The sequence below is a fragment of the Pseudoalteromonas sp. S2893 genome (assembly GCF_005887105.1).
Lineage (GTDB): Bacteria > Pseudomonadota > Gammaproteobacteria > Enterobacterales > Alteromonadaceae > Pseudoalteromonas > Pseudoalteromonas atlantica.
The window spans coordinates 1-115,343 of sequence record NZ_PNCY01000009.1 but is presented as its reverse complement, the minus strand read 5'-3'; the positions used below and the strand labels follow the sequence as shown (position 1 = coordinate 115,343).

Annotated in this window: 99 protein-coding genes (1 of these 99 running past the window's edge); 49 read left to right on the top strand and 50 right to left on the bottom strand. The window is 40.3% G+C overall.

Going from position 1 to position 115,343, the window contains the following annotated elements; genetic code table 11:
- Positions 1-21: the start of a YcgN family cysteine cluster protein gene (locus tag CWC04_RS05360; RefSeq protein ID WP_024031710.1), read on the bottom strand. Its footprint begins 492 nt before the window's first position; only the first 21 of its 513 coding nucleotides appear in the window; the start codon lies at positions 19-21; its stop codon lies off the left edge, out of view.
- 95 nt (positions 22-116) lie between these two features.
- Entirely contained in the window at positions 117-1,958 is a 1,842-nt protein-coding gene (locus CWC04_RS05355; RefSeq protein ID WP_138684823.1) for a DUF885 domain-containing protein, read from the bottom strand.
- Between the two features lie 152 nt (positions 1,959-2,110).
- Here CWC04_RS05355 and CWC04_RS05350 point away from each other — a divergent pair, with 152 nt between their 5' ends.
- The 3 genes from CWC04_RS05350 (at position 2,111) to CWC04_RS05340 (ending at position 6,716) form a co-directional block, all read left to right on the top strand.
- Entirely contained in the window at positions 2,111-3,382 is a 1,272-nt protein-coding gene (locus CWC04_RS05350) for a Xaa-Pro dipeptidase (RefSeq protein ID WP_138684822.1), read from the top strand.
- Positions 3,383-3,592: 210 nt separating this feature from the next.
- On the top strand, positions 3,593-6,010 hold the full coding sequence (locus CWC04_RS05345; protein ID WP_138684821.1) for a TonB-dependent receptor: 2,418 nt from the start codon (positions 3,593-3,595) through the stop codon (positions 6,008-6,010).
- 154 nt (positions 6,011-6,164) lie between these two features.
- Positions 6,165-6,716 (top strand): GbsR/MarR family transcriptional regulator, encoded by a 552-nt coding sequence (locus CWC04_RS05340; protein ID WP_004586357.1) that lies wholly within the window; start codon positions 6,165-6,167, stop codon positions 6,714-6,716.
- A gap of 54 nt (positions 6,717-6,770) precedes the next feature.
- Here the strand turns inward: CWC04_RS05340 and CWC04_RS05335 are convergent, their stop codons facing one another.
- Both CWC04_RS05335 and CWC04_RS05330 read right to left on the bottom strand, forming a co-directional pair.
- Positions 6,771-7,787 carry a lytic murein transglycosylase gene (locus CWC04_RS05335; protein WP_004586358.1) on the bottom strand — a complete coding sequence of 339 codons (1,017 nt, stop codon included), beginning with the start codon at positions 7,785-7,787 and terminating at the stop codon, positions 6,771-6,773.
- Positions 7,780-8,067 carry a YcgL domain-containing protein gene (locus tag CWC04_RS05330; RefSeq protein ID WP_138684820.1) on the bottom strand — a complete coding sequence of 96 codons (288 nt, stop codon included), beginning with the start codon at positions 8,065-8,067 and terminating at the stop codon, positions 7,780-7,782. The genes CWC04_RS05335 and CWC04_RS05330 overlap by 8 nt, the downstream gene beginning before the upstream one ends.
- 155 nt (positions 8,068-8,222) lie before the next feature.
- Here CWC04_RS05330 and minC point away from each other — a divergent pair, with 155 nt between their 5' ends.
- The 3 genes from minC to minE are packed head-to-tail and all read left to right on the top strand — an operon-like array spanning position 8,223 to position 10,010.
- Positions 8,223-8,930, top strand: coding sequence for a septum site-determining protein MinC (gene minC / locus CWC04_RS05325; protein WP_004586360.1), 708 nt, complete (start codon positions 8,223-8,225; stop codon positions 8,928-8,930).
- Between the two features lie 5 nt (positions 8,931-8,935).
- Positions 8,936-9,745 carry a septum site-determining protein MinD gene (minD, locus tag CWC04_RS05320; RefSeq protein WP_024031716.1) on the top strand — a complete coding sequence of 270 codons (810 nt, stop codon included), beginning with the start codon at positions 8,936-8,938 and terminating at the stop codon, positions 9,743-9,745.
- 1 nt (position 9,746) lies between these two features.
- Complete coding sequence (gene minE, locus CWC04_RS05315) at positions 9,747-10,010, top strand: cell division topological specificity factor MinE (RefSeq protein ID WP_004586362.1); 264 nt, start codon at positions 9,747-9,749, stop codon at positions 10,008-10,010.
- Between the two features lie 85 nt (positions 10,011-10,095).
- Here the strand turns inward: minE and CWC04_RS05310 are convergent, their stop codons facing one another.
- Positions 10,096-10,818 (bottom strand): outer membrane protein, encoded by a 723-nt coding sequence (locus tag CWC04_RS05310; protein ID WP_138684819.1) that lies wholly within the window; start codon positions 10,816-10,818, stop codon positions 10,096-10,098.
- A gap of 134 nt (positions 10,819-10,952) precedes the next feature.
- Between CWC04_RS05310 and CWC04_RS05305 the strand changes: the two genes are divergently transcribed.
- Positions 10,953-11,837, top strand: coding sequence for a LysR family transcriptional regulator (locus tag CWC04_RS05305; protein ID WP_138684818.1), 885 nt, complete (start codon positions 10,953-10,955; stop codon positions 11,835-11,837).
- Positions 11,838-11,907: 70 nt separating this feature from the next.
- A complete protein-coding gene (locus CWC04_RS05300) occupies positions 11,908-13,593 on the top strand; it encodes a pseudouridine synthase (RefSeq protein ID WP_138684817.1) in 1,686 nt (561 codons plus the stop codon).
- A 190-nt stretch (positions 13,594-13,783) separates the two neighbouring features.
- Here the strand turns inward: CWC04_RS05300 and rnd are convergent, their stop codons facing one another.
- The 3 genes from rnd to CWC04_RS05280 form a co-directional block, all read right to left on the bottom strand.
- The gene (rnd, locus tag CWC04_RS05290) at positions 13,784-14,914 is read right to left on the bottom strand and encodes a ribonuclease D (RefSeq protein WP_126008867.1); all 1,131 of its coding nucleotides are present in this window, start codon (positions 14,912-14,914) and stop codon (positions 13,784-13,786) included.
- A gap of 51 nt (positions 14,915-14,965) precedes the next feature.
- Positions 14,966-16,618: a long-chain-fatty-acid--CoA ligase FadD gene (fadD, locus tag CWC04_RS05285; protein WP_004586367.1), complete on the bottom strand. Its 1,653-nt coding sequence runs from the start codon at positions 16,616-16,618 to the stop codon at positions 14,966-14,968.
- Between the two features lie 115 nt (positions 16,619-16,733).
- On the bottom strand, positions 16,734-17,585 hold the full coding sequence (locus CWC04_RS05280; protein ID WP_138684816.1) for an alpha/beta hydrolase: 852 nt from the start codon (positions 17,583-17,585) through the stop codon (positions 16,734-16,736).
- Between the two features lie 579 nt (positions 17,586-18,164).
- Here CWC04_RS05280 and CWC04_RS05275 point away from each other — a divergent pair.
- On the top strand, positions 18,165-19,454 hold the full coding sequence (locus tag CWC04_RS05275) for an alkaline phosphatase (protein WP_138684815.1): 1,290 nt from the start codon (positions 18,165-18,167) through the stop codon (positions 19,452-19,454).
- A gap of 63 nt (positions 19,455-19,517) precedes the next feature.
- On the opposite strand, the gene CWC04_RS05270 is transcribed toward CWC04_RS05275, so the two are convergent.
- From CWC04_RS05270 to CWC04_RS05250, 5 genes are all read right to left on the bottom strand, one after another.
- Complete coding sequence (locus tag CWC04_RS05270; RefSeq protein WP_126008873.1) at positions 19,518-19,847, bottom strand: hypothetical protein; 330 nt, start codon at positions 19,845-19,847, stop codon at positions 19,518-19,520.
- Positions 19,848-19,915: 68 nt separating this feature from the next.
- On the bottom strand, positions 19,916-20,620 hold the full coding sequence (tsaB, locus tag CWC04_RS05265) for a tRNA (adenosine(37)-N6)-threonylcarbamoyltransferase complex dimerization subunit type 1 TsaB (RefSeq protein WP_126008875.1): 705 nt from the start codon (positions 20,618-20,620) through the stop codon (positions 19,916-19,918).
- 9 nt (positions 20,621-20,629) lie between these two features.
- Entirely contained in the window at positions 20,630-22,546 is a 1,917-nt protein-coding gene (yoaA, locus tag CWC04_RS05260) for a DNA repair helicase YoaA (protein ID WP_029772969.1), read from the bottom strand.
- Between the two features lie 98 nt (positions 22,547-22,644).
- Positions 22,645-24,498: a M28 family metallopeptidase gene (locus CWC04_RS05255; RefSeq protein ID WP_171038560.1), complete on the bottom strand. Its 1,854-nt coding sequence runs from the start codon at positions 24,496-24,498 to the stop codon at positions 22,645-22,647.
- 73 nt (positions 24,499-24,571) lie between these two features.
- Positions 24,572-26,752 (bottom strand): M4 family metallopeptidase, encoded by a 2,181-nt coding sequence (locus CWC04_RS05250; RefSeq protein WP_138684814.1) that lies wholly within the window; start codon positions 26,750-26,752, stop codon positions 24,572-24,574.
- A 503-nt stretch (positions 26,753-27,255) separates the two neighbouring features.
- On the opposite strand from CWC04_RS05250, the gene CWC04_RS05245 reads away from it, so the two are divergent.
- Both CWC04_RS05245 and CWC04_RS05240 read left to right on the top strand, forming a co-directional pair.
- Positions 27,256-28,539: a cation:proton antiporter gene (locus CWC04_RS05245; protein WP_064387250.1), complete on the top strand. Its 1,284-nt coding sequence runs from the start codon at positions 27,256-27,258 to the stop codon at positions 28,537-28,539.
- A gap of 133 nt (positions 28,540-28,672) precedes the next feature.
- Entirely contained in the window at positions 28,673-30,610 is a 1,938-nt protein-coding gene (locus CWC04_RS05240; protein ID WP_249326047.1) for a cytochrome c/FTR1 family iron permease, read from the top strand.
- Between the two features lie 58 nt (positions 30,611-30,668).
- Here CWC04_RS05240 and CWC04_RS05235 read toward each other — a convergent pair whose 3' ends face one another.
- Positions 30,669-30,917: a hypothetical protein gene (locus CWC04_RS05235; protein WP_004586377.1), complete on the bottom strand. Its 249-nt coding sequence runs from the start codon at positions 30,915-30,917 to the stop codon at positions 30,669-30,671.
- Between the two features lie 435 nt (positions 30,918-31,352).
- Between CWC04_RS05235 and hisG the strand changes: the two genes are divergently transcribed.
- The 11 genes from hisG to CWC04_RS05180 all read left to right on the top strand — a co-directional run bounded on the left by hisG (position 31,353) and on the right by CWC04_RS05180 (position 40,111).
- A complete protein-coding gene (gene hisG, locus CWC04_RS05230) occupies positions 31,353-32,252 on the top strand; it encodes an ATP phosphoribosyltransferase (protein ID WP_004586378.1) in 900 nt (299 codons plus the stop codon).
- Positions 32,253-32,257: 5 nt separating this feature from the next.
- Entirely contained in the window at positions 32,258-33,559 is a 1,302-nt protein-coding gene (gene hisD, locus CWC04_RS05225; RefSeq protein ID WP_096042987.1) for a histidinol dehydrogenase, read from the top strand.
- On the top strand, positions 33,549-34,658 hold the full coding sequence (gene hisC, locus CWC04_RS05220; RefSeq protein WP_055254149.1) for a histidinol-phosphate transaminase: 1,110 nt from the start codon (positions 33,549-33,551) through the stop codon (positions 34,656-34,658). Before hisD ends, hisC begins: the two co-directional genes overlap by 11 nt.
- Positions 34,655-35,716: a bifunctional histidinol-phosphatase/imidazoleglycerol-phosphate dehydratase HisB gene (gene hisB, locus CWC04_RS05215; protein ID WP_138684813.1), complete on the top strand. Its 1,062-nt coding sequence runs from the start codon at positions 34,655-34,657 to the stop codon at positions 35,714-35,716. Before hisC ends, hisB begins: the two co-directional genes overlap by 4 nt.
- Positions 35,713-36,303 (top strand): imidazole glycerol phosphate synthase subunit HisH, encoded by a 591-nt coding sequence (hisH, locus tag CWC04_RS05210; RefSeq protein ID WP_126008881.1) that lies wholly within the window; start codon positions 35,713-35,715, stop codon positions 36,301-36,303. Before hisB ends, hisH begins: the two co-directional genes overlap by 4 nt.
- A gap of 33 nt (positions 36,304-36,336) precedes the next feature.
- Positions 36,337-37,071, top strand: coding sequence for a 1-(5-phosphoribosyl)-5-[(5-phosphoribosylamino)methylideneamino] imidazole-4-carboxamide isomerase (locus CWC04_RS05205; protein ID WP_055019040.1), 735 nt, complete (start codon positions 36,337-36,339; stop codon positions 37,069-37,071).
- A complete protein-coding gene (gene hisF / locus CWC04_RS05200; RefSeq protein WP_006793443.1) occupies positions 37,053-37,832 on the top strand; it encodes an imidazole glycerol phosphate synthase subunit HisF in 780 nt (259 codons plus the stop codon). The genes CWC04_RS05205 and hisF overlap by 19 nt, the downstream gene beginning before the upstream one ends.
- The gene (hisIE, locus tag CWC04_RS05195) at positions 37,823-38,437 is read left to right on the top strand and encodes a bifunctional phosphoribosyl-AMP cyclohydrolase/phosphoribosyl-ATP diphosphatase HisIE (RefSeq protein ID WP_138684812.1); all 615 of its coding nucleotides are present in this window, start codon (positions 37,823-37,825) and stop codon (positions 38,435-38,437) included. Before hisF ends, hisIE begins: the two co-directional genes overlap by 10 nt.
- 123 nt (positions 38,438-38,560) lie before the next feature.
- Positions 38,561-39,055 (top strand): lipoprotein, encoded by a 495-nt coding sequence (locus tag CWC04_RS05190; protein ID WP_138684811.1) that lies wholly within the window; start codon positions 38,561-38,563, stop codon positions 39,053-39,055.
- Positions 39,056-39,241: a DUF1289 domain-containing protein gene (locus CWC04_RS05185; RefSeq protein WP_024031736.1), complete on the top strand. Its 186-nt coding sequence runs from the start codon at positions 39,056-39,058 to the stop codon at positions 39,239-39,241.
- 63 nt (positions 39,242-39,304) lie between these two features.
- Entirely contained in the window at positions 39,305-40,111 is an 807-nt protein-coding gene (locus CWC04_RS05180; RefSeq protein ID WP_138684810.1) for a glycosyltransferase family 25 protein, read from the top strand.
- Positions 40,112-40,119: 8 nt separating this feature from the next.
- Here the strand turns inward: CWC04_RS05180 and CWC04_RS05175 are convergent, their stop codons facing one another.
- From CWC04_RS05175 to CWC04_RS05165, 3 genes are all read right to left on the bottom strand, one after another.
- Positions 40,120-41,391: an O-acetylhomoserine aminocarboxypropyltransferase/cysteine synthase family protein gene (locus CWC04_RS05175; RefSeq protein ID WP_064387241.1), complete on the bottom strand. Its 1,272-nt coding sequence runs from the start codon at positions 41,389-41,391 to the stop codon at positions 40,120-40,122.
- Positions 41,392-41,705: 314 nt separating this feature from the next.
- On the bottom strand, positions 41,706-43,778 hold the full coding sequence (locus tag CWC04_RS05170; protein WP_138684809.1) for a sensor domain-containing protein: 2,073 nt from the start codon (positions 43,776-43,778) through the stop codon (positions 41,706-41,708).
- 143 nt (positions 43,779-43,921) lie between these two features.
- Complete coding sequence (locus CWC04_RS05165; protein ID WP_138684808.1) at positions 43,922-45,712, bottom strand: M61 family metallopeptidase; 1,791 nt, start codon at positions 45,710-45,712, stop codon at positions 43,922-43,924.
- Between the two features lie 203 nt (positions 45,713-45,915).
- On the opposite strand from CWC04_RS05165, the gene CWC04_RS05160 reads away from it, so the two are divergent.
- The 6 genes from CWC04_RS05160 to CWC04_RS05135 all read left to right on the top strand — a co-directional run bounded on the left by CWC04_RS05160 (position 45,916) and on the right by CWC04_RS05135 (position 53,006).
- Entirely contained in the window at positions 45,916-47,451 is a 1,536-nt protein-coding gene (locus tag CWC04_RS05160) for a GGDEF domain-containing protein (protein WP_126008892.1), read from the top strand.
- 79 nt (positions 47,452-47,530) lie between these two features.
- Positions 47,531-48,874 (top strand): nucleotide 5'-monophosphate nucleosidase PpnN, encoded by a 1,344-nt coding sequence (ppnN, locus tag CWC04_RS05155; protein WP_004586396.1) that lies wholly within the window; start codon positions 47,531-47,533, stop codon positions 48,872-48,874.
- 10 nt (positions 48,875-48,884) lie between these two features.
- Entirely contained in the window at positions 48,885-49,658 is a 774-nt protein-coding gene (gene xni, locus CWC04_RS05150; protein WP_055019047.1) for a flap endonuclease Xni, read from the top strand.
- A 69-nt stretch (positions 49,659-49,727) separates the two neighbouring features.
- A complete protein-coding gene (locus tag CWC04_RS05145) occupies positions 49,728-50,114 on the top strand; it encodes a DUF3192 domain-containing protein (protein WP_004586398.1) in 387 nt (128 codons plus the stop codon).
- Positions 50,115-50,120: 6 nt separating this feature from the next.
- Complete coding sequence (locus tag CWC04_RS05140) at positions 50,121-51,809, top strand: hypothetical protein (RefSeq protein WP_138684807.1); 1,689 nt, start codon at positions 50,121-50,123, stop codon at positions 51,807-51,809.
- Between the two features lie 189 nt (positions 51,810-51,998).
- On the top strand, positions 51,999-53,006 hold the full coding sequence (locus CWC04_RS05135; RefSeq protein ID WP_055019049.1) for an isocitrate dehydrogenase: 1,008 nt from the start codon (positions 51,999-52,001) through the stop codon (positions 53,004-53,006).
- A 204-nt stretch (positions 53,007-53,210) separates the two neighbouring features.
- On the opposite strand, the gene CWC04_RS05130 is transcribed toward CWC04_RS05135, so the two are convergent.
- On the bottom strand, positions 53,211-56,210 hold the full coding sequence (locus CWC04_RS05130; RefSeq protein WP_138684806.1) for an immune inhibitor A domain-containing protein: 3,000 nt from the start codon (positions 56,208-56,210) through the stop codon (positions 53,211-53,213).
- 444 nt (positions 56,211-56,654) lie between these two features.
- On the opposite strand from CWC04_RS05130, the gene CWC04_RS05125 reads away from it, so the two are divergent.
- Positions 56,655-58,379 carry an acetolactate synthase 3 large subunit gene (locus tag CWC04_RS05125; RefSeq protein WP_004586402.1) on the top strand — a complete coding sequence of 575 codons (1,725 nt, stop codon included), beginning with the start codon at positions 56,655-56,657 and terminating at the stop codon, positions 58,377-58,379.
- Complete coding sequence (gene ilvN / locus CWC04_RS05120; RefSeq protein ID WP_004586403.1) at positions 58,379-58,876, top strand: acetolactate synthase small subunit; 498 nt, start codon at positions 58,379-58,381, stop codon at positions 58,874-58,876. Before CWC04_RS05125 ends, ilvN begins: the two co-directional genes overlap by 1 nt.
- A gap of 213 nt (positions 58,877-59,089) precedes the next feature.
- Here ilvN and CWC04_RS05115 read toward each other — a convergent pair whose 3' ends face one another.
- From CWC04_RS05115 to CWC04_RS05040, 16 genes are all read right to left on the bottom strand, one after another.
- Positions 59,090-59,365 (bottom strand): HU family DNA-binding protein, encoded by a 276-nt coding sequence (locus tag CWC04_RS05115; protein ID WP_004586404.1) that lies wholly within the window; start codon positions 59,363-59,365, stop codon positions 59,090-59,092.
- A 206-nt stretch (positions 59,366-59,571) separates the two neighbouring features.
- Positions 59,572-60,111, bottom strand: a complete 540-nt coding sequence (locus tag CWC04_RS05110; protein ID WP_138684805.1) for a DUF3833 domain-containing protein — start codon at positions 60,109-60,111, stop codon at positions 59,572-59,574.
- 1 nt (position 60,112) lies between these two features.
- Positions 60,113-60,586, bottom strand: coding sequence for a chalcone isomerase family protein (locus tag CWC04_RS05105; RefSeq protein ID WP_138684850.1), 474 nt, complete (start codon positions 60,584-60,586; stop codon positions 60,113-60,115).
- 50 nt (positions 60,587-60,636) lie between these two features.
- Positions 60,637-61,149, bottom strand: coding sequence for a DUF2878 domain-containing protein (locus CWC04_RS05100; protein WP_138684804.1), 513 nt, complete (start codon positions 61,147-61,149; stop codon positions 60,637-60,639).
- Positions 61,124-62,386, bottom strand: coding sequence for an SAM-dependent methyltransferase (locus CWC04_RS05095; RefSeq protein WP_138684803.1), 1,263 nt, complete (start codon positions 62,384-62,386; stop codon positions 61,124-61,126). The genes CWC04_RS05100 and CWC04_RS05095 overlap by 26 nt, the downstream gene beginning before the upstream one ends.
- Positions 62,387-62,439: 53 nt before the next feature.
- Positions 62,440-63,177, bottom strand: coding sequence for a DUF1365 domain-containing protein (locus CWC04_RS05090; protein ID WP_055019053.1), 738 nt, complete (start codon positions 63,175-63,177; stop codon positions 62,440-62,442).
- Entirely contained in the window at positions 63,170-64,426 is a 1,257-nt protein-coding gene (locus tag CWC04_RS05085; protein WP_138684802.1) for an NAD(P)/FAD-dependent oxidoreductase, read from the bottom strand. Before CWC04_RS05085 ends, CWC04_RS05090 begins: the two co-directional genes overlap by 8 nt.
- A complete protein-coding gene (locus CWC04_RS05080; RefSeq protein ID WP_055019055.1) occupies positions 64,423-65,133 on the bottom strand; it encodes an SDR family NAD(P)-dependent oxidoreductase in 711 nt (236 codons plus the stop codon). The genes CWC04_RS05085 and CWC04_RS05080 overlap by 4 nt, the downstream gene beginning before the upstream one ends.
- A 2-nt stretch (positions 65,134-65,135) precedes the next feature.
- Positions 65,136-65,564, bottom strand: coding sequence for a nuclear transport factor 2 family protein (locus CWC04_RS05075; RefSeq protein ID WP_138684801.1), 429 nt, complete (start codon positions 65,562-65,564; stop codon positions 65,136-65,138).
- Between the two features lies 1 nt (position 65,565).
- Complete coding sequence (gene phrB / locus CWC04_RS05070) at positions 65,566-66,957, bottom strand: deoxyribodipyrimidine photo-lyase (RefSeq protein ID WP_138684800.1); 1,392 nt, start codon at positions 66,955-66,957, stop codon at positions 65,566-65,568.
- Positions 66,957-67,910: a YbgA family protein gene (locus tag CWC04_RS05065; RefSeq protein ID WP_055254114.1), complete on the bottom strand. Its 954-nt coding sequence runs from the start codon at positions 67,908-67,910 to the stop codon at positions 66,957-66,959. The genes phrB and CWC04_RS05065 overlap by 1 nt, the downstream gene beginning before the upstream one ends.
- Before the next feature lie 8 nt (positions 67,911-67,918).
- Positions 67,919-68,599 carry a ChrR family anti-sigma-E factor gene (locus CWC04_RS05060; RefSeq protein WP_024031756.1) on the bottom strand — a complete coding sequence of 227 codons (681 nt, stop codon included), beginning with the start codon at positions 68,597-68,599 and terminating at the stop codon, positions 67,919-67,921.
- Positions 68,592-69,215: a sigma-70 family RNA polymerase sigma factor gene (locus tag CWC04_RS05055; RefSeq protein WP_004586416.1), complete on the bottom strand. Its 624-nt coding sequence runs from the start codon at positions 69,213-69,215 to the stop codon at positions 68,592-68,594. Before CWC04_RS05055 ends, CWC04_RS05060 begins: the two co-directional genes overlap by 8 nt.
- 69 nt (positions 69,216-69,284) lie before the next feature.
- Entirely contained in the window at positions 69,285-69,866 is a 582-nt protein-coding gene (locus tag CWC04_RS05050; RefSeq protein WP_004586417.1) for an LON peptidase substrate-binding domain-containing protein, read from the bottom strand.
- 223 nt (positions 69,867-70,089) lie between these two features.
- Positions 70,090-70,368, bottom strand: coding sequence for a hypothetical protein (locus tag CWC04_RS05045; RefSeq protein WP_024031759.1), 279 nt, complete (start codon positions 70,366-70,368; stop codon positions 70,090-70,092).
- A gap of 226 nt (positions 70,369-70,594) precedes the next feature.
- Positions 70,595-70,954: a hypothetical protein gene (locus CWC04_RS05040; protein WP_004586419.1), complete on the bottom strand. Its 360-nt coding sequence runs from the start codon at positions 70,952-70,954 to the stop codon at positions 70,595-70,597.
- 167 nt (positions 70,955-71,121) lie between these two features.
- Here CWC04_RS05040 and trhA point away from each other — a divergent pair, with 167 nt between their 5' ends.
- Together trhA and CWC04_RS05030 are read left to right on the top strand one after the other, a co-directional pair.
- Positions 71,122-71,751, top strand: coding sequence for a PAQR family membrane homeostasis protein TrhA (trhA, locus tag CWC04_RS05035; protein ID WP_004586420.1), 630 nt, complete (start codon positions 71,122-71,124; stop codon positions 71,749-71,751).
- A gap of 610 nt (positions 71,752-72,361) precedes the next feature.
- Positions 72,362-73,261, top strand: a complete 900-nt coding sequence (locus CWC04_RS05030) for an SDR family oxidoreductase (protein ID WP_055019167.1) — start codon at positions 72,362-72,364, stop codon at positions 73,259-73,261.
- Positions 73,262-73,532: 271 nt separating this feature from the next.
- Here CWC04_RS05030 and CWC04_RS05025 read toward each other — a convergent pair whose 3' ends face one another.
- From CWC04_RS05025 to CWC04_RS05015, 3 genes are all read right to left on the bottom strand, one after another.
- The gene (locus CWC04_RS05025; RefSeq protein ID WP_138684799.1) at positions 73,533-74,084 is read right to left on the bottom strand and encodes a diguanylate cyclase; all 552 of its coding nucleotides are present in this window, start codon (positions 74,082-74,084) and stop codon (positions 73,533-73,535) included.
- 548 nt (positions 74,085-74,632) lie between these two features.
- Positions 74,633-74,944: an MGMT family protein gene (locus CWC04_RS05020; protein WP_138684798.1), complete on the bottom strand. Its 312-nt coding sequence runs from the start codon at positions 74,942-74,944 to the stop codon at positions 74,633-74,635.
- Positions 74,934-75,830, bottom strand: a complete 897-nt coding sequence (locus CWC04_RS05015; RefSeq protein ID WP_138684797.1) for a LysR family transcriptional regulator — start codon at positions 75,828-75,830, stop codon at positions 74,934-74,936. Before CWC04_RS05015 ends, CWC04_RS05020 begins: the two co-directional genes overlap by 11 nt.
- A 123-nt stretch (positions 75,831-75,953) precedes the next feature.
- Between CWC04_RS05015 and CWC04_RS05010 the strand changes: the two genes are divergently transcribed.
- The 3 genes from CWC04_RS05010 to CWC04_RS04995 all read left to right on the top strand — a co-directional run bounded on the left by CWC04_RS05010 (position 75,954) and on the right by CWC04_RS04995 (position 81,028).
- On the top strand, positions 75,954-77,036 hold the full coding sequence (locus tag CWC04_RS05010) for an efflux RND transporter periplasmic adaptor subunit (protein ID WP_024031767.1): 1,083 nt from the start codon (positions 75,954-75,956) through the stop codon (positions 77,034-77,036).
- A gap of 2 nt (positions 77,037-77,038) precedes the next feature.
- Positions 77,039-80,119 (top strand): efflux RND transporter permease subunit, encoded by a 3,081-nt coding sequence (locus CWC04_RS05005; RefSeq protein WP_055019066.1) that lies wholly within the window; start codon positions 77,039-77,041, stop codon positions 80,117-80,119.
- Between the two features lie 324 nt (positions 80,120-80,443).
- The gene (locus tag CWC04_RS04995) at positions 80,444-81,028 is read left to right on the top strand and encodes a hypothetical protein (RefSeq protein WP_029774483.1); all 585 of its coding nucleotides are present in this window, start codon (positions 80,444-80,446) and stop codon (positions 81,026-81,028) included.
- A 9-nt stretch (positions 81,029-81,037) separates the two neighbouring features.
- Here CWC04_RS04995 and rluF read toward each other — a convergent pair whose 3' ends face one another.
- From rluF to CWC04_RS04945, 10 genes are all read right to left on the bottom strand, one after another.
- A complete protein-coding gene (gene rluF / locus CWC04_RS04990; protein WP_138684796.1) occupies positions 81,038-82,024 on the bottom strand; it encodes a 23S rRNA pseudouridine(2604) synthase RluF in 987 nt (328 codons plus the stop codon).
- A gap of 76 nt (positions 82,025-82,100) precedes the next feature.
- The gene (locus CWC04_RS04985; protein ID WP_502705334.1) at positions 82,101-83,195 is read right to left on the bottom strand and encodes a DUF418 domain-containing protein; all 1,095 of its coding nucleotides are present in this window, start codon (positions 83,193-83,195) and stop codon (positions 82,101-82,103) included.
- Positions 83,196-83,214: 19 nt separating this feature from the next.
- On the bottom strand, positions 83,215-84,429 hold the full coding sequence (locus CWC04_RS04980) for an EAL and HDOD domain-containing protein (RefSeq protein ID WP_138684795.1): 1,215 nt from the start codon (positions 84,427-84,429) through the stop codon (positions 83,215-83,217).
- Between the two features lie 91 nt (positions 84,430-84,520).
- Entirely contained in the window at positions 84,521-86,056 is a 1,536-nt protein-coding gene (locus tag CWC04_RS04975; protein ID WP_138684794.1) for a glycogen synthase, read from the bottom strand.
- A 41-nt stretch (positions 86,057-86,097) separates the two neighbouring features.
- Entirely contained in the window at positions 86,098-87,399 is a 1,302-nt protein-coding gene (glgC, locus tag CWC04_RS04970) for a glucose-1-phosphate adenylyltransferase (RefSeq protein WP_004586432.1), read from the bottom strand.
- Positions 87,400-87,413: 14 nt separating this feature from the next.
- Complete coding sequence (locus CWC04_RS04965) at positions 87,414-89,951, bottom strand: glycogen/starch/alpha-glucan phosphorylase (protein WP_138684793.1); 2,538 nt, start codon at positions 89,949-89,951, stop codon at positions 87,414-87,416.
- Positions 89,944-92,007 carry a glycogen debranching protein GlgX gene (gene glgX / locus CWC04_RS04960; RefSeq protein ID WP_138684792.1) on the bottom strand — a complete coding sequence of 688 codons (2,064 nt, stop codon included), beginning with the start codon at positions 92,005-92,007 and terminating at the stop codon, positions 89,944-89,946. Before glgX ends, CWC04_RS04965 begins: the two co-directional genes overlap by 8 nt.
- Positions 92,000-94,216 carry a 1,4-alpha-glucan branching protein GlgB gene (gene glgB / locus CWC04_RS04955; protein ID WP_138684791.1) on the bottom strand — a complete coding sequence of 739 codons (2,217 nt, stop codon included), beginning with the start codon at positions 94,214-94,216 and terminating at the stop codon, positions 92,000-92,002. The genes glgX and glgB overlap by 8 nt, the downstream gene beginning before the upstream one ends.
- A complete protein-coding gene (gene malQ, locus CWC04_RS04950) occupies positions 94,209-96,206 on the bottom strand; it encodes a 4-alpha-glucanotransferase (RefSeq protein WP_138684790.1) in 1,998 nt (665 codons plus the stop codon). Before malQ ends, glgB begins: the two co-directional genes overlap by 8 nt.
- A gap of 9 nt (positions 96,207-96,215) precedes the next feature.
- Positions 96,216-96,518 (bottom strand): isoamylase early set domain-containing protein, encoded by a 303-nt coding sequence (locus tag CWC04_RS04945; protein ID WP_004586437.1) that lies wholly within the window; start codon positions 96,516-96,518, stop codon positions 96,216-96,218.
- 371 nt (positions 96,519-96,889) lie between these two features.
- Here CWC04_RS04945 and CWC04_RS04940 point away from each other — a divergent pair, with 371 nt between their 5' ends.
- Entirely contained in the window at positions 96,890-97,822 is a 933-nt protein-coding gene (locus CWC04_RS04940; protein ID WP_055019075.1) for a hypothetical protein, read from the top strand.
- A gap of 64 nt (positions 97,823-97,886) precedes the next feature.
- Here CWC04_RS04940 and CWC04_RS04935 read toward each other — a convergent pair whose 3' ends face one another.
- On the bottom strand, positions 97,887-99,059 hold the full coding sequence (locus tag CWC04_RS04935) for a cache domain-containing protein (protein ID WP_138684789.1): 1,173 nt from the start codon (positions 99,057-99,059) through the stop codon (positions 97,887-97,889).
- 128 nt (positions 99,060-99,187) lie between these two features.
- Positions 99,188-99,616, bottom strand: a complete 429-nt coding sequence (locus tag CWC04_RS04930; protein ID WP_004586440.1) for an Lrp/AsnC family transcriptional regulator — start codon at positions 99,614-99,616, stop codon at positions 99,188-99,190.
- A gap of 182 nt (positions 99,617-99,798) precedes the next feature.
- On the opposite strand from CWC04_RS04930, the gene CWC04_RS04925 reads away from it, so the two are divergent.
- From CWC04_RS04925 to CWC04_RS04900, 6 genes are all read left to right on the top strand, one after another.
- Positions 99,799-101,004, top strand: coding sequence for an aspartate aminotransferase family protein (locus tag CWC04_RS04925; RefSeq protein ID WP_138684788.1), 1,206 nt, complete (start codon positions 99,799-99,801; stop codon positions 101,002-101,004).
- A gap of 45 nt (positions 101,005-101,049) precedes the next feature.
- A complete protein-coding gene (gene astA, locus CWC04_RS04920; protein WP_138684787.1) occupies positions 101,050-102,084 on the top strand; it encodes an arginine N-succinyltransferase in 1,035 nt (344 codons plus the stop codon).
- Between the two features lie 7 nt (positions 102,085-102,091).
- Positions 102,092-103,558: a succinylglutamate-semialdehyde dehydrogenase gene (gene astD, locus CWC04_RS04915; RefSeq protein ID WP_138684786.1), complete on the top strand. Its 1,467-nt coding sequence runs from the start codon at positions 102,092-102,094 to the stop codon at positions 103,556-103,558.
- A gap of 27 nt (positions 103,559-103,585) precedes the next feature.
- A complete protein-coding gene (locus CWC04_RS04910) occupies positions 103,586-104,389 on the top strand; it encodes a DUF1338 domain-containing protein (protein ID WP_138684785.1) in 804 nt (267 codons plus the stop codon).
- A gap of 56 nt (positions 104,390-104,445) precedes the next feature.
- Positions 104,446-105,300, top strand: a complete 855-nt coding sequence (locus tag CWC04_RS04905) for a transporter substrate-binding domain-containing protein (protein ID WP_138684784.1) — start codon at positions 104,446-104,448, stop codon at positions 105,298-105,300.
- A gap of 293 nt (positions 105,301-105,593) precedes the next feature.
- Complete coding sequence (locus CWC04_RS04900; protein ID WP_138684783.1) at positions 105,594-106,817, top strand: type III PLP-dependent enzyme; 1,224 nt, start codon at positions 105,594-105,596, stop codon at positions 106,815-106,817.
- 160 nt (positions 106,818-106,977) lie between these two features.
- On the opposite strand, the gene CWC04_RS04895 is transcribed toward CWC04_RS04900, so the two are convergent.
- A complete protein-coding gene (locus CWC04_RS04895; RefSeq protein ID WP_138684782.1) occupies positions 106,978-108,258 on the bottom strand; it encodes a flavohemoglobin expression-modulating QEGLA motif protein in 1,281 nt (426 codons plus the stop codon).
- A 146-nt stretch (positions 108,259-108,404) separates the two neighbouring features.
- Between CWC04_RS04895 and CWC04_RS04890 the strand changes: the two genes are divergently transcribed.
- From CWC04_RS04890 to CWC04_RS04860, 7 genes are all read left to right on the top strand, one after another.
- On the top strand, positions 108,405-108,662 hold the full coding sequence (locus CWC04_RS04890) for a DUF3081 family protein (RefSeq protein ID WP_138684781.1): 258 nt from the start codon (positions 108,405-108,407) through the stop codon (positions 108,660-108,662).
- Positions 108,662-108,967, top strand: coding sequence for a hypothetical protein (locus tag CWC04_RS04885; RefSeq protein WP_004586449.1), 306 nt, complete (start codon positions 108,662-108,664; stop codon positions 108,965-108,967). Before CWC04_RS04890 ends, CWC04_RS04885 begins: the two co-directional genes overlap by 1 nt.
- A gap of 414 nt (positions 108,968-109,381) precedes the next feature.
- A complete protein-coding gene (gene betI / locus CWC04_RS04880; RefSeq protein ID WP_024031790.1) occupies positions 109,382-109,957 on the top strand; it encodes a transcriptional regulator BetI in 576 nt (191 codons plus the stop codon).
- A gap of 1 nt (position 109,958) precedes the next feature.
- A complete protein-coding gene (gene betB / locus CWC04_RS04875; protein WP_138684780.1) occupies positions 109,959-111,422 on the top strand; it encodes a betaine-aldehyde dehydrogenase in 1,464 nt (487 codons plus the stop codon).
- Between the two features lie 10 nt (positions 111,423-111,432).
- On the top strand, positions 111,433-113,100 hold the full coding sequence (betA, locus tag CWC04_RS04870) for a choline dehydrogenase (RefSeq protein WP_138684779.1): 1,668 nt from the start codon (positions 111,433-111,435) through the stop codon (positions 113,098-113,100).
- A gap of 146 nt (positions 113,101-113,246) precedes the next feature.
- On the top strand, positions 113,247-114,464 hold the full coding sequence (locus CWC04_RS04865; protein ID WP_138684778.1) for a BCCT family transporter: 1,218 nt from the start codon (positions 113,247-113,249) through the stop codon (positions 114,462-114,464).
- A gap of 9 nt (positions 114,465-114,473) precedes the next feature.
- On the top strand, positions 114,474-115,175 hold the full coding sequence (locus CWC04_RS04860) for a TorF family putative porin (RefSeq protein WP_138684777.1): 702 nt from the start codon (positions 114,474-114,476) through the stop codon (positions 115,173-115,175).
- Positions 115,176-115,343: the final 168 nt, after the last annotated feature.

Below are 115,343 nucleotides of genomic sequence, written 5' to 3'. Positions count from 1 at the left end.
TGCTAACTCTTGATCAAACATAATTTACTCGCGCCCCTAAAGAGCGCGCATTCTAACGTATTGCTACAGCGTGCGCAAAGCCCGTGCCTTTATTTGTACGGGCTTTGTGCATTTTGCTATTTACTGGCAGCAACCCAACGTTTAATTTTTTCCTCTAAAATAGGCATCGGCAAGGCGCCATCAATCAATATTTGCGTATGAAACGCTTTAATATCAAACTTATCACCTAACTCTTTTTTAGAGTAGTCACGTAATTGTTGAATTTTAAATTGGCCCAATTTGTACGAAAGTGCTTGACCAGGCCATGCAATATAACGCTCAACTTCTGCTATCACATCGCTTTTAGCCATTGACGAATTTGCCAGCATGTAATCGATACCTTGCTGTCGAGTCCAGCCTTTTGCATGAAAGCCTGTATCAAGCACTAAACGCATTGCTCTAAGTTGCTCATCGGCCAAACGCCCGTACCACATATAAGGGTCTGTAAATAAGCCCAACTCTTTTCCTAAGCTTTCTGCGTACAACGCCCAGCCCTCTGCAAATACCGTGTAGCCGCCAAATTTTCTAAAATCTGGAAGGCCATCTATTTCTTGCTGTAAAGCAATTTGAAAGTGATGGCCTGGCGCGGCTTCGTGTATAGAGAGTGTTTCTAATAAAAATTTTGGCTGCGCTTTAAGGTTATAAGTATTGATGTAAAAAATACCTGGTCGAGAGCCATCAGGTGCAGGCGCTGCATAAGATGCACCCGCTGCAGATTGGGCTCGGTAAGGTTCAACCGCTTTTACAACATAAGGGGCTTTAGGCGCAACATCGAACAGTAAAGGGACGCGCGCATCTATTTTTTGTTTTATATCTTCATACGCTGCAATTAATGCCTCTGGCGTATCGTAATAAAATTGGTCCGAATCACGTAAGTGCTGAAAAAATTCATCCAAAGTGCCGTTAAAACCTACCTCGTGTTTTACTTTTTTCATCTGACTTAAAATACGCGAAACTTCACTTAAACCAATCTCATGTATTTCATCTGCAGAAAGGCTCAACGTGGTATTTTTTTTAATTTGATATTCATACCAAGCTTTACCATTAGGCAAGTCGCTATAGCCTACCGTTTCTCGGCTTTGAGGAATGTATTGATTGGCTAAAAAGTCGCTCATACTTTTATATGCAGGCACTAATTGCTGCATAATAAGTGCTTTATATTGAGCCGTTATTTGCTGCTTTTGCTGTGCGGTAAATGAGGCTGGTAAGTTTTTAATTGGCCCCCAAAATAACGAATCCTCAGCATTTTTAACCACATGCGCGGCAAATTGTGGCTGAAGCTTTTTAGCTAATGGTTTTGGTAAGGTAATGCCCGCTTTAATCCCCTTCGCCATCGCGCGCTCTACACTGCTGAGCCAGGAAATAAAGCCTTCGCTTCGTTTTATAAAATTATTGTAATCTTCTACGGTATTAAATGGCTGCGCACTTTGCCCCGAGCCAAAACCTGCAAAGGTATTATGCGCTCCCGCCATTTGGTTAATAGGCAGCATATAGCTTGGAAATTGCATTCCCTCTAAATTAAGTGCTAGGTCTCTTTGTAATATTTCATAGCTGAGTAACGCTTGCCCTGTTAACTGCGCCTTATCAATAAGTGTTAAACGTTGTTGATACTTTTTGTAAAACGCGGCTTTTTTTGCCCTATTCTTTTGGGTAATAGCGGGGGTAAACTTATCATTAAATTCACTGCGCCCACTATAAGTTGCATTAATAGGTTTAAAGCTGAGTAACTCGTTGTAGTACTGTGCTACAAGTACATCTAATTGCTGCTCATAAGAGAGCTCTGAAACAATAGCCGCAGGTGCGTTTGACGTGTTTAGCTGTGCACTATTGCCAGTGTTATTACTGGTTTGTGTGTTCATACAGCCACTTAAAGCAAACATAACGCCACTGGCAACTAAGGCTAATTTAATTGATTTCATGGTAATCCTTTTTAGTATCGTCAGCCGATTATGCGCATTTAACCTGCGTTAATAAAGAAATTACGATAAGTGGCGATTAACCTATTATATTTACACTTTTATATTAGGTTGTTACATTTCAATTAATTAAACCGCCACCAGAAGAAAAAACAATGAAAAAAAAACTAATCAGCGCCTCCGTTGCACTTATGTGTTTAGGAAGCTTTAACGCGCAAGCCCTTACTTATATATCTGCTAAAGCCATGGTAGATGTACAAACTGGCGAGGTTATTCAATCGCCGCTGATCACCATTGATAATGGGGTGATCACTAACGTTGCACAAAACAAAAAGCCGAGCATGAGCAAAAACGATCAGCATATTGATTTACCCGAGCTCACTTTAATGCCGGGCCTTATGGATATGCATGTACATTTGACCAGCGACCCTACGGTATCTCGAAGTGAGCGTTTAAGTCAGTCGGTACCGCGCATGGCCATTAAAGCCGCGCACTTTGCTAAAAAAACATTGCTTGCTGGTTTTACAACCCTCAGAAATGTAGGAGCCGAGGGCTATAGCGTGATTGCAGTGCGTGATGGTATTAACGCCGGAGACATTGTAGGCCCGCGTATTTGGGCAGCTGGACCTTCGCTTGGGATCACAGGCGGACATTGCGATAATAACCGTTTACCACCAGAGCTAAAATACACTTCAACAGGGGTAGCCGATGGTCCATGGGCTGCACGTGTAAAAGTACGAGAAAACATAAAGTATGGCGCTAATGCCATTAAGTTTTGCGCCACAGGGGGCGTTTTTTCTAAAGGGACAAAAGTGGGTGTACAGCAGTATTCATTTGAAGAAATGAAAGCCATTGTAGATGAAGCCCACATGCGTGATTTACCTGTAGCCGCTCACGCACATGGCACAAGTGGTATTAAAACAGCTATAAAAGCCGGCGTAGATAGTATTGAACATGCCAGCTTTTTAGATGATGAAGCCATCGCACTTGCTAAAAAACATGGCACGTGGTTATCAATGGACATTTATAATACAGAATACACACTGAGCTTTGGTGAGCAAAATGGGGTAGATGAAGAAAACCTCAATAAAGAACGCCAAGTGTCTAAAAAGCAACGCGACAGCTTTAACCGCGCAGTAAAAGCCGGTGTAAATATGGTATTTGGTACCGATGCTGCTATTTACCCTCATGGCGATAACGCCAAACAATTTAGCCGTATGGTTAAATTTGGCATGAGCGAACTACAAGCAATACAGGCTGCCACCATTAACAGTGCAAAGCTATTAAAAATGGATAATAAACTGGGTCAGCTAAAATCAGGGTTTGCAGCCGACATTATTGCCGTAAAAGGTAATCCACTTAAAAATATCTCTGTGCTTGAGCGCATTCCTTTTGTTATGAAAGCAGGCGTTGTTTATAAAAAATAGTCATTAATTAATGTATTATTTTACAAAAGCATAAAAGCTTACACTTTTATGCTTTTTTATTTACCGCATTATTTTTACCTTAAATTTACTTTTTAGAACAATAACTCACCTACTACGCAATTAATTTCACTTTTTTAGAATTTTTTATTCACTTAACGAATAATAACTATTACTATTCGCACACTTTATGGAATGCGAATAATTATCAATATGAAAAAGTTCAAATACTCTCTTGTTACACTTGCGTGTTTAAACGCATCATTAGCGGTTGCTGCAACAACGGCTGAAAAAGACATTGAGCGCATCAGCGTTTACGAAAAGCAAAACCAAGTTGTAATGAGCTCAGGCCTTGCAACTAAATCAGACATGTCGTTAATGGAAACACCGGCACCGGTTGTTATTATTGACCGTGAACTTATAGAGTCACAAGGTGTAGACAGCCTACAAGAGCTTGTACGTAATGTAAGTGGTTTAACTCAAGCTGGTAATAACTACGGTATAGGCGACAATTTAGTCATTCGTGGTCTTGATGCTAATTACACTTACGATGGTATGTATGGCGGTGCAGGCTTAGGTAATACATTTAACCCAACTCGTTCACTCACTAATGTTGAGTCGGTTGAAGTACTTAAAGGCCCTGCTACCGGTTTATATGGTATAGGCAGTGCTGGTGGTGTTATAAATCTGATTGAAAAAAAGCCTGAGTTTGAAGAAAAACATAAAATATCTGCCGAACTTGGCCAATGGGATAGTTATTCACTTGCCTTTGATAGCACCAATGCGATTACCGATGACCTAGCGTATCGCGTAATGGCTAAAACGGCCTCAAGCGATGGCTTTCGTGATTTAAAAGAAGACCGCGACGAAATTTATACCTCGCTTAAATACATACTAAGTGACAAGCAAGATATCATGCTCTCTGCTGCCTATATTAAAGACTCAATTGCAGTAGATTCTATTGGCCACCCTATTCGAATTTATAATGCAGAAACCGCCAATGGTTTAACTGCAGGTGAAGTAACTGGCGCAGATTTAGTAAATGACCCATCTGGTAATGGTGTTCAATTAACTGCGGCTCAACAAACACAATTGGCACAGTCGCTTTCATCAACCGATGGCCTTACCCCGTACGATTTTGGTACTAACGGTATTATCTCTCCTATGGCGGATGATAATGAAGGTGAAGAGCTTCGCTTTAAGCTAACCCATAATTACTTTATTACAGATGATTTATTTTTAAATCAGCAGTTACAGTACCGTAACTACACATCAAGCTTTGCTCGTCAAACTGGTGCGTTTAATTATGTGTATTCAACACGCGATGGCATTATAAATAACGACCCGCGTGCCCCGTTAGTTGAAGACGGTGTGCTTTACCCGTTTGCAGCGCGACGCCAAGAATACCGCCAAGTAGAAGCTGATGAAAAGTCATGGCAGTATTTCTTAGATTTACGCTATGACTTTATGTTAGGCGACGTGGATAACGAATTACTGGTTAATGCAAATTACGAAGACAGAGACATTCGCTTTAAACAGTATTCTATTTACGACGCAGACAAAGTTATTTACGACAGCGAAGGAAATGTACTTTACCAAGGCACGCTGCCATATATTTATGATATGCGCTCGCCAAATTGGCCAACAGGCAGTTTTGATGACTACGACCCACTAAAAACCAGTGACTACAATAAAAAAGTACAAGCGTGGGGCTTAGGTATTCAACACGTAGGCTATATTACTGAGCAGCTTACAACTCGAGTTGGTGTTGCTTATAATCGCATTAAGCAAACATATGAGCACTATGGTGTAGATGAGCGTTATAGCTCAAGCCGCGCTGAGCCAACGCCTGAAGCAAACACATCAGACAGTGGCTTAACTTATAACTTAGGCGCAACCTATCAACCTACTGAAAACTTTTCCGTGTTTATTAACCACGCTAAAGGCCGTACTGCCTACAGTGTATTAGGCTCAGTAGCAGGTACAGAGGCTGACCGTGAAGACTCTGAGTCTATCAGTAACGATTTAGGCTTTAGATTTAAAGCATTTGATGATCAGCTTTTAGCATCACTGGTGGTATTTGAAAGCGCGCGTACAAACCTTGAATACACAAACCCACTGTATGAAGCCGGTGTATCTGGACCTGATGTAGTAGAGAGCTACTACGATGGTGAAGAGCAAACCAAAGGCGTTGAACTCGATTTAAATGCGCACTTAAACGAGCAATGGAAAGTAAATGTAAACGGCGTATACCAAGATGCCCGCGATAAATCTAATCCAAATAGCAGCAGTTACGATACACGCCAAAAAGGCGTACCGTATGTAACGGCAAGTACGTGGGTTACCTACTACGCCGATATGTTTAACCTACCTGAGGCTGTTAACATAAGTGGCGGTATTACTTTTGTTGATAACAGAAGCACAAACTCTAGCTCGTTTAGTATTCCTGATGGCTATGTACCAAGCTACACGGTGTACGACGCAGCAGTTTCGTACACCACTGATAAGTGGCACATGCAGCTTAATTTAAACAATTTGTTTAATAAAAAGTACTACTCTAAAGCCATGTTTTTAGGTGGTATGCCAGGCGAAGAGCGTAATGCTAAGCTCAGCTTTAGCTACACACTTTAACCCTGCCTAAGCAATTAATTTACTCCTACTAAAAGTAGGAGTAAATTAAACCTAATCTTGATTTAATACTCTACAAAAGATACCAGGCTAAACGTTGCTATAATTTATAAGCGTGCTAGCATTACTTTCTGAATTTACTGAAACTTAAAAAGCTATGAGTCTATCTGAAAAAAACTTAGCCTTTGTTATGCACTGTGGTGAAATGGGCAGCCGTTGGGGTTTCAATCGTACGATTGGCCAAATGTGCGGTTTACTGATCATCACCAAAGAGCCCATGACCGCAAATGAGATTGCCGATGCGCTAAGTATCTCGCGTGGCAATGTAAGCATGGGAATTAAAGAGCTCCAGTCATGGCAATTAATTAAAGTGCATCATATCCCTGGTGATCGTAAAGAATACTACGCCCCAGCGGGTGAAATTTGGGATATGGCTAATCGCGTATTTGAAGAGCGTAAAAAGCGTGAAATAGACCCTACCCTAAGTTTGCTGCGTGATAACCTTTTAGACGAAGCAAACAACGAAGAAGAGCGCTATGCACAAAAGCAAATGGGCGAAATCCACAACCTACTCGAAACGGTTACTAAGTGGTCTTCAGAGTTACAACGCTTAAGCCCAGAGCAGCTTAACAAGCTAATGAAGCTTGGTTCAGGAATTGGCAAGGTTATCGATTTAAAAGATAAAATATTTAAAAAAGAACATGATTAAACAAATAAAAAAAGCCGCTTAGCGGCTTTTTTTTATCACACAACAGCGTATAAATTATATTTTTGGATAACCAATTCTATCTGATAGATAGCCCACGCTGGTGGCAAAGTAATATGAGCGGTTCCAGTGCATAAACACTTTATAGTTATCGTACGCTAAGTACATACGCCCATTAATGTCATCAGGCATTACCAGTGCAGCGCGTACATCAACATTAGGTAAGTCAGACCCGTCAGCTTTGCGTACACCCAGTGCTTGCCAGTCTGCAAGCGAGCGCTCTGAGTCGTTCCAATATTCTAACCATTGCTTACGTGTTTTAGTGCCGCGTTTTAGCACGTATTTACTGTCAAAATTTTCAGGTAATTTTACCTGGCGACCCCAAGTTAGTGAGTCATTCCAACCTTCTTGTTTTAAATAATTGGCAATCGATGCAAATGCATCTTCTTTGGTGGTCCAAATATCTTTACGGCCGTCGTTATTGTAATCAACCGCGTAGGCGTTAAATGAGGTAGGCATAAACTGAGTTTGCCCCATTGCTCCAGCCCAAGAGCCTTTAAATTTATCAAGCGTAATATGGCCTGACTTTAAAATATCTAATGCTGCCCAAAGCTGGCGCTTATAAAGCGCTTCACGACGACCATCAAAGGCAAGCGTCACTAGCGATGAAATAACATTATGGCCACCTTGTATTGTGCCAAAGTTACTTTCAAGGCCCCATAATGCCACTATAAAGCGTGCTTGTACGCCAAACTCTTTTGCAACTTGTTCAAGTACATCTTTATTTTCTGCGTAGAGTTTACGTGCACGATCAATTTTCCACTGGGGTACACGTTTTGGTAAGTAGGTTTCGAGGGTTTCTTTAACCTCTGGCTGGTTTTTATCAGCCGATACAACTTTTTCTTTGTATGAGGCAGTCGCAAATGCATCGTCTATTAATTTGCTATCGTACCCTTTAGCAATGGCCTCTTGTTTTAAGTCACTTAAATAAGTTTGAAATTCGGCCTGCGTTTTAGCAACTACAGAGCCACTTAAACACACTGAGCATAAAATTACGGCTAACTTTTTAATCACTATCAACTCCGTTTTCTTTTCGTAATTGGCTAAGTAAATTTTCTTCCGGCGGTGGAATTTGCAAATAGTAACCCTTGTCTAGGTCAGCTAAGGCTGCTTTTACTGTTTCAAGGTCGGCACCGCCTAAATGATCACGCTTTGCTAAATTGATAATCATTACATAAATAGGTTGACCAAACATAGCCAGTAAAGGTTCAGGCACTTTACTAAAATCATCTCTTTTTTCAACAAATAAGAAGGTATCCGCTTTTTTCTTACTTTTATATACCGCAGTGAGCATAATGGCCCTATTTAATCTTGCTTAACATTGCCGCACACTATAACATGAGAGTAATAATAAGTTAGAAAAATTAGATTAGAAATTTCATTAAAGGCCTTATTCAGCCTACGTTTATCTAAAATTAATTTCTAATCAGACAAATCAATTGAGCGTGTATGTCGGAACAAATTTTTGAGCTAAAAGGGAACCTTTTCACGTTGTCAGTATTGCATCTTTATAGCACTGATATCGCCCTTCTAGCAGAACAGTTGTATGTAAAAATAGCCCAAGCTCCCCGTTTTTTTGAAGGAGCGCCTATTGTTGTTAATTTAGAAGAAATTAAAAACAGCTCACTTGATTTTGTACATTTAAAATCTCTCATTGAGCGTATGAGCTTTAATGCTGTGGGTGTTTGTAATGGCTCAGATGAGCAACACACGCAAGCTAAAGCCGCTGGCCTTTCTGTACTAAATTACTCGCAAGATGCTAAAAGTGCACCCGTTAAACAAGAGGCGCCAAATACCTCTATTGTTGAAAAAAACGTGTACCTACCTGCGCAAGTAATTAATGGCACGGTACGCTCAGGGCAGCAAGTTTATGCAAAAGACAGAGACTTAATTGTACTTGGTGCAGTTAGCCATGGTGCAGAAGTAATAGCCGATGGTAATGTGCATATTTATGGCACCTTACGCGGTCGTGCTATTGCAGGTGCAAAAGGGATTAAAGACGCCTGCATTTATTGCCAAAAGCTCGAAGCCGAATTGGTTTCAATTGATGGCAATTACTGGATCAGCGACTCATTACAAGGTGAGCACTGGGGCAATGCAGTACAAATACAACAAAAAAACGAATCATTAGAAATTTCAGCTTTGGTTAAAGGATAAATCTCATGGCAAAAGTAATTGTCGTTACCTCTGGTAAAGGCGGTGTTGGTAAAACAACATCAAGTGCTGCAATAGGCACCGGTTTAGCTTTAAAAGGCTATAAAACAGTTATTATCGATTTTGATATTGGCTTACGTAATCTAGATTTAATTATGGGGTGTGAGCGCCGCGTAGTATACGATTTTGTAAACGTAATAAACGGCGAAGCCAACCTAAATCAAGCGCTTATTAAAGATAAACGCGTTGAAAAATTATTTTTACTACCCGCATCACAAACACGTGATAAAGACGCCCTTACCCGTGAAGGCGTAGAGCGCGTTTTAAACGAACTAAAAGAAGACTTTGACTACATTGTGTGTGATTCACCTGCAGGTATTGAAGCAGGCGCAATGATGGCGATGTACTTTGCTGATGAAGCAATTGTAACAACAAACCCTGAAGTATCTTCGGTTCGAGATTCAGACAGAATTTTAGGTATTTTACACAGCAAATCGAAACGTGCTGAAGAAGGCCTAGAAAATATTAAAGAACACCTATTATTAACACGCTACAACCCTGAGCGAGTTGAAAAAGGTGAAATGTTATCGGTAGAAGATGTTAAAGATATTCTGTCGATTCCTTTACTTGGTGTTATTCCTGAGTCGCAAGCGGTATTAAGTGCGTCTAATTCAGGCCAGCCAGTAATACTTGATGGTGATTCAGATGCAGGGCAAGCATACGCTGATGCAATCAATCGCTTACTCGGTGAAACAGTCGATTTTCGCTTCTTAGATGTTGAGAAAAAAGGCTTATTTAAACGGATTTTTGGAGGTTAATGTGTCTTTACTTGACTACTTCCGCTCAGAAAAGAAAAATAGCGCGTCATTAGCAAAAGAGCGATTGCAGATCATTGTCGCGCACGAGCGTTCGCAACGCGGAACACCGGATTACTTACCACAATTAAAACAAGATATTTTAGATGTGATCCGTAAGTACGTAAATGTAAACACTGATGCAGTGCAGGTACAGTTTGACCAAAACGAAGATGATTTAGCGGTACTTGAGCTCAACGTGACATTACCTGACGAAGAAAAAAAGTAGCACAACTAAAAGCGGCATTTTAAATGCCGCTTTTTGCTTTGCACACTCACTACACGTATGTGGTGCATTGTGTTGTGTTTTAAATTTAGAAGTTTACACGTAAACCAAGTAAAAACTCATGGCTTGCTGCACTGTCAATTTTAAAGCCATCAGTAAATGCATCTTGCCCCGTTTGCACATCACCAAATTCAATGTATTGATACTCAGTGTATAACGACATAGTTTTAGCTATTTGATAGTTAACCCCTGCGCCAATATTCCATGTAAATTCGGTTGAATCGTCATCAGCATACGCATCGTAATAGCCATCAACATTTCCATCGAATGCGTCAAAGGCGCTAATGCCTGCACCACCTAATTTTGCAGAATAGCTGTTATCGGCAAGCCCCAAACCCGCTTTAATATAAGGCGTAAACGCGGTGCTGTTATCAAAATCGTAAAAGCCTTCAATTGTATAAGTGGTGGTTTTTAAATCCCCCTTTAATACATACTGCTCACCTTCGCGTGCACCCACGCCAACTTTTGTATCGCTATAGACAGTATCATGATAGCTAATACGCGCCTCTACTCTAAATTGAGGATTGAACTGATAACCTAAACCAATACTGCCTACACTGCCCTCACCGGCATCAAATTCAGATGGAAAATCACTATCTACGGCAATATTGTTACCAATGGCTTGAGAGTCATTTGCTTGCGAACTATAGCCTACATGTGCAGTTCCATAAAACCCCTCTGCACTAGCTAAAGTAGGTGTGGTACACGCTAAAGCAATTGCGGCAACCATAGTTTTTTGTAATGTGTTCATTGTTATTCCTGTTTTTTTTAACAACCAAATTATTGGGCTGTAAGGCTAATGTTGAATTCGCAGCTAATATAACTTTTCGATTCACAAGCGAATAGATACAATAACGGCACAATACAATTCCGACTTTCAGAACAATGATTAACTATTTACGACACATGGCTATTTTTGCCAAAGTGGTTGCTGGCGGTTCATTTCGTATTGCAGCTAAGGAGCTTGGCATAGCACCTTCACGTGTTAGCCATAGTGTTTCTGACTTAGAACAGTTTTTAGGCGTCACTTTATTACATAGAACAACCCGTAAATTGTCGCTTACCCCTGAAGGTGAAAAATTTTACGCCCACGTAGAAAACTTAACAAAACACGCAGAGGCAATTAACTCTGTGGGTGATGAGCCTATAGGGTCTTTAAAAATATCGCTGCCCGCCTTTTTAGCAAGCTCCGAAATTTCAGCCGCGATAGCAGAATTTGTGCAAACCTACCCAAAAGTGAACTTGTCTCTTAATTACACAGACCAAGTAATAAATATAATGGATGAAGGACTCGATTTAAGTATTCGAGTTGGCTGGCTAGAAGACAGCTCACTCATGGCGCGTAAAATTGGAGAGAGTAAACGCTTTTTAGTTGCCTCAAGTAAGTACGCGAGTAAACATCAACCCCCTACGCACCCAAACGATTTAAAACAGTGGGATTGGGTTCATTTTAGTATGCGCGGCAGCACTGTAGATTTTACCTCTCCAAATGGCGAAGTGGTGTGTATTTGTGAAAAGTCGCGCGTAAATGTAAATAGTGCGCTTGCAATAAGTCACTTTGTATCTGAAAACTTGGGTCTTGGCATATTGCCCGAAAACCTAGTAAAAAAACAATTAGCACGAGAAGAGTTCATTCACATTTTACCTAACTGGCAACTTAAGCCGCTTGGTTATTACGCGGTATGGCCAAATAATGCACGCAGAGAAAACCTAACACTATTATTAGTACGCTTTTTAGCTGAGCGCGGTTTAGTAACCGCAGAGGATTAAGCAAGTACCCCTTAAGTGAATATGTTATTATGGACCTATTACTTTGCTTTATGCCTGCTATTACTTTGCTATGTTAAATCACGCTTCTTGTTTTACTTTATTTGATTGCTCTGTAGATTCTATACCGCTTCCAGATAAATTTACGTTTCCGTTTTACTACCAGCCTCATCCGTTATCTGTTTTAGCCGCAACACAATTGCAGCAGCAACTTGAAACGCATTTACCGTATAACGAAAATGACAGCAGTAATACAGCAACGAATGATGGCAAAATGTTTGGTGTACTGGTTGTACAAAACCAGCAACAACAACTTGGCTTTTTAGCGGCGTATTCAGGCCAGCTCGAAAATTTAAATACCGATATAAAATGCGTGCCTAATGTATCTGCAATGGCACTGGAAGATGTAGGTTATTTAAAAGAAAGTAAAATAATTAACGAGATAAATGCGCAAATACATGCCCTAGAAAATGCAAGTACATTGAATAAATTAACAGCGTCATTAAATGCCGATAAAGCCGCGTTTGATCAGCAGTTATACGCTCAACAAAGCGTAATGCAAGCCAATAGAAAAACACGTAAAAAGGCGCGCAGTGCACTTGCAGTTGAGCAAAGCCAAGCAATAACACCTGAGCAACAAGCAAGCTTGAATGAACTGGCCAAACAAAGCATAGAAGATAAAAAACACTATCAAAGCATAAAAGATCACTGGCACGACAAAATAACTCAGCAACAGCAGGCGCTTAATGCCCTACACGACGAAATAAAACAGTTAAAAAAGCGCCGTAAAGTTTTATCTAAAAACCTACAAAAGCGAGTGTTTGCACAGTACCAGTTTTTAAATGCAGAGCATGAAGTTAAAGATCTCAATGCCATATTTGCAGCATTGCCAGAGCATACTCCGCCATCAGGTGCGGGAGATTGCGCTGCGCCCAAGCTATTACAATACGCATATCTTAATAATTTAAAGCCAGTGGCTATGGCTGAGTTTTGGTGGGGGGCCGCACCTAAATCGGCAATACGCCAACATAAAAACTATTACCCTTCTTGCTACAGTAAGTGCCAACCTATTTTATCGCACATGTTAAAAGGCCTCAGCATAGAAGATAACCCGCTACTCGTTAACCCTGCTGAAGGTAAAACGCTGCCGATAGTCTATCAAGACGAAGATATTGTTATTGTAAATAAACCCAGCGAGTTTTTATCTGTACCAGGTGTCAATATTGAAGATTCTGTGTATTTACGTATTCAAACGCAATTTCCACACGCTACAGGCCCGTTAATTGTGCACAGACTAGATATGTCTACATCAGGTTTATTAGTGGTGGCGCTCAATAAACGAGCCCACAAAGCACTACAAAAGCAATTTATTGCCCGCACTATTGATAAACGTTACATTGCGCTGGTTGATGGTATTGTGCCTAAGGACAGTGGCAAGATAGAGCTTCCATTGCGACTTGATTTTGACGATAAGCCACGCCAGCTTGTTTGTTATAAAAACGGCAAACCCGCACTTACTACATGGCAGGTACTTGAACGTAAAAACAATATTACACGTCTACAGCTCTACCCTAAAACAGGACGCACTCACCAGTTAAGGGTACACTGCGCTCACCACCTAGGGCTGAATATGCCTATTATTGGTGACACACATTACGGTAAAAAAGCCAACAGGTTACACTTACATGCCGAGTATTTGGCGCTAGATCACCCCATTACCCATAAGCGGTTAACGTTCAGCGTAGCGCCCGATTTTTAATACCAATTCGCATAATTAAGTGATCTATTTTGAGGATGAAAAAACGTGTTGATAGCAAGGCAAAAAAATCGCTATTTAGTTGTTCTAAATGAGAATTTTTTAACGCAGATAGCGACACGTTTAGTCCCTAAAAATGATTAAATATTATTGCGAATTGGTATAACATAGCCTGTTAGCTTAAAAAGTGGGTTTAATTATCCCACTCTTTAAGTGCCTCTTTAACAAAACTGTAGCGCCAAGAATTAAGTAAATCAGGTTTAATATGATTTACCTTTTGCTCATCGGTGAGTTTCCAATTCCAGCTAATAAGCTGATTAATTTGCTTTTTAGAGGCCATTACATCCTCTGGTATACCCTGCTCTTTTGCCACTTTAGTGATTTTTTGCTTAATATCTTTAGCTACTTTTTTATAAGCCGGAAAATCAATTAAACGTTTAAGCACAGGCGGATGCTCATCAACCGCAAGTGCCTTGGCTTTTTCAATACACTTTAGTATTTCGACCCCAGAGCGGTTTACTTCCATTGACTCAACACCCGGAATTTGTCTTAGCGTATTTAAGCTCGAGGGCCCACGTTTAGCAATTTCCGTCATGTTGTGCTCTTTAAGCACAAAGTTAAGCGCTAAATTTTTACGAATAGCTTTATTACGACGCCATACAGCTAATTCTTTTAATACCGCGAGCTCGTGTGGTTTTAGTTGCCATGCGTTTTTTATATCTTTGTAAAGCAGCTCATCTGGGGTTTGAAAGGCGCGTTTATTTGCAATTAACTCGCTCTCATTTATTACAATATCAAATAACTCAGCTTTATTTATACGCTCAATTATTAGTTCGAAACAAGGCAGTAAATGAAACGTATCAGCGGCTGCATAATCGAGCTGCTTTTTAGTTAATGGGCGCTGTAGCCAATTAGTTCGCGATTCACTTTTGTCTATTTCTATACCTAATAGCTCTTTTACCATTAGTGCAAAGCCCATACAGTTGCCTTCGCCTAAAAGCTGAAGAGCAAATTGTGTATCAAACAATGGAGCGGGTACAAAGCCTGCATATTTTTGAAATACTTCAATATCTTCTGAAGGTGAATGCAACACTTTCAGTACTGATGGATCTTGTAATATTTGCCAAAATTCAAATAACGAGAGTTCGGCAAGTGGATCTATAAGGGCAAGATGCTCACCATCATATACTTGAATAAGTGCAACTTCAGGGTACAAAGTACGGCGGCGCATAAACTCTGTGTCTATGGCTAAAATAGGCTTGTTTTTTATTTGCTCAACAAAGGTATTGAGTTGATTTTGTGTTTCGATCAATTGGTATTGCACTTAATCTCCTACAATAAAAAAGCCGGCTAATGCCGGCTTTTTTATAGTTTACTAATCTTTTAGGGCTCTTCTGAGAATTTTACCTACATTTGTTTTAGGTAACTCATCCTTAAACTCAACGAGTTTAGGCACCTTATAATTAGTTAAATTATCACGACAGTGATTTATTATATCTTTTTCAGTTAAAGAAGGGTCTTTTTTAACAACAAAAACTTTAACTTGTTCGCCACTTACATCGTGCGGAATACCAATAGCCGCGACTTCTAGTACGCCGTCGTGCATGGCAACCACTTCTTCTATCTCATTTGGGAACACATTAAAGCCCGATACAATGATCATGTCTTTTTTGCGGTCAACAATATAGAAGAAACCTTCATCGTCGTATGTGGCAATATCGCCGGTAGCAAACCAGCCATCTTGCAAACATTCTGCGGTTGCATCTGGGCGGTTATAGTAACCTAGCATAACTTGTGGGCCTTTAACCCATAGCTCACCGGGTTCACCTTTTGCCGCTTCTTCTCCGTTTTCAAGCATTAGCTTAATTTCGGTATTAGGAGCAGGTAAACCAATAGAGCCATTATAAGCTTCTAAATCGTACGGGCTTACAGTTACAAGCGGTGCACACTCAGTTAAACCGTAACCTTCCATTAATTTAGAATTAGTCACTTTTTGCCATTTTTCAGCTACAGGACGTTGTACCGCCATACCGCCACCTAATGACATTTTTAAATGACTAAAATCAAGCTCTGCAAACCCTGGTGTATTAAGTAACCCGTTAAACAGGGTATTTACACCGGTAATAGCAGTAAATTTATGCTGATTAAGCTCTTTAACAAAAGCCGGCATATCACGTGGGTTTGTAATTAATACATTCAAACCACCGTATTTCATAAACGTTAAGCAGTTAGCCGTTAACGCAAATATATGATAAAGCGGTAATGCAGTAACAACAACTTCAGTACCACGGTCTAATACTTTATCTAAACAGCCCGATACTTGCTCAAGGTTACCAACCATGTTGCCATGACTTAACATCGCCCCTTTAGATACGCCGGTTGTACCACCCGTGTATTGTAAAAAGGCCAGATCAGATAAGCTCATTTCTGGGCGCGTATACTTTGCAGGGTCACCTGCTAACACATCTGAAAACTTAATTGTATTTGGTAGGCTGTAGCTGGGTACCATTTTTTTTATGTATTTAACCACAAAATTAACGATATGCTTTTTAATACCACCCACCATGTCGCCCACTTGGGTAACAACAATGTGTTTTACATCCGTTTTTGCAAGTGCTTTTTCAAGCGTGTCTGCAAAGTTAGCCAATATAAAAATAGCTGACGCGTCAGAGTCTTTCAATTGATGCTCAAGCTCTCGTACTGTGTAAAGTGGGTTTACGTTAACCACCACACACCCTGCACGTAAAATACCTAAAATAGCGATAGGCGTTTGTAACAAGTTAGGCATCATTACGGCAACTTTGTCGCCTTTTTTAAGACCTAAATCATTTTGAATATACGAGGCAACACGTTGTGTCGCTGTATCTATTTCATCATACGATAATGTTTTACCCATATTCGTAAATGCAGGTAAATCTTTGTAATCGGTAAAACTTTTTTCGAACACTTCGAGTAACGAGTTGTAATGCTCAGGATCGATTGTTTCAGGCATACCTTCTGGGTAGCGCTTAAGCCAGATTTTTTCCACTCTTAGCCCCTGTTTATAATTATATTTTTATTAACCTTAATCTAAGTAAGGCACTTTAACAATTGAGCAAATACTCTAATGCAGGAATAATCCCACATTTGGCGCTAATTTACAATTAACATGCACCATTTTGCAGCATAAAGGCTTGAATATGCTCAAAACATAACCCACTGCTTTGCATATGGCAATGATGCCCGCCATCTACATTAATTACCTTCAAGTTGTTGTAATAGCTAATATACTTGGCCAAATTTTGTTTTACAAACGAATAACCTTGGTTACCTAAAATTAATTGGCTTGGTGCAATTAATTGCTTTATTGCACCAATACATTGCGCTTCATCAAACCTAAAACCTGAGTGATTTTTAAGCTTAGGGTCTGTTGTTAACACATACCCTAGTTCACTTTGCTTAATATTACGACTCATCAATAAGGTGATCAGTTCGTTATTTAAATCTGTTGTATTTGCACGCGCTTCGATAATCGCTGATTGCGATTTATAAACGCGCTTTTTTTTGTTGTAGGCGCGCTCTCTGTTCAGTATTGCCCCTTTTAATTGCTCACATACTTCATCACTGGGGGTTGTAACACAGCCAATCCCTTCAATAAAGGTAACTGAATACACATACTCACTAAAACAACTTGCAAATAAACCTACCACCATTGCGCCCATTGAATGGCCGACTAAATGTACCTTTTTTGCCCCTAAGCTCTTTATAAGTTGGTACACATCGTCAATATAATCAACAAAATAATAATGAGCGTCCTGTGCGCGCCAATCAGATAGCCCATGCCCAGCAAACTCAACACAATACCAAGTATGCTGCGGGTTAACTTTATCTAGCATAGGTGTAAAACTATTACTGTTATCTAGCCACCCATGCAAGGCTATAACCAGCTCATCGCCAGTGCCTTTTTGTAAGCCACGCAATGTTATATTTCTTGTTTTTATTTCAAATGGCTGCAACAGACACCTCTTTTTAACGTGCGACATTATTTATAACATACTAGTTGTCAGACCTCTAATACCAAAAGTTTTTATATTTTTTATATTTATAAAGACCTCTTGATTTGTAAGGTTAACTTTCTAACTTTAATTATGTATTTAATTTCAATAACTTAAACTATCTCAAGTTTCATTAATTCAATAAATAATTACAAACAGAGCTTAAATACTCTTCAGGTAAGTAATGTATACCACTATATTCATTACACTATAATTAACATAAGCTAAAAAAATGGCTGTATTGTTTTAGTGACAATCAGCCAAACCTGTTTATATACTTTGCTTTTTATTCTTACTTCATTTCATTATTATACGAAGGCGTATTGAACTTTGTGGATTGAAACTTGTTCAATCTACGGGCGGTTAAATCCTGGTACGAGGTTTGTAACCTTGTGGGCGGAGTAAAAACCTAGCAAAAACTTAATCGCCTTAGAAAGAATTTTTGGGCAGCGCATGTTTGGTATTTATGCTGCAAATTCAACACGCCGTAACCATATACAATTGTGGTGCTATTTAAACAGCACATTCATAGGGATAAAAATGAAAAACCAACTTAGCTTATTAGCGCTTTTATGTGCATCTACCAGTGTTTATGCAAGCGATGCACCTAAAAATGTAATTTATATGATTGGTGACGGGATGGGTCCTGCCTATACAACCGCTTATCGTTATTTTAAAGATGATCCAACCACCAAGCAGATCGAAACAACCGTATTTGATACTATTTTAACAGGCATGGCGCGTACTTACCCTGACGATCACACTTATGTTACCGACAGTGCTGCAGGTGCAACCGCACTGAGTAGCGGCCACAAAAGTTATAATGGTGCTATTGCTGTCGATACTGAAAAAAAGCCCGTTAAAACCATGCTAGAAATAGCAAAAGAACGCGATATGACAACGGCATTAGTGGCGACCTCGCAAATTAACCATGCCACCCCAGCTAGTTTTGCTACACATAACGAATCACGTCGAAATTACGATGCGATTGCTAATGAGTACATAGATAACAAAATTGCCGGTAAACTCCCTGTTGATTTAATGCTAGGCGGCGGTACGCAGTATTTTATTAGAGAAGACCGTAACCTCGTTGATGAATTTAAAGCAGCTGGTTATCAATATAGCGATGATATAAAAAACCTTGGTCAGATCACACAAGTACCGGCACTTGGCTTATACGCCCCAATGGGCCTGCCATTTGCACTTGATGCTAATTCAAACCTCTTAACGCAACTAACAGCTAAAGCATTTGATTTACTCGACGGCCAAAATAAAGACGGCTTTTTTGTCATGATTGAAGGCAGCCAAATTGATTGGTGTGGACATGCTAACGATGTAGCCTGTGCCATGGCCGAAATGGATGACTTTGCACAGTCGATTGAAAAAGCAAAAGCCTATATTGATAAAAACCCTGATACTTTATTAGTGGTTACTGCAGATCATTCAACTGGTGGGTTAACCCTCGGTGCGCACGGACAATATAAGTGGGATACGGAAGTTATTAAAGGTGTTAAAGCTACAGCCGTTGAGCTAACAAAGCAATTACTCGCTGCTGATGACCTAGAGCCTATTTGGCGCGCCAACACAGGTATTGAATACACACCGGCTAATAAAGTAAAACTTGAACAAGCGAAAAAAATGGGCGAAACAGCGCTTAATTTAGCCATTAAAAGTATTATTAGTGACGCCAGCTTTACTGGTTGGACAACAGGCGGACACACCGCTGTAGATGTACAAGTATTTGCCTACGGTAAAGGCAGTGAACACTTTAACGGTGCTCAAAATAATACAGATATTGCCGATAAACTAATTGGCTTTATTAAACAGTAGCCATAAGCTTACGAAAAAGCCCGAACATGTGTTCGGGCTTTTTATTTTTTACTGTTACGGGGGCTAAGCGTATATATCGACGCCTATTAAATCTTGTACTTCGGCGCGACGCTCTAAATTTGCAAATTCAGTATATGTTGAAATTGCTTTACTCACCGTTGGGCTTGGTTGGTCATAAATAGTTTGGCTGTACTTTGCGTTACTAGTGCTTTGACTAAAGTATTGATTAGCAAGCTCTACACCCGCTTTACTACTTTTTACATAATCTGTGTTTGTTTTTTGACTGGCGCTATCATCCGCTAAACCTTGTGGTTTAGAGGGTATAATTTTTGTTGAGGTAACCTTTGCAGGAATATCCCCAGTAAAAAAACCAGCACCAATTGGCAAAGTCATAGATAACTTCCAACAATAAACATATTAAAAATTATGATTTAAAAACACCCAATTTGCAACTCTTGTGCCTATTCGCGACCCGGTAGTTTTTTCCATGTTACTGTATCGCGCACATATTTAGGTTGCGCATCGCTTGCTTTAACAACCTCGCCCTTTAAAAAGGCCGTATCTACATGGCTAAGCATATAGCGAGCATCTGGCAAAGTAATGGCTGTATTTATGGTTATATTGCTAACGTTTTTAAGTGCATCAGGGTAACTTTTAAATCCAGTGCCAACGGCAATCGCATGTAACTCTTCACTGTTTATATGCTCTTTGCTTAATAACTCTGGTTTTATAACACACTCTTCATTTACCAACTCCATGCGTGCATTATTTACCTGGTATTGGGCAAAATAAATTTCTCCCATACGCGCATCTATAGCTGAATACACTACTGGTGCCTGCGTTTGCTCGTACGCTTGCTGGGCCATAATTGCCAAGGTTGATACGCCCACTAATGGTAAATTGGCTGAATAAGCTAACCCTTGTGCAATAGCAACACTAATGCGTACACCGGTAAAGCTACCTGGCCCTTGGCCAAAGCCAATAACGTCTAAGTCTTTTAATTTACACTGTGCTTTATTAAGAAGCTCATCAACTAAAGGGAGTATTTTTTGACTATGTTGCTGTGGACATTCTTCAAAATGATGAAATGTTTGGCCCTCAAAGTGTAAAACTAAAGATAACGCTTCGGTTGAGGCATCTAGGGCAAGAATATTACTTTTAATCATTTTAGTACTCTAGTTAATGTGTTTTAAAAATGTGTTTGCATCTTCTAAGCTTCGCGTGCGACGCATCGGCGGTAAGCTTTTTAAAAATACTTGGCCATATTGGCGCGTTACTAATCGGTTGTCGCAAATAACCAGCACGCCTTTATCTTTGTTATCTCGTATTAAACGCCCCACGCCCTGCTTGAGCGCAATAACAGCTTGCGGTAACTGTATATGAGCAAACGGGTCTTTGCCTTGCATTTGGCAATCTTGCATTTTGGCTTGCAGTAATGGGTCATCCGGTGCTGCAAAAGGTAACTTGTCGATAATAACACAGCTTAGCGTGCTACCACGTACATCAACCCCTTCCCAGAACGAGGCAGTACCTAACAATACCGCATTACCATGGCGCGTAAATTTTTCCAGTATTATACGCTTAGACATTTGCCCTTGCATATAAACTGGGTAGTCCATTTGTGTGGTTAACCCCTCAGCCACCAAATGCATCATTCGGTAACTTGTAAACAGCACAAAGCAACGTCCTTTAGCCGATTTAATCAGCTCTAGGGTTAATTTTATAATTGCATGAGGCATGTTCTCTGCGTGCGATTCAGGCAAATATCGTGGCAAGCATAAAAGCGCCTGATTAGGGTAATCAAAGGGGCTATCAACCATCATACTTTGCGCAGGAGTAATACCTAAGCTTGCATTAAAGTGATCGAGCTTATTATCAACCGATAACGTGGCTGAGGTAAATACAAACCCTGCGCCGGTGTCTTTCATCATTTGAGCAAATTTAGCAGAGACATTAAGTGGCGTAATATTAACCGTTAAATAGCGCCGCGTGGTTTCGTACCAATAGCTAAAGCCCGTTTGTGCGGTATCAAAAACACGCTCTAACTGACCTTTAAACGCTAATGTTCGCTCAAACGGATGCTCTATTTTATCACTGCGCTCTAGGCACAGTTTTAATACCTGATAAACAAAGTCTAAATCGCTAATCACCCGATGCAGCGCTGCGCAAATTAATTTATCGCTGAGCTTTTCGCGCCAATCTCCTCGGCTACCATCTACACCAAACTGTAAACGTAAATCAGCCACACTGGTTTCTAGCTTATTAAGGCTTTTGCCAAGCTGCAGCATATCGGGAATTTCTGCACGGTAAATAGCGCGTAAATCGTTAATTAAATCCACCAGCTTTTTAGTGCTAATACTTTCACCAAAGTAGTCACTGGCAATTTCGCTAAGCTGGTGTGCTTCGTCAAAAATATAAGCGTCGGCGGTGGGCATAAGTTCGGCAAAACCGGAGTCTTTTACTGCCATATCAGCAAAAAATAAATGATGGTTTATAACCACTACATCCGCTTCGGCTGCATTTAAACGCGCTTTGCGTATATAACATGATTGAAAGTCTGGACACTCTTTGCCTAAACAATTATCGGCTGTCGAATTAACATAGGGCAGTACCTTGGCGTCTTCTTCAATACCAATACAATCAGCTAAATCACCCGAGTGTGTTTCACTGGCAAATTTTGCAACCATAGCAAGTTGATGCATTACATCAGGATCGTCTGTTGGTACATGTGCTACATGTTGGTTTAGCCTATAAGTACACAGATAATTAGCGCGCCCTTTTAACAATGCGGTTTTTTTAGATGCATTAAGTGCTTTTACTAGCTGAGGTAAATCGCGGTGGTATAACTGCTCTTGCAAGGCCTTAGAGCCTGTTGAGATAATTGTTTTACCCTTAGATTTAAGGGCAGGCGCTAAATAGGCAAACGTTTTGCCTGTACCAGTGCCCGCTTCAACCACTAACTGCGTGCTATTTTTTAATGCATCGTTAACGGCAACGGCCATATCAATTTGAGGTTGGCGTGGCGTGTATCCATCTAAAGATAACGCTAACGGCCCGGTTGCACTAAACAGCTGTTTGATAATACCAGTCACTTTACAAAAAATAATAGCAAGATTTTACGTAAGCCTGGCTATAAGGGCAAGCCAATTGAAATTAGAATTTTGTAAAGGGGCTCACACCCCTTTACACGTTATTGTGCATTTATAGATAACGTGACATTGCTGGCATTGCTATACCCTTTTAAATCGATATACCAATTACCTGTTTGTGGCGCGGAAAACGAGCAGGTTTCGCTATTGCCATTTTTATATGGCCTGCACAAGTACTCAGAATCACTAGAAGGAGTGCCAAAGTTTACATATAAATCAGCATCGCCACTGCCACCAGACATTGTTATATCTAATGATGCGTACTGCGTATTTAAACTTTGGCTAAAGCGCTGCCAGCTCCCAGCAGAAACATTTATGTTTGTAATGCTCCGATTGATAGGCTCAATACTCCCCCCTTCATTGTAACTTCCGGTTAGGGATACATTTTCTATCGCATTCCATGCGTGTACCATCACATAGTAAACTCCTTCACTAGAGGGGTTAATATCGCAACGTTCATTACTACTTGAGGTAGTGCTTTTACAATCATAATCGTTCAGTGTAGGTGCTTGATTGTAGCGTACATATAAGTCTGCATCGCCTGTGCCGCCAGTCGTAATAAAATTTAAATTGCTCGCACTTTGTGGCACAGCTAATGTGTAAATAAACTGCTCTTTTGCAACCCCTGTGATCCCTCTGAGTGTTTGCCCATTGGTTAATTGGTTATTAGTAGGGGGCGCAGTATCGCCGGCATTTTTTGCCATTTCGGCAACATAACTTACTGCCAACTTGGCGAATTTACTGGCATGTTGAGTATCAAACTGGTTATCGTTTTGGGTGTGAATAAGCGGGTTTATATCGCCCATTTTTGATTCAAAAGGCATAGAGGCTGCAAACCCTTGCTGATACCATGACGCATGATCAGAACAACCATAACCACACTGATCAAATCCATAATCTAATTGCGGTAAGTAGGTATCTAAAAGCGCTGCTAAAAACTGATTTTGTGCATTGTTAGTATAATCAGTCATCATGACTATATCTTCAATGCTGCCATTATTGCCTGTCATATCAAACTGCACCATGCCCACTACATTTTTACCCTGCGATTGGTAGCTGCTTGCAATATCACTTGAACCTCTAAGGCCGACTTCTTCCGCTGCAAACGCCATAATTTGAATCGTACGCTGTGGTTTGTAATTAGTTTGTACAATCGCGCGCAGCGCCTCTGATAGCACAGCAATGCCTGAGGCGTTATCATCAGCACCGGGTGAACGTCCATTGCTTGGGTTTGACTGATTTATCGAATCAAGGTGGCCACCAATAATAACGATTTCATCTGCTTTTTCATTGCCTTCAATTGTCACTATAACCGACGATTGCGCCCAATTATGCGGGTAAGTTGCAATGCTAATATCACTGCGACTTTGCGCTATTTGTTGCCAATGTGTTTTTAACCAATTTGCAGCATCTATCCCTGTTTGTGAGGTGTAATAACGATTATTAAAACTGGTTAAAGAGTTAACAGTACTATCGAGGTTAACGGTGCTAATTGATGACATTAAATTTTGTACTGTTTGTTCGTTATCAATAGAATAACTAAATGCTAATGTATTTTGTATAGTATGCGCCGTGGCTAATTGTGTTGCGTAACTGCTCGCCTCTTGCCATGAATCATGTGCTACAAACCCACCGCACCGATTATAATTGTGGTGCATAAATTCGCTTAGATTATTTACCTGATCAGCTGGTATATACACCAAATCTATATTTTCAAGCGCACTTGTTGAGCGCTGTGCAAAGGGCAATCTTTGCACTAACCCATGCTGGGTATACTCATAATGTTCCGCTGCAGTTGAATCTATGCTTACCCACACTTTGTTTGTTTCACTTTGTGCTACAACGCCCATTGTAGTAAATAAGCTCAGCGCACTTAGTAGTTTAAAAGGTTTCATTGGTATTCCTTATAATTGGCAATACTGGTATCCATAAAATTAAAAAGGGGCACTAGGCCCCTGGTATCAATGTTTAATTAGCAGACACACTCAGTGTTACTCCGCTTGCATTACTGTACCCTCTTAAATCTAGGTACCATGTACCTGACTGTGGGTTATCAAACGAACACGTTTCACTGTTGCCATTTTTATAAGGTCTACACAAATAAGTTGACGTACTCGACGCCGAACCATAATTTATATAAAGATCGGCATCGCCACTTCCACCAGAAATAGTAACGGTTAAATTACTATAGCCCGCTCCTAAGTCTTGAGTAAATCGAGCCCAGCTATTAGTTGAAACACTAATATTAGACTCGGTTCTGTTAATCGGTGTTACGCCTCCTGTTGAATTGTTAAAACTCCCAGTAAGCGATACATCAGCTATAGCATTCCATGCTTCTACCATTACATAGTAGGTGCCTGCTTGAACGTTCGAAATACTGCAGTTTTCGGTGCTTGAAGAGGTGGTACTTTTACAGTCATACGTATTCAGTGTGGGTTTACTTCCAAACATTACATATAAGTCTGCATCGCCCGAGCCACCAGCGGTATTAAACTCAAGATCTGTTGCCCCCGCTGGTACATCGAGTGTAAAAAACATCTGCGCTTTTGCAGAGCCGCTGATCCCCGTACGTGCTACTTTATTTGTTAACGCCTCATCCGTAGGCACAGGTGTGCTCGAGCAATCGCTCCCTGCACTTAGGTTTGAACTAACTCCCACTGCGGCCAATGCAGCTTGTACATCGCTTGGGTTGTAATTTAAGTCACACGCAGCGTCCATAACGCCGTTACCAGCTAAATCCCAATTTGTACTCGCACTCCAATAAAGCTGATTCGCTCGTGCCATAACTACAAATGCTTTTTTAGTATCCCAGCCGGATGTAGTAGCAAGGTTATAAAATGCTTTGTTAAATACACCCGAGCTATAGTGCACATCCATACCAGAGGTATAACTACCTTGATTATCTATAGAGCGTCCATCCTGTGATGGGTTATTCATATAGCGAAGCGCGCCATTGCCTTTAAAAATATCTTGCCCGACTAACCAATCGTTAGTGCCTTTCATGTAATACTCAGCCGCTTCACCAGCCATATCAGAAAAAGCTTCATTTAAGCCACCAGACTTATCGCTGTAAATTAAGCCAGAATTCTGTTCGGTAAAGCCATGGCTTACCTCATGCGCCGATACATCAAGGCTTACGAGTGGGTAAAAAGTGCTTTGCCCATCGCCAAAGGTCATTGCGCTGCCATCCCAAAATGCATTTTCATAATTACTTGAATAATGTACGCGCATTTTTAACTGAAAACTTAGCGGTGGCGACCCCACCCAGTCGTTATACATATTAAAAATAACGTTACCAAAATAATGAGCATCGTTAAGCGGCGAATAAGCCCCATTTATCTCTTTTACTGTATTCTCTGGGCAGGTAAATGAATGGGCAGCAGAGCCACTTGTGCCGCCATTGAGATTTATAGTTCTTACATTGGCATTATCCATAACACAGGTGTTACCAGATTGAGACACATCTAGGTTGCTAAAGTCAGTACCGTAGATGTATTTACCTGCTTTGAGATTCCCTCCTGGTCCCGTAGCATCAGCATGTTGTAAGTTATCGTAGCTGAGCAAAACCTCACCGGTATTAGCATCGATTATTTGATAAGGGCGTGATGGCGATTTGCCGTAGGTTACATACGATACTTCATACACCAAATGCGCCTTACTTTGTTGATCAACCCAAATCGCTAACCTTGATTTCTCATTGTGTTTTTTTAAACCTTTAGTTTTTGCAGCTATACCTACATTTTGGCTTTGAAGCATGGCTTGTTTTACAGATAATTTAGCGCTTACATCGTTTATATCGCCTTCAATATCGTACACCGCAGCGCCATGGGCTTTTTTAAGCATGCCATTTTTAAATGTAAGGCTTAAAGTGTCACCAATTACTGGTAAACCTTGATATGTTTGCTGATAACGGCGAGTTACTTCACCGTTATTACTTATAAACTCTTTTAATACAACTAACTCGTTCCTTACACTTAACCCAATCAAGTCTTTAGGGCTAGTAGATAAAATGGATGCTGAATTTGATTGCATCATGTTATTTAAAGCCGTTTGTTGATTTAGATATTTCTTGTTCGCAGCTACTGCATCTGTTGCTTGAACCAAGGTTAAAGCAGCAAAAGTTGCTAATGTGATTTTTGATAAATTCACGTTTACGCTCCGTCAAAATATTTAGTTTGTAGTGGATTTGTATTAACCGGAACTACTTGTACCCGATTAAGGATCAAGCTTATGTTACAAATTTGAGTTATGAAAATTAAACATTTAATTTACAAGTAAAGTATTAGGAAACGTAAGAACAATAGAAATTACAGTAGGTTAAAAAACACACAAAATCAGTAAAACTTTAAACAGATACAAATTGTATACATATATTTACACTAAATTACACTATTAGCCGTGCACAATAGCTACGTTTACTTTATTTAATTAACGGCAGTAATCAGCCATTATGTTGCCTAGGCAACTTTGTATTAATCTCCTCATTACAAGCAATAACACCAGTAAATTTGCATTAACTATATGTCTCCTAAAGACATAAAAAAAGTGCTAAAAGCCCCATAAATACTGTGACACAGCCTAGTCACAGGAGTAATATACGGCTCGTTTAATTCGCTCTTTTTTGTTCTCTAAAATAAATTTAAGGTTAGCCAATGAATGCTTGGTATCTCATTTGTTTTCTCTCTGCTATCGCAATTTTTATTGCTTATGCAAACCAGTATGTTCTTAAAATGCAAACAACGATTGCTATAACAACGGGCTCGGTTGTTATATCGTTGTTATTAATTATTTCAGTTAAGTTATTAGGCGATACAACTGCATTAGAAATGACGCAAGTTGTAGCCAGTATTAATTTTAATGAATTGCTTTTAAAAGGCATGCTTGGATTTTTGTTATTTGCAGGTGCTTTAGAAATTAACCTGTTGGCACTGCGTAAACAACGATGGGAAATAACCGCTTTAGTTTTGTTCTCTACCGTAGTCTCTACTTTTTTAATTGGCTATTTAAGTTTTTATATTTTTGCCGCACTCGGCTGGCCCGTCCCTTTTATTTATTGTTTACTTTTTGGCGCCTTAATAAGCCCAACCGATCCAATTGCTGTACTGGCAATTATTAAACAATTACGCGCCCCTGAAGGTATTTCGGTACAGGTAGAAGGCGAGTCTTTATTTAACGATGGTATTGGTTTGGTAATTTTTACTACGCTGTTTTCTGTTGCATTTTTTGGCACCGATGCCAACCCAGCCGACATTGCAGAGCTGTTTTTTGTTGATGCCATAGGTGGGATCGTGTTTGGCTTAGCAATGGCCCTTGTGGGTCACTTTTTAATTATTAACTGTAAAGATGTAAATATACGCCTATTAATAACCTTAACCATTCCAACTGCGGGTTTTGCCGCTGCCAATGTATGGGAAATATCAGGCGCGCTTGCCATGGTAACCAGTGGTATTATTTTAGGTAATATTACTCGCGCAAAAGCAACCGAGCGCACAGGGCCTGAAAACACGCGCTATATTAAAGACTTTTGGCACGCCACCGACAGCTTTTTAAACGCTTTGTTATTTTTGATTATTGGTATGCTGATTGTCACTATGCCAGTAACAATGGGTGAAATTGGCTTAGGCCTTGTTATGATACCTGCTATTTTATTAGCACGTTTTATTAGTGTTGGTGCACCATTTGTAATATTTAAGCGCTTTAAAAACTACGACAAACACAGCGTTAAAATTTTAACTTGGGGTGGTTTACGTGGCGGTTTAGCATTAGCTATGGCTGCAGCTATTCCTCGTGATCAAGTATTTATATCAGGCAGTGATCTGCATGATTTAATCGTTATTGTGACCTATGTTGTGGTTATATTTTCTATTATTGTGCAAGGTTTAACTATCTCGCCTCTCATTCAAAGTAGTATTAAATCTGCCGAGCAAAGTCACTAAGTTTTCTTTATTAAACCCGCAGTCTATTCACTGCGGGTTAGTTATTTATGGGGGATTATTTTTAGCACGGTTTTATTTATTTTAAGCGTAATAAAAATAGTTTTAATTTTAAATGTTTTTTATAGGGCTAATTATGTCCAGTAAGTATACCAGTGTTTTTTCGTTATTTTATGGCATTACACGTCGCCACGTTTTTCTCTTTCCTTTGTTCTTACTCACTTTTTTATGTTTTTCTGCTTTTGCCTCAACGCCTGCTGAGCAAGCTAAGATTAAACAAATATCACAACTTGCAGAGTACGTAGGGGTTGATTACGTTGGCGCGGTGCAAAAAGGCGAGGTAGTCAGTAAAGACGAATTTCAAGAAATGTCTGAGTTTGCAAATTTAATAAGCACGCTAGCCACTCAGTTAAGCAGTGCTAATAATCAATACAGTCATATAAATATACAAGCTGGCGCCTTACATAACGCCATTATAAATAAACAAAGCGTACAGAGTGTTCGTGCTGCGAGCTCAAAGCTTAGGGAGTCTTTGCTTGAATTTATGCCACAGCTTTCTTTGCCTACATCTTTATTACCCCTAAAACAAACAAAGGCACTTTTTGCAGAAAACTGCTCTATGTGCCATGGCATAAATGGACAAGGTGATGGACCACTTGCTAAAGGTTTAATACCACAGCCCACCAACTTTACGGATAAAGAGCGAGCCACAAATCGCACAATTATGGGATTATATGAAGCTGTATCCAATGGCATAGACGATACGCCAATGGTTGCTTTTAGCCAATTTAATGAGCAACAACGTTGGTCACTCGCCTTTTATGTAGGCAGTTTAGCTTTTCAAGATATAACTAAGCCGCAACACAATAACCAGACAATCAGCACTTCAGACATCATTAATCTTAACCCTGCGCAGCTTTCACAAAATAAATCCCCTGCCCAAGTTCAATTTATTAAGTGGCTGCGCGGTAATCCAGAACACTTATTTAAAAACAAAGCTGAGCCACTTAGCGTTGCACGCTCGCAACTTATTGCAGCGCAAAATGCACATGCTAATGGTGAATATGCAAAAGCCAGCGAACTGGCTATCAGTGCCTATTTAGATGGTTTTGAGCTGATAGAAAATAACTTAAATGCATACGATGAAAGCTTGCGTAAAAGCATTGAAGTACAATTGATGAACTTACGTAACACATTCAAAAATGAAAAAAACACCGAGCTTGTCAGTGCGCAAGTTAACGCTGTACTTACACAATTAACAAAAGCAAACAACCTACTTAATGACACCACACTCAGTGATGGCGCCTTGCTATCAGCCAGTTTAGTTATTTTGCTACGCGAGGGCCTAGAGGCACTATTAGTTGTTATAGCGCTAATGACGGTGCTTATAAAAACCAAACGCCAAGATGCGCTTAAATACGTTCATATTGGCTGGGTAATGGCCCTCATAGCAGGTGGCTTAACATGGGCGGCAGCGCAAACATTAATACAAATAAGTGGTGCCAGCCGCGAAGTAATGGAAGGGATAGGCGCCCTATTTGCAGCTATTATTTTGCTATATGTTGGGGTATGGATACACAGTAAAACCAGTGCTCAGCAGTGGCAGGCATATATTCAGCAAAATATTAATACGCGTTTAGAGTCTGGCACACTGTGGGGGCTAGCGGGCCTCTCGTTTATAGCGGTATATCGTGAAGTGTTCGAGACGGTATTATTTTATCAGTCGTTATTAACGCAAAGCTCGCAAGCACAGTATTCATCGGTTGCGATGGGCTTTGCATTGGGTGTGGTTTTATTAGCGCTTATTGCATGGGTGTTAGTTAAATATTCGATTAAGTTACCTATTGCTAAGTTTTTTGCGTATACAACGTATTTATTATTTGCACTTGCCTTTGTATTAATGGGTAAAGCTGTCATTGCATTACAAGAGGCTGATTTAGTCGCAATTAGTTCAATGCCGATAAACTTTGATATTGCACTACTGGGTTTAAAATCTACGTGGCAAGGCTTTATAGCGCAACTTACCGTAGCTGTTATATTTAGCTTTTACATTATTAAAGCTAAAAAACGCTAGCAAGCACATCCTTAATAGTAAAAAGTTGTACGTGGCTTTTTACTATTAAGGGTTTAGCTCATGCCCATGTATCTAAATGTTTATTCCCTTCATCATCTACGGTGATTGCTTTTTCATTAGCTGCACTTGCACTTTTTTTGCCCTGCGCCTGCGCTAATCTTTTTTTGTTGAGCGTCTGTTTTTTTTCATTTTCAAGCTTAATTTTTTGCGCTTGCGGCATATTTTGCACACCTGCAATATGAAATGTACTTTTAGGCTCAAGCTCTAACCGTGAAATTTTCCCTAAAAAAGGGATCATTATATCCATACTCCCCTCCTAAACCTGTTTATTAAAAATTAGATAAATTGACCAACAAAGCCCAATTTGCCTACAATTTAAACATTAAAACAACTAAAAACACTGTTTAGCTCTCAATATTATCGGCAGTTATAAGATATGCTTTAATTTGGTAAAAAAAAACTTGCCTTGGCTAGGCCGTTTATGTTTTTATGAATGCGAAATTTATTGAAACAGATTAAAGCTTAACGCTCACTAAATAGCGGTAGGCAAAATAGGATACAAAAATGCGCTTAAACCTGACAACAGTACATCATCACCACCATTCACCGGAATAACCTGTCAGGTCTTTCGCTGAGAGGTTATTCCTAAAAGGAACCTCTGGCGATTCAAAACACATTGATTCATTTTCGCCCTGAGGTTCCCCTCGGGGTTTTTAGTTTTTAAATTAAAGGAAAATGAATAATGAGTAACACTAATCGTCTACGTATCGCCATCCAAAAAGGCGGTCGCCTGTCTAAAGATTGTCAAGATTTACTAAAGCAACTAGGTGTTAAATTAAACCTACGTGAGCAACGCTTAATTGCACACTCAACCAATATGCCAATTGACGTACTTCGTGTGCGCGATGACGATATTCCGGGCTTAGTAATGGACGGTGTTTGTGATTTAGGTATTGTTGGCGAAAACGTACTAGTAGAAGTACAAGCCGAACGCGAACGCCAAGGTGTACCAAGCGAAGTTAGCAAACTAGCAAAACTAGATTTTGGTTACTGCCGCCTTGCACTTGCATGGCCACAAGAGCTTGGCCCACGTGATAAAAGCTGGTTTGAAGGCAAACGTATTGCAACAACCTACCCAGAAATATTAACGCAATGGTTAAAGCGCGAAGGCATTAATGCAAGCACTGTAATGCTTACAGGCTCAGTAGAAGTAGCCCCACGTGCCGGTCTTTCAGATGCAATTTGTGATTTAGTTTCTACCGGTGCAACGCTTGAAGCGAACGGCTTGATTCAAGGCGATACAATTTTAGAATCAAACGCGTGTTTAATTCAAAATAAAGACCTGCAAGATGAAGACAAACTAGCGCTAATCAATAAGCTTATGCCGCGCCTTCGTGGTGTTAAACAAGCTAAAGAAAGCAAATACATTATGCTACACGCGCCAAAAACTAAACTTGATGAAATTTGCGAAATTTTACCAGGCTCTGGCCAACCTACTCTACTTGCACTTGCTGGTAACGAAGAGTACGTAGCGCTTCACATGGTAAGCAGCGAAACATTATTTTGGGAAACAATGGAGCAGCTTAAAGCCTTAGGCGCTAACTCTATTTTAGTAATGCCAATTGAAAAAATGATGGAGTAAGTACCATGCTTCGTTGGAATGAGGAATCTTCACAAGTACAAGCAGCGGCGCTAATGCGCCCTGCGGTTTCTGCCAGCGCCAAGGTTGAAGCTATATGCCAAACAATTATGAGCGATGTGAAAGAGCAAGGTGATAAAGCCTTACTTGATATGGCTAAAAAGTTTGATAATAGAGCTAACCCTCGTTTACGTGTACCGCTTGATGAAATAAACGCATCAGAGCAAGCACTAAGCGCAGAGCTTAAATACGCAATTGACACCGCTTATGCAAACGTTAAACGTTTTCACGAAGCGCAATTGCCTAAAGATATTAAGTTATCAACCCAACCTGGCGTTGAATGTGAACTGAAATATCAGGCCATCGAAGCTGTGGGTATTTATGTACCTGGTGGCAGTGCTCCACTGCCATCATCGGTTATTATGCAAGGTGTACTTGCACAATTAAGTGGTGCTAAAACAGTCGTACTTGCAACCCCTGTGCAAGGTGATGAAAGCATTAACCCTGCGATATTATATGCAGCTAAGTTATGTGGCATTACAACTTTAATTGAAAGTGGTGGCGCAGGTGCAATTGCCGCAATGGCCTACGGAACTGAATCAGTGCCTAAAGTGAACAAAATTTTTGGCCCAGGTAATAGCTTTGTAACGATGGCCAAACAGCTTGTTGCGCAAACAATTCCTGGTATGGCAATCGATATGCCAGCAGGCCCCTCTGAAGTATTAGTGATTGCAGATGAGCGTGCAAACCCAGAATTTATAGCGGCAGATTTACTCTCGCAAGCTGAGCACGGCGCAGACTCGCAAGTTATTTTATTGTGTAACAGCGAAAGTATCATTGAGCAAACACAGCAGGCACTTACACGCCAGCTTGCTAACTTAAGCCGCAAAGATACAGCCGAGCAAGCTCTGGCTAATTCATCACTTATTTTAGTGGACTCTGTTGAGCAAGCATTTGACGTATCAGCGCAATATGGCCCTGAGCACCTAATTTTGCAATTAGCAGATTCAACACCTTACTTAGATAAAGTAAAAAATGCAGGCTCGGTATTTGTTGGCGACTACACGCCAGAATCAGCGGGCGATTACGCATCGGGTACTAACCACGTGTTACCTACCTACGGTTACAGTGCAACCTATTCAAGCTTAAACTTGCTTGATTTTTTCCGCACTTACACAGTACAAACTATAAGTAAAAGTGGCTTAACACAGCTATCAAAAGCTATTTTGCCACTAGCAGATGCAGAAGGCCTTGATGCACACGCAAATGCGGTTTCAATTCGTTTAGAGGCAATTAAAAATGAGCAATGAGAGCGCACAAGCGACTAGCTTATTACCACAAAATATTGCAGCTCTTGCTGCCTATAGCTCTGCTAAAAGTGAAAAGCTAACAGGGTCAACGTGGTTAAATGCCAATGAAAGCCCGTACGCTAAAAATATTGAACTGAGTATTGAAGATTTAAATCGCTACCCAGATCCACAACCGCAACTGGTTATTGACCGCTATGCTGCGTATGCAGAGCTTGAAAGCGAAAACGTATTAATGACGCGCGGCGCCGATGAAGGCATTGAGCTTTTAGTACGTACCTACTGCGAACCTGCAAAAGACAGCATTGCGTTATTTTTGCCAACTTACGGTATGTACAAAGTTACCGCTGATACGCACAACGTTGCAATCAATGGACTAACCCAAGCGTTATTACTTGATGGCAGTGTTGATGAAATAGTTGAGGCAGTGGGCAGCTCAAAATTGGTGTTTATTTGTAATCCAAATAACCCAACCGGTAGCATAACCCCCCTTGAAAAAGTAAAAGCAATTGCAACAGCCCTTGCCGGTAAAGCCTTAGTTATTGTTGATGAAGCCTATATTGAGTTTTGCCCTGAGCAAAGTGCTACAGCGCTGATTAACGAATATAGTAATGTAGTGGTACTGCGCACTTTATCTAAAGCGTTTGCGCTTGCAGGGTTAAGAACCGGTTTTACACTTGCACAAGAAAGTGTACTTGCCCCTATTCGTAAAGTGATTGCGCCGTATCCTGTATCGGGTGTGGTAGCAAGTATTGCAGCGCAAGCCATAGCGCCTGATGCAATTACATCAATGCGCCGACAAGTGACTATTTTAAATAGTTTAAAAGCTAAACTTGTACAGTGGTTAAACGCATCCCCAGCTGCATTAAAAATTCTCACTGGTGAAGGTAACTTTGTTACCTTAAAATTAGCCGACAAAAACTACTTTAAAGTAGCACTTGAACAAGGCTTAGTGATGCGCGCGTTTACCCTATACGGTGAAGACGATTGGCTACGTATCTCCATTGGTAATGAGCAAGAACTTGAGCAAGTAAAAATTTGGTTAGATGGCCTTGATAAGCCAGCAACCTCACCTCTTTTATCAGGACAAGAAGTATCATGAGTAACCCCTATTTATTTATTGACCGTGACGGCACCATAATTGAAGAGCCAATCACCGACAAACAGGTAGACAGCCTAGAAAAATTAGCGTTTTTACCTGGTGTTATCCCGGCTTTATTACAGTTACAAGCCGCAGGGTACCGCTTAGTAATGGTATCTAACCAAGATGGCTTAGGCACAGACAGCTTCCCGACTGCTGACTTTGATATAGCACAAGATAAAATGATGGACATACTGCAAAGCCAAGGCATTAGCTTTGACGAGGTATTAATTTGTCCACACTTTGACGATCAAAACTGTGATTGCCGTAAACCTAAAACAGGTTTATTAACTGAACTTATGCGCTCAGGCAAAGTTGATTTAGCACGTTCATATGTAATTGGCGATCGCCAAACCGATATTGGCCTTGCTCAAAACTTATGTTGTGAAGGCATTTTGTATGAGGGCAGCTGGCCTGCCATTGTTACAAAGCTTACAACTGCCAACCGTGAAGGCCGTGTTACGCGTAACACCAAAGAAACCCAAATTGATGTAGCCATAAACCTAGATCAAACTAAAAACGGTAGCATTGAAACAGGCCTTGGCTTTTTTGATCATATGCTTGATCAAATTCGCACCCACGCCAACATTGGTCTAAATATTAAAGCGAAAGGCGATTTACACATAGATGAGCACCACCTTGTTGAAGACATTGGTATTGCTCTTGGTGTTGCGCTTAAACAAGCGCTGGGTACTAAATCGCAAATAGCGCGCTATGGTTTTGCGCTGCCAATGGATGAGTGTAAAGCAGAGGCACAAATTGATTTATCGGGCCGCGCTTCATTTGTATTAAACGCTAACTTTAGCCGTGAAAAAGCCGGCGATTTAGACGTACAAATGGTTGAGCACTTTTTCAAAAGCTTAAGCGATAATGCCGCTATTAGCCTTATTTTATCGGTGAGCGACGGTAACTGTCATCACCAAGTAGAAGGCTTATTTAAAGCGTTTTCACGTGCCCTTCGTATGGCAGTAGCACAAGACACAACCCAACAAACAGCCAGCTCTAAGGGATGTTTATGATTGCCATAATTAATACCGGGTGTGCCAATATAAATTCAGTTCGTTTTGCCTTTGAACGTTTAGGTCAAACGCCAACAGTCATTACCTCACCAGAGCAATTAGCTGGCTTTGAGCGCGCTATATTACCAGGCGTTGGACATGCATCTGTTGCCATGAAACGCCTTGTAGATAACGGCTGGCAACAAGCTATAAACGAATACCAGCGCCCACTTATGGGAATTTGCTTAGGTATGCAGTTACTGTGCGAAAGCACCGAAGAAGGTAACGTACAATGCTTAGGTAAAATACCAGGCCAAGTAAAAGCCCTTGATGTTGGCAATTTAACATCGCCGCATATGGGTTGGAATAACTTAAGCGTAAATAAAGAGCATGCACTCACCAAAGGCTTAACACAAGACGAGCAAGTGTACTTTGTACATAGCTTTGCGCACACCGTAAACGATGCAACACTTGTAAGCGGCCAGTACGGCCAAACCTTTTCAGCCATTGTTGCAAAAGACAACTACGCTGGCATGCAATTTCACCCAGAGCGCAGTGCAAAAGTAGGCACACGTTTATTACAAAATTTTGTTGATTGGCAGTTATAAACGGCCCATTAACCAACAATAAAGAGATTATTTGTGATTATTCCAGCATTAGACGTATTACAAAATCAAATTGTTCGTTTATACCAAGGTAAGTACGACACCGCTCAGTTTTACCCTTTTGAGCTTGGCGCACGTTTAAAAGAATACGCCGACAGCGGCGCAGGTAAATTGCACCTTGTAGATTTAGAAGGCGCACGCGATCCAAGTAAAAAACAGTGGCAACATATCCAAGCTGCAACGAAAGCGCTTAACGTACCGTATCAAGTGGGCGGCGGTATTCGCTCAGAGCAAGATGTAAGCGATTGGCTAAAAGCCGGTGCTAACCAAGTTGTTATTGGTTCTATGGCGGTAGAAAAACGCGAGCAAGTAAAAGCCTGGATTGAACAATTTGGCGCCGAGCACTTTGTTATTGCCCTTGATGTAAATAAAACAGCCACGGGCTGGGCACCTGCAACCCATGGTTGGTTAAGTGAATCTGAGTTTGGTTTACTTGAGCTTGTAGACTTTTATGTAAGCTTGGGCGTTATTGACTTTTTATGTACGGATATCAGTAAAGATGGCACCATGACTGGCCCATCGTTTGAGCTTTACGAAGATTTAACTCGCCATAACAGCAGCATTAAAGTGCAAGCTTCGGGCGGCGTAAGCTCACTTGATGACATTAAAAAGCTTAAAGAGCTGGGCGTAGGTGGTGTTATTTTAGGTAAATCACTACTTGATGACGCATTTAGTGTTGAGGAGGCGTTGGCATGTTATCAAAACGCATAATCCCGTGTTTAGATGTAAAAGACGGCCAAGTAGTAAAAGGCGTTAAATTTAAAGGCCACGAAATAGTGGGCGATATTTTAACAATGGCAAAAGCCTACAGCGATGCCGGCGCCGATGAACTGGTTTTTTACGAAATCAGCGCAAGCGTTGAAAAACGCCTACTTGATGTAAATTGGGTAGAGAGCATTGCCCGCCACATCGATATTCCATTTTGTGTGGCTGGCGGTATTAAATCAGTAGCCGATGCAGCACGTGTATTAGAGCGTGGCGCTGATAAAATAAGTATTAACAGCCCTGCTATTGCCCGCCCTGAGCTTATAAAAGAGCTGCATGATGAATTTGGTAAGCAATGTGTTGTTGTAGGTATTGATAGCTTTTATGATGAAGTGACCGGCGAATACTTAGTGTATCAACTAACCGGCGATCCTAATGCATCAAGCCGTACACGTTACAAAACCGAGGAATGGGTTAAACGCGTACAAGACTTAGGCGCAGGTGAAATTGTTTTAAACTGTATGAACCAAGATGGCGTACGAAACGGTTACGACAATGAGCAGCTAAGTAAAATGCGCGCATTATGTAATATTCCTTTAATCGCATCAGGCGGTGCAGGCAGTATGCAAGACTTTGTTGATGTATTTAAACAAAGCGAAGTCGATGGCGCATTGGCAGCAAGCGTTTTTCACAAAAATGTGATTAACATTGGCGAATTAAAACAATTTTTAACTGATAACCAAGTGGCAGCAAGACTATGCAAGTAACACAACAAAACCAAACTCAAGTAGATTTTGCTAAAAGCGAAATGATCCCTGCGATTGTTCAAGATGCTCGCTCTGGTGTTATTTTAATGCAAGGCTTTATGAACAGCGAAGCACTAAAGGTGACGCTTGAAAGTAACAAAGTAACCTTTTACTCGCGTTCAAAGTCACGTTTATGGACCAAAGGTGAGTCATCAGAAAACTACTTAAACGTAGTATCAGTGCATACCGATTGTGACTACGACTCAATTTTAGTACTGGCTAACCCAGAAGGCCCAACATGTCACTTAGGTACACAAAGCTGCTTTGGTGATGATGCAAAACCTAGCCTAAGCTTTTTAGCGCAATTAGAAGATGTGATTGTTGAGCGTAAAAACGACGACCCAGCAAAAAGCTACACCGCTTCATTATTTACTAAAGACTTAAGCCGTAGCTGTCAAAAAGTGGGCGAAGAAGGCGTAGAAGTAGCGCTTGCTGCAATGAAACACGATAACGATGAGCTTACTAACGAATCGGCTGATTTAATTTACCACCTTACCGTATTACTACAACGCCAAGGCTTAGCCCTAGAAGACGTTGTAAAATGCCTGCAAGGTCGCCATAAATAATACAGCTGCTTTATTTTAGCGCATTTACAGGCCCATATTTTATGGGCCTTTTTTCGTTATGGTATTTATTTTTTTACATAGGTTGCGTATGGTGCAGCTTATCTAATTCTTTTAGCGTTGCTTATGAATAAATCAATTATCACAGCCTTATCCTTATTGGTACTAACAGGCTGTGTAAGCCAAAAAGCCCCTGCGCCTGAAATAGTAAAAACACAAAACACATGCAGTCCACTAAACACATTACTTAATGCGCACGCTAATGGCTTCAATGCAGTAAAAGCAAATAAAGTGGGGAATGATTTTATAAACCAGTGGCATGCTAATACCCATTTTATAGGCAATACCTGCACCATTACTCAACATAATAAGCAGTTTAGTTATCAATGCACGAGTGAATACAAACAAGCCCATGCCACAAATCTACATATACAAACAGTGGATAAAATACGTCAATGTGTAGCGTCACAAGGCTGGTACGAAAATACGAAAGAGTCAGCAATCTCAATGAGTAGTAACTTTGTTTTGGATGAAGCTCACCCAGTTATCACCTTATTTACCTCTCAAAGCAGAACGCGCTATATTACCCGTTTTGAAATTGCTCCACCCCTAGGAAATTAAATGCAAAAACCCACACACTCAAACACTAAGTTAAAAACAGACTGTTTAGGCATATGTGAGCGCCGCAGCGGTTATTGCACTGGCTGCGGTCGAACTAATGAAGAAATATTTGATTGGATCATCCTCAGCCAAGAAGAAAAAAACGCCATTTTAGCGCAGCCGCGAGCTGACTTAAAAAAGCCATAAATTTGCCACTTGCGTGTAACAGCCCCCCTTTAGTATTGCTAAAAACGGTAGGGGGTGAACATCATGGCAGCATTATTTGTAATAAACTTAGCGCGCTCAGCGCAGCGACTCGCAAATACTCAAACGCAACTGGCACGTGTTAACTTGTCATTTGAACGGATTGATGCCGTAGATGGCGCACAATTAAGTACACAACAAAAGTTCCTACATTACAGCCCGCAATTGAACAAACAGCAGTATCACTATCCGCTAAGCAATGGCCAAATTGGCTGCTATTTAAGCCACCGTAAAGCATGGCAAAAAATAGTTGATGAAAAACTAGATTACGCGATTGTGCTCGAGGATGACTTTTATATTGATGAGAGCATTCATAACGCGATAAAAAATATTGAGCAGCTACAGCAGCCCTGGCAGCTTATTAAACTCGCCGCTTATGAAAACCGCACTCGCCCTATTGCCTATCAGCAAAACCTAAATAACCACCAGCAATTAGTCATACATAAAAAGCTAATGACCGGCTGTTGTGCTACGGCAATAAGCTATGAAGGGGCTAAGCAATTACTTAAAGCCACAACCCAATTTGGCCGCCCTGTAGATTGCGACTTACAACATATTTGGGAAACCCACGTGAATGGTTTTTCGCTTATGCCATACCCTGTTTCGCAAAATACAGACATACAGAGCGATATTGCAAGCTGCGCTACTAAAACCAAGGTTAAAAAAGCTTTTTTTAAACGTAAGTTTCAACAATTACACAGCGGCGTTTTAAATAAACTTTATACAAATGCATTTATAAAACAAACCAAGCAAATTAAACCTAATAAAAAAGGCGCTACAAAAGCACCTTCTTTACTCACGCAAGGTTCTTAATTTTATAACTATGCTTTATCGAGCGCTTGGCTTACATCGGCAATAATATCGGCAATGTTTTCAATACCGACTGATAGGCGAATTAAATCACGGCTCACACCTGCGCTTGCAAGCTCTTCATCATTTAATTGGCGGTGTGTAGTTGACGCAGGATGACAAGCTAGCGATTTAGCATCGCCAATATTAACTAAACGCAAGATCATATTGAGCGCATCAATAAAGCGCGTGCCTGCTTCAAGGCCGCCCGCGATACCAAAGCTTAAAATGCCTGAGGCTTTACCACTGGTGATTTTTTGGCTCATTGCATTATATGGGCTCGATGTTAAACCAGCGTAGTTAACCCAAAGTACTTTAGGATGATTTTCTAAATATTCAGCCAGTTGCTGCGCGTTTTCGCAGTGGCGATCCATTCGTAAGCCTAAGGTTTCTAGGCCAATTAAAATGTCAGATGCATTTTTGGGCGCAAGTGCTGCACCGGTATTTCTAAGTGGCACGACTCTACAACGACCAATAAAGGCTGCTTCTGCAAAGGCATCGGTATAGACCACATTGTGATACGACGGATCGGGCTCGTTCATCATTGCAAAGCGTGTGGCATTGGCTTTCCAATCAAATTTACCTGAATCAACAATCATACCGCCAATAGCTGTACCGTGTCCGTTTATATACTTTGTCAGTGAATGAACCACTATATCGGCACCTAACTCAAATGGGCGGCATAAATAAGGTGTAGCCACAGTATTATCAACAATAAGTGGCACCCCTTTACTATGAGCAATGTTAGCTAAACGCTCAATATCGACAATATTACCTGCGGGGTTACCAATGGACTCACAAAATACTGCGCGGGTATTATCATCAATCGCGTCTTCAAAGGCGCTAAAATCATCAGCTTTAATCATGCGTGCTTCAATACCTTGGCGCGGTAACGTATGGGCAAATAAGTTATATGTACCGCCATATACTTGGCTGGTGCTCACAATATTAGTGCCTACTTCACACAAGCATTGAATAGCATAGGTAATAGCTGCCATGCCCGAGGCTACCGCTAGCGCGCCAATGCCCCCTTCCATTGCAGCTATACGCTGTTCAAGCACGGCATTGGTTGGGTTCATTATGCGGGTATAAATATTGCCTGGTACTTTTAAGTCGAATAAATCAGCGCCATGCTGCGTGTTATCAAACGTGTATGATGAGGTATTATAAATAGGCACTGCTGCTGATTTAGTGGTTTCTTCAGACTCGTAACCATGGTGCAGTGCTAATGACTCTAATTTCATAATTATTTCCTTCAATATTGTGATGATTAAACCTAGCATTATTAGCTTATAAAATGCACATGAATTAAATTAATGAATTATGAGTGTCAGGGGTATTAAAGTTTGCGGGATGAGTTTTACTCAATCTAGTGGGTGTTTTATTTCACTGCATAGGTTTTGTTTTATCGAAATGCCAAAGCAGTAGCAGTAAAGCCTATCATATTAATGTGTAGCGTTATTTGGCTAAAGGGTTTAAATACTAAATGCGGTTGACGGTTCAATTTACGCTATTTAAAGCTCAATGGGTTTTAGGTTAACACTTATAATAAATGTACTTATAACGCTTTAAAATCAAGTAACTGTAACGCTGGCAGCGGTTTACTAAAGTAGTAACCTTGAATCAAATCGCAATTTAGTTCGGCTAGTAATTTTTGTTGTGCTGATGTTTCTACGCCTTCAGCTACCACACTTAAGCCTAAGCTATGCGACATTGCAATTGTTGCTTTAACTAAGCTGTAGTCTTCTTGGTTTTCGGTAATACCACAAATAAAGCTGCGATCTATTTTTAATACTTCAAACGGATATTGCCTTAAATAGCTAAGCGATGAGTAGCCTGTGCCAAAGTCATCCATAGATAGTTTAATACCGAGCTTATTAAGTGCATGCAACGATTCTGTAATATTGGTTTGTACGCTCATTAACACGCCTTCGGTTATTTCAAGCTCGACATTTTTAGCACTTACTCCAGTTTTTTCTAACGTGCTTGCTATAAAACTTAGCAGCTCTGAATCTCTAAATTGGCTTGGTGATAAATTAATTGCCATGCTGTAGTTTTGTTGAGAGCTTACCTGCCACTGCGTTAAAAATGCTAATGCCTGCTCAATAACAAACTTTCCAATAGGAATAATTAAACCTGTTTGCTCTGCTAACGGAATAAACTCATCGGGCATAACCTTACCAAGCACACTATTGTTCCAGCGTAATAGCGCCTCAGCCCCAATTATTTTAAGTGTTTTAGCATCGCATTTAGGCTGGAAATACAATTCAAATTCGTTTTTTTCAAGAGCAACATGCATCTGCTCTTCTATTGCTAACCGCCTTTTTATGGCGGTATTCATTTCGCTGGTAAAGCAGGCGTAGGTGTTTCTGCCAAGCGCTTTTGCTTGGTACATTGCTGTGTCTGCATGGCGTAATAAATCAGAGGCTGTTACCCCATTATCGGGGTACAAAGCCACGCCAATACTTAACGTTAATAACAATTCGCGGCCATCTATTTCAAAGGGGGTTCTAAAGCTTTTAAGTAAGCGTGTAACAATCGCATCTAGCTGTTTTTTACTGTGTAGCTCTGATTGTAGAATAATAAATTCATCGCCCCCTAACCTGCCTACGGTCGCGTTTTCATTAACTATTTGGCTCAGTTTATTAGCGGCGCTGATAAGTAATGAGTCGCCAATTTCATGCCCGAGTGTGTCGTTTACTTTTTTAAAGTCATCTAAGTCGATAAAAATAACAGCAGCTAAAGTGTTTTTTTCGCTCGCAGTGTTAATCAGCTGAGTAAGTCGTTTTAAAGAATAAAAACGATTAGGGAGTAGCGTTAAGCTATCGTAATAGGCTTGTTTACGTATAAGTTTGTTTGACTCATGCTGCTCTGTTATGTCGCGAATTATCACCATTACTTGGTCTGAATGATGTAAATAACTCACTCGCGCTTCGAAATACAAAACGCCTTTGGGTACTAAAAGTTCGTATTCAAAGCATACATTACCTTTGTGAATTAACAGCTCTTGAATATTGTCTTTAAACATTTTGGCTACAGTATAGGGCAATACGCTAAACATCGATTTATTTAAAAATTGCTCAGGCTGTAAATGTAAGTTGCTCAAATCATTAGCATGGTAATCAACTATGGTGCCATCCGGTTTGAGTAAAAAGTACAAATCAGGAATGGCTTCAAATACTTTTTCGAGCATCTGCTGTTTATCCATAGCTTGCGCTTGTGCTTGTTTTACATCGCTCAAGTCTATGTCTATGCAGTACATCTGTTTTACCCCATGCTGATTTGTAAACATAACATGGCTTGAAAACACAGTAACATTGCTGCCATTTTGATGCTGTAATGTAAGCTCAGCCGCGGGGATTTCGATATCGCTTATGAGCCACTCACGATGAGCATCTATAACCGCATCTTGCATTGGGGGCGGAATAATTAATTCTTCTAGTTTTTTTCCGGTTGCGTACTCTTTTGTATAGCCATAAAGCAGCTCACTGCCTTTATTCCAATAAATAACGCGGCGCTGCTCATCGTATCCTTGCACAGAAATACTGTGTATCGCATCAAATAACTGATGCAGCGGATCGTTAAGCACAAATTGATGTGAGAGGATTTGAGTGGTTTTTAATGACTTCATTTATACGCAACCTAGAGTCGTTATTAACACAATAATAGGACGTACTCTTAAAATTAGCACTTTTAGGTTGGTTTTTAAGTGATATACCTTTGCATAAGATATAAAAAAAGGAGCAAAAGCTCCTTTAATAAAACGCTATTATGTTAATCAGCTTGCACATTAATGGGGTGCTCTACCCCCATCCATGCTTTAAATAAGGCGCGTTGAGATAAAGTTGCATTTTTATCAGCAACCACCTTTTTAGGTTTATCATAATCTTGCGATAAAACGAGGGTTGTCGATTGAAGTGCATCGCGACGAATAAAATCGATAGTGACTTTTTCACCCGCTTTAAATACTTCTAAGCTCGATTTTAAATCTTTTCCAACATGCTGCTTGTTAACCGCCACAATTTTATCGTCTGTTGTGAGGCCCGCTTGCCATGCTGCTCCGCCCCTTCGAACGTGGGTAAGTGTTAATAACTCACCGCTATTTTTTGCAGTGGCATCAATGCTTGCTAATGGCTTAGCGCTCTCAGGACGAGTAAGCTTTAAGCCAACTTTACCTAATAAAGTATCAAAATCTATGTTAGCTGGGGTGCTCACGTTATCGTGCCACCACGCTGTGTAGTCTTCACCTGTTAGCTCTTTTAATATTGCCAGTACATCTTGCTCAGTAAACCCTTGTGGTAACGTGTGCTTGTTGTATAAAGCATTGTGTACTTGGCGGTAGTTAACTTTTGCCTGGGTTGTTTCTAATAAATGTATATCTAACAACATAGAAAGCAATGAGCCTTCTAAATATATATTGGTGCTGTAATTACGCGCGTGGTCGCCGCCTTGGTTTATCCATTTATCAAAGCTTGTTTCGCTGGCACTTTGTACTTCTCGCCCTGGTGTTTGTAAGTGGCGATTAATCGTTTTACTCATCACTTTAAAAAACTCATCGGTGGTTTCTATGCCTGAGCGCACTAATAGATGATCTTCAAAGTAGCTAGTAGAGCCTTCCGAAATCCATAATAAATTTGAGTAGTTCATGTTGGTGTAATCATAAGGCGCCAGCCCTTTAGGGCGGTAAGCTTTTACATTCCAGGTATGAATAAATTCATGCGCGGCGGTACTTATAAAGCCTAAGTAGTCTTCGCGGCTACCAAAACGATTCCGTGGGCGCTGTATAATGGTTGAGTTTAAATGCTCAGTTGCCCCGCCAGCACCCGATGTAGCATGCACCATAAATACATAACGCTCATACGGGTAGCTATTCCAAATAACATTACCTGTGGTCACTAATTTTTTTAAATCAGTAAGCATTAGTTGCTCATCGTAGTTGCCTTCGCCCCATATGACTAACTCGTATTGGCGGCCATCTACTTCAAATTTATGAAGTTTGTTAATTCCTGTCTCTATTGGTGAGTCTACCAGTACATCGTAATCTGCGGCTTTAAAACTGTGTTTATTACTCGCATTTTCCATGCCTGATACAGAGCGCCACGCTTTAGGCACCTTTAAATCTACGGTAACTGGTTCTTGGCGAAATGATTCACTAAACATAAAAAAGCCAGATGCATCAATAAAGGCATGGCTATCGTCTATGTGGCGTGCACGTTTACCTAACTCGTTTGCATATACTTGGTAATCAATATTCACGTGTGTTGGCTCAGCTAAATGCACTCGCCATGTGCTGTGATTAATTTTTTCCCATTTTAATGCATTGCCATTTTCGTCTGTGGCCGCAAAGTAACGTACCCCATTGGCTAAATTTAATATTTCGTAGCGACCAGTGCGCCATGCAGGCAATTTAACATCGATATGCGATTGCGCCGACTTTGGAAACTCTACACTTACATTACCTAAATGATGTTGTGGCTGTGTAATACTTAAAGAATAATTTACATCGGCTAACGCAGGGGCTGCACAACAGGCCGCTAACATTGACAGGACAAAACGCTTTTTCATAATGACTCAAGGTTACTTATTATTTGAAATAAGCCTAACAAGGCATAAATTAAAAGTGAATTAAAAACGACAAACAACCTAATAGCTCAGTTTACATGCAGGGTCTAAGTAAAAATGCTAAGTTTTTAATTAGATAACTACACTTAATATGATTTTGTTGTAAACTGAAGGTAATGTAATTAATACGATGGCGGTATGCTTAGGTGTCTGAAAACTCTAACGCTGTAGATAAAAAGTTAAAGCAAGCAATTGAAGCAAGGATAGCCATTGAAAATGCGCGTAAGCTCCAAGTTGATACTTTATCAAATCTAACTGCAAAATTGTCTTTAAGCTGTAAAGGGCTTGATATTGAGCTTGATAATAAACTCGCCAAATTTAGAAGTTCGCTAAATAAAGGTGTCGGGTTTGAAATATTATCCCCTTTAATAGATGACATTTTATTGTTACTGCAAAACCAAGAGGCGTTACAAACAGCCCATCAGCGAGAGCTGTTTTCGAGCGTACAAACAGCCGGTAAGCTTTTACAAAAAACCAAAGGCTTACCAGATGATACCCGCCGCACTTTAAGACATTTACTCGACCACGAAATTAATAATGTACAGTCTACGCACGACTACATTCCGATATTAAATCAGCTTATAAACTTTTATCACCATGCTTTGCATAGCAAGCTTTCAACCACGGATGAAACAAGTACCAATGCTTCTCCTCGTATGGCTAAAAAGCTGTTAGAGCTTGCAAATGAGCTGGTATTAGAGGATGAATCGACAGAACAAATTAAACAAATAAAAAATACAATTACCGAAAACGATAATGTAGAAGCCCTGTTGCAAGCTGCTTTAAATATAATAAGCGTTGTGGTCAAAAATATCAGTAAAGAGCGCCAATCGGCACAAAGTTTTTTAGTCTCGCTTAACCAAACATTAGAAGAGTTGCACTCATCAATTGTATCTACCAGCCAGCACTCTAAGTCAATGGGCGAAGAGTTCGATACACTAAATAAACGTATTGAAGGAAAAATAAAACATTTAAACGAGCAAACCCAATCTGCTACGTCTATTTCCTCTTTAAAAGAATTAGTTGATAACGAGCTAAAATCTCTCAGCCAAGACTTTATTGCTAAAGAGCAGCTAGAAAGAAAAGACCGCGAAACGCTGATTGCCAGTTTTGATGAAATTAACCAGCGAATTGGCAGCTTAGAAGGCAAACTAACTAAATATAAAAAACGCCTAAACGAGCAACGCTTTAAAAGTTTACTAGACAGCCTTACAAAACTTCCTAATAGAGCGGCTTTTGATGAACGTTACAATCACGAGCTTCACTTATTTAATGTCCAAGCCTCGGATGTTACCCTAGTGGTTATTGATGTGGATCACTTTAAGTCAATTAATGATAGATTTGGTCATACTGCGGGCGATATAACCTTACAAGTTATTGCAAAGGCGCTGCAAAGATCAGTGAGGCAGTCTGATTTTATAGCCCGCTACGGCGGAGAAGAATTTGTCCTACTTATGCCTGGGCTTTCGTTGTTAAACGCAGCGCAGCCGCTTGAAAAACTAAGAAAAGTGATTAAAAATATTCCTTTTAAATTTAGAGAAAAAGAAATAGAAATCACCATTTCGTTAGGCGCTACACAATTTAAAAAAGGCGATACACCGCTCAAAGCATTCGACAGAGCAGATGACGCCCTTTATGAAGCAAAGAAAACGGGTCGGGATCGCCTTTGTATGAGTAAATAATGTCATAATTCTCAATTAGTTTGAGTGCTAAAGTAGATGACATGCAGTTTTTACATTTTAAGCAGCAAGGAGAATGCCGATGTTAATACAGTTAAACCCGACTGGGGTTTTAGATTTACTGTCACAATTGGAAGTTGATTTATTAGAGCAATCTTCAGCCAGTGAACGTTATCGACTTTTTAGAAACTGTGCCTTAGCCGTCCTTAACGTAGGCAGCCACACAGACGCAAGTAATGAAATTTACGATAAATACCAAGACTTTGATATTCGTTTAGTCAGTCGCGAGCGCGGCATTAAAATTGAGTTAGAAAACCCTCCCGAAACCGCCTTTGTTGATGGCGAAATAATTACCGGTATTCACGAGCATATTTTTTCGGTGATCCGCGATATTTTATTTATTTGCCAAAAATACGAAAAAGATCTTAAAGAACAAAAAGCCATTACCCACATGGTATTTGATATGCTTAGAAACGCCGGCGCGCTGCGCGTTAACAGCGAACCAAACATGATTGTGTGTTGGGGTGGACATTCAATTAACGAAATAGAATATAAATACACAAAACAAGTAGGTTACGAGCTTGGCTTACGTGGTTTAAATATATGTACTGGCTGCGGCCCAGGGGCAATGAAAGGCCCGATGAAAGGTGCCACTATTGGCCATGCTAAACAACGTATTAGTGAAAACCGTTATCTTGGTTTGACCGAGCCTAGTATAATTGCCGCAGAGCCACCAAACCCTATTGTAAATGAGCTGGTAATTTTACCCGACATTGAAAAGCGCCTTGAAGCATTTATTAGAACGGCGCATGCAATTATTATATTTCCTGGTGGTGCAGGTACTGCAGAAGAATTACTTTATTTATTAGGTATTTTGCTGCACCCAGATAACGAAAAACAGTGTTTGCCTGTTATTTTAACCGGCCCTAAAGAAAGCGAAGCGTACTTTAGCGAGTTATGTAAGTTTGTAGAGCTGACATTAGGCAAAGAAGCCCTTGATAAGTTTGAAGTAATCATTGATGATCCTGCGCTAGTAGGGCAAAAATTAAAATCAGCTATGGCAAATGTACGTAATTATCGTAAAAGCCAAGGCGATGCCTACTACTTTAACTGGACACTTAAAATCGATAACGATTTTCAGCAACCTTTTGCACCTACGCACGAAAACATGGCAAGTTTAGATTTGCACCTAGAACAGCCCAAGCAGCAGTTAGCGGCTAATCTACGTAGAGCGTTTTCGGGGATTGTTGCTGGCAATGTCAAAGATGAAGGCCTACGCGCTATAAAAGCACATGGACCCTATGTGTTAAGTGGTGAGCCTGATTTAATGAAAGATATGGATAAACTATTACAAGCATTTGTAGACCAAGGTCGTATGAAGTTACCCGGTAGTAAGTATATCCCTTGTTATGAAATAAAAGCATGAGTTTGACTATTTGAAACCCCATTTACTTTTAATTGATGCGCTTAATTTAATTAGGCGCATTTACGCAGTTGACGCTAACCAAACACACCACAGTGAAGAGCAGATGCTAAAGGCCAGTTGCGCGCGCGTAGCACATGCTTGCAAAAAGCTTTTACAGTCAACAGATGCCACTCACGCTATAGCTGTTTTCGATGGCGACAAAAGCTGGCGCTACCACTTTTATAAACAATATAAACACTCTAGGGCCCCCATGCCCGACACGCTTAAAAATGCGCTGCACTACTTTAAAGAAGCTATAGAGCAAACGGGCATCGTTGTATTTGAACCGCTCAACGATGAAGCCGACGATATCATAGCCACCTTAGCCGACAAAGCTGCAAAAAATAAGATAAACAGTACCATTGTTTCTACCGATAAGGGTTTTTTACCTTTTTTGAACGACTATATTTGTGTGTACGATTATTTTAAAAAGACCTACCTAGATTGCGACAGCATTGAGCAGCGTTTTGGTATTGAACAAAGTAAACTTATTGATTTTTGGGCCTTAGCGGGCGATAAAACTAACGATGTACCCGGCGTTAAAGGCATAGGGACTAAATCGGCTCAGCTTATTGTAAATACCTACGAAAGCATAGATAGCGCCATAGAAGATGATGCCCTATCAAGCAGTATTCAAAAAAAGCTAGTTGAGCAAAAAGACATGTATGTTATTTCTAAACAATTAGTCACTTTGCGAACAGATATACAGCTAGGTTTTAGTTTAAAGCAGTTAAGGTTGCATTAGTCGCATGTTGATAGCACTGTTTAAGCGCACAACATATACTCACTTTATTGTTGCGAGTGTGAGTTAAAAATGATTAAAAAGTTTATAAGATACTTAATATTAGGGTTAGGCTTGTATGCACTCATTGCGACTTTAGTGATCACCTTTTATAAAGATGACCCGCAAGCAATGATTTGGCAAGACCGTGAGGCTTTTAACGAGCGCTACATAAGAAAGCTGTCTATTGATGAGGCGGTTACCTTAAACAGTGTACTCGATTATTTAGGAAGCCCCGATTTAACCTATGCCAAACGTAACAAAGACCAAGTATGGCAGATTGTTTTTTACCGTACACAGCACCAAACTTCAGATGGCATAACCACGATGGATGAATGCACCGGCTTATTATTTAAAAATGGTGAGTTATTTTTATGGGGCCCCAGCGCCTATACAACTTATCAGGAAAAGATCAGGTGATGGCCAATGGATGAGCCTATTTCAAAACAGTTAGTGCGGTTACTGCATAACACACATCAAATACTAACAATTTATAGTGACAAATCGCAGTGGCAACATCTTTATCCGCTTGTTGTACAAACAGCCCAGCACTATCGCGTTTTGTATCAGCAACACCCGCACGCTTTACAAGCGCGTTTAAGCTTGTACACCAGCCACTACGACTTTGCTACAAACCTCGTTATTAACCAATGTGTTATTAGCACAGCACTGTGCGCTAGCCAGCAATTTGATGACGAACTAACCGAGCTTTATATTGGTGTTGCATTGGTAGAGCATTGCTGCGTTGTAGCGCAGCATAATAAAATTGCGCAGCAGCAAATGCTTACACTCAGCGATAAAAAAATATGGCGTTTTCGCCATCAGCTAGCAGCAAAAGTGTTGCTCAGTGCACAGCACCCTACTCAAAATAGCGTGCGTATGTTAGCTAAACTAAATAAGTATAAGCAAGCGTTACTAAGTACTAGCGACATAATGCTATATGACAATGCCATAACCTTGTGTGCATTAAGTAATATTATCGCGATGAACATCACCTATACATCGAAAAAGAACCCATTAAATTTTTACAAAGCTTTGGGTGAAGTGTATGTCAAAACAGCTAACCCATTTGCGCAAAGGTTAATTAAGGATTTAATAGCGCATATAGGCCCACACCTGCCAGGCAGTAAAATTGTTTACAGCGACCAAGCAATGGTTTATTTAGCAAGTGATGAGACTAATAAGCATATACTTATTAATGCCAATAATGAGAAAAAACTGGCGTGGTACAAGGTTAAAACCTCACTTAAAGATCAACCAATGCAATGGCTATGTACTGATAAACGGGTATTATTTTTAGCCTGGAACAATGAGCACCTGGTACGTAAAGCCCCGGCGCAGATAAGTTCAAAGGCCGAATTAATAGCGTTAGTGAGTCATATAAAAGTAGCGCATGAATATAGTTTTAAAGGCTTAGATAAGTTACTAGCCCCTTTTAGTGAAATAACACAGAAGCTCTGCCAAGCAGTCAGGCCCTATAACAATCAGCACCAAGCCGCCAAAGACTTACGCCATAGCTTGTCGATGGTCGGCTACGATAATGCACCGGCAATTATTCAGCGGGTTATATTTGAGCAATTAGTGGATACATCACATCATCCACACAAACACATCGTACTGAATAAACTTAATAGCTTTATTAGTATTTTAGCTTTAATGGTAAGTAATAACCCAAAACAGCAATTTGAACATATAGCCTTGCCCATCTATGGTTACGTGCATTATTTATTAACCCATTGCAGTGCACAGCTCTGTGCAAAAGTAACCATAAGTAGCGTGCCTAACCAAACTTATAGCGCCCCATTAGCAGCCTTTTTTGGGGTGGAAACGACTAATAATGAACATTTAAATACAGAATTAACAAAACTACTGAGTGATAATCCATGGACCAAGCCTCTACTCGATGCTGAACAACAACCTAAAAAAGAGCTAAACGAGCAGCATAAATTATGGATTAGTTTAAAGGTCGTGGCGCAAACTATTTTTAAACCCGCTCTGCCTTTAACTTCTTGGCAAAAACAAACTTTAAATGCGCAGCTAAAAGCACAAGGCTTTAAATCTGAGGATGATTTTTTTGCGCAACTGCAAGGCTTATCGCTATATAACAGCATTTAAGTCACTTATGCTGACTATAAGTACAGGTTATACCCTGTATTTATAGTATAAACTGGCAAAATGGGCGATAAGTTGGTATAAATGCGCCCTCAAAATATATCCACATACGTCACATAAATGACCTAACAAGCAGTTACTATTATTAGTAATAATTTATGTGCGTTTTTTATTCTTTTAAAGGAAAAGTCAATGGCCAAACAAACCATCACAGTGATCAAAGGCGACGGCATCGGTCCGAGCATTATCGACTCAGCACTTGAAATATTAAAAGCCGCAGGTTGCGATTTTGATTATGAATTTGTTGATGCAGGCCTTGCTGCACTAGAAAAAACTGGCGAGCTACTTCCTCAAGAAACAATTGATACAATCGCTAAAAACAAAATCACTCTTAAAGGCCCACTAACGACGCCGGTAGGTGAAGGTTTTACGTCTATTAACGTAACATTACGTAAGCAGTTTGGTTTATACGCAAACGTACGCCCTGTTAAATCATTTGTGGGTACTAAAGCACGTTACGATGATATCGATATCATTACTATTCGTGAAAATACTCAAGGTATGTACTCAGGTGTAGGCCAAGTAGTAAGCGAAGACGGTAACGAAGCAGAAGCTAAATCTGTAATTACTCGCGAAGGCGCTGAGAAAATCATCACTTTTGCCTACGAGTTAGCAGTACGTGAAGGCCGTAAAAAAGTAACCGCAGTACACAAAGCAAATATCTTAAAATCTACCTCTGGCTTATTTTTAAAAGTTGCACGTGAAGTTGCTGAGCGTTACCCGCAAATTGAATCAACTGAAATGATTGTTGACGCAACATGTATGAAGCTAGTTATGACACCTGAAGAGTTTGACGTTGTAGTAACAACTAACTTATTTGGCGACATTTTATCTGATCTTTGTGCGGGCTTAGTTGGCGGTTTAGGTATGGCACCAGGGGCAAACATTGGTGAAGATGCTGCTATTTTTGAAGCCGTTCACGGTAGTGCACCAGATATTGCTGGCAAAAACCTAGCAAACCCTACTTCAGTAATTTTAGCGTCTATCCAAATGCTTGAGCACTTAGATATGGGCGACACGGCAGAGCGTATTCGTAGCGCAGTAGCTGATGTAATAAAATCTGGCGATCGCACAACACGTGACTTAGGCGGCAGCCACGGTACAACTGATTTCACTCAATCAGTAATCGACCGTTTATAATTTAACAAGGTTAATCTTGTTTTAAGCCTAAAAAGCCAGCATATTGCTGGCTTTTTTGTATTTTAACCTTTGCTGATAACACCACTTGGCATAACTACGCTATTTATTTTAAATAGAATTTTTAATGCAGCGAGCATCACCTTTTATACCACTGGTGTTAAGTTATTAGACATTTAAGTCAAATGCTTTTACTTCACAAAATCATTAAACTTTATTGCTGGTACGCCGGTAAAATCCACTTATCACTAATAGCGCAATGAAATAACTTATTGCCCCACCACTTGATGACGATTCACTTTGCGCTTCTTGTACCGAGACTGTTAGCTCACTACTTATAACTTCATTGGTTTGACTGTCTGTGAGCACAAGTTTTACTGAATAACTACCTGCACCTTGGTAATTATGACTTGGGTTTTGCGTTGTACCTAGTGGGCTGCTATCGCCATAATCCCAGCTATATGTATAATTACCAGAACCACCTAATGGTGAGCTATTAAATTGTACCGCTAAGTTATTTGCCGTATGGCGTGTACTTAATTGCAGCGGTGCGTTAACACTCAAAGAATGTTGTTGGCTAACACTTATCCCTTGCGTATCAGTTACAATTAACGCGAGGGTGTAATCTCCAGAGTAGCTAAATTGGTAATCTAGGTTTTCAGTTTGCGATACGGGTTCACCATCTATAAGCCAACTCATGTTGTAAGGTGCTTCTCCGCCAGTTACGATTGCTTGAGCAGATAAAATCGCACCGTTTAACTGATACATTAAATTTTCAATTTCTAGCGGCTTTGTGATGGTAATTTGTTTAGTTTGTGTTTGCGTAGTCGTCTCACCCGTTGCCGAAAAGGTAACGCTATAGGTGCCGTAATCGGCATAGGTATGTGTAGGACTTAGCTCAGTACTCGATTGCCCATCACCAAAGTCCCATAAAAATGTATCTGTGGGGGTTAACTTTAAACCGGCTACATTAAAGCTAACGGTTGCCTCGTTTACTGTTGTGGTTATTTGTTGTAGCGCATCATAGCTAAGCAAAAGCTCTGCTGTTTCACTTTCAGGGTGTTGGCTGACTATTTCAAAGTTAAACCCTTGGGGAGTAAGCACCACACCTGATTCAGCCTGCTGCGTAAAGCTGTAATCAAAATGATCATTAAACTCACTAATGGCAGCTAAGTCTTGATCGCCTAAACCTGCACTTTGCTGATATAAACTAAATGCAGCATCGCGTACTTGTATAGGTGTATCTGCAAGTGCGGTGCTACTTGTACCGCGATAAATTGGCTTTTGATCCGCATCAACCACTAAATTACCCCCCCCCCCTGGGTGATCAGTTGTGTTGTTGTTATCAAATGCACTATCGCTATACCATAATAAAACTCCCGGTGAATATTGCTCTGCTTGTAAGCCGGCATCCACACCTCTGTGCGCACGTAGCTGTATATAGTAGTGGGCTGGTTTAGCATAAATATAACTGCTCACGCGGCTAAAACCATTTAACGCTAAGGTCGACACTGACTGCTCTGCGTTATTTTGCCAAATCACAGTATTGTTGTGTGTTATTTTTAAATCATCGGCTACAAAACCATAATACTGTGTGTTTGTATCGGTAATATACTCAATACTTAATGTTATGGTTTGTCCCGCATATTGTGTTAAATCAAACTCATGCATTAAAAAACCATTAGGTTGCTGCGCATCTGCATGTAAAAACGAATCACCAGTTATATACGGGCCTATATCGCCATAATAAGGATTTGTCTCGATTGTATAATTACCAGCTAAAGGAGTTTGATTTACCTTTACTTGTACAAGGTCATAATCGCGCTCAATACTGTAGTAAGCTAAAAAGCTAAGTGTCAGTGGTGTAGCCGCCTCAGGTAAGGTCATGGTTTGTGAGAGCGTGTGTGTTAGGTTGTTACCTGTACCAGAGTAAAATTGAAAATCACCTTCAACCGGGGTTTTAAATTTTTCTAGCTGCTGCGCAAGTGTCACTTTAATTTGGCTTTGCTGCTGAGAAAGTGAGCTAGTATAAACAAGCGACTGCTGAGGCTGGCTGTTCACTTCCTCCATGGTTAAATTAAGCTGGTTCACCCAATTGCCTTGGTATCTGTTTTGTAAATACTCAAGCGCCTGTGCACTAAACATAACGGGCTGTGAACCTCTAGGTCCACCAGCCCAGCTACCAGTAGACATTATTGACCAAGACGATACAGGCTCACCCACCGTATTTGACTGTAAATCGTACTCATCTGCTAAACCTAAGTCGTGACCAAATTCATGCGCAACGACACCTATGCTGGCATCTATTGGGTTTATAGTATAACCCGATAACTTAACGCTACTACCCGCAATACTGACAGGCTCACTGTTTTCATCAAATACGTAGTAGCGGTGAGACCAAATTGCATCAACGCCTAAATAGCCTCCACCGGATTCTTCACCAATACTGGAATGAAAAACCATAACATGGTCGATGATGCCATTTGGCTCGTTGATAATGCCATCGCCGTCAATATCATCTAAATCTGTTAAATCATATTGCGTTAAATCAATATCAAATTGTGCAGTGGCTTTTTCTACTGCTTCTTTTATCAGTGCGGGGGCATTTATATCGCGTGTGTTACCTACGCGCTCACCATAGGTTTTAGCATTACTATCTGCCCTAACCCACCCATATACTTGCCCGCTAAAAGTTAAGCTAGCGCCTGATGCGTCGTAATAATAATCGTATACGCTGCTAAGTGTTTCATTATTAGGGCCTACAAACCCACCCTCATTAAAAAGCAATTGTTGGTAATGCTCTTTTGTATAATTTTCGTAATACATATCGGTATCATCATCAACTAGCTGATTGTCATCGTGCTTTAAATCAGGAAAATCAACTAAAATAGCCAGTACTTTAACCTCATTTAGCGCGTTGCTAGGACTAGCCGCACTTGCATATTGCAGCTGCTTATTGGCTTGCTTAGCGGTTAAGCGGGCTTTCATGGTAGAAACAGGTTTTAACTGCGAAGGGTTAAGCATTGCAGTATTCGCTAAGTAGCTGTCAACCGTTGGCTTGTTAGTGGTTTGTTGGGTATCAGCGCGTTTATTTAACCAATACTCTATTCTTTGTTTGTTAATAATACCTGGGTCATGCGCACTGGTATTTGCTGCGTTAAGATTTAGGCTGCAAAGGAATAAGCCAAGCCATATTATTTTTTTCACTGTATCTTCCCCAGATATATTATTGCTCTATCATACCTAATATATGCATTAAGCACAGCGCTCAAATTACCTATTTACCCATTATGGTTACTCGGTAAAATTAGCATAATTTCTTCATATTTTTTATATAACTACAAATAGCGTGCAACTTTTTAGTATTAAAACAAATTAATTTGAAATTTTAATCCAAAACAGCCCTTTCAAGGTTGACATAAGCACGTAAAACCCTTAAAAATAACCCCATATAGAATTTTTAATCTAAAGCAGCATTTTGCTTTTTATAAAGTGACAATTATGAAAAAACAACTTCACCTTTTAATCGTACTCGTAGTGGTCTTAGTGATAAGCCCAGCGGGGATGTATTAAAAAGTGAAATTGCTTTTTAAAAACCCTCGCACTACGCGGGGGTTTTTTTATGCATAAACAGCGCACAGAGGAATGAGGATGAGCAAACAAGAATATAATGGTTCTGAACTAGTTGTTCAGGCATTAAAAGAGTTGAAGGTTAAGTATATATTTGGCTACCCAGGTGGGTCGGTTTTAGATTTATACGATGCACTTTTTCAACAAGAAGACATTGAACATATTTTAGTGCGTCACGAACAAGCCGCAACCCATATGGCTGACGGTTATGCCCGTGCTACTGGCGAAGTTGGTGTTGTACTTGCTACCTCAGGCCCTGGCGCAACTAACTGTATTACAGGTATTGCCACCGCTTATATGGACTCAATTCCGATGGTGGTATTATCGGGGCAAGTACCTACTAGCTTAATTGGTGACGATGCATTCCAAGAAACCGACATTGTTGGCTGTTCTCGCCCGGTTGTAAAACATAGTTTTAACTGCAGAAGCGCTGAAGAAATTCCGGCTATTTTGGCAAAGGCGTTTTATATCGCAAGTACTGGCCGCCCAGGACCCGTTGTTGTTGAGCTACCAAAAGATATGCTTAACCCTGCTATTAAGTTTGAGTACAACTTCCCTAAAACAACAGAGCTTAGAACCTACAGCCCAAATACAAAGGGCCACTCTAAACAAATTCGCAAAGCGGTTACCGCAATTTTAGAGGCTAAAAAACTGGTTATATACTCAGGTGGCGGTATTATTTTATCTAACACCTCTGAGCAATTAACCCGCTTAGTTGAATCGCTAAATGCACCTATCACTAATACATTAATGGGCTTAGGCGGTATTTCGGGTATTCACCCAAATTACGTGGGTATGCTGGGCATGCACGGTACGCTTGAAGCCAATAAAGCCATGGCAAATGCCGATGTAATTTTAGCACTGGGAGCGCGTTTTGATGATCGTGTAACCAATAATGTTAAAAAGTTTTGCCCTAATGCAACCATCGTTCACGTAGATGTAGACCCGACCTCTATTTCTAAAACGATTAAAGCACATATTCCGGTTGTGGGCTGTTTAGCCACTGTAATGGAGCAACTGCAAACCGGCATAGATAAAAGTAGCATTCAAATTGATCGCAGTGCACAAGAGGATTGGTGGCGACAAATTATTAGCTGGCGCGAGCAAAAGTGCCTAAGCTACAACACCGATGGCGACAAAATAAAGCCTCAAGCTGTTATAGAAGCAGTGTATAAAGCCACTAATGGTGACGCATATGTAAGCTCTGATGTGGGTCAGCACCAAATGTTTGCAGCGCAATATTATCCATTTAAAAACCCTCGCCAATGGATCAATTCAGGGGGCTTAGGCACCATGGGCTTTGGCTTACCAGCAGCTATGGGTGTTAAGCTTGCCTTTCCTGATAAAGAGTCAGTGTGTGTAACCGGCGATGGCTCAATCCAAATGAATATTCAAGAGCTATCAACATGTTTACAGTACAACTTGGCTGTAAAAGTGGTTTCGCTAAATAACCGCTCATTAGGCATGGTACGCCAATGGCAAGATATGATTTACGGCGGTCGCCATTCATCTTCATATATGGACTCATTACCTGACTTTGTAAAACTTGTTGAAAGCTATGGCCATGTAGGCATAAAGGTAGATACTTTAGATGAGCTACAACCTGCTATAGATAAAGCAATGAGCATTAACGATCGCTTAGTATTTTTAGATATTAACGTTGATGAAAAAGAACATGTATACCCAATGCAAATTAAACTAGGTGGCATTGATGAAATGTGGTTACGTAAAGGAGTAAAAGCATAATGCGTCGTATATTATCTATTTTATTAGAAAACGAACCGGGAGCCTTATCTCGCATTGTTGGGCTTTTTTCACAGCGCGCCTACAACATAGATAGCTTAACAGTGGGCACCACTGATGATGAGTCACTGTCACGTATCACCATTACCACAATGGGTGATGATAGAATCGTTGAGCAAATTACTAAACAAGTTAATAAATTAGTTGATGTACTTAAAATTATTGATTTGACCGAAATGAGTCACATCGAACGTGAATTATTACTTGTTAAAGTATTCGCCCAAGACGAAACCACACGAGCAGCGGTTACACGTGTTGTAGATGTGTTCCAAGGTGCTATTTTAGATATGGGACGCCAAAGCTACAGCTTACAACTGGTAAGCAGCACAGACAAAATAGAATCGTTTTTAGACACCCTACGCCATGAAACCGACATTATTGAAGTGGTGCGCTCTGGTGCTGTAGGGATCGGCCGTGGTGACAAAGCATTAAAAGCGTAATTAATTAAAGCTTAAACGTTAAGCGTTTTATATTAAATCCCTGCTAAGCAATTAGCAGGGATTTTTTATGCTAAGCCTTGCCTTACAACGCCCTGCATTAATCCCTAATTAGGCATGTGGGAATAAGCTTAACTTAGGTAAGCTCACTACTTTAATACAGGCAAAAAAAAAGAGCTAAATAGCTCTTTTTTAAAAAATTCTGTAAAGCGCCAATTAAGGGTTTACTTGGTCTTTAAGACCTTTACCTGCTTTAAAGCTTGGGATAGTTGCCGCTGCGATTTGGATCTCAGCACCCGTTTGTGGGTTACGGCCAGTACGTGCTGCACGTTCTTTAACTGAGAAAGTACCAAAACCTACTAATGCAACTGAATTACCTTCTTTTAAAGAAGAAGTTACAGCGCCAGTAAACGCGTCAAGTGCACGTGTAGCAGCAGCTTTAGAGATTTCTGCATCAGTAGCGATTTTTTCAACTAATTGAGCTTTATTCATTGTTAGATTCCTATTCGTTATTATTTTGCCTTCGCAAAACCTATCTTTATGCATTTTTAAGGAGTTAGCAACAGCAAATTGCATTTTTTGCTTAAATACTTCGAAAATGCGTAAAATTTTAATAATTCTCGGTAAAATACAGCGTGTTGGGTTAACTAAAACTTAATTTAAGTACACAAAAGGCACACTTTAAATAACACACTGCTCTATATTTTTTCGATAACTAAGGTCACTTCCCCAACCTCGACACCAAACTTAACAATAGACGTTCGGTTTATCAAGCGCGATTGTGTAACCAGGTACATCCAATCATCAAAATTCACCTCAAGCGTACTGCCGTCGTAGGGTAAGACCACATTGTAGTTCCAATGAAACACACTGCCTGCGCTTTTACCGGTTGCAATGCCAAGTACATCATCAGCACGTCCCACTAAGCTATTATCGTCATTAAGGGTGACATACCAAATACGCTTTTGTGTTTCACCATCGTCATACACAAAGTCTTCCTCTATAACGCCCTCGTTCCCTTCCCAGCGCGCATTCATAGTGACAACAAGTTTACGTGTGAGTTCGCCTTTATAATCTTGCACAACGCCGTATGCTTTCAAATCGCCACTAAAAAACGCTTTAAAATCAAATTCTGGGTTGCTGCCATGGTAGTGCTCTACTTTTGGCGCAGAGCAGCTTACTAAAAATAATGCGGCCATTAAAATACATAGCTGTTTATATTTATTTATATTGCGCATGTTAAATCCCTAATAATTGTTTTCTAAGTGCTGGCTCTGAGGTATTTGGGCTTAGCCAAATAGCTAAAAACTGATTGGCAAATTGCGAGTCACTAATTTCACCTAACTTTTTATCATTATGATAAAAAGTAGCCTCACCGCTTGGTGATGTTTGTAAGCTTAACGACTCGCCTTTTTTAATGTCTGGCCAAAGAGTGAGCAATTTATCAGCATACTTCGCTGATAAATCACTTTTACCTAAATGCTGCCATTGCTCTTTAGTGGCTTTAACAATGTCTTTTGCTGCAAAGTCTCGCAAATAGGTGAGCGTAAATTTAACGGGGTGCGACCCCTGTTTGTAACTCCCTGAGCGGGTATATAACGTTGCATCGTAAACATCCCAAAATAAATATTCCATGCGCGCCTCGCCCACTTTTTTAAAGTCAGTTTGCTCTTCGCTAAAGCTCAATGGGGTAAAAAAAGTAGCCATAATCATTGTGGCCGTTATTGCACATATTTTTGCGGTGATATTCATACAAGCTCCTGTTATTGCTTGCTACAATTTATAATCGCTTTAATTTTTTGATTAATAATAAGAATTAATGTAAAGGCTGCAGCCCAAAGTGCGCCGTACAGAAGCCAAAATGCCCATACAGGTGAATAAATACTAAGCACGCCAAATTGAGCACCTGAATAATAACTAATTGGCGCAAAGGCTAAGCACACTAAATAGGCTTGCCAAAGTTTTAGGTTAGTAATAAACGCCATTGATGTGTTTAAGCAAAGCAATAATGCTGCCCAAAGCAAGGCTAACCAAAGCGGAAAATGGGATACTTTAAATTCCAGAAGGTTTAGCTGCACAGCAAGGTATTCACATAACAGCGCAATTGGTAAAGCTTTAACTAAAAGCAACGCGTCGAGCTTATGCTGCTTTGATAAAACAAACATAAGCACAACAATACCAGAGGTGTATAAAACAGATTGAGCTTCTAAAAACAGTGATAAAAACCACACTGTTTGAAAAAGCACAAAATTAATAATTAAGGGCAATTTCGTCATTTTGACTAGTAAAACGTGGTTTACGCGCCGTTAAATGAACGGTACTGGTTGCTCGCGTTCTAAAAGCGCCTTCGCAGTAAGCAAAGTAAAATAACCATAATCTGTAAAAACGCTCATCAAACTTGTCACTGTCTAGGGTGTGCCAGTTATCAATAAAGCGTGTGCGCCAATCGGCTAGTGTTCTAGCATAATGTGCGCCTATGTCGCTAACAGTATGAATAACCATATCGGTATTGTTTTTAATTTGCTCGCTCATCTCATTAATTGAAGGCAAACAACCACCGGGGAAAATATACTGCTGAATAAAGTCAGAGTTTTTTAAATAATGTTGATAACGTTGATCGCCAATAGTGATCGCTTGGATTAGCATTGCACCGTCTTCTTTAAGCAAGCTATTACATTGCTTAAAAAAGCTTGGTAGGTATTCATGCCCTACTGCTTCTATCATCTCTATTGATACAAGCTTGTCGTATTGCCCTTCTAATAAACGATAATCAAGCTTGAGCAAAGTTATATTATTTTCAAGTCCTAACTGTTTAACCTTATTTTCAACATAGGCATATTGCTCATCAGAAATCGTTGTTGTGGTCACATGGCAGTTGTAATGTGTGGCTGCGTAAATCGCAAACGCCCCCCAGCCTGTGCCAATTTCAATGACTGAATCGCCTTCGTTTATCTCTACCTGCTCACAAATTTGTTTCAGCTTATTTTGTTGAGCGTCCTCAAGAGAGGCATCTTTTGATGGATAAACAGCGCAGGAGTAAAGCATTTCCTCGCTTAAAAATGACTCGTATAAATCGTTACCTAAATCGTAATGTGCAACGATATTCTTTTTCGACCCAGATTCTGAGTTGCTGTTTTTGAAATGGTTAAATCGGTGGGCTAGGCCACTAAAAAACGAGAATTTTTTTTCAAAAGCATCTAGTTGTTTTTGGTTTATGGCAAATATTTCGATGAGTTTGGTCAAGTTATCACACGACCATTGCCCAAGAATATAAGACTCACCAGCACCCACACTGCCAGATAGCGCAAATGCTTTGTACATGGCAGTGTCGTTAACGGTAATCGTGGTTTTTAAGTCTGAATGTTGTTGACCAAATACTGTTGAGCGACTGTTCTCAACTAACACTATTTGGCCTGTTTCAATACTTGCAAAGGCTTTGGTGACTAGCTTTTTATATAAGTTTGTAAACCAACCTGTTTGCTCTTGGCAGTTTATACTCGAGACTTTTTCCATCTTAAACCCTTTATAATTTTATCGCTACCTGCAACTAAGCCTGTTTAACTATACTAAGGTTTTCCTGAATGACCTAAAAAAGGAACCCTTTTAATAAACAGCTTAAGTGCTTGCACATAAATACCTTTGAAAATAGACAAAGTCATCGCAGGAAATTTTTTTAATAATTTATTAACTTCTTGCTTAGTTAACTGACTTCGCTTTAATCGTAAAGACGCGTCGAATAACAACTCATCCCCACGTTTATTTTCTATATGAATTAATGTGTTATCGGCTGTATGTTGTACCTGCCAATGGTAGTCCATATCTAAATTCATAAAGGGTGATACGGAGAAAGCCTTCTTAAAGTTCACTTTTTTTTGTAAGGGCACCAAATAATAATGGCGCTCATTCCACGGCGTATTGCTTACCTCAGCAACCATATATTTAAAGTTATCGGTGCTATTACCGTAAAAGTAAAAATTTACAGGGCTAAAATAAATGCCCATACACCTAAGTTGGCCAAGCATATAAATATGCGAAAACGTCTCTTTAACACCTAGTTTTTCTATTTGGCACTGTGCACGTTCAATAATACTTAATGGCTCTGAGTTTGGCAGTGTGTTTAAATAATCGGATTGATTAAAACGCAGTGCTTTAAACCCAAAAGTACCTAACATGGGGTGAATGTTATTAAGCAATAACGGATTTTTTAAATCTACCCACATCATATAAAGCGGGTATTTAAACTGATGGTTTTTTACCGCAAAGCGCCTGTGCCTTACATCGCCTAGGTATACAGCGCTATTCAAATTCAACACCTAATTGCTTTGCCACATCTACCCCACTGCGAACACCATCTTCATGAAAACCGTTATACCAATAAGCACCACAAAAATAGCTATTATTTTGGCCATCAACAGTGTGCTTGAGTTTTTGTGCGGCAATGGATGATTCGTTAAAAACAGGGTGATGATAAGTAAACTCACGTAATATATTTGCTTTGTTAATCCCTTCTAAGTGATTAAGGGTTACACAAAATTGTGTATCTGAGTCAATACCTTGCAGTATATTCATTTGGTATGTAACAACCGCTGCTTTGTCGGTGTTTTCGTTTAGTAAGTAATTCCAGCTAGCCCAGGCGGCTTTTCTATCTGGCAGTAAACTGGTATCTGTATGCAGTACTACCGAGTTTTCGGTATAAGGAATTGCACCTAATACAGTCTGTTCTTGCTCAGTCGCATCACCAAGTAATGCAAGGGCTTGATCTGAGTGACACGCAAATACCACTTTATCAAATTCAGCTTGTTCGCCATTTTCAAGGGTAATAATTACTTTATTATCTACACGTGTAACCGTCTCAATGTCGGTATTTAGTTTTATCCGCTCTGCAAAACCTTTAATAAGCGGCTTAATGTATTGCTTAGACCCACCAGGGATTACATACCACTGCGGCCTGTTTGTAACATCAAGTAAGCCATGGTTGTAAAAAAAGTTTACAAAAAACTCAACCCCTACATTTTGCATCTCTTTTATGCTGGTTGACCAAATTGCCGCCCCCATAGGTAAAATATAATGGTATTTAAAAAAGTCATTAAAGCCGTGCGTATCTAATAACTGACCCAGTGTTTGATCTTTAGGGTAGTTTTGCTCGCTGTGCATTGCTTTACATAATTTATTAAACTTAACTATATCGCTTAACAAGCGCCAAAACTTAGGCCTAAATATATTTCTTTTTTGAGCAAATAAGCTGGCAAAGGTGTGTCCGTTGTACTCAAAACCACTTGCTTGATTATGAACACTAAAGCTCATTTGTGTTTCTTGTCTGTCTACGCCAATGCGCGCGAGTAGTTTTTCAAAGTACGGGTAAGTGCGGTCATTAAATACGATAAAGCCCGTGTCTATTGCGCGTTTAACCCCAGCATCAGATATCTCTACTGTCGCGGTATGACCACCAATGTAATCGTTTTTTTCAAATACAGTAATATCGTAATGCTTATGCAGTAAATGAGCACAGGTTAAACCCGATACGCCAGAACCTATTATTGCTATTTTTTTCAACGGGCTAATCCTTTTGCTAAACGTAACCAAAGTGGTAACGGTAAAATACGTAATGCTTTTAAAATAAGCGTAAACCGATAAGGAAAATGAACTTCTTTACGGCGTTTATTGATCCCCTTAATCATATAATCGGCGGCCTCTGTTGCAGTGACGGCCATAGGCATTGGGAAATCGTTTTTATCAGTAAGGGGGGTTTTAACAAAACCAGGATGCACCAACGTAACATCAACATCGTTTAAGTCGATTGCTAAGCTTTTCGCTAAATAGCTTACCCCGGCTTTAGATGCGCCATAAGCCTCAGAGCGTGGCAGAGGTAAATACGTAACGCTTGAGCTAACAAGTACAAGTTGTCCGCCCGCACTAATTTTTGGTAATAATGCCTCTAGGCAGTAGCCCATTGCCAGCAGGTTTACTGAAATAACTCGCTCAAACAAAGCGCTGTCAAAATTACGGGCATCATCTACATACTCACAGTTACCAGCGTTAAGAATAACCTTATCAAAAGCACTAAACCCAAGGGTTGCTTGCTTTATGTCTTTAAGGTCTGTGGCATCAAACTGACACGCTTTAATGTTGGTGTGCTTTTCAAGCTCAACTAACTTTTCAAGGTTTCTGCCGCAAGCAATCACGGCGTTACCTTGCTGTGCGTACTTTATTGCTAGCTGCTCGCCAATACCTGAGGTTGCACCTGTAATTAAAATATTCATCGCTACCCTGCTCGTTTATCTATGTAATTTATAACGCCACCCAAAATAGGAATATGCTTGTATAGCATTTCACCGACATTAAAATAGTCGCGGTGGTTAATAATTTTACCTTCTTTAAACACCAGCTTACTGTGCCCTTCTACCGATATAGTTTTGCCAGAAGCCAGTTTTGGGTGGGCGTAATGCATTGTCCAATACAAAAATGCTTTGTCGTCACACTCGTAGGTGTCACTAATATCAAACTGACAATGCTTAACATTACTATATAGATTAGAAAAATATCGGGTAAGCTCGCTTAGCCCGTGTATTTCGTGCATTGGGTCTTTAAATTTAATTTGCTCGCTGTAAATATCATTAAGCAAATGCAGGTTTGATTTATCGAGTTGTTGATATATGTCTACAAATTTTGCTACCGGTAATGCTGTTTCCATATCACCCCTTAAATGCAGCTATTGCACGCTCGCGAGCTGCTTTATGATCTACGATTGCCGGCCAGTAACATTGCTTATCAGCCCCTATTGACGCTAAATAAGCATGAGGAAAATGAATATGTTTATCTGGCACTTTTTCAAGCTCTGGTAAATATTTACGTATAAATTTACCATTAGGATCAAAGCGCTCACTTTGAGTGATAGGATTAAATACGCGAAAATAAGGCTGCGCGTCACAGCCAGTGCTTGCAGCCCACTGCCAACCGCCATTATTAGAGGCTAAATCGCCATCAATAAGGTGCTGCATAAAAAACTGCTCGCCTTCACGCCAATCAATTAATAAATGTTTGGTCAAAAAGCTGGCAACTACCATTCTTAAACGGTTATGCATCCAGCCGGTTTGAACTAACTGCCTCATCGCTGCATCAACGAGTGGGTAACCTGTTTTTCCCTCGCACCAGGCTTTAAACTCAGCCTCGTTTTTACGCCATTTAACGCCATTGTACTTTTCGTTAAAGTTATCACCACGAGAAAGCTTAGGAAATTGCGCAATTAAATGACGATAAAATTCGCGCCAAATAAGCTCGTTTACCCAAGTAAACGTTTTACTTTTAGATGTTGTTAAAATATCTGGGTAGCGGTTTTGAATATTAACCAGTAACTGCTTAGGGCTTATAATACCCAGAGCTAAATAAGGGCTTAAACCCGATGTGCCTTTAATGCTGGGTATATCACGCTGATCGTCGTAGCTACTTAATTTGTCGCAAATAAAATTATCAACAATGGTTGCTAAGCTTTCATCATCAACCGGCCATTTTTCTGAGCTGCCATCACTTTTAATTGCCTGTGCGTTGTTATTTATCGGCTGTTTTTTTAAAGGCCACAGTAATAAGCTAAAGTGAGTATCTTGGTGTTGTTTAAGCCACTGTTTTTTAAATGGCGTAAACACTTTGTACATTTCGTTACTTTGGTTTTTAACACTGCCCACAGGCGCTATTACATCTCCCTCATAGAGGGTAAACGTAATATTTTTATCATCACACTTTGCAAGTATTTGCGCATCACGATTTACTTCATTTAACTCATACTCTTTATTGGCAATTACATGTTTTACCTGATGTTTATCGCAAAATGATAAAAGCGCACTTTCACAATCGTCAAAGTAAGGAGCGTCAAAAATATGCAGCTCTATTGCGTACTGTGCTAGCTGCTCGCGTATATAATTGAGGCGTCTTTTTAGTAAATCTATTTGAATGGGAGCGGCGTTGTGTTGTTGCCATTGCTTTTCGCAGATAAAAAAAATGGCCTGTTTAGCGCCATTATTTAGCGCTTCAATAAGCGCTTCGTTAGAAAAAAGGCGCAAATCGCGCCTAAACCAAAAAAGTGTATTCATTATATGCCGTAACGTAATTTTAGTTCATTAGGGTATGGATTAAAAAACACCTGCTTTTCTAGGTATTCATTAGGGTGTACTTTCAGATGATGTTTTAACAAAGTAAGCGGTACGTACAAAGGCACTAAACCTTGACGGTATTCATCGATGGCATCGCGTAGCTCTTGCTTTTCAACCTTAGATAAGTCTTTTTTAAAGTAGCCCTGCAAGTGCATTAACGTGTTGCAGTTATTCCTGCGTGATGCAGGCTTTTTAAGGCCGTTCATTAACCCAAGAATGTACTCATCTGCTAAAGCGTTAATATCATCACCATTATAAGTACCAAGTAAATTACCTAAGTCGCGGTAAGCTTGATAATTATGAGCCATTAATAAGTACTTATATTGCGAGTGAAACTGGGTGAGCTTATGCACTGTTAGCGGCTCAGATGCTAATAACTGCCACTGTTTATAAGCGTACACGCGCATTACAAAGTTTTCGCGTAAATGCATGTCGTTTAAGCGGCCGTTTTCTTCACATGGCAGTAATGGATTGTGCTTCATTATTTGCTCAGCAAAAAAACCAACGCCTTCGGAGGTATTGCCGGTGCCCGCTTCGTTATAAATTTTAATTCTTTCCATACCGCAGCTTGGGCTTTTCGCACAAAAAACAAAACCACTTAGGTTTTTAGCTTGCTCTGTGGCTACTTTTTTACCGTATTCAGTTAGCTTAGGCCCAACATCACCAGTGCCATCTGGGCGACATACTTTTATTGTATCGCCTACGCGTACTTGGCGTATGGTTGGCCTAGGAATAGGTAACCCTACGGCTACCTCTGGGCAAAAACGCGTGTACTCTACATGTTTTCCAAGTTCGTCCATACAAAAGTTAGACTTTTTATGGCCTGTATCAAAACGTACTTTTTCGCCTGCTAAGCAGGCGCTAATACCTATTTTTATTGTGTCTGTTTGCATAAATTCTCTTAATAAATCAAGTTACCTATAGGATTAAGTAACTTACTGAGCCCTTTATTAAAATGTAGCGCACTACTGACTACTGTAAAGCATAAACAGCCATCTTTTGTAAGTGGGGTGTGCTGATGAGAGCCATCTTGCCAAATAAAGTCTCCTGGCACGTAACTGCCCTCTTCATCACTAAACTCACCATCAAGTAGCAATGTTACTTCAAAACCAGTATGAGTATGCTCGGGGATTTCGCCCCCTGCGCCAATATGTAAAAGGCTTGAGCGCAATGGGCCATCATCAATAGCAACGCGAGAGCGAGCAAGCTTACCCACTTGCGTAAAACGCCCATGCGAAATGCGTGTTAAGGCGCGTGGTAATTCGTAGTTATGCTCATTGACTTGTACGGTTACCGGCTCAACTTCGTAAACTTCATCAATGCTAGCATCGGCGGTTATCAAATCTAGGAGGTCAGCGTCAAAATCTGGTACTTGTAAATCGTTACTTAAATTTAATGTATCAGGGGCGTATGGCGGCTCGCTAAATACATCCTTTGCATTAGCGGCTTCAAGTTTTGCCACTTTTGCTTGGCAAACTGGGCACATATCCACGTGTATAGATACCGCAACGCTTAACGATGCAGGTAACTGCGCTGAACAATATTGTGCTAGTAAAGATTCACTAGGGTGATGTTTAATCATGCTGATCTCCCATTTCATTACGTAATTTTTGCAAGGCTAAACGCAATCGTGATTTTACCGTGCCTACAGGAATATTTAATTGTTGAGCAAGTTGCTCTTGCGACATATCTTGGAAATAAACACCTCTGACTACCTCTCGCTGTGCAGTTGGTAGTTTGTCTAGGTAACGTTTAATTTGTTGATCTTCCAAGTGGTCGCTAAATTCAAGTGTTGTATCTTGAGATTCGTTAATAAGTGGCCAAATATCTTCGCTTATATTTTCTTCTTTATTACTTTTCATTTTACGAAGCATATCAAATGAGGCATTACGCATTACGGTATATACCCAGGTCGTCGCAGCCCCTTTGTCGCTGTGATACAAATGCGCTTTACGCCACACTGAGGTTAGTGTTTCTTGTACAAGCTCCATTGCTTGTGCCTCAGAGCCAAATTGCTTAATTCCAAAGCGTTTAATTTTTGGCGAAAAGTATTCAAATAAGTAAGCAAACGCTCTTTTGTCTCGCGAAGTAGCTACATCAAGCAGAGCTTGCATAAGCTCTGCACTTGGCGTTTCTGGCATGGCAGTATATTTACCTGTATTAGGTTCACAACGTGGTGAGGGTTGTTGACTTACCATAATAATTAATCCCGTGTATGCTTTTGTACATATCTATACGCCAAGCAATTAAACGCAGATCACATTATTTTAGGCAAATTCATTGTTAATCACAGTATGGAGGAAGTTTAGTAAGTTAGCAAAGTTACTTTCGAACGCAAGTTGCTGTTTTTTATCGATAGATATAGGTAATAGTTCAAGCCAGCGGGCAGCTACCCAGGCTAAATTATCAAACTTGGTTTGCCTATATAAACTAGAAAGCTCTTTATTGTTTAAAAATATGTCCTGCAAAGAATCAGACAAGCGTTGATTATCAGCCGAAATTTCACTGTGTGAGTCATTGTACCAATACGGCGTATTGCAATCGCTTAATAAGCCGTGGCGCAATTCACTTTCATCTTGGTAAACGTCATTTATTTGCACGCTTTTAGCAGCGTACACATCAATAAGTAGCATATTGCTAGGGTCTTGATCAAAGTCGATAATATCGACCAAACAGCCCTGAGCGCTAATATTAAATGGCGTGTCGTGCTGGTAGGTGCACAGTACAAAACCGACATTATTTTGTAGTGCGGTTTTTACCATGTTTAAATACCTAGGCTCAAATATACGCAAACGCGTATAGCCTTCTGGTAACACAAATATTGGTAATGGGAAAATCGCACGTTTCATAAAGTCTACTTCTTTAAATTACACTGCCTTTATTTACGTGCGCTTTTACTAAGTCGATCAGCTTACTCAAATCGAATTATTTACCTATAAATTAAAAGTTGATCCAACTTCCCATACTTTTTATTACTTGAACCATATAGTAAACACTAATCATGCTTACAACAGGCGCCAACATAAGTGCAAATAATCCTAATTCGTTACTCATCGTCTTATCCTTTTACACTTATTTAGCTTTAACTTGCGTAGTTACCGGCATTGTAGACTGCGTGGTAACGTCAGCTTGTTCTTGCGCTTGATTTACAAATTGCTCAAGTACTGCCTGGGCATCAAAACTAAGGCTCTGCGAAATTGATTGTTCAAGTTCTGCCGTTGCTTGATTAATATAGCTTGTTACGTTTTGCGTTATAATATCAGTTACATCTAAGTCCACTTCACTCGCATGTACTTGCGAAGAACCTAATACTAATAAACTTGCCATAGCGATTTTAATTGAATGTTTCATAATGGTATTCCTTGTTGTGTATATTGTTTAGACGCAATAACATAATCAAGGGTTGTGCCAACAGAAAAATAAAAATTAAATCATTGATATATAAAGACTATATTAAAAACCATACAGCAACGCAGTATTCAGTCTTGGTTAATTTAACTAACCTTTTTAATTTTTTGACTAACTATTAGTAAATATTTTTTAGCTCACTATTTGCAGTTTAAAACAACGACTATCATTACTTTTTGTTTTGCGTATCGGGTTTAACTTTTTTACCTAACCGATAAGCATCAGCCATACTTAGTAACCAAATGACCACCATTAAAGGAAGATATTTATATTCCCCAAGCTGAGCACATTCACCTGATGGATTACGAGCGGCTTGTAAAATGCCTGAAGCCGTCATCGGAATTTTACCTGCTAAAATTTCATTTGCGCTACATTGCGCTATAGCCAAAATATCACCTAATGTCATAAACAAAAGTAGCGTAAATACACCTGCAAAAATACAGCCTATTAAATGCTTTTTAAGCGAAAAATGCCCTGCCCCTGGATAAACAATGGCAGTAAGTAAAACGGCTTTGAGCTCTTTTTTCATGATAAACGTGCCTTAATTAATTGAGACTATACGACCACACTATACCCGATTAATTCCTTTTAAAATCAATAAAAGTACGGTGACAAATTTACAGTAATAATGCTGACATTGAAACATTGAGCGTACACCTGTACACTCAAGTTTAATTAATAAGTGGTAGGACTAGTATGACTATAGAGGCACCCTATTCTCGCAAAGAAGAAAAACTCAATGTATTAAGCCATGCACTGGGAATATTTTTTGCTGTGTTTGTAATGTGGGATTTATTTAAACAAGCCACCAGCGTAAAAGCTTATATTAGCACCGCTGTATATGGGGCTAGTTTATTTGTATTGTTTTTATCATCCACACTTTATCACGCCAGTGTACAGCCAAAATTACGCGCTTTTTATAAAAAGTGCGATCACTGCGCTATTTACGTATTAATAGCAGGTACGTACACCCCATTTTTGTTGCTATCTCTTAATGGATGGTGGTCTTGGGGCACACTGAGTTTTATTTGGGCAGTCGCGCTTGGTGGCGTTGCTTATAAAGTGCTGGTTAAAAATGGTAATAAAAAAGTCTCGCTGGCTACCTACTTACTTATGGGCTGGTTTGCCCTTGCGATTGTATACCCACTTTATTTAAATATTGATGTAAAAGCACTGTACTGGTTACTGGCCGGTGGCATTTTTTATAGCTTAGGAACATTATTTTATAGCGCTAAAAGCACTCAATTTAGCCACGCAATTTGGCACCTCTTTGTAATAGCTGGGTGTGTGTGCCACTACATTTCAATTACTAATTACGTGTATTAATGCATGTAATTAGTAATTTTATGCCACGCACATAAACCGCAATAATTTGGCTACCCATCTATATAAAAGCGCGATAAAAGCGCGTTGTAGCTTAGGCGATATCACTTAAGCCTTAATTAAAAAACGCTGTTATTTACGGCTTTGACTATAAGCCTATCACTGTCCTTACTCGCCTAGTTAACTAGCTCGATAAACAGCGTGTAACATTTTCGGTACTCTTATCCATTTTTTACCCATTTTATTCACTTACTCTTTTCCTAGTTTAAAAATAAATGCATTAAAATAAGTGACATAGCTTCATATTTTAAATGTAACGCTATGGCATACCTATTGCTCCTTCAATATAAATGGTCAGTAAAACCTTGACCAAGCAAATACGTTAAAGGAGATACAAAGTGGGCGCATTCCAAGCTGACTCTACAATTGAGGCAAGTGCTACATTAGTAAGTTGCTACTTATACCCAATATTTTACAACCACACCCACTTTTACGTCTATTCCCGCAAAGCAAAGAGGTAGGTAACACGCATTGCTGCGTTATATGCCATTAGGCTCTTTGTGATTACATGCAGTTAATCCAACTTAAACTTTACGTTAAAGGAGATGTTGATATGCCAACTAACCAATTTACGATGCAAGACCCTAGAAGCCAATATCAAATGGGACGAACCGAAAAAGACAGTGATCAACCAGACCCAGGCCTAGATGAAATTTTAAAACCTAAAGCAGATCACGGCGAAGATACCTATGTAGGTAGCGACAGATTAAAAGGCCGCAAGGCGTTGATCACTGGGGGCGACTCGGGCATTGGCAGAGCGGTTGCCATTGCATTTGCCAGAGAAGGTGCCGATGTGGTTATTAATTACTTAGCCAGCGAAGAAGCCGATGCGAAAGAAACACTCGATATTTTAAAAGCCAGCGGTAGCAAAGCTTGGGGAATTGCAGGCGATATCTCTGATGAGAGTTTTTGTAACGACCTTGTGGCGCAAAGCGTTGAGAACTTAGGCTCAATCGACATATTAGTGAATAATGCGGGTAAACAACAGTTTGTTGCCGAGTTAGACGATTTATCTACCGAGCAATTTTGCCAAACATATGCAACAAATGTATTTGCTATGTTTTGGATAACAAAGGCGGCGGTAAAACATATGCCACCGGGCGCTAGTATTATTAATACAACCTCTATCCAATGCTATCAACCCTCTGCTGGGCTTCTTGATTACGCATCGACTAAGGGCGCAATTACAAGCTTTACTAAAAGCTTAGCAAAAATGGTGATTGATAAAGGCATTCGGGTTAATGGGGTTGCTCCTGGGCCAATTTGGACCCCACTTCAACAAAGTGGCGGCCAACCGGCTAAAAAATTGCCTGAATTTGGTGATAACGTACCATTAGGTAGACCAGGCCAGCCTGCTGAACTAGCACCCACCTATGTATACTTAGCATCGCAAGAGTCAAGTTACATAACCGCTGAAATAATGGGTGTGACAGGTGGGCAGCATCTACCATAGTCATGATGGCTCACTCATATTAGTTAATCTCAGCTTATTGTTTTTATAAAATAATAGCGGCGTATATCAGCCGCTATTATTACCTAGCCTTTTTTAATCATACCTAAATAAGCCCCATTAAGTATTGGTGAGGCCTGGTTAACAATACCTTAGACAGCACCTGAGCTTGGCACTAAAAACCGGTGCTCATACAGCACTATTTAGCTCAGTGTGACCAAGAGTGCGCCTATTTAAACACGCATAAATTAACTGCATACATAACTTAAGCCGATTAAGTGTTATCTTTTTTAGCACGTATACCGCGAATGAACTCTTCTAAATAAGGCGTAAATTCTAGCGCAAGTGCTATAAATAGCACCGTTGCCAAGTAAGTTATTGGTAAAGGAGAGGCTTTTAATTCAAGCGTAAAGTCAGGAGGAAAGCCGCCAGGTGTAAATAAAGCGGTAAATTGCTCCCAATGGCGCGCAATAATTAATACCAAAGCTAACAGGGGTATCATTTCTAAAAAACTGTGTATATGCTGCTCTACTGGCCCTACCCTTCGCTTACTTACCGCATAAGTTACATCCCACATTGCTGTAAGCTCATGCAGAAAAAACAACACAACACAAATGGCTATAATCAAACTATTAACTTCAAAAATTAAAACGAGGATTAACGGAATGCCCACTTCGGCAAACATTAATAAATGAATAAATGACTCTTTAGCACCGCTGGTTGTAGAAATATTACTACGTCGATGACAAAACCAATCAGCAATGCCAGCAGCAAGCCAAACAGGGATCACAAAGTACATTAAAATCAATAAAGTTGGGTCAGTCATAGTTTGTTAGTCCTTAATATTTGGTTTTAATAACCCTCATGCTTAAAACTAAATATTTACACTTCATCAGCTTGATCATTCATCACTAGCGATGTGAAAAACCGTATTTTTCAAATAATTTATCAGTCACTTTTAAGATGGCTTGAGGATTACTTACGTTTTTACCTTAATGTAAATGAGATACCATTTTTAAACGCGCCCTTGAGCCAACATTTGGTATACTCAATATCTATTTACAACTAATAAGTAGTTCAAGTGTTATGCCAAATCTCGACGCTTAATTGATTTAATGCCATTTTAGCTATAGGTAGGTGTAGAGGTGTTTTTTACTTTGCCGTGTATATTTTTATTGTGTAAAAAATAGTAAATATATCGCTTATCATTGTAAGTTTTTCATTCACAAAGCTAGATAAGGAGGTTGTGGTAAAGGTAAAACTAGAAGCTGAATAACCCTATTTGTTGTAGATTTACGCTAGCTAAAACAAAAAAGTAAGCCGCACACTTGTAATAAAGCAGCCTTTAAAAGCTCTTTTACGATAATACCTTCACTACTGCCATCTATACTCGCGCATATTTACTTTGTCGTTTTTAAAGCTAACCCCTTCTAATAATAGCTTTTGGCGCTGCTCTTGGTATTTATCACTGCCTGCAGGAAATGATATTTTACCTTGGCTGTTTACTACTCTGTGCCACGGTATAACAGAATCATCTGGCATTTGCTTTAAAAGGCGCCCTACTAAGCGTGAATTTTGCGGATAACCGGCAAGCGTTGCTACTTGCCCGTAGCTTGCTACAAAACCTGCAGGTATATTTGCAATAATGGTGTAAATGAGGGTTTCTTTATCAATATCAGCGGTCATTAACGTACGCCTCACTGAGTACTTTAAATTGCTCCCAAATAGAGCGTGCGACAGGGCCATGGTGTATTGCATCACGCCTAAATGCACGTACTTCTATACCAAACTCATCTTCTCTGTCGTTTATCTGTATTTGCTGCAACAGCCCGGCTTCTATTTCAGGGCCACAATAATCTATGTTCATCATTGCCCAGCCAGCACCAGCAAGCAAAAAAGACTTTAAATTGGTTACATCGTCAATCTTCATTAAGGCAGAGCCTTTTGAGTAAGAAAGCTTGTCGCTGTCTATGCTTAAGTCACTTTCAAACATGGCCAAACACGGGTAATTTTGTAGCTCGTTAAAGGTCATGTACTTAGGAAACGCTTTAGTAGCTGCAATAATACCAATGTTTAATTTACCAATAGGTAGGCTCTCTAAGTGCCCTGTTGCATGAAATAAGTCAAACCAGGGGCCTATGCCTAACTCCACTTGCCCACTATTTACTTGCTCTAAAGAGACAAAGCGTTTGCCACTGGTTAAATTAAACTCCGTACGCTTAAATAGTCTAAAAGTATTACTTATGATCTCGTTATAACTGTCTTTTTGACAAATTTGCTCATAACAAATTCGATATTGTGGCTCGTTACCCAGTGCGAGCTCTTTAGCAAGCTGTGCTAGCTCATCATTTGCATGCAATAATTGTTGTGCTTCGCGGTGAAAAACACGCCCTTTTTCAGTTAACTGTAATCGGTACTTGCTTCTATCGAGTAGTTCAAAGCCAATTTTTGCCTCTAGGTTTTTAATTGCTAAGGTAAGCGCAGGTTGAGTTTTATGTAATTTAAGCGCCGCGCCACTTAAACTTGCACTTTGTACAATGGCATCTAAAATTTGTAATTGATTCAGCTTCATACTGCGCTCAACATGATCATAAATAAAACTTATTATGTTTCTAAAATTTAATGAATTTTATTTTATATGGTTGCGGCGTATCCTGCACTTAATTATTTTGCCCATCATTGCCACGGAGAAGACATGAAACTCTTTCGTCTATGTATACTTACTACGACTTTACTTACCTTAATGGCCTGTTCTGAGCCAGAAAAGCAAGTAAAAGAAGAGCCCATTAGGCCTGTAAAGTTATTCAATATAGGACATGATTCGCAAACAAATGTGCGCAGCTTTCCTGCTGAAGTGGTTGCTAACCAAGGCTCGTACTTAGCATTTAGAGTCAATGGTGAACTGGTAGAGTTTCCGGTATTAGCAGGTGAAGAAGTTGAAAAAGGGCAACTTTTAGCAAAGCTTGACCCAGAAGACTTTCAGTTACAGTACGATGATAGAAAAGCCCGTTATGAGCTTGCTAAATCACAACTTAGCCGCATTGAACAATTACTTGAAAAAAGAATCGCGAGTCAATCAGAGTACGATGAAGCATTGGCAAATATGCAAGTGGCAGAGTCTGCCTTTAAAATTGCCGAAACCAACCTAGAATACAGCGAGCTGCGCGCCCCATTTGCAGGGACTGTAGCCAAAGTATTTGTTAAAAACTTTGAAAACATTCAAGCCAAGCAAAACATTTTACGCCTAGAAACCCGCGATTTAATGGATGTAGAAATCCAAGTTCCTGAAAAAATAATAGCGCGCATTAAAAAAGGCAGCGACTACCACCCTACCGTTGTGTTTGACGGTTATGATAATAAAGAGTACACCCTTGATTTAAAAGAGTGGGATACGCAGGCCGATCCTACTACGCTTACCTACAAAGTTGTTTTTTCGCTACCAGTGCCTAAAGACTTTAACCTACTTGCAGGGATGACGGGCCGTGTATTTATCGATTTATCAAAAGTAACCAGCTCGCAAGTGGCTTACACTATTTTGCCGGTTGAGTCGGTTTTTTCTGAAGCTAAAGAAAGCGTTTCAGATAACGCCTATGTGTGGATATATAACCCAGAAACTGGTGTTGTTAATAAACAAGCCGTTAAAGTGGGCCAAGTACACCGCGACGGCATTGAAGTGTTAAGCGGTATTAAAGAAGGCCAAATTGTCGTCTCTGCTGGCGTACACTCATTAGATGAAGGCATGAAAGTACGTCCATGGAATAAAGAGCGAGGCTTATAATTATGAGCTTTGCGCAACTCTCCATAGAGAAAAAAGTAATTAGCTGGATGTTTGCACTACTGCTGTTAATTGGCGGGAGTGTGTCGTACTTTGATTTAGGCCAACTAGAAGACCCAGAGTTTACGCTTAAAACCGCCATGGTTATTACTATGTATCCGGGTGCATCACCACAACAAGTCGAGGAAGAAGTCACCTTTCCTATCGAAAATGCAATTCAGCAACTCCCCTACGTAGATTATGTGACCTCTATTTCATCAAATGGTAAGTCGCAAATATCGGTAGAAATGAAAAGCACCTACCGAAAAGAGCAGCTGCGCCAAATTTGGGATGAAATGCGCCGTAAAATTAACGATTTAGCACCTTCACTCCCGAGTGGCGTTTACCCAAGCACCATTTTAGATGACTTTGGTGATGTATACGGCGTTATGTATGCGGTTACCGGCGATGGCTACTCTTATGATGAACTTAAAGATTACACCGATTACTTAAAGCGCGAACTCGTACTCGTTAAAGGTGTGAGTAAAGTGACCATTGCTGGTGAGCAACAGCCTCAAGTAATGGTTGAAGTGTCTACCCGTAAATTAGCGCAGCTCGGTATTGCCCCAAGCCATATTTTTGGTTTACTGCAATCGCAAAATACAGTCTCTAACGCAGGTAAAATTAGAGTGGGCGATGAGTCTATACGCTTTCACCCAACCGGCGAATTTAAAGATGTTAAAGAGCTCGAAACTCTACTTATATCAAAACCCGGTGCTAGCGAGCTTATATACTTAGGTGATGTAGCAAAAGTATTTAGAGAATACGCAGAAGTACCCAGCAATGTTATTCGCTACAACTCAGAACAAGCGCTTTTAATTGGCGTTTCGTTTATGAACAGCGTGAACGTAGTAGATGTAGGTAAACGTATTGACGAGCACTTAGCAGAGCTTGAATACCAGCGCCCACATGGCATTCATGTAGAATCGGTGTATAACCAACCTAAAGAAGTAGAAAAATCGGTAGATGGCTTTATTGTCAGCCTAGTAGAGGCGATTGCCATTGTAATCGTAGTACTGCTTATATTTATGGGGTTAAAAAGTGGTATTTTAATTGGCGGTATTTTATTACTCACCGTTTTAGGCACCTTTATATTTATGAAGTTGTTCGCCATAGACCTGCAACGTATTTCTCTCGGTGCGCTTATTATTGCCCTTGGTATGCTGGTAGATAACGCCATAGTAGTAACCGAAGGCATATTAATAAATTTAAAGCGTGGCCAAACTAAGTTAAAAGCTGCGGTTAATATTGTAGAACAAACTAAATGGCCGCTACTAGGCGCTACAGTTATTGGTATTACTGCGTTTGCCCCTATTGGCTTAAGCTCTGATGCAACCGGTGAATTTGCGGGTAGCTTATTTTGGGTCTTGTTTATATCGCTTTTACTAAGCTGGATCACCGCCATTACGCTTACGCCATTTTTTGCAAATTTAATGTTTAAACAAGATGAGTTTAAAAAAGCTAAAAATGCTGAGGGCGAAGAGGAAGATGACGACCCATATCAAGGCTTTATTTTTACCGGCTATAAAGCACTTTTAGATGTGTCTATGCATTATCGTAAAACCACGCTTGTGCTTATGGTCGTGCTCCTTTGCTCGGCTGTGGTTGGTTTTGGTGCGGTTAAACAATCGTTTTTCCCCGCCTCTAACACGCCTATGTTTTATGTAGATTACTGGCAGCAACAAGGCTCCGACATAAGAGCAACGCTAGAGGGAATTAAAAAGCTTGAAAACTACCTTCAAAAAGAAGAGCTAGTTGAAGAAATAACCAGTACTACAGGCCAAGGTGCTCCACGCTTTATGCTTACTTATGCACCGCAAAAGTCGTACTCGTCATACGGGCAGCTCATTATTAGAGTAAAAAACCGCGAGGCGGTGGCTGTAGTAATGCAAAAAGTGCGTGAATACTCGCAAAATACACCGCTTTCAGCTGAGCTTAAAATTAAGCCCATGGAAATTGGCCCCTCTACCGATGCTAAAATTGAAGCGCGCTTTACAGGCCCCGATCCGGTAATACTGAGACGATTAGCCGCCCAGGCTGAAGAAGTTATCGCACAAGACGACGGCGCTTATAATATTCGTGATGATTGGCGCGCACGTACTAAAATGATTCGCCCACAATTTAACGAACAAAAAGCGCGCCGCTTAGGTATTAGTAAGTCAGACCTTGATGATGTACTGCTTACTAGCCTTTCAGGCAAGCAAGTGGGTGTATACCGCGATGGTACACAACTACTGCCAATTATTGCTCGCTCGCCGGCAAATGAGCGCCTAAATGTAGAAAGCGTTCACGATTTACAAATATACAGCCCAGTACTGGGTGTATTTGTGCCAGTAACGCAAGTGGTTGACGAATTTGTGGTTGAATGGGAAGACAGCCTAATTATGCGCCGCGACCGAAAGCGCACAATAACGGTAATGGCCGATCACAACGTATTAGGCGATGAAACTGCCGCTAAGTTATTTGCACGCGTGCGCGGGCCCGTAGAGGCAATAGAGCTACCGCGTGGCTATAAATTAGAATGGGGCGGCGAGTATGAGTCGTCATCGGATGCGCAAGCCGCTATATTTGGCTCATTACCGCTGGGTTATTTAGCGATGTTTGCGGTAACCGTACTGCTGTTCAATTCACTTAAACAGCCTTTAGTTATTTGGGCTACAGTGCCACTTGCCATTATTGGTGTGAGTGCGGGCATGTTAATAATGAATGCGCCATTTAGCTTTATGGCACTACTTGGATTACTAAGTTTAAGCGGGATGCTGATTAAAAACGGCATTGTGTTGGTCGATCAAATAAATCTTGAGCTTCGCGATGGTAAATCGCCTTATCAAGCTGTGTTTGAATCTGGCGTTAGCCGTGTACGCCCTGTAGCCATGGCGGCTATTACCACCATTTTAGGTATGATCCCGTTGTTGTTTGACGTGTTCTTCCAATCAATGGCGGTAACTATTATGTTTGGTTTAGGTTTTGCAACCATACTCACGCTTATCGTAGTACCTGTGCTTTATACTGTTGTATTTAGAATAGACTACGAGCCTAGAAAGTAATTTAAAAGCCTTAAAGGACATTTAAAACGCAGCTTACCTCACAGTAGCTGCGTTTTTTATTATTTAAACCGAGGTTAAAGATGGACTTAATAAACTAGGTTATATTTGTATTCTGTTTGGCTATTTTCGCTTTATAACCGACGAAAATGGCAATGTAGATTTAAACAACTACCGTTTCACGAGCGGTATTGCACTGGTAATATTTGACGGTACTTACGATTTAATTACACGACTGCGCTCTAAAAACAGCGTATCTGCATTAGCCATTTATTTAGGGCTTTTTTTACTTTATATTGGCGTTGTGTTTTATAAATAGCCCCTCAAATGACAGCAAAACAACTTTTTAGAATAATAATTACCGCTAGTTTACTATTCCCACCCCTATTTTTTATTGCTTGGGATGAAAATCTCGATCCCCCCTTTATTGCCAATACCGCTTATGATTTTTTAACACATAAGCTGCTTCCTGTTTTGTCAGTAATAATTAGTATTGCAGGGGGGATGTACGGATACAAAAAGTACAACGCATGCATAACATTTAAATCAAATTTTAAAGACTACTTAGAGGATGATGGGAAGCTTAGGGGCTGGCTGGGTATTTTGTTTATACCGGTTTTAGTTTATTTATGGCTGTGGGCTAGTTTTTGTATTTCAGTAAAGTTATGGACGTATTATTATAGCGACAATAGCTGGCAGCAAGAGTACCAGCTACTGGCTGTAGAGGCGTGTCCGAGTGATTACGAATACAGCTGCGCAAAACTGGTTGTGCTTGATTTACAAACTTATAGAAAGCGCTCTTTTAGGTGGTATTTAGATAAACCAGCATTAAAGCGGCTAAAAAATGAGAAAATAAACATCGTGGGCGTTAAAAGCCCACTCGGTAACGTTGTACATCAAATACAATGGTAAGTGCGCACGCTATTTTTTTAAACTTAATGTGCCAGATGAACGCGCTTTACCGTTTGCTGGCTTTTTGTTGTTTGCGCTTTTGCTATCGCCTTGCGTATTTTTGCTAGCGCCCCCTTTACCTACATAGGTGGTTGAGCGCTTTTGAAAAGGGGTATTACTTCTTTGAGTGCGAGTGCCTCGCTCATTATTAAAGGCGCGTGGGTTTTCACCCTGAAAATCACGCTTTTTAGGCTCGCCTTTGTTATTGGCATTTTGCTTATTGGTATCAACCGAATGCTCTTGCGTTTTACCCGAATCGGCAATGGAGTCATTAATTTGCGCCATTTCTACGTCGGTTAAATGTCGCCACTGGCCTACTTTTAAGCCCTTTAACGTTACATTCATAATGCGGGTACGTTTAAGGGTCACAACTTCATAACCTAGGTATTCACACATACGACGAATTTGGCGGTTTAAACCCTGCGTAAGCACAATTTTGAATTCTTGCGGAGCTGTTTGTGTCACTTTACATTTTTTTGTAACGGTATCTAAAATAGGAATACCGTTGGACATTTTGCTCACAAATTGGCGATTGAGTGGTTTATCAACTGTCACCACGTATTCTTTTTCGTGGTTATTACCCGCTCGCAAAATTTTATTAACGATATCGCCTTCGTTAGTTAAAAAAATCAATCCTTCTGAAGGTCTATCTAAACGGCCAATAGGAAATATACGGGTGGGATAATTAACGGCTTTGACAATATTACTTTGAATTTTACTCTCGGTGGTACAAGTAATACCCACTGGCTTATTATACGCAATGTACACGCGTTTTGGTTTTTCGCGCAGCGGTTTTCCATCTACTAAAACAGTATCGGTATCAGCCACTTTTACGCCCATTTCAGGCGTATTACCATTAACTGTTACACGACCTTGCTCAATATATTTATCGGCTTCACGGCGTGAACAAAAACCTGTTTCACTAATAAATTTATTTAAACGTTTTAATTCGGTCATGGCACTTAATGGTCCTAATTTTAAAGGCGACTAGTGTAAACCACACGCCATTATTTTTCGCCCCTAATTTAAACCTTTACGCATTAATTTTTGTAATTTTTGCTTGAGTTAACCTGCGCCAAACATATTCCAGTGGCCCTTGCTCATAATAGCGACAATATAAAGCAGTAAACAATAGCTGCACGCTAACTAGGCCAGTCGCGATTATCCAATAGTCTATTCGGTTAAAACTTAATACCCACTGCGGATACAACACTTTATAAAGCAACAGCTGCATAAGTGTTTGGCATATATATAAGGTAAAGGCTAAACGCCCAGCTTGCTGAATAAGCCGACCCACATGGGCACTGTTATTGCAAAATTTAACGATGAGATGAATATAAAATACAGCCATGAACAATGCGGCAAAGGTATTTATAAACTCTTGTAGGGCGAACCCTGCTCCCCCTGTGAACTTTGACGCATAAAGCCTCATGCCTGAAAAAATAAAGGCCCCAGCTATACAAACAATAAGGTGCGGCTTAGTTAAACCTTTACTAAAAACCTCATTTTTATATAAATATATGCCAATCAGCATTAGCCCTACGCACAGCCACATGATCATGATAGGAACAGCTACCAGCATTAATACGTTCATACCTAGGTTACTCAAAAAGTAATCGCTGTAATGCGGGCTATATAAATCGATATACTGTGCTGAGTCACGATAAACGACCTCATCTGGCGCACTAAAGAGCACCAACCCCGTGGCTACAAAACCAATTAAAAGAAACTCCCCTGCCCTTTTTACAAGCAGTTGATTATTACTTTGCAAATATTTTAGAACAAACCAGCCAGATACACCGTACAAAAATAAAATGTCGCCAGCCCAAAGTAAAAAACCATGTACCAAACCAAAAATGATAAGCCAATGCAATCGCGCTTTTAAAGGTGCTATTGATTTAACTTTTTGCCATTGAATATAAAGCCCTGCCCCAAACAGTAAGCTAAACAGCGTTCTAAATCGGCCATCAACAAAAAAAGTACTCACAGCATGGATAAGGGTGTCACTAAAAGGCGGGGTAGATAAAGGAATATAGCTATAATCCATTAAGCCAAACGCATAGCCATTCATATACACTAAGCAAAGCACGGCAATGCCGCGAATAAAGTCCATATTATAATTTCGCATAATGAGCGGTTACTGTCCTTTAACTATTATTTTTATAATTACCTGCCCAATCTACGGCTTGATTATATAACCCTGGCAGCACATCACTTTTAACATTTAGTAATATAACGGCTTTTTCTAATGTCCACCAGCTACCTGTTTCGTACGCTTGTACTACATTTAAAATATAATATAGGGTGTTTTTTTCGTTTAATAATGCCGCTTTAATATCATCAGGAAAAGGTAACTTTTCGACTAATAAACTCATAGGTTGATCGAGTATCGCATCTAGTAACGAAAACAAGCCGGTTAAAAACGCCTCACCCGCCAACGATTTAGACACTTGCTTTGCTATTAGCTCACAAAAGCGTGCTCTAACTACACACACTTGCATTAGTTCTGCTGGCTTTTTACCCGCGGTGTGCGCGGTAACAATTAAACTAACAAACTTTTTTAAACGCTCATGCCCTAAATACACTAACGCTTGCTTAATAGATGATATTTTACTCTGAATAGGAAAAACACCGCTGTTAATTAGCCGCATAAGCTTATAAGCCAAGGCCGCATCGGCTTCAAATAACGCACTAATTTGCTTTATATCTGGGCTTGGCTTCATTACTTGCGCGTAAATAGCCACAACTAACGCATAATTATAATCAATGTCTTGCTGTTCGTGCATTGTGGGCTTGGCAAAAAAGTAGCCTTGAAAGTAATCAAACCCCATTTTATGTGCTTGGTGATAATCGGCTTGGGTTTCTATTTTTTCTGCTAATATTTTTATTTTTTTATGCTGTTTTAGTTTTTCTACAATCTCAGCAATATCTGATAAAGGCGTTTGCGCAATATCAAACTTTACTAGCTTAATAAACTTTAAAAATCGCTCCCATTGCTCGTTATAAACAAAGTCGTCTAATGCGAGTTTATAGTTTTTATGAAAAAGCTCTCTGCAAAGCTGATAGTTATCGTCGGTGGGTTCAATGGTTTCTAATAGCTCAATGACCACATCTTTGCAGGGTAAAAAGTCACATAAATTGTGCTTTAAAGAGTCTGGGCCTATATTTATCAGTGCCGTTTTACCTGAGGTGATGTGGCGTGTGCCTAAATTAAGCTGGTTTTCCATTATTAGGCGAGCAGTTGCTTGACCTTCTTCTATATCGGGAAAAAAGTTTTCAGCACTATTACGAAATAAAAGCTCGTAAGCAACTACATTTTGCTTACGATTGAATATTGCTTGCCTTGCAACAAATACAGACACATTACCTACATCTTATTTTTATACTCAAACTAAGTAATTAATAGCGTAAATAGGTATAAATGTCACTTCTACTGCGTTTAATTTTAATGATTTAGCAATACATGCTTGAAATATAATCAGCAGCGACCGTTTCCCACGAAAAACGAGCTCCTTTAGCATTAGCTGTAATGTTACTCCATTGCTTAGGATTTTGCTGTTTTAGCGTAAGGGTTTCAGTTAAGCATGTCATTAACCCATCAACTTGTTCATTCAACGAGCCGCCAGAAAATGCAAAGCCATTGTTGTTGTGGCTTACGGTGTCTTTTAAACCGCCAACACTGTGTACTAAACAAGGTTGCCCTGCGCGCATAGCAAGCATTTGGCTAATTCCGCATGGCTCAAACGAGCTTGGCATTAAAAATAAATCCCCAAGCTCATATAGACTATCGCCAATACCTTGCCCATAACCTTTTAAAAACAATAAGTTTGCATTGCGTGCCATGGCCTTGGTGAAAATGCTTTCAAGGGCTTTGTCACCAGAGCCTAAAATAATAAGGCGACCATTAAAACGGTTAATTATTTCACACACGTTATCAAGCGCTAATGCATTACCGTATTGTTGGCAAAGTAATAGCACCTTTTGCTCGGTCAGCCTGCCAACACTTGTTACAAGGGGACCATCTTTTGGCGTGTTTTTAAACTGCAGCATACGCTGATGCGCCACATAGTAGCTCGTTTCAAGCTGCTCATGTTTTGCCATCCAGTTAAATAAAGTATGTTCAATACGCTCATACAAGAGCGATAAAGTAACCTGCTCAGGGTTTTGCACTGGGTATTCACAGCCATTTAATATTCCCACCACCTTGCCTTGAGCCGATTGATTTTGTAAATCAAGCTCTAAGCCTTCTCCACCAAAAAAACCTTGCTGATAATTACTCGGCTTTAGTACCTCGGTACTGTAAGTAGGTGAGACTAAATGAACTTTATCTGCCAAATTTATAGCACTGCGCATAGGATTAAAACAGTGTGGATAACGAGGGTCACACAAATGTTGCCCGTTATAACCTAACGACGGAAACCAAGCCTCTAAACTCGAGTCGTCGTGTTTAAAAGGCCTGATCCCTTGCAGTGCTAAATTATGAACTGTATAGGCAATATGTAAATTAGCGAGGGTATCGTAGCGTTTATCAAATTTTAATAATACGGCGACACACGCGCTATGCCAATCGTGTAAATGCAGTGCTTGAGGGCGCGTTATTAAACCCTCTAGTAGCGCTTCACATAGAGCGACACTAAATAATGCATATTTTGTTGCATCAGTAGCAAAAGGTCGCCCGGGTTCGTCATTGCAATACACCGAACCCGATTGGCTAAACAGTGGGTGCGAAATAACAAATTGATTAATGTGTGTGTTGTCATCACTTATTTTAAATAAAGATAATACCTGTGGCTGCGCTCTAAATATAACAGTGACATCACCTATATATTCACGTTGCAGTTGCTCAAACCCATAATCAGGGATAACAACATCTACGCTCACGCCTTGTGCTGCCAGTGCTTTTGGGGCATCTCTGACTACATCTGCTACCCCGCCCACTTTAGCGTTTGGTAGAGCATCGTTTTCTGCGGCAACCATTAATACATGCATTTATTTACTACTTCCTTAACCTTTGTTATTCGCAACCGATTTTAAGCGAACTTTTTATTTTCGTGTGCTTGACGTTCAAGCTTTTTAGCAAGTTCCGTGAGCATATCACGGGTGACTAATACGATGCCTTTTTTAGATACCCTAAAGCCGTTTTCTTCATCGGCTTTTCTATCGTAGCCAATTTCAAGCCCTGCGGGTATTTCACAGCTTCGATCAATTATGGCTCGCTTAATTTTACAATGACGATTAATGAGAGCCCCGGGTAAAATAACCGATTGCTCTATTTCGCAAAATGAACGCACGTGCACGTTTGAAAATAGCAGTGATTTTCTAACTACTGAGCCCGATACAATACACCCTCCTGATACCGTTGAGTCTACCGCCATACCTCGTCTATCTTCATCATCAAAAATAAACTTAGCCGGTGGCAACTGCTCTTGGTAGGTCCAAATAGGCCAGGTTGGATCGTATAAATCTAGCTGTGGCTCGGGCATTACCAATTCCATATTGGCTTCCCAAAACGAGTCTAACGTTCCTACATCGCGCCAATAAGGTTGCCCTTCTTGCATGGGATCTCTAAACGGGAACGCATACACACTGTGCTCTTCTATAATTGCCGGAATAATATCGTGCCCAAAGTCGCGGCCAGAACCTTCATTTTCAGCATCTTTTTTTAGCTGCTCAAATAAAAACTCAGTGTTAAACACATAGTTGCCCATAGAGGCTAAGCAGGTACCTGGCTTACCAGGGACAGAGCTGGGGATCGAAGGTTTTTCATCAAAGCGACATACCCGATTTTTTTCATCAACGGTCATTACCCCAAAGGTATCTGCAGCCTCTTCAACAGGTACTTCAAGGCAACATACTGTCATGTCGGCGCCTTTTTGCACATGCTCGGCTAATAGAGCGCCGTAATCCATTCGATAAACATGATCGCCTGACAAAATCATCACATATTTTGGCAGTTCGTGGCGAATAATATCCATGTTTTGAAAAACCGCATCGGCAGTCCCACAATACCACTCATCACCATTACGCTGAGATGCGGGTAAAATTTCAACCGACTCCCCCAGCTCCTTTTTAAAATGGCCCCAGGCGCGATTAACATGGCGAATTAAAGAGTGCGATTTATATTGTGTGGCTATGCCTACACGCCTCACACCCGAATTGATACAATTTGATAATGGAAAATCGATAATACGGTGCTTACCGCCAAAATAAACAGCGGGCTTTGCGCGCCAATCTGTCAATTCGTGTAAGCGCGAGCCGCGTCCACCAGCCAGTATTAACGCGTACGTATCTCGGGTTAAGCTACTTATGTAACGATTTGCATAACTAGGCATAATACTCTCTCCGTTTAGTCTGTGCTCTTAGTGGCATGGCTCGTAGTTGCGTGTAAGTCTGTTTCACTAATAGTTAGGGGGGTTAGGTGCCAAATATCTTCACTGTATTGGCTTATGGTTCTATCGCTTGAAAATATGCCACTTGCGGCCGTATTTAAAATACTCATTCGCGTCCAATGCGTTTGGTCTTGATACGCAGCCTCTACCTGCTTTTGCGCTGCCACATAGCTTTCAAAGTCATGTGCAACCAGCCACGGATCGTGAGGGCTTTTAATAGCATTAATAATGTCGTCAAATAAATTAGGCTCAAACAGGTTAAATTGCCCGCTTTCGAGTAACTGCATTACATGGCTTAGGTCGCTGTTTTGCTCTATTAAATGAGAAGGGTTATATCGCGATTTAATATCATCAATTTGATGAGCCTGCGCACCAAACAAAAAGAAGTTATCAGCGCCAACAGCGTCTCTAATTTCAATATTCGCCCCATCTAACGTACCAATAGTAAGCGCACCATTCATCATAAACTTCATGTTACCAGTGCCTGATGCTTCTTTACCTGCGGTCGATACTTGCTCTGATAAATCGGTTGCAGGGCAAATAGTTTCCATTGCGGTCACATTATAATTTGGCAAAAACGCAACTCGTAAATAAGGCGCTGCAAGTGGGTCTTTATTAATAACCTCAGCTACGTTATTAATTAACTTAATTATTTTTTTAGCCATGTAATAACCAGGGGCGGCTTTACCCCCTAAAAGCACACAACGTGGTACTAAGTTTGTGGTATCGCCTCGGCGTATACGGTCGTATAAATGAATAACATGAAGTACATTTAATAACTGGCGTTTGTATTCGTGAATACGTTTAACTTGTACGTCAAACATCATCTCTACATCAAAATCAACACCACAGCGCTCTTTCACTAAATCGACGAGACGTTGTTTGTTTTCGCGTTTAACATTTTGCCATTGCTGATGAAACGCGGTGTCGTCGAAGTAGCGGCGTAATTGGCTTATATCTGCAAAATCGCTAACCCATTTTGAGCCAATTTTTTCTGTAATTAAATGACTCAAGGCCGGGTTGCAGTGTGCTAACCAACGCCTTGGCGTAACCCCGTTGGTTTTATTATTAAACTTGTTAGGCCAAAGCTCGTAAAAGGTTTTAAATAGCCCTTCTTTTAAAAGTTGGGTATGTAGTGCGGCCACACCATTTACCGAATAGCTACCCACAATCGCTAAATAAGCCATGCGTATTTGCGGCACGTCGCCTTCTTCAATTAACGAAAGCGCGCGCTGTTTACTTGCATCGCCTGGCCAATGCTGTGCCACTTGCGCTAAAAAGCGGGCGTTTATTTCATAAATAATTTCTAAAATTCGCGGCAATAGTTTTGCAAAAAGCGGCACCGACCATTTTTCTAAAGCCTCTGGCAATAGCGTGTGGTTAGTGTAAGCCATTGTGCTGGTTGTAATTTCCCACGCGTTATCCCAATCAAGCTCGTAGTCATCAACCAAAATGCGCATTAACTCTGCCACGGCAATACTTGGGTGCGTATCGTTTAATTGAAATACATGATGTGCAGCAAAGTCACTAAAGTCTTCGCCGTATTGTTCAACCCATTGCGATACAATATCTTGAATACTCGCTGATGATAAAAAGTACTGTTGGCGTAATCTAAGCTCTTTACCATTTTCACTGCTGTCATTTGGGTAAAGCACCATTGTGATTTGTTCTGCTAGGTTTTTTTGCGCTACCGCTTCTGAATAACTCCCCGCATTAAACTCGGTTAAGTTAAATTCGTCGGTCGCTTCTGATTTCCATAGCCTTAGCGTATTAACAATGTCGTTTTTATAACCAGGAATAGGCACATCATATGGCACAGCTAATACGTCGTGACAACCAACCCATTGACGGTGTTCGCGCCCATGTTTGTCGGTATAACTTTGTACGTGCCCAAAAAACTTCACTCGTTGTGATTGCTCAGGCGCGGCAAGCTCCCACGGGTGCCCCTCACGAAGCCAGTTATCGGGTTGTTCAACTTGGTGGCCATTTTTTAATGATTGGTTAAACATACCGTATTCGTAGCGAATACCGTAACCAACCACGGGAAGCGCAAGGCTTGCACAACTATCTAAAAAGCAGGCAGCTAAACGCCCAAGGCCACCATTACCTAGCCCTGCATCGTGCTCTGCCTGGGCTACGGTTTCAATTGTGGTGCAATACTCTTGCAGTGCACTGGAGACTTGTTCGTCTAAGTCGAGATTTAAAATTGCATTACCAAGTGCTCTACCCATTAAAAATTCCAGCGATAAGTAGGCTGTTTTACGGCGTTTTTCTTGCTTGATTTGTTGTTTGGTTTCTCTGCAACGTGCAACCAGCCGATCTCTGATTGTCAGCGCAAGCGCATGATATAAATACAGTTGCGACTCACCCACTTTGTCACGCCCTAAACTGTAATAAAAGTGCCGAGTTAAATCATCTTTTAAAGTGCTTTCATCAATTACAGGGCCTTCTTGCCACCCTTTTACCACACACACATTTTCGTCTTGCTTAGACATGACCATCGTCCTCTAAATTTGCACTAAAAACCCAGCTGCTTTGTGCTGAAATTTCGACTATTGCATCCTCTTTACTACTCACCGATGCGTTATGTACACTTGATAAAACCATCTCCCATTGCGCCGCGATAGGCGATGGGGGTAACTTACAAAAAACTGTTTTTTTACTCGCATTTAAAATGATTAATAAGGCGTATTTATTTTGCTTATCTAACAAGCTATACATTAAAAACTGGCGCTGTGGCTCGTGCCAATGCTCGTTGGTCATTTTTACGCCTTGCTCGGTAAACCATTTAACCGTAAAGCGCTCGTCAATATCTTCTGAAAACACACTGTGTTTAAACGCACTGTGACCACGCCTTATTTTTAGTGCATCGTCAATAAATCGGGTTAGTGAATGATTTAGCTGTGAGTCTTTCCATGCCAACCAACTGGTGCGGTTATTTTGACAATACGCATTATTATTGCCCCCTTGCGAGTGACCCATTTCACTGCCTGAGGCAATCATAGGCACCCCTTTTGAGAGTATTAGCGTAAGTAAAAAGTTCTTTTGTTGCTGCAGTCTTAGGGCAATAATTTTGGCATCATTAGTAAATCCTTCAACACCACAATTGGTGGAATGATTAGCGCTGTGCCCATCGCGATTTTGCTCGCCATTCGCTTCGTTATGTTTGTGCTCATAACTCACTAAATCGGCAAGCGTAAAACCATCATGGCTGGTAATAAAATTAATGCTGTTTAGCGGCCCGCGCTGGCTGTGCTCAAAAATATCAAATGAGCCATGAATACGCTTTGCTACATTTGCAATAACGCCTTCTTCGCTTTGCCAAAATCGGCGTATTACATCTCGGTATTGGTCATTCCACTCTCGCCAAGGTGCAGCAAAAGCGCCCAGTTGATAGCCACCTGGCCCTATATCCCAGGGCTCACTAATAAGCTTTACACGACTTAATACAGGGTCTTGTTCAATGGCTTGAAAAAATGCATGGGCGCTATTAAAACCATGGGCATTTCGGCCTAAAATGGTGGCTAAATCAAACCTAAATCCGTCTACTCCCATTACTTGCACCCAATAACGTAAGCTATCAAGTACCAGCTTTAAGGTTTTAGGATGATCAATATTAATGGTGTTACCGCAGCCAGTATCGTTTATATACACCTGAGGCTTATCAGCCACCGTCCGGTAATAAGCTAGGTTATCTAGCCCTCTGAGCGATAAAATCGGCCCATCGGCGCCCGCTTCTGCGGTGTGGTTATAAACCACATCTAAAATAACCTCTATATCCGCTTTATGAAGCTCGCTAACCATGCGCTTAAATTCGTTAATGTCATCATCAACTAAATAATCTTTATGCGGGGTAAAAAAGTTGAGCGTGTTGTAGCCCCAATAATTTTGCAGCCCCTTTGCCGTTAAAAACTGCTCACTTATAAAAGCATGCACAGGGAGCAGCTCTAGTGCAGTAACCCCTAAATTATGTAAATGCTCAATAAAGCTAGGGTGGCTTAAACCTAAAAACTTGCCTTGTAAATTTTTAGGAATATTAGGGTGTCGGCACGTGGCGCCTTTTACATGACACTCATAAATAACGGTATTAGACCAGCTATGGTTTGGCTTTTTATGTTTATAAGGCTGGCTATTAATAACCCGTGATTTAGGTATATCAATGGCATTATTAACGGTGCTTTTCGTGCCAATAGGCATTTGCCCATAGTGGCGCTCACTCCATGTAAATTCGCCAAATAAGTCTTTTGCATAAGGGTCAATCAGCAACTTGTGCTCGTTAAACAGCAGACCTTTTTCAGGACTGTACTCCCCTTCTACGCGATACCCATATAACGCGCCTTCGGCTAAGGGCGCGACATGGGCTGTCCATATACCGCCTTCGTTGATATGCATGGTTACTTTTAATATTTCAGAGTGCCCACTTTTATCAAATAAGCACACATAAGCTTGTGTTGCCTTAGGTGCGTACAAGCTAAAGTTAACGCCGCCACTGCTAATAGTTGCGCCAAGTGGCTGTGGTTGCCCATGTGAAACCTCAAATCGATTACTCATCTTCAACCTTTTGTAAATAAATAGTCGTTAACCCGCACATCGCAATTTTAATGCTATGCGAAAAGCCATGAGCGCTTGCCTTAACGCTACTAACCGTGGCGTTTTTGTTTGCTGTTACTTTAATACCTGAGCCAAAAAAAGCGTCATCATCGGTGTTTAAAATAACCTTATATTTACCCGCTGCGGGTACCCCTATTTCATACTCTTGATAAGAAACAGGTGTAAAGTTTGCTACTACTACAATAAAGTCGTGGGCATTTTTAGCATAACGTACAAAACTAAATATACTTTGCTCGTTATTGTTGTTATCTATCCATTCAAAACCCGCAGGGCTTGAGTCGAGTTCATACAGTGCAGGCGACTTTTTATAAACAGTATTAAGCGCTTGTACAGTGTTTTGTATACCGCGGTGGCTTTTATGCTCTAGCAAATGCCAATCAATAGAATGATTGTGATCCCACTCTTTTCGCTGTGCTATTTCGCCGCCCATAAACAACAGTTTTTTACCGGGGTGCGCCCACATAAAAGCGTAATACGCACGTAAATTGGCAAATTTTTGCCAATCATCACCAGGCATTTTTTCAATTAATGAGCCTTTACCATGTACAACTTCGTCATGACTTAGCGGTAAAATGTAATTTTCGCTAAATGCGTACACCATAGAAAAGGTCATTTCGTGATGATGATGCTGCCTATAAAGCGGGTCATGTTGCATGTAATGAAGGCTGTCGTTCATCCACCCCATATTCCATTTGTAGCCAAAACCTAAGCCATTGTGATCAACACTTTGAGTGACCCCCGGCCACGCGGTCGACTCTTCAGCCACCATCATAATGCCCGGATTATTTTTATAACTACGCAAATTTACCTGCTTTAAGCACTCAATAGCGCCTAGGTTTTCTCGCCCACCATAACAATTGGCAATCCATTCACCTTCTTTGCGGCTGTAATCTAAATAAAGCATTGAAGCCACCGCATCTACGCGCAGTCCATCAAGGCTAAATTGCTCTAGCCAATACATCGCATTAGAGATTAAAAAGCTTTTAACCTCTGGGCGGTCGTAATTATAAATATAGGTATTCCAATCAGGATGAAAGCCCTGTCGAATATCGGCATGTTCAAATAAATGCGTGCCGTCAAAGTGGTGTAAACCATGCGGATCACTAGGAAAATGCCCAGGCACCCAATCAAGTAGCACGCCTAAGTTTGCTTTGTGGCACTGCTGAACAAAGTATTTAAAACTGCTGTAATCACCAAAGCGACTAGTTGGTGCAAATAAACCCACCGGCTGGTAACCCCAAGAACCATCAAACGGGTATTCACTTATTGGCATTAATTGAATATGCGTAAAGCCCATTTCAAGCGTGTAATTAACCAGTTTGTCGGCAAGTTCGCTATAGCTTAAATAGCGGTTTTCTTCAGCCCTTTGCCATGACCCTAAGTGCACTTCGTAAATACTTATGGGCGCGTCTATATGGTTACGCTTTTGACGATTTTTAAGCTCGCTATCACTGAGCGAAATAGCCGTTGCTTGCTGTTGTAATACACTGGCGGTACCTGGAGCTTGCTGCATTTTAAAGGCAAACGGATCTGCTTTTTCAAGCACATCGCCTTGCTGTGTCACAATAGAAAATTTATAACAGGTATCGGGCTGAAGCCCTGGGATAAAAAGCTCCCATACACCACACGCAGGATGAAAGCGCATATAATGACGATTAGCTTGCCAAAGGTTAAATTCGCCAATAACAGATACACTGGCTGCATTTGGCGCCCACACACAAAAACGCACTCCATCAACCCCTTGTTGATTAATAAAGTGTGCGCCTAAATGTTTATATGCATGCTCTAAACTGCCTTCGTTAAATAAATACATTGCATCTGTATCTAGGCTGCTTGCAAAGCTATATTCATCGTAAAAACATAATGCTGAGTTTGCATATTCAACGTTACACTTATAAGGCTGCGTTGGCATTTCGTTGCTTGTTGCAATAAATAAATCGCTACTGTTATAACGCTTAGCAATAACTTTTTTATCATTAATAATATTTACATTTTTAGCCGCGGGTAAATACACGCGTATTTCATAGCCATTTTTGTAAGCATGTGCCCCTAAAAAACTAAAAGGGTCTTTAAATCTGCCGCCTTGAAGTGCAGTTACCTGTGCGTCGTAATGGGTCTGTAATGAATCCTTTGGTGCGGTACTACTCATATCCTTTCCTTATTGAATTAACTTCAGCCAAGGTACTGGCATTATTTTTAAAAATAGCGTTGCTTGAATGAGTTAAAACACGGCGCCAATTTGGGTATTCGGTATTAGTACCGGGTATATTCACCGGATACGTTTGTTTATCTAAATCATCAAGCTGAAGTGCAAATAAACGGGTCTCACTGTGTGCAAGTGCTTTGGCAAGTTCACCGTAAACGCACATAGCATCGCTAGTTTCGCTAAGTTGCTCTGCGCTATGTAACTGTATAAAACGCAGTAATCGTTGTTTTTCTTGTTGTCTTTCGTGCAATTGCTGTTGGTACTGCTGATCATCAATAAGCTGATACTGACGTTTAATATCTAAATCATCTGTTTGCCACCATCCGCAAAATGGCGGTACGTCATGATTCGCTATCATAATTAAACAATGCTTAGGTAATTGTTGTAACGGCAAAAACTCGCCATCATGTTGTTTTTCAAAATAAAATAAGCTATTTGAATAAATACCACTTACTGCAAGTGCGTATTTTACCTCGGGCGGGACTATGCCTAAATCTTCTCCTATTACTATGCACTGATTAAGGTGAGACTCTATTTTTAAAATAGCCAATAAGTGCTCAAAAGGGTAATAAACATAACAGCCATCTTGTGTATGGTTACTTTCAAAGCACCACCATAAGCGCCTTAGTGCCATAACGTGATCAATGCGCAAACCGCCAACGCCTTGCATGTTTGCGCTAATAAGTGAGCGATAAAAGGCAAAGTGATCATTTTTTAATTGTTGCGGGTTAAGTGCAGGCAGCCCCCAATTTTGCCCCGCTTGTGCCCAAGGGTCTGGCGGCGCGCCAACATTGGCATTATCACTAAAAAGTGATTGCTGAGATTGATACTCAACGCCATCACCTGCACAGCCAACAGCAAGGTCATTAATTAAACCTATTGCCATGCCTTTATTTAAACAGTGCTGCTGACAATGGCTTAATTGTAATTTAGCCTGCCATTGTAAGTAGTAATCAAAGGTAGGATTGGCTGAATTCAGCGTAGTTAGGGTCTGGGCGTTTTGTTTGCAAAACTGTGCAAACTCATCGCGTCGTAAAGCACTGGCATGTGCTTCAAAATGACTAAATAGCGCTTTAAATAATGTATATTTAACTGCGCTTACTTTTTCATAATTTATAAACTGTTCATTGCTGTTAAAAAGCGCTTTTACCTCATCACTGTGTAACAAAGCATCTAATTGTGGATTGTTTTTAGCATCAGCTGATAGTTCAACACAAATGTACAAAGGATTTAATAACGCACGGCTATTAGGGCTATAGGGGCTGGCTCGCTCACTTTGCTGTGCAAACAGCAAATGTAACGGGTTGAGTAATATGTAGTCCATGTGCTGCTGTGCACATAAATCACATAGCTCTAGTAAATCATTAAAATCCCCTACACCTAGGCCTGCTTTGTTTTTAACTGTGTACAACTGCAGCGAAAGCCCAGTGCGCTTAGTATCATCTACTTGAAAAACTTTTTCTGGGGTGGCCCACAATTGAATCTCTTTGCTTTGCTCCCCTACACTAACCAGCGCCTGATGATAACCTACCGGAATAGCCCCTAAAGGCACTGCTACTTCAATATAACGCACGCCATGTACATAGTAATCGCCCGTAATAGCCAAATTATGTAAGTTAGCACGCTCATAGGTTACGTTTAACTTTGGCAACGTTATCGCAACAGGTAAATCACGTTGACGCTCATCTATGCGAATATAAAAAAGGTTATCAGTTAAATTCACTAAGCTGGTATCGGGTGCTAACTCTAACCAAGGCGCAACATCTAATTGATAATTAAGCTGTGCTATTTGGTGTTCATCTTCGGTATTTACACCACAACATTGTAAGGCACGTTTGCGCGTGTCTTCGCTAAATATAACCTGCTCGCCCGTGTATTTAGTAAACTCATAACCGATACCGTGCAGATAAAACAACTGCGAAAGTGCGTCCATTTACTCGCCTTAATTTATGCGTTGAGTGTTCACTATGCTATTTTCTGTGCCAAATGTATTAGGTAGGTAGTCATCTGCTTGGTGGTCGTTATCCCAAATATCACCATTAATTAAGTAACGAAAATGAAACTGCTGATCAACTGGCAAGCGTTGCTTACATTTAAATACCCCTTCTTTTTTATTAAGCTTCATAGGCACCGGCTGCCAATCGGTAAATTCGCCAAGTAAACTTACTTGCTCTGCATCAGGGTGGGTAAACTCAAAGGTAACTTCAGCTTCATTTTTTGTTTTGAAAAAACGTTTATTCAACATAGTAGGCTCCAACTAAACCAAAATGGGTACTTAATCTTTGCCACAGGGCCGATACAACACTTTAAAGGGCGATGTGGTGCATTTAAACATCATTAAACGCGGGTAATTTAAACAAATTTTTATTTACGCATTATTACAGTGCAAAGAAGTTTTTACCTGCACATATAAGGTGCGATTACGATAAAAATTTTCGCTTATTAATGACAAACTAATGTACAGCAAGTATTAAACCAACTTAATCATTTTTCATTATTAATATATTGAGTAAAAAATCGTATAAAGGTTCACACAAACCTATAAAATTCTTTCGTTATCAGTGTGCTTAAGTAATAATACACAGCATCTTACGTCTCTGAAATACCAAAAATTTCATGTTGAAAAAAAGCATTTTATTTACTACGGTAATTGTATTTATTGCACTTGCCTCCTTTGTAAGCCTTTCTATATATACCCTTTATAGTAAAAAGCAATTATCAGTAGACCCTAAATTAAAAGAAATTTCAGGCATTGAGTTTGATAAAAAAAAGCGTTTGTGGGCGATTAATGATGGCGGTGACGACCCAAAACTTTATCGCCTGGGCGAAGATGGCGCTATTGAAAAAGAAATCCTTGTTACGAATGCTAAAAATATAGACTGGGAAGACATGACGCAAAATAAATTTGGTCATTTTTTCTTAGGTGATTTTGGCAATAATAAAAACGATAGAAAGTGGTTAACTATCTATAAAATAGAAAACCCAATAGATATAAAAACAGAGACCACCGAAGCCGAAATTATTAAGTTTACCTATCCTGAAATGGATGGCACTCCCATTACCCCTAACAAACGCAACTTTGATTTAGAGGCCTTTGTAGAGTACAAACGCCATTTATATTTATTTACCAAAAATAGAACAGAACCTTTCGATGGCATAACCAATGTTTATAAAGTGGGCGATCATGCAGCCAATTTTGATGCTCAGTTAATTGATTCATTTAAAACATGCACAACTCTAGAAAAACTCTGTTGGATCACATCCGCTGCTCTTAGCCCTGACAGGACTAAACTTGTGTTACTTGATTCTACAAGTATTTGGCTGTTCGAAAATTTTAAAGGCGACAAGTTTTTTTCTGGTGATGTGTATCGAATCGATTTAGGTATTGTCACGCAAAAAGAAGCGATCACCTTTTATGATGATAATACGCTTATTTTTACCGATGAAGAATTCAAAGGGCTGGTAGGAGGAAATGCTTACGTTATTAAATTAAACGAAGCACAAAAAACCGTTATCAGACAAGCGCCAAAGGCTGCTGTAAATAAATAGCTATACAATATTTACACAAAATTTTGCTATACACGCGGGCTTTAATAAGACGCTGCACACGCTATTAATTTAATGCGTTGTTATTAAGTGAGTGCAGCGCTTTTTCTACATCAACTCCCAAAATAATAACGCCAATATGATCGCCCTTGGCATTTTTTATCGGTAGACTTAATTGCACCTGAAAATGATGTGTTGAAGCATCATATTCAACACTGTCAAAGCGATACGCTAAAGACTGCTGGTATACGAGGCTAAATTTATTCTCATCCCCTTGCCAATAATCACTAGTGATTTTGCTTATAGCCACATTTTTACCTTGCTTATCTGTCACTATAATTTCGGTAATTATGCCTTTGAACTGCCTTTGCCATTGTTTTAAATATAATGAAGCATCAGTAAGTAACATATTTTTAGCTAAATCATGTTGATGTGTTTTGACTTCTTTTATCCAAAGCTCGTCAGCGATTCTAAGCGCTTTGTTTTTCAGCTTTATATGGTTACTTTGCGCCGCGGCATCGGTAATTATTGGCTGTGAAATTAACGCCTTTATTGGCTCTAATAACGTATTTAATATTTGTACTTGTTCACCCTGTGATAAATAAAACGGTGCAGGGGCACATTGAGGAATCGTTTCGTCGAATTTTTCTAAAAAAGAAGGGTGCGAATTAATAAGCTTATTAGCAGCAAAAACACCTAAAGGCACATAACGATAAAATGAGCGCGGGTAGGAAGAAGCATCAATACCTAAGTGATCGGCAGCATTATTAAAGTCATCTAAATCAAGTAATACTTTGTCTACTCTATGATGGTGAAGTACGTTTACTATTTCTTCTAGCGAGTTTACTTCAACTAACGAGGTAATATTTTGCGTTTTAAACCAATTAGCCTGATAACTGCCATGGACCACGCCATAACGTAATTTTTTGGGGTCTTTATTAACGCTATCGGGATGAGTAAACCAGTACCAATTTTCTAGGTAAATAGGTGATGACAACTTACCATACTGGCTCATCTCAGAGGTTAAATGCGTTGTAAAATACCCATCTAACCTATCCAGTTTTACCTCGCGACGAGCCCTCAGCCAAGGTAACGATTGTAACTCAAATGGCATGTCCATATTGTGTAAAATGCATTGCACTTGGTTAACCGCATTATCTGGTGTTGTAAGCGATACATTGGTACCAAATTTTAAGGGTTCAGTTAAAGTTAAAAGTGCAAAAAATAACGTTGTGGGCATAATCCATTGCTAAATAATTGTGTTAATTACAATTAGTATAGTAAGGCTTTGCCAAAATATCTAACTTCGATAAAATTAAATATTAAGTTAAATCAATAGGTAACCTTTCGCTTCAGTAACACATAACTTTAACGCTTAAATTTTGTTTCTAAAATCACTGACGATGTTGTGCGCTCTACCCCGTCTAAATTACCTATATCATCAAGTAAATGGCTTAGCTTTTCTAAGTTTTGCGCTTGCACTACAGCAATTAAATCAAACTCCCCACTAATGGCATAAAGCTGGGAAATAGCATCAATCTGTTTAAGTTCTAAATTGGTTTTAGTGGTAAGTTTTTGCATCACCTTTATAGATACATGAGCCGAGACCATACTGGTCAAATAGTCTTCACCGTAATCTACGCTATAGCCTTTTATAACCCCTGTTTCTTCAAGTTTTAACATACGACTTTGCACGGTAGAGCGCGATAAATTAAGCATGCGTGCCAAGTCAGAAATACTGGCTCTTGCATTGGTTTTTAAAATTGAAAGTAGCTTTTCGTCTTGTGGAGTTATCATATTGCTTATTAATTTCGTTATTTTGACTTTTATTGTAATCATTTTTCACAAAATAGCACTGCAAATTTAACCTACAACCTTCGATAATAGTGCTTAATAACAAAAATTACCTAGCTGAGAAAACGCTAACGTTTTTATTTTGCTAATCTTTATTCAATATTCACAATTTTTAGGTGTACATAATGCAAGTAACAAGAGACTTATTTAACGATGTAATGGTGCCAAACTACAATCCGTCGGCAGTTATTCCAGTGCGCGGCGAAGGCTCACGTGTGTGGGATCAAAATAACAATGAGTTTATTGATTTTGCAGGCGGTATTGCTGTTAATTGTTTAGGCCACTGTCACCCAGCGCTTGTATCTGCTTTAAAACAACAAGGCGAGAAAATTTGGCACTTATCAAATGTGATGACTAATGAGCCAGCCCTGCGTTTAGCACAAAAAATGGTTGAAGCGACATTTGCGGATAAAGTGTATTTTGCAAACTCAGGCGCAGAAGCCAACGAAGCGGCTCTTAAGCTTGCTCGTCGTTTTGCACTTGACGAACACGGCGAAGATAAATCACAAATCATTGCCTTTAATAAAGGTTTTCACGGCCGTACATTTTTTACTGTAACGGTGGGCGGACAAGCTGCTTACTCTGATGGCTTTGGCCCTAAACCTGGCGACATTATGCATTGTGATTACAACGACATTGCAGCATTTGAAGCACTCATCAGTGATAAAACATGTGCCGTAATGATGGAACCACTACAAGGTGAAGGCGGCATTATTTCACCTACCGACGAATTTGCTAAAAAAGTACGCGAGTTATGTACTAAGCACAATGCACTGCTAATTTTTGATGAAGTACAAACAGGCGTTGGCCGCACTGGCGATTTATACGCTTACGAAGGTTTAGGTGTAGTGCCCGATATTTTAACTACGGCTAAAGCTTTAGGCGGTGGTTTTCCTATTGGCGCTATGATCACTCGTACTCATATCGCAGAGCACTTAAAAGTAGGTACGCATGGCTCTACTTACGGTGGTAACCCACTAGCTTGTGCAGTAGCAGAAGCGGCATTTGACACCGTAAACACACCGGATGTACTCAACGGCGTTAAAGAGCGTGAACAACTATTTCGCGATGGCTTAAATGCAATTAACGAAAAATACAACGTATTTAGCGAAGTACGTGGTAAAGGTTTACTTATTGGTGCGGTATTAAACGAAAAATTTGAAGGCCGCGCACGTGACTTTTTAGTTGCCAGTGCTAACAATGGTTTAATGAACCTTGTTGCAGGCATGAATGTTATTCGTTTTACCCCTTCTTTAGTTATTCCATTTGAAGATATTAAAGAAGGCCTAGTACGCTTTGAAAAAGCAGTAAGCGACGTAGTAAACGGCTAATTTAATTAAGCGCGCCTTAGGGCGCGCTGTTGGAGCAAGTAATAAATGCAAGTATTACGTCCTATTACCACTGAAGACTTTGCTGCACTTAAGCAAATTGCGATTGAATCGGGCCATGGGTTTACCTCACTTCCGGTGGACGACCAGCTATTAAAAGACAAAATAGACCGCGCCGAAAAAAGCTTTGCTAAAAATATCAATCAGCCGTTAGATGAAAGCTACCTATTTGTTTTAGAAGACAGTGAAACAGGTGAGGTCATTGGCACAACCGCCATAGAAGCCGCTGTTGGCTTATCGGTGCCGCTTTATCATTACCATTTAGGTAAAACAGTACACCACTCGCCTACACTTAATGTTTATAACACGGTTGATATTTTAAGCATGTGTAACGATTACACCGGATGCTCTGAAATATGTACTTTGTTTTTGCGCGAAAACAGCCGTAAAGGCTTAACCGGGCGCTTTTTATCACGCTCACGCTTTTTATTTATGGCGCAGCACAGCGAACGCTTTGCCGATACCGTGATTGCTGAAATGCGCGGTGTAAGCGACGAAGATGGTCATTCACCGTTTTGGCAGTGGCTGCAAGAGCACTTTTTTAGTATTGAGTTTCCCAAGGCCGATCATTTAGTGGGGCTTGGCGATAAAGTGTTTATTAGTGAGTTAATGCCTAAATACCCTATTTACGTAAACTTACTCAGTAAAAAAGCCCAAGCAGTGATTGGCAACGTGCATGAAAAAACTAAACCCGCACTTAAACTGCTCGAAAAAGAAGGCTTTGAGCACCGTGGCTACGTTGATTTGTTTGATGCAGGGCCAACGGTAGAAGCTAAGCTTGGTAATATTCGCAGTGTTCGTGAGTCTCAAGTATGCCCTATTACAATTGGCGAGCTGGAACATATTAGCCAGCACAGCTCAGATACTTTAGCCGTTTGCAATCAAGGTGTAAGTGGGTTTAGAGCAACCTTTACCCAGCACGCCCATTATAACCACGCTAAACACACATTAGTAATAAGCCAAGAAGTGGCTGATGCCCTTAATTTATCCCAAGGAGATGCAGCGCGTTTTTTCCGCCTGTAAAACAAATATGAACACACACCTTATAAATAACCAATGGCATTCAGGCCAAGGCCCCGCTTTTAGCTCTGTTAATCCGAGTAACGGCGAAGTTGTATGGCAAGGTAATGGCGCAACAGCTGATCAAGTAGATGCTGCAATCAATGCAGCTAGAGCCGCACAAGTACAATGGGCAGATACGCCAATTGAGTCGCGTATCACCATACTTGAAAACTTTGTAGCACAATTAAAAGAGCACAGCGAAGAATTTGCAGCCATTATAGCGCGCGAAACCGGCAAGCCTCTTTGGGAAACACGCACAGAAGTAGGCGCTATGACAGGTAAAGTGGCCATTTCGATTAAAGCGTACAACGAGCGTACCGGCACCACTGAAAACCCAATGCCGGGTGCAAAAGCCTTTATACGCCATAAACCACACGGCGTTGTGGCTATATTTGGCCCATATAACTTTCCTGGGCATTTACCTAATGGCCATATTGTACCGGCTATTTTAGCGGGTAACACCGTGGTATTTAAACCGTCTGAGCTAACCCCTCACGTTGCTGAATTTACTTTATCACTTTGGTTAAAAGCAGGCTTACCAGCAGGTGTGATTAATCTTGTGCAAGGTGAAGTAGAAACAGGTAAAGCACTTGCTTCGCATCAATACATAGACGGCTTATTTTTTACCGGCAGCTCAAACACAGGTCATTTATTACATAAACAGTTTGCAGGCCACCCAGGTAAAATATTAGCGCTTGAAATGGGCGGTAATAACCCATTGATAGTTAAAGACGTAGCCGATGTAAGCGCTGCAGTGCACGATATTATTCAATCGGGCTTTATTACTTCTGGCCAGCGCTGTACTTGTGCACGCCGCGTGTTTATTGAAAAATCGCTCAATGGCGATGCTATTTTAGAAAAACTGATTAGCGCAACTAAAAACATTGTTGTTGATGACAGCTTTGCAAGCGATCAACCATTTATGGGTGCCATGATCAGCGAAAAAGCCGCCTTAGGCATGGTTGCAGCGCAAAATGAATTAGTTGCAAGTGGTGGCGAAATACTTGTTGAGCTTAAGCAGCTAAAAGCAGGCACTGGGTTTGTAAGCCCAGGTATTATTGATGTAACTAACATTACCAACATGGCCGATGAAGAACACTTTGGCCCGCTCATTAAAGTGTATCGCTACAACGACTTTGACAGCGCAATAGCAGAGGCCAATAACACCAGCTTTGGTTTATCAGCAGGCTTACTTGGCGATAACGAAGATGATTATAGCCACTTTTTAAAGCGCATTCGTGCCGGCATTGTCAATTGGAACCGCCCTATTACGGGTGCCTCTAGTGCAGCACCGTTTGGTGGCATAGGCGCAAGTGGTAACCACAGAGCAAGTGCGTATTATGCCGCTGATTATTGTGCCTACCCTGTAGCATCAGTTGAGGCCGATAAGGTAAACCTGCCACAAACTTTAGCGCCAGGCTTAGTAATTGAATAAGTGAATAACCCAATTTAAGGATTTAACATGCACACTAACGTAAATACATTATTTGAAAACCTATGGGATAACTATTTAGCCGTTACCCCCTCGGCAGATAAAATTCATGATCTGTTAGGCTCAACGCAAAAAGATGACATTATTAACGACCATATTGCGCTGCGTACCTTTAATATTGAAAAAGTAGGCCTTGAAAAACTAGCCGCGCACTTTTTAGCACTTGGTTATACAGAGTGTGGTGAATACCACTTTGAAGCTAAAAAGCTCTATGCTAAACACTACGAACACAGCGATCCTCAGCAACCTAAAGTATTTATTTCAGAGCTATTAGTTGAAAAGTGTTCACCCGAGTTACAAGCCATTGTGACAGATATGGTAGAGCAAATAGATGAAAACGCAGTAACTGCCGATAACTTTTTATACTCAGGCACCCATTGGCAAGTAAGTAGCGATACTTACAAGCAGTTACTCGCTGAAAGTGAGTACGCAGCGTGGATGTCGGCATGGGGCTACCGTGCAAACCACTTTACTGTAAATATTAATATGCTTGCTAAGTTTGATAATATTCAGGATGTTAACCAAGCACTTAAAGACGCAGGCTTTGCCCTAAATACATCAGGTGGCGAAGTAAAAGGCTCACCAGAGGTGTTATTAGAGCAATCATCAACCCTTGCAGATGATTACGCTGTCACCTTCAGCGACGGTGACCTGCGGATCCCTAGCTGTTTTTATGAGTTTGCCATTAGATACCCTAAAGCCGATGGCGAGCTTTACACGGGGTTTGTTGCAGCCTCTGCTGATAAAATCTTTGAAAGCACTAACGCGCGTTAAAAATAAAACATGCCTTAATGTTTTAACTTAAAAAAAGCCCGTTTGGGCTTTTTTTTATGACAAAAATATTTAGAACATTTACACTAAGTTTTATGCCTGTATTTACTAAATTTTTGATTATCTTGCATGTACTGCTTATATCATCATTGAGCCATGCAAATGAACCACTTACATTACTCTCTAGAGCGAATGCGTCTACTGATGGCTTTTTAAACTCAGATAAAACGTTCGAAAGCCTGCTCAATCATACAATTAATACTAAATTGCAGTGGACCAACCAAGCTCGTTTAATCAAGCGACTTATGGGTAATGAAGCAGTATGCAGCTACGATATAATAAAAACGCCCGAGCGTGAAAAACATATTTTGTTCTCAAGTATACCAACTACTATTTACGAGCAACGAAAAATATACGCATTTAAACGCACCTTACAAAACTTTCCTGAACGAGTCTCTGTTGCTCAACTACTAGAAAAAGATTTTACCCTTGCCGTAGACTCAGGAACGAGTTACCAAAAACTTGAGCCTGTTTTAACAAAGTATAATGAGCAAATTGCAGCAATAAGCTCAGAAGATACCAGCTCTCAACTGCCTCAACTTCTCATCCATAATAGAATAGACATGATTGTCGATTACGAGGTTAACGTACTTGGTGCACTCACCAGTGAGCAACTAACACAAATAGATAGTCGTGAAATAGCTGAATTTCCAGAATTTGTTAATGGCTACTTTGCATGTAGTAAGTCAGAGCTTGGCGAAAAAGTAATAAAAACCATCAATATTTTAATGAACACCCCCGAAATTTACGACCGCTTACAAAAAAGTTTACAACAAGCCTATAGTGCTGATACATCTAGCGCTATGATGCTTGCTTACTCTCAAGAGCACGTATACTTAACCTCTGATGAGTAAAATCAATCGTCAAGACAAACTCCACAAATCAACATAAGCCACTGATTTTAATAACAAATAAATTATTTTAAATTTATTTAAAATTTTTATTGCGCTAAATAAAAACCTACATTATTATCTCGCCGCTTCTTGATGATAGCCAATCCGAGTACATTACAAACCCCGTTTGTAGCAAGGCGATAGAGCAACTATCCAAGAGTGAATTTGACTGTGCGTTTGCACTATTGATCTCACTCAACTGACTCGTGGATACACCATACCCGAGCAGTTGCTTAATTGACTCGGAAAATAAAATGGCTTTATCAACACAACAACAAGACACCGTAACTAAAGTACCTGCAGCAGCGGTTGCTGCAAATCAAGCAATTGATTGCGCGCAACCGAGTATTGCCCACATTGAACAACTTGCTTCACAATTTGGCGCACCTCTAATGGTGCTTGACTGCGACGCTATACGTCGTCAATACCGTGCACTTAAACATGCACTGCCTGGCGTTGTGTTACATTTTGCTTTAAAGCCTTTACCGCATGCTGCTGTCGTGCGCACTTTGTTAGATGAAGGCGCAAGCTTTGATTTAGCAACCAGTGGCGAAGTTGACTTAGTAGCAAGCCAAGGCGTACCAAGCGAGCGTACGATTCACACGCACCCAATAAAGCGCGACAGTGACATTCGCGACGCACTTGCCTACGGCTGTACAGTGTTTGTGGTGGATAACATTAACGAGCTTAAAAAATTTATTGCCTATAAAGATCAAGCCGAAATTTTAGTGCGTTTAAGCTTTCGTAATAAAGATGCATTTGCTGACTTATCTAAAAAGTTTGGCTGCAGCCCAGAGGCGGCAATCGACATTATTAGCCTTGCCCAGCAACTTGGTATTCGTATTAAAGGGTTATCGTTTCATGTTGGCTCGCAATCACCTAACCCAACTAAATACGTTGAAGCGATAAATGCATCTGCAAAAGTAGTTAAACAGGTGGCTGAGTTAGGCTTACCAGCACTTAGTACGCTCGATATTGGTGGTGGGTTTCCTGTGCCGTACAGCGCAGATGTGCTACCAATTGATGTATTTTGTGCGCCTATTAATATCGCGTTGGCACAATTACCGGAAACAATGCAAATTATTGCTGAACCTGGCCGTTTTATTGTAGCAAGTAGTGTAACCAGTGTTGCCTCTGTAATGGGACAAGCCACGCGCGAAGGTAAAACATGGTACTACTTAGATGATGGCGTTTATGGCTCTTTTAGCGGTTTAATGTTTGATGAAGCAGCCTACCCTATCGATAGTGCAAAACAAGATAGCGAGCGTTTTGAGTCGGTACTTGCAGGCCCAACATGCGACAGTATAGATGTAATAAGTGATTCAATTATGCTGCCAAAACTAAACAATGGCGATTTAATTATTAGCCGTATGATGGGTGCCTACACACTTGCTACAGCAACCGACTTTAACTTTTTTAAACGTGCTGAGGTCGTTGTATTAAACGAGCAAATGCACAGCCAAGTATTAACAGGTTAAGAAAATAAGTTCCTCGCTATAGGTACGCTGGCTTGTACCTATACATTTCAACGCAGTTGCTCATTCCAACTGCGTTTTTTTTATTGCATTAAATAACTGGGGCTTGTTTACCTTTTTGCTCAACAGAGCAGGCTCTAATAAAAGCAACCTGCGCTACTTATTACAAAAATAATGGTTTATAGTCGTTTTCTAACTGTTCAAACGATAAGTCACCTATAAATCTGCCAAAGCTTAGCCACGTTGCTAAACCTCGTAAATCTTTAAAATGTGGTGGTACAAATTTTGGACTTTCTATTACACCTAAACTATGTAATTGCGATATAAGTCTAAAATCATCAATCGATATTTTTCCGACCAACAATAATGGCAGCTGATCAATGCGCCCAAGCTGTATAGCAACACGAATTAAGTTATATACCAGCACAAATCCTTTAATGTAAGCAATATCCTTAGTAAAAGGTAAGCCTGTTGCCGAGCTGCCTCTAAATACACGTTGTGCTAACGTATAGCTTTCATCTTTTGAAAGCCCTTGCGCTAAGTAGTCACGGTATATATCAACAAACTCTGCGCCATCAATCACTTTAGTAACTGCTTGAATACGATTTACTAACTTTGATAAACGCCTAGGCGTTGATTTAAGGGTAATTATTTCGGTTAAAACAGCTAAGCCTTCTTGAGTCACTGTTGAGCTTGGCGTCCCTTTACTTAAACAGGTTAGATAAGGCTGAGCTAGCCCGTTTTGCGTTGTACCTACGTGTATCCACCCTTCGTGCACTTCTAAAATATCGAGCTCACGCTGTGAGAATTTAACATCTTGATTTAGCTTAATGTTATTTGCACCTGCAGCAGCATCACTGACAATCCCATCGCTGAGCATAACCTCTACATTAATACCCGCCATACTGCTATTTACTTGCTCAGATAAAATACGCACTGCATCACTTGCATTAATATTTTTAGGATCATCTGGCAAAATATCGGCTATTAATAAGTTTTGCAGTGGTTTTTCTAGCATATTGGCAAGTTCGAACAGTGAAGGTTCACCCGCATGAAATAAATCCTTTGGGTGACCAAAAAGCTCTACCGACAAATCATGAAACTCAGGCGTTCCTCTATACTCAAGCATACTGAGCACCGTTTTATACTCACTACACATTTTACCCATGTATTGAGAAATAGGATTTAGCTGACCTAACTGGTTAATAATATTGCGATGCAAGTTAGAAAACGCTTGGCGTAATTCGCTGGGGACAAATCCTAAATCTCGTTGCTGGTAATAGGCGCTATCGATTAGCGGATTTTTTTGGCACTTTTGCCTAAAAAACGCCTCTTTGATTTGTTTATCCCAGTTAATGGCATCGAGTATTCTAATGGGTGTTTGTAAAGCAATTAATTGCTCTGACAGTTCGCGAGTTTTAAGGAGTAAAGCCTTGTCTATCATGGTGTAAGCTCAACAAAAAATGAGGCTTGAGCATAAGGTAAAACCAGTTAATAGCAAGATTATTTTAGCGCTTTTTAGGCATTGTTTTTACGGTGATCGACCCTCATATATAAAACGTAATAGCTTTAAACAATAAAGGGTTAATGATGAAAAACGAACTCGATAACAAGCAGATCCTCTCTGTGTACGAACGTATTCAGCAGCGCGGTAAACAAAATGATATTGGTAAACATTATCAAGGTGTTACAGCTTACTCTGACATTGACGGCTACACTATTTACTTAGAAGGTAGCGGCGTATTATTGCACTTTGGGTTTCATAATGCTTATCACCTAGATTATGAGCATGACAAACATAAAGACGACTTTTTAAAAAAACTATACAACATTGCTAATGAGGAATAATGCAGCCAAGACGCATTCGTAAACGCACCACAAACAAGCAAACCACCACGTTTATAAACCAGGTAATTACTGAGCTGCAAGCGCACCCAGAAAAGCTGGAGATAATCCGTCGAAACCTAAATGAATACCGCGAACAGACTCACCTTAAACGCGGTTTTTTGCTGGCTATTGAACGCTTTGACTGGGTGTTTGAGGCCAGTAACGATGTTAATTTTATATGCCAACAAATCTTAGCCGATGATTACATAGGTAATCGCCTTAGACGCTACCCACTATTATTTAAAGGCGTTATTAATAGCGCCTAATTTACACGCCTTTTTTAACCTTAATCCCTCCTCTTATAGCCATTACACACTGCTACTTTTTTAATTAGTACACTAATTAAACATGTGAAATGGTTTCGTTTGCTTATTTAAAATACCCTTCGTACTCTAACTATTACCATTCTAACGAATATTTATCTTTTTTATTACTCATACCCCGTAAACAAATCCTTACTATTTTTAGCGTTTAAAAATTAAAATATAACTCACTGAATATAAACAATTATATTAATCAGGACCTGCATATGGCACTACTACAAATTAACCCGTTTTTATTAATAATCCATCTACATCTTGGTATCTGGTTGTTTACTTGCGCCTTGAATTGTTAGAGCTATTACATTAAGCTTATCTTTATTGAACGTTCAATTAATAAAAATTATGCCTAAAGTCGGAATGGAACCTGTCAGGCGTCAGCAGCTAATTGACGCGACCATTGAGTCAGTTGCACAGCGCGGTTTGCAAGGAACAACCATTAACACCATCAGTAAAAATGCGGGTTTATCATCTGGCATTATTAGCCATTACTTTGGTGGTAAGCAGGGGTTAATAGAGGCAACCGTTAGGTATTTGTTATCGAATTTAAAAAATGAATTAATTGAAAAAGTTGAGCCAACCACCAGCGCAATTGAGCGTTTGATGTTTATTGTTGAGGCCAACTTTGCACTTGTTCAACAGCGCAACGACACCACACGTACGTGGTTAAGTTTTTGGGCGCAGTCAATGCACGATCAAGAACTGCACAGGCTGCAAAATGTAAACAGTAATCGCTTGCAAAGTAATTTAGCATTTTCTTTTAAGCAACTAATGCCCGTAAAGCAAGCAAAGCAAGCTGCAGAACTTAGCGCCGCCATGATTGATGGCCTATGGTTAAGAGCAGTATTAAGTCAATCTGACGAAAACCAATTTAAACACAGTGAAACATTAGCAAAAAGCTATGTACATTCACTCATCAAGCAATATGGAGCCTAGCGTGACTACACCTGTCTATCAAAACTTTATTAACGGCCACTTCCTTGCAAACCAAAGTGGTGAAACTTTTGATGTAAAAAACCCAGCCACAGATGAAGTTATTTACTCGGTAGAAGTTGCCGACGAATTTATTCAAAACGCGGCTATCGAAAGTGCAAAACAAGGCTTTGCTCAATGGTCAAAAATGAGCCCAATAGAACGTAGCCGTATTTTATTAAAAGCGGTTGCTTTATTGCGTGAGCGTAATGACGAGCTTGCCTTAGTTGAAGTGCTTGATACAGGTAAACCAATGCAAGAAGCTAACTGCGTTGATATAGAAACAGGCGCAGATGTAATTGAATACTTTGCGGGCCTAGCACCAGCACAAGTTGGCCAGCAGCAAATGGTTGGCGAAGACTTTTACTATACCCGCAAAGAGCCACTAGGCATTTGTGCTGGTATTGGTGCATGGAACTACCCGCTGCAAATTGCATGTTGGAAATCGGGCCCTGCCCTTGCCGCAGGAAATGCGTTTATTTTTAAACCTTCTGAAGAAACCCCTTTAGGTGCTATTAAACTAGCTGAAGTTTTTGTTGAAGCAGGCGTACCTGCCGGCGTATTTAACGTTGTGCAAGGTGCAGGTGATGTAGGTCAGTGGTTAACCTCTCACAGTGAAATAGACAAAGTGTCGTTTACTGGTGAAGTAGGCACAGGTAAAAAAGTAGTGGCAAGCGCTGCCGGTACATTAAAAGACGTAACAATGGAATTAGGTGGTAAATCACCTTTATTAGTGTTTGAAGATGCCAATATTGAGCAAGCAGTCAGTGCTGCCATGTTAGGTAACTTTTATACGCAAGGCGAAATTTGTACTAACTGTACCCGTATTTATGTTCATAAAAATGTATATCAACAATTTATTGATGAGCTTAAAACACGTACTGAGCAAAATATTATTGCCGGCGACCCACAAGATTTAAATACTAACTTTGGGGCATTAATTTCTAAAAAGCATCAAGAGTTGGTAATGAGCTACATAGAAAGTGGCTTGGCCGAAGGTGCAACGCTACTTACTGGCGGTACAACTCTTTCTCCTGAATCAGCGCCTAATGGCTACTTTGTAGCACCTACGGTATTTACCGATTGCAACGATGAAATGACTATTGTTAAAGAAGAAATTTTTGGCCCAGTTATGAGCGTGCTTGTTTTTGAAGACGAAGACGATGTTATCGTCCGTGCAAATGGTACACATCTTGGCTTAGCCGCAGGCGTATTTACTAGCGATATTAAACGTGCGCACCGTGTTATTCACCAATTAGAAGCCGGTATTTGTTGGATTAATGCTTACGGTAATTCACCTGCTGAAATGCCTGTTGGTGGTTACAAGCAATCAGGTATTGGCCGTGAAAATGGCATAGAAACGCTTGATCATTACACGCAAACAAAGTCTATCTATGTGGGCATGGCCGACATAGAAAGCCCGTTTTAAGGTGGCAACTATGAGTAACACTTACGACTATATTATTGTTGGCGCCGGTTCTGCAGGTTGTGTACTTGCAAATCGCTTATCTGAAGATACAAACAATAAAGTGCTATTGCTAGAAACCGGTGGTAGCGATAAAAGTATATTTATAAAAATGCCAACTGCGCTCTCTATTCCTATGAATACAGATAAATACGCATGGCAATTTCACACTCAGCCAGAGCCGTATTTAGATAACCGAGAAATGCACTGCCCACGCGGTAAAGTGTTAGGCGGTTCGTCATCAATTAATGGCATGGTATATGTACGTGGCCACGCGAAAGATTTTGACGAGTGGCAACAACATGGTGCTAACGGCTGGGATTATCAGTCGTGCTTACCTTATTTTAAAAAAGCAGAAAGCTTTTATTTAGGTGAAAATGCGCACCGTGGTGGCACAGGCCCGCTTGGCGTTAATAACGGTAACGAAATGCAAAACCCGCTTTACACCACCTTTATAAAAGCAGGTGTAGAAGCAGGGTATGCACACACAGACGACTACAACGCAGCTCAGCAAGAAGGCTTTGGCCCGATGCACATGACTGTTAAAGACGGTGTGCGCAGTTCGGCCTCGCGCGAGTATTTAGACCCAGTAAAATCACGCAGTAACCTAACAGTTATTACAGGTGCTTTAGCACAAAAAGTGATTTTAGAAGGCAAAAAAGCCACAGGCATTGAGTACACAGTAAATGGCACTCTTAAAACGGCGCATGCGACTAAAGACGTTGTATTAAGTGCAGGTCCAATTGGCTCACCCCATATTTTACAGCTTTCGGGTATTGGCGATAAAGCCATACTTGAAGAAGCCGGTGTTGAGGTAAAGCATCACTTACCAGGCGTAGGTCAAAACTTACAAGATCACCTTGAGTTTTACTTTCAGTACAAGTGTAAACAACCTATTACCTTAAACGGTAAATTAGGTATTATTTCAAAAGGCTTAATTGGCGCTAAATGGCTACTGACCCGAAAAGGCTTAGGGGCAACAAACCACTTTGAGTCGTGTGCATTTATTCGCTCAAAACCAGACGTTGAATGGCCAGATATTCAGTACCACTTTTTACCAGCGGCGATGCGCTACGATGGACGCAGTGCATTTGCGGGTCATGGTTTTCAGGTGCATGTAGGTCATAACAAACCTAAAAGCCGGGGTAGTGTCACAATTCAATCAGCTAATCCTGAGCAACCGCCGAAAATTTTATTTAACTACTTGCAGCATAAAGACGATATTGAAGGCTTTAGAGCGTGTGTGCGCCTAACTCGCGACATTATTGAGCAAAGTGCATTTGATGACTACCGCGATGAAGAAATTCAACCAGGTAAGCACATTCAAACCGACGAAGAAATAGATGCCTTTGTACGCCAAGCAGTAGAAAGTGCCTATCACCCATCTTGTTCTTGCAAAATGGGCGAAGATGACATGGCCGTGGTTAATTCTAATACCCAAGTTCATGGTATTGAAGGGCTACGTGTTGTTGACTCGTCAATCTTCCCAACGGTGCCAAATGGTAACTTAAATGCCCCTACAATTATGGTTGCAGAAAAAGCAGCGGATCTAATTTTAGGTAAAACACCGTTACCGCAAGCATCTGTGGACGTTGCCATGAGCAGTAATTGGCAAACAACGCAACGTAATAGCGAGATTTAATTAAGCCATAACGTGCCTAACACTATGAAGGGCACGTTCAACTTGCAGTGGCTCACGGCGTAAATTGGTTACGCGGTGTTTGTGCAAGTAATAAAACAAAAACGGAGAACTTATGAGTTACTTTTATTCATTTTGGGAGGGCGATAATGACTATATGGCTTAGTGCTGGCATTATATTTACGCTACTTGCTGTTATCACTATTTTATTTAAATGGGGTAACGTACGCGTAGTAGGCGTAACACCAGTGAGAACGTTTACCTTTATCGCAATCTTATTTACCTCAGGCCTAGACGTTGGCCTAATCATGTTTCCATTAACCGAATTTGCAGGTTATGCAGACATAAAAGCAAGCCCAGAATACGCGTTTGCAAACCCACTGGCTATTGAGTTTGGCTACTGGGGATTCTTGATCTGGGGATTTTACTTTCTTACGTGCTTTTATTTCTGTGTAATAGAGCCCAAAGTTAAATTTTTCGAAATTTCATGGGTTAAGTTCATTAATAACGTGGTTATTATTGGCACATGTGCCTTTACGGCTTACCTACTGCTTTCTAACTTACCCTGGTACTTACCAGAGCTAGGCGATGGTTCGAGCGTTATACCTACCTTCTACTTTATTGTATTTGCAGCTATTTGCTTTGCTGTGTACTCAAGTACAGATATTAAATACGTGCGCTTTTTAAGTATTTCTACAACGTGGTTATTTATCGCATTAATTGCCTTTATGTGGGCAGGTGCCTTTGTCGTTGGTGACAGCGAAATGTCGGCATTTACCAATAACCTTGCTGAAATTGGTACTTACTTTGCCAATATAAATCAGTTTGTTTTACCGCTTAATGACTACCATGAATTTTATCTATTTTGGTGGTTTGCGTGGAGCATTATGATTGGCCAATTTACGTCTCGCTTTGTAGGCGGCCTTAAAACATACCAAGTATTAGGTGCAATGTTGATATTTCCATCTATTCCGATTGCGATTTGGTTTAGCGTACTTTATCACTACCACGAAATGGGTATTTCAACAGCGGGTATTAAAAACTTTGCCATGGTATTTGTTGGGATAGTGTTTGTTATTAATTCGCTTGATTCATTAATACGCTTATACACAGATAACCTTAACTTAACGGTTAAACGTTTAGGTAAAAAGAACTATATGATACTCAATATTGTTGCCCTTTCGTTACTAACCCTATTGTTTAAGCTTGAGTTTTTACAAATTCAATGGGTTGGCGCGTTAGTAATTGCACTGTTTTTTGGCTGTGCTGCATTTATTGGCTACAGCAAATTTAAAACGGTTAACAATATAGACAGTTCGCCAAAAGCAAACAAAATAGATTACACAAAAATAGAAACTGTACATTAGGGATCAACAATGAATAACAAACTAAAACAACTAGCAGTAGCGCTACCTTTCACACTTTTATCAACTACGGTGTCAGCTAACTGGTCAACAACCATTACAGCAGCATCTGACTATACTTTTAACGGTGTAACACAAACTGATAGCGACCCTGCAATTCAAGCAAGCCTTGATTACGCGTTCGACAGCGGTGTGTACGCAGGTGCATGGGCATCTAATGTAGATTTTGGTGATGACACTGATTTTGAACTTGATGCCTACCTAGGTAAATACGTGCAATTAACTGACAAGGTTAGCGCTGATTACGGTATTGCTTATTACACATACCAAGGTAATAACAGCGATGGTAACTACGCCGAAGCCTACACAAAATTTGGCTATGCAAGTGAGTATGGTCAAACAGAGCTAAACTTTTGGTATAGCTGGGATTACTTTGGTACAGGCGCTGGCCATGTTATTTCTATGATTGCCCACACCTTTGAAATTGCCCCGAATCATGCAATTCGTGCAAGCTTTGATATTTCTAATTCGCTTGATGGCGAAAAATGGGCATGGGATGTAAACCAAAAGAAATCATACAAACATTACCGCCTAGCGTACCAAACTAGCTACGAAGGCTTTGGTATTGAGATTGCTGCTGAAGACACAAGCCTAGATTACGATTACGCTGATGAGCGTATAGTACTTGCTATATCACGCACATTCGATTTATAAAATTGTAGTTGTTAGATTCTACAAACAAAAATGCCACTTTTAAAAGTGGCATTTTTTTACTAAATTTTAAGGCTGTAGTCCTAAAGAACTTAGTTTTATTTAGGGGCAATTAAGCACAATATAGGGTTTAACATTTAGTGGAGTAAATAGCTGGAGCAGTGATTGCTC

Coding starts and splice junctions, on each gene's coding strand:
- CWC04_RS05355 (WP_138684823.1), bottom strand. CDS start 1,958: ATGAAATCAATTAAATTAGCCTTAGTTGCCAGTGGCGTTATGTTTGCT.
- CWC04_RS05350 (WP_138684822.1), top strand. CDS start 2,111: ATGAAAAAAAAACTAATCAGCGCCTCCGTTGCACTTATGTGTTTAGGA.
- CWC04_RS05345 (WP_138684821.1), top strand. CDS start 3,593: ATGAAAAAGTTCAAATACTCTCTTGTTACACTTGCGTGTTTAAACGCA.
- CWC04_RS05340 (WP_004586357.1), top strand. CDS start 6,165: ATGAGTCTATCTGAAAAAAACTTAGCCTTTGTTATGCACTGTGGTGAA.
- CWC04_RS05330 (WP_138684820.1), bottom strand. CDS start 8,067: ATGCTCACTGCGGTATATAAAAGTAAGAAAAAAGCGGATACCTTCTTA.
- minC (WP_004586360.1), top strand. CDS start 8,223: ATGTCGGAACAAATTTTTGAGCTAAAAGGGAACCTTTTCACGTTGTCA.
- minD (WP_024031716.1), top strand. CDS start 8,936: ATGGCAAAAGTAATTGTCGTTACCTCTGGTAAAGGCGGTGTTGGTAAA.
- CWC04_RS05310 (WP_138684819.1), bottom strand. CDS start 10,818: ATGAACACATTACAAAAAACTATGGTTGCCGCAATTGCTTTAGCGTGT.
- CWC04_RS05305 (WP_138684818.1), top strand. CDS start 10,953: ATGATTAACTATTTACGACACATGGCTATTTTTGCCAAAGTGGTTGCT.
- CWC04_RS05300 (WP_138684817.1), top strand. CDS start 11,908: ATGTTAAATCACGCTTCTTGTTTTACTTTATTTGATTGCTCTGTAGAT.
- CWC04_RS05275 (WP_138684815.1), top strand. CDS start 18,165: ATGAAAAACCAACTTAGCTTATTAGCGCTTTTATGTGCATCTACCAGT.
- CWC04_RS05270 (WP_126008873.1), bottom strand. CDS start 19,847: ATGACTTTGCCAATTGGTGCTGGTTTTTTTACTGGGGATATTCCTGCA.
- tsaB (WP_126008875.1), bottom strand. CDS start 20,620: ATGATTAAAAGTAATATTCTTGCCCTAGATGCCTCAACCGAAGCGTTA.
- CWC04_RS05255 (WP_171038560.1), bottom strand. CDS start 24,498: ATGAAACCTTTTAAACTACTAAGTGCGCTGAGCTTATTTACTACAATG.
- CWC04_RS05245 (WP_064387250.1), top strand. CDS start 27,256: ATGAATGCTTGGTATCTCATTTGTTTTCTCTCTGCTATCGCAATTTTT.
- CWC04_RS05240 (WP_249326047.1), top strand. CDS start 28,673: ATGTCCAGTAAGTATACCAGTGTTTTTTCGTTATTTTATGGCATTACA.
- CWC04_RS05235 (WP_004586377.1), bottom strand. CDS start 30,917: ATGGATATAATGATCCCTTTTTTAGGGAAAATTTCACGGTTAGAGCTT.
- hisG (WP_004586378.1), top strand. CDS start 31,353: ATGAGTAACACTAATCGTCTACGTATCGCCATCCAAAAAGGCGGTCGC.
- hisD (WP_096042987.1), top strand. CDS start 32,258: ATGCTTCGTTGGAATGAGGAATCTTCACAAGTACAAGCAGCGGCGCTA.
- hisC (WP_055254149.1), top strand. CDS start 33,549: ATGAGCAATGAGAGCGCACAAGCGACTAGCTTATTACCACAAAATATT.
- hisB (WP_138684813.1), top strand. CDS start 34,655: ATGAGTAACCCCTATTTATTTATTGACCGTGACGGCACCATAATTGAA.
- hisH (WP_126008881.1), top strand. CDS start 35,713: ATGATTGCCATAATTAATACCGGGTGTGCCAATATAAATTCAGTTCGT.
- hisF (WP_006793443.1), top strand. CDS start 37,053: ATGTTATCAAAACGCATAATCCCGTGTTTAGATGTAAAAGACGGCCAA.
- hisIE (WP_138684812.1), top strand. CDS start 37,823: ATGCAAGTAACACAACAAAACCAAACTCAAGTAGATTTTGCTAAAAGC.
- CWC04_RS05190 (WP_138684811.1), top strand. CDS start 38,561: ATGAATAAATCAATTATCACAGCCTTATCCTTATTGGTACTAACAGGC.
- CWC04_RS05185 (WP_024031736.1), top strand. CDS start 39,056: ATGCAAAAACCCACACACTCAAACACTAAGTTAAAAACAGACTGTTTA.
- CWC04_RS05180 (WP_138684810.1), top strand. CDS start 39,305: ATGGCAGCATTATTTGTAATAAACTTAGCGCGCTCAGCGCAGCGACTC.
- CWC04_RS05175 (WP_064387241.1), bottom strand. CDS start 41,391: ATGAAATTAGAGTCATTAGCACTGCACCATGGTTACGAGTCTGAAGAA.
- CWC04_RS05170 (WP_138684809.1), bottom strand. CDS start 43,778: ATGAAGTCATTAAAAACCACTCAAATCCTCTCACATCAATTTGTGCTT.
- CWC04_RS05165 (WP_138684808.1), bottom strand. CDS start 45,712: ATGAAAAAGCGTTTTGTCCTGTCAATGTTAGCGGCCTGTTGTGCAGCC.
- ppnN (WP_004586396.1), top strand. CDS start 47,531: ATGTTAATACAGTTAAACCCGACTGGGGTTTTAGATTTACTGTCACAA.
- CWC04_RS05145 (WP_004586398.1), top strand. CDS start 49,728: ATGATTAAAAAGTTTATAAGATACTTAATATTAGGGTTAGGCTTGTAT.
- CWC04_RS05140 (WP_138684807.1), top strand. CDS start 50,121: ATGGATGAGCCTATTTCAAAACAGTTAGTGCGGTTACTGCATAACACA.
- CWC04_RS05135 (WP_055019049.1), top strand. CDS start 51,999: ATGGCCAAACAAACCATCACAGTGATCAAAGGCGACGGCATCGGTCCG.
- CWC04_RS05125 (WP_004586402.1), top strand. CDS start 56,655: ATGAGCAAACAAGAATATAATGGTTCTGAACTAGTTGTTCAGGCATTA.
- ilvN (WP_004586403.1), top strand. CDS start 58,379: ATGCGTCGTATATTATCTATTTTATTAGAAAACGAACCGGGAGCCTTA.
- CWC04_RS05115 (WP_004586404.1), bottom strand. CDS start 59,365: ATGAATAAAGCTCAATTAGTTGAAAAAATCGCTACTGATGCAGAAATC.
- CWC04_RS05110 (WP_138684805.1), bottom strand. CDS start 60,111: ATGCGCAATATAAATAAATATAAACAGCTATGTATTTTAATGGCCGCA.
- CWC04_RS05105 (WP_138684850.1), bottom strand. CDS start 60,586: ATGATTATGGCTACTTTTTTTACCCCATTGAGCTTTAGCGAAGAGCAA.
- CWC04_RS05100 (WP_138684804.1), bottom strand. CDS start 61,149: ATGACGAAATTGCCCTTAATTATTAATTTTGTGCTTTTTCAAACAGTG.
- CWC04_RS05095 (WP_138684803.1), bottom strand. CDS start 62,386: ATGGAAAAAGTCTCGAGTATAAACTGCCAAGAGCAAACAGGTTGGTTT.
- CWC04_RS05080 (WP_055019055.1), bottom strand. CDS start 65,133: ATGAATATTTTAATTACAGGTGCAACCTCAGGTATTGGCGAGCAGCTA.
- CWC04_RS05075 (WP_138684801.1), bottom strand. CDS start 65,564: ATGGAAACAGCATTACCGGTAGCAAAATTTGTAGACATATATCAACAA.
- phrB (WP_138684800.1), bottom strand. CDS start 66,957: ATGAATACACTTTTTTGGTTTAGGCGCGATTTGCGCCTTTTTTCTAAC.
- CWC04_RS05065 (WP_055254114.1), bottom strand. CDS start 67,910: ATGCAAACAGACACAATAAAAATAGGTATTAGCGCCTGCTTAGCAGGC.
- CWC04_RS05060 (WP_024031756.1), bottom strand. CDS start 68,599: ATGATTAAACATCACCCTAGTGAATCTTTACTAGCACAATATTGTTCA.
- CWC04_RS05055 (WP_004586416.1), bottom strand. CDS start 69,215: ATGGTAAGTCAACAACCCTCACCACGTTGTGAACCTAATACAGGTAAA.
- CWC04_RS05050 (WP_004586417.1), bottom strand. CDS start 69,866: ATGAAACGTGCGATTTTCCCATTACCAATATTTGTGTTACCAGAAGGC.
- CWC04_RS05045 (WP_024031759.1), bottom strand. CDS start 70,368: ATGAAACATTCAATTAAAATCGCTATGGCAAGTTTATTAGTATTAGGT.
- CWC04_RS05040 (WP_004586419.1), bottom strand. CDS start 70,954: ATGAAAAAAGAGCTCAAAGCCGTTTTACTTACTGCCATTGTTTATCCA.
- trhA (WP_004586420.1), top strand. CDS start 71,122: ATGACTATAGAGGCACCCTATTCTCGCAAAGAAGAAAAACTCAATGTA.
- CWC04_RS05030 (WP_055019167.1), top strand. CDS start 72,362: ATGCCAACTAACCAATTTACGATGCAAGACCCTAGAAGCCAATATCAA.
- CWC04_RS05025 (WP_138684799.1), bottom strand. CDS start 74,084: ATGACTGACCCAACTTTATTGATTTTAATGTACTTTGTGATCCCTGTT.
- CWC04_RS05020 (WP_138684798.1), bottom strand. CDS start 74,944: ATGACCGCTGATATTGATAAAGAAACCCTCATTTACACCATTATTGCA.
- CWC04_RS05015 (WP_138684797.1), bottom strand. CDS start 75,830: ATGAAGCTGAATCAATTACAAATTTTAGATGCCATTGTACAAAGTGCA.
- CWC04_RS05010 (WP_024031767.1), top strand. CDS start 75,954: ATGAAACTCTTTCGTCTATGTATACTTACTACGACTTTACTTACCTTA.
- CWC04_RS05005 (WP_055019066.1), top strand. CDS start 77,039: ATGAGCTTTGCGCAACTCTCCATAGAGAAAAAAGTAATTAGCTGGATG.
- CWC04_RS04995 (WP_029774483.1), top strand. CDS start 80,444: ATGACAGCAAAACAACTTTTTAGAATAATAATTACCGCTAGTTTACTA.
- rluF (WP_138684796.1), bottom strand. CDS start 82,024: ATGACCGAATTAAAACGTTTAAATAAATTTATTAGTGAAACAGGTTTT.
- CWC04_RS04985 (WP_502705334.1), bottom strand. CDS start 83,195: ATGCGAAATTATAATATGGACTTTATTCGCGGCATTGCCGTGCTTTGC.
- CWC04_RS04975 (WP_138684794.1), bottom strand. CDS start 86,056: ATGCATGTATTAATGGTTGCCGCAGAAAACGATGCTCTACCAAACGCT.
- glgC (WP_004586432.1), bottom strand. CDS start 87,399: ATGCCTAGTTATGCAAATCGTTACATAAGTAGCTTAACCCGAGATACG.
- CWC04_RS04965 (WP_138684793.1), bottom strand. CDS start 89,951: ATGTCTAAGCAAGACGAAAATGTGTGTGTGGTAAAAGGGTGGCAAGAA.
- glgX (WP_138684792.1), bottom strand. CDS start 92,007: ATGAGTAATCGATTTGAGGTTTCACATGGGCAACCACAGCCACTTGGC.
- glgB (WP_138684791.1), bottom strand. CDS start 94,216: ATGAGTAGTACCGCACCAAAGGATTCATTACAGACCCATTACGACGCA.
- malQ (WP_138684790.1), bottom strand. CDS start 96,206: ATGGACGCACTTTCGCAGTTGTTTTATCTGCACGGTATCGGTTATGAG.
- CWC04_RS04945 (WP_004586437.1), bottom strand. CDS start 96,518: ATGTTGAATAAACGTTTTTTCAAAACAAAAAATGAAGCTGAAGTTACC.
- CWC04_RS04940 (WP_055019075.1), top strand. CDS start 96,890: ATGTTGAAAAAAAGCATTTTATTTACTACGGTAATTGTATTTATTGCA.
- CWC04_RS04935 (WP_138684789.1), bottom strand. CDS start 99,059: ATGCCCACAACGTTATTTTTTGCACTTTTAACTTTAACTGAACCCTTA.
- CWC04_RS04930 (WP_004586440.1), bottom strand. CDS start 99,616: ATGATAACTCCACAAGACGAAAAGCTACTTTCAATTTTAAAAACCAAT.
- CWC04_RS04925 (WP_138684788.1), top strand. CDS start 99,799: ATGCAAGTAACAAGAGACTTATTTAACGATGTAATGGTGCCAAACTAC.
- astA (WP_138684787.1), top strand. CDS start 101,050: ATGCAAGTATTACGTCCTATTACCACTGAAGACTTTGCTGCACTTAAG.
- astD (WP_138684786.1), top strand. CDS start 102,092: ATGAACACACACCTTATAAATAACCAATGGCATTCAGGCCAAGGCCCC.
- CWC04_RS04910 (WP_138684785.1), top strand. CDS start 103,586: ATGCACACTAACGTAAATACATTATTTGAAAACCTATGGGATAACTAT.
- CWC04_RS04905 (WP_138684784.1), top strand. CDS start 104,446: ATGACAAAAATATTTAGAACATTTACACTAAGTTTTATGCCTGTATTT.
- CWC04_RS04900 (WP_138684783.1), top strand. CDS start 105,594: ATGGCTTTATCAACACAACAACAAGACACCGTAACTAAAGTACCTGCA.
- CWC04_RS04895 (WP_138684782.1), bottom strand. CDS start 108,258: ATGATAGACAAGGCTTTACTCCTTAAAACTCGCGAACTGTCAGAGCAA.
- CWC04_RS04890 (WP_138684781.1), top strand. CDS start 108,405: ATGAAAAACGAACTCGATAACAAGCAGATCCTCTCTGTGTACGAACGT.
- CWC04_RS04885 (WP_004586449.1), top strand. CDS start 108,662: ATGCAGCCAAGACGCATTCGTAAACGCACCACAAACAAGCAAACCACC.
- betI (WP_024031790.1), top strand. CDS start 109,382: ATGGAACCTGTCAGGCGTCAGCAGCTAATTGACGCGACCATTGAGTCA.
- betA (WP_138684779.1), top strand. CDS start 111,433: ATGAGTAACACTTACGACTATATTATTGTTGGCGCCGGTTCTGCAGGT.
- CWC04_RS04865 (WP_138684778.1), top strand. CDS start 113,247: ATGACTATATGGCTTAGTGCTGGCATTATATTTACGCTACTTGCTGTT.
- CWC04_RS04860 (WP_138684777.1), top strand. CDS start 114,474: ATGAATAACAAACTAAAACAACTAGCAGTAGCGCTACCTTTCACACTT.